Origin of the sequence: Methylosarcina fibrata AML-C10 (assembly GCF_000372865.1) — a bacterium.
Lineage (GTDB): Bacteria > Pseudomonadota > Gammaproteobacteria > Methylococcales > Methylomonadaceae > Methylosarcina > Methylosarcina fibrata.
In genome coordinates, this window is record NZ_KB889965.1 from 4,819,881 (window position 1) to 4,914,499 (window position 94,619).

The 94,619-nt window shown below is 53.3% G+C and carries 82 protein-coding genes, 1 tRNA gene and 3 pseudogenes (1 of these 86 only partly in view); 41 read left to right on the forward strand and 45 right to left on the reverse strand.

The window, feature by feature from the left end; all coding sequences use genetic code 11:
• The 3 genes from carA to greA form a co-directional block, all read left to right on the forward strand.
• Positions 1 to 404: the end of a glutamine-hydrolyzing carbamoyl-phosphate synthase small subunit gene (gene carA, locus A3OW_RS0122880; RefSeq protein ID WP_026223875.1), read on the forward strand. 724 nt of this gene lie to the left of the window's left edge; the window shows 404 of its 1,128 coding nt (coding positions 725-1,128); the start codon falls outside the window, past its left edge; it ends in the stop codon at positions 402 to 404.
• Positions 405 to 480: 76 nt separating this feature from the next.
• Positions 481 to 3,708, forward strand: a complete 3,228-nt coding sequence (gene carB, locus A3OW_RS0122885) for a carbamoyl-phosphate synthase large subunit (RefSeq protein WP_020565795.1) — start codon at positions 481 to 483, stop codon at positions 3,706 to 3,708.
• A 47-nt stretch (positions 3,709 to 3,755) separates the two neighbouring features.
• Positions 3,756 to 4,232 (forward strand): transcription elongation factor GreA, encoded by a 477-nt coding sequence (greA, locus tag A3OW_RS0122890; protein WP_020565796.1) that lies wholly within the window; start codon positions 3,756 to 3,758, stop codon positions 4,230 to 4,232.
• Between the two features lie 32 nt (positions 4,233 to 4,264).
• Here the strand turns inward: greA and yhbY are convergent, their stop codons facing one another.
• Positions 4,265 to 4,549 (reverse strand): ribosome assembly RNA-binding protein YhbY, encoded by a 285-nt coding sequence (yhbY, locus tag A3OW_RS0122895; protein ID WP_020565797.1) that lies wholly within the window; start codon positions 4,547 to 4,549, stop codon positions 4,265 to 4,267.
• Positions 4,550 to 4,600: 51 nt separating this feature from the next.
• On the opposite strand from yhbY, the gene rlmE reads away from it, so the two are divergent.
• From rlmE to A3OW_RS27450, 17 genes and pseudogenes are all read left to right on the forward strand, one after another.
• Positions 4,601 to 5,227, forward strand: a complete 627-nt coding sequence (gene rlmE / locus A3OW_RS0122900; RefSeq protein ID WP_020565798.1) for a 23S rRNA (uridine(2552)-2'-O)-methyltransferase RlmE — start codon at positions 4,601 to 4,603, stop codon at positions 5,225 to 5,227.
• 329 nt (positions 5,228 to 5,556) lie between these two features.
• Positions 5,557 to 7,497, forward strand: coding sequence for an ATP-dependent zinc metalloprotease FtsH (gene ftsH / locus A3OW_RS0122905; protein ID WP_020565799.1), 1,941 nt, complete (start codon positions 5,557 to 5,559; stop codon positions 7,495 to 7,497).
• Positions 7,498 to 7,699: 202 nt separating this feature from the next.
• Positions 7,700 to 9,040 (forward strand): phosphoglucosamine mutase, encoded by a 1,341-nt coding sequence (gene glmM / locus A3OW_RS0122910; RefSeq protein WP_020565800.1) that lies wholly within the window; start codon positions 7,700 to 7,702, stop codon positions 9,038 to 9,040.
• 54 nt (positions 9,041 to 9,094) lie between these two features.
• Positions 9,095 to 9,841 (forward strand): triose-phosphate isomerase, encoded by a 747-nt coding sequence (tpiA, locus tag A3OW_RS0122915; RefSeq protein WP_026223877.1) that lies wholly within the window; start codon positions 9,095 to 9,097, stop codon positions 9,839 to 9,841.
• 18 nt (positions 9,842 to 9,859) lie between these two features.
• Positions 9,860 to 10,384, forward strand: a complete 525-nt coding sequence (secG, locus tag A3OW_RS26695; protein WP_020565802.1) for a preprotein translocase subunit SecG — start codon at positions 9,860 to 9,862, stop codon at positions 10,382 to 10,384.
• A 113-nt stretch (positions 10,385 to 10,497) separates the two neighbouring features.
• Positions 10,498 to 10,582: transfer RNA gene (locus tag A3OW_RS0122925), tRNA-Leu, on the forward strand.
• A gap of 204 nt (positions 10,583 to 10,786) precedes the next feature.
• On the forward strand, positions 10,787 to 12,004 hold the full coding sequence (locus A3OW_RS0122930; protein ID WP_020565803.1) for a tyrosine-type recombinase/integrase: 1,218 nt from the start codon (positions 10,787 to 10,789) through the stop codon (positions 12,002 to 12,004).
• The gene (locus tag A3OW_RS0122935) at positions 12,001 to 12,507 is read left to right on the forward strand and encodes a hypothetical protein (RefSeq protein WP_020565804.1); all 507 of its coding nucleotides are present in this window, start codon (positions 12,001 to 12,003) and stop codon (positions 12,505 to 12,507) included. The genes A3OW_RS0122930 and A3OW_RS0122935 overlap by 4 nt, the downstream gene beginning before the upstream one ends.
• A 129-nt stretch (positions 12,508 to 12,636) precedes the next feature.
• Positions 12,637 to 12,963 carry a helix-turn-helix transcriptional regulator gene (locus A3OW_RS0122940; protein ID WP_232422425.1) on the forward strand — a complete coding sequence of 109 codons (327 nt, stop codon included), beginning with the start codon at positions 12,637 to 12,639 and terminating at the stop codon, positions 12,961 to 12,963.
• A 4-nt stretch (positions 12,964 to 12,967) separates the two neighbouring features.
• A complete protein-coding gene (locus A3OW_RS0122945; protein ID WP_020565806.1) occupies positions 12,968 to 13,378 on the forward strand; it encodes a hypothetical protein in 411 nt (136 codons plus the stop codon).
• Positions 13,375 to 14,844: a DUF3987 domain-containing protein gene (locus A3OW_RS0122950; protein ID WP_020565807.1), complete on the forward strand. Its 1,470-nt coding sequence runs from the start codon at positions 13,375 to 13,377 to the stop codon at positions 14,842 to 14,844. Before A3OW_RS0122945 ends, A3OW_RS0122950 begins: the two co-directional genes overlap by 4 nt.
• Positions 14,837 to 15,253 (forward strand): hypothetical protein, encoded by a 417-nt coding sequence (locus tag A3OW_RS25695; protein WP_020565808.1) that lies wholly within the window; start codon positions 14,837 to 14,839, stop codon positions 15,251 to 15,253. The genes A3OW_RS0122950 and A3OW_RS25695 overlap by 8 nt, the downstream gene beginning before the upstream one ends.
• Before the next feature lie 664 nt (positions 15,254 to 15,917).
• The gene (locus A3OW_RS29190) at positions 15,918 to 16,232 is read left to right on the forward strand and encodes an HGGxSTG domain-containing protein (protein WP_408605660.1); all 315 of its coding nucleotides are present in this window, start codon (positions 15,918 to 15,920) and stop codon (positions 16,230 to 16,232) included.
• An 868-nt stretch (positions 16,233 to 17,100) separates the two neighbouring features.
• Positions 17,101 to 17,688 (forward strand): annotated as a pseudogene (locus A3OW_RS28765) (tyrosine-type recombinase/integrase); the annotation flags it as partial.
• A gap of 16 nt (positions 17,689 to 17,704) precedes the next feature.
• Positions 17,705 to 18,385, forward strand: a complete 681-nt coding sequence (locus A3OW_RS28770) for a tyrosine-type recombinase/integrase (RefSeq protein ID WP_232422426.1) — start codon at positions 17,705 to 17,707, stop codon at positions 18,383 to 18,385.
• 312 nt (positions 18,386 to 18,697) lie between these two features.
• Positions 18,698 to 18,949: a hypothetical protein gene (locus A3OW_RS28080; RefSeq protein WP_157385957.1), complete on the forward strand. Its 252-nt coding sequence runs from the start codon at positions 18,698 to 18,700 to the stop codon at positions 18,947 to 18,949.
• Positions 18,921 to 19,352 (forward strand): DUF2335 domain-containing protein, encoded by a 432-nt coding sequence (locus tag A3OW_RS27450; RefSeq protein ID WP_083918270.1) that lies wholly within the window; start codon positions 18,921 to 18,923, stop codon positions 19,350 to 19,352. Before A3OW_RS28080 ends, A3OW_RS27450 begins: the two co-directional genes overlap by 29 nt.
• Positions 19,353 to 19,372: 20 nt before the next feature.
• Here A3OW_RS27450 and A3OW_RS29195 read toward each other — a convergent pair whose 3' ends face one another.
• Positions 19,373 to 19,672 (reverse strand): ogr/Delta-like zinc finger family protein, encoded by a 300-nt coding sequence (locus A3OW_RS29195; protein WP_020565811.1) that lies wholly within the window; start codon positions 19,670 to 19,672, stop codon positions 19,373 to 19,375.
• A 359-nt stretch (positions 19,673 to 20,031) separates the two neighbouring features.
• On the opposite strand from A3OW_RS29195, the gene A3OW_RS0122990 reads away from it, so the two are divergent.
• A complete protein-coding gene (locus tag A3OW_RS0122990) occupies positions 20,032 to 21,060 on the forward strand; it encodes a hypothetical protein (protein WP_020565812.1) in 1,029 nt (342 codons plus the stop codon).
• Here A3OW_RS0122990 and istB read toward each other — a convergent pair.
• Together istB and istA are read right to left on the reverse strand one after the other, a co-directional pair.
• Positions 21,057 to 21,850: pseudogene (istB, locus tag A3OW_RS29255) on the reverse strand (IS21-like element helper ATPase IstB). The gene A3OW_RS0122990 and the pseudogene istB sit on opposite strands and share 4 nt — an antisense overlap.
• Positions 21,837 to 23,012, reverse strand: a complete 1,176-nt coding sequence (gene istA, locus A3OW_RS25710) for an IS21 family transposase (RefSeq protein WP_020565813.1) — start codon at positions 23,010 to 23,012, stop codon at positions 21,837 to 21,839. Before istA ends, istB begins: the two are co-directional and overlap by 14 nt.
• A gap of 52 nt (positions 23,013 to 23,064) precedes the next feature.
• Here istA and A3OW_RS0123015 point away from each other — a divergent pair.
• Positions 23,065 to 24,095 (forward strand): annotated as a pseudogene (locus tag A3OW_RS0123015) (IS3 family transposase); the annotation flags it as partial.
• A 97-nt stretch (positions 24,096 to 24,192) separates the two neighbouring features.
• On the opposite strand, the gene A3OW_RS27455 reads toward A3OW_RS0123015, so the two are convergent.
• From A3OW_RS27455 to A3OW_RS0123030, 3 genes are read right to left on the reverse strand one after another with little or no spacing between them, the layout of a single operon-like run.
• Positions 24,193 to 25,296, reverse strand: a complete 1,104-nt coding sequence (locus tag A3OW_RS27455) for a DNA methyltransferase (protein ID WP_232422427.1) — start codon at positions 25,294 to 25,296, stop codon at positions 24,193 to 24,195.
• 2 nt (positions 25,297 to 25,298) lie between these two features.
• The gene (locus A3OW_RS0123025; protein WP_020565817.1) at positions 25,299 to 27,404 is read right to left on the reverse strand and encodes an ATP-binding protein; all 2,106 of its coding nucleotides are present in this window, start codon (positions 27,402 to 27,404) and stop codon (positions 25,299 to 25,301) included.
• 10 nt (positions 27,405 to 27,414) lie between these two features.
• Positions 27,415 to 28,557: a hypothetical protein gene (locus tag A3OW_RS0123030; protein WP_020565818.1), complete on the reverse strand. Its 1,143-nt coding sequence runs from the start codon at positions 28,555 to 28,557 to the stop codon at positions 27,415 to 27,417.
• A gap of 115 nt (positions 28,558 to 28,672) precedes the next feature.
• On the opposite strand from A3OW_RS0123030, the gene A3OW_RS0123035 reads away from it, so the two are divergent.
• Together A3OW_RS0123035 and A3OW_RS26700 are read left to right on the forward strand one after the other, a co-directional pair.
• A complete protein-coding gene (locus A3OW_RS0123035) occupies positions 28,673 to 28,954 on the forward strand; it encodes a hypothetical protein (protein ID WP_020565819.1) in 282 nt (93 codons plus the stop codon).
• A 247-nt stretch (positions 28,955 to 29,201) separates the two neighbouring features.
• A complete protein-coding gene (locus A3OW_RS26700; protein ID WP_083918272.1) occupies positions 29,202 to 30,725 on the forward strand; it encodes a beta-propeller fold lactonase family protein in 1,524 nt (507 codons plus the stop codon).
• A gap of 498 nt (positions 30,726 to 31,223) precedes the next feature.
• Here A3OW_RS26700 and A3OW_RS0123045 read toward each other — a convergent pair whose 3' ends face one another.
• Positions 31,224 to 31,484, reverse strand: coding sequence for a hypothetical protein (locus tag A3OW_RS0123045; RefSeq protein WP_157385958.1), 261 nt, complete (start codon positions 31,482 to 31,484; stop codon positions 31,224 to 31,226).
• Positions 31,485 to 31,928: 444 nt separating this feature from the next.
• On the opposite strand from A3OW_RS0123045, the gene A3OW_RS0123050 reads away from it, so the two are divergent.
• Positions 31,929 to 32,429 carry a macro domain-containing protein gene (locus tag A3OW_RS0123050; RefSeq protein WP_020565822.1) on the forward strand — a complete coding sequence of 167 codons (501 nt, stop codon included), beginning with the start codon at positions 31,929 to 31,931 and terminating at the stop codon, positions 32,427 to 32,429.
• Between the two features lie 271 nt (positions 32,430 to 32,700).
• Positions 32,701 to 34,062: a YihY/virulence factor BrkB family protein gene (locus A3OW_RS0123055; RefSeq protein WP_020565823.1), complete on the forward strand. Its 1,362-nt coding sequence runs from the start codon at positions 32,701 to 32,703 to the stop codon at positions 34,060 to 34,062.
• A 100-nt stretch (positions 34,063 to 34,162) separates the two neighbouring features.
• On the opposite strand, the gene A3OW_RS0123060 is transcribed toward A3OW_RS0123055, so the two are convergent.
• The 16 genes from A3OW_RS0123060 to serA all read right to left on the reverse strand — a co-directional run bounded on the left by A3OW_RS0123060 (position 34,163) and on the right by serA (position 47,796).
• Positions 34,163 to 34,585, reverse strand: coding sequence for a response regulator transcription factor (locus tag A3OW_RS0123060; protein WP_020565824.1), 423 nt, complete (start codon positions 34,583 to 34,585; stop codon positions 34,163 to 34,165).
• A gap of 374 nt (positions 34,586 to 34,959) precedes the next feature.
• On the reverse strand, positions 34,960 to 35,634 hold the full coding sequence (queC, locus tag A3OW_RS0123065; protein WP_020565825.1) for a 7-cyano-7-deazaguanine synthase QueC: 675 nt from the start codon (positions 35,632 to 35,634) through the stop codon (positions 34,960 to 34,962).
• Positions 35,635 to 35,644: 10 nt separating this feature from the next.
• Entirely contained in the window at positions 35,645 to 36,286 is a 642-nt protein-coding gene (queE, locus tag A3OW_RS0123070) for a 7-carboxy-7-deazaguanine synthase QueE (RefSeq protein WP_026223879.1), read from the reverse strand.
• Between the two features lie 2 nt (positions 36,287 to 36,288).
• The gene (ybgF, locus tag A3OW_RS0123075) at positions 36,289 to 37,137 is read right to left on the reverse strand and encodes a tol-pal system protein YbgF (RefSeq protein ID WP_232422428.1); all 849 of its coding nucleotides are present in this window, start codon (positions 37,135 to 37,137) and stop codon (positions 36,289 to 36,291) included.
• Between the two features lie 48 nt (positions 37,138 to 37,185).
• A complete protein-coding gene (gene pal, locus A3OW_RS0123080; protein WP_026223880.1) occupies positions 37,186 to 37,776 on the reverse strand; it encodes a peptidoglycan-associated lipoprotein Pal in 591 nt (196 codons plus the stop codon).
• 199 nt (positions 37,777 to 37,975) lie between these two features.
• Positions 37,976 to 39,217 carry a Tol-Pal system beta propeller repeat protein TolB gene (gene tolB / locus A3OW_RS0123085; protein WP_051091877.1) on the reverse strand — a complete coding sequence of 414 codons (1,242 nt, stop codon included), beginning with the start codon at positions 39,215 to 39,217 and terminating at the stop codon, positions 37,976 to 37,978.
• Positions 39,218 to 39,346: 129 nt separating this feature from the next.
• Positions 39,347 to 40,807 carry a cell envelope integrity protein TolA gene (gene tolA, locus A3OW_RS0123090; protein WP_020565830.1) on the reverse strand — a complete coding sequence of 487 codons (1,461 nt, stop codon included), beginning with the start codon at positions 40,805 to 40,807 and terminating at the stop codon, positions 39,347 to 39,349.
• 5 nt (positions 40,808 to 40,812) lie between these two features.
• Positions 40,813 to 41,250 (reverse strand): protein TolR, encoded by a 438-nt coding sequence (gene tolR / locus A3OW_RS0123095; RefSeq protein ID WP_020565831.1) that lies wholly within the window; start codon positions 41,248 to 41,250, stop codon positions 40,813 to 40,815.
• Positions 41,247 to 41,924: a protein TolQ gene (tolQ, locus tag A3OW_RS0123100; RefSeq protein WP_020565832.1), complete on the reverse strand. Its 678-nt coding sequence runs from the start codon at positions 41,922 to 41,924 to the stop codon at positions 41,247 to 41,249. Before tolQ ends, tolR begins: the two co-directional genes overlap by 4 nt.
• Positions 41,914 to 42,318, reverse strand: coding sequence for a tol-pal system-associated acyl-CoA thioesterase (ybgC, locus tag A3OW_RS0123105; RefSeq protein WP_020565833.1), 405 nt, complete (start codon positions 42,316 to 42,318; stop codon positions 41,914 to 41,916). Before ybgC ends, tolQ begins: the two co-directional genes overlap by 11 nt.
• Before the next feature lie 68 nt (positions 42,319 to 42,386).
• Positions 42,387 to 43,421, reverse strand: a complete 1,035-nt coding sequence (gene ruvB, locus A3OW_RS0123110) for a Holliday junction branch migration DNA helicase RuvB (protein ID WP_020565834.1) — start codon at positions 43,419 to 43,421, stop codon at positions 42,387 to 42,389.
• A complete protein-coding gene (ruvA, locus tag A3OW_RS0123115) occupies positions 43,418 to 44,023 on the reverse strand; it encodes a Holliday junction branch migration protein RuvA (RefSeq protein WP_020565835.1) in 606 nt (201 codons plus the stop codon). The genes ruvB and ruvA overlap by 4 nt, the downstream gene beginning before the upstream one ends.
• Before the next feature lie 69 nt (positions 44,024 to 44,092).
• Entirely contained in the window at positions 44,093 to 44,596 is a 504-nt protein-coding gene (gene ruvC / locus A3OW_RS0123120; RefSeq protein WP_020565836.1) for a crossover junction endodeoxyribonuclease RuvC, read from the reverse strand.
• Between the two features lie 21 nt (positions 44,597 to 44,617).
• Positions 44,618 to 45,367 (reverse strand): YebC/PmpR family DNA-binding transcriptional regulator, encoded by a 750-nt coding sequence (locus A3OW_RS0123125; protein ID WP_020565837.1) that lies wholly within the window; start codon positions 45,365 to 45,367, stop codon positions 44,618 to 44,620.
• A 207-nt stretch (positions 45,368 to 45,574) separates the two neighbouring features.
• Positions 45,575 to 46,216, reverse strand: coding sequence for an HAD-IB family phosphatase (locus A3OW_RS0123130; protein WP_020565838.1), 642 nt, complete (start codon positions 46,214 to 46,216; stop codon positions 45,575 to 45,577).
• Positions 46,213 to 47,796 (reverse strand): phosphoglycerate dehydrogenase, encoded by a 1,584-nt coding sequence (gene serA / locus A3OW_RS0123135; protein WP_020565839.1) that lies wholly within the window; start codon positions 47,794 to 47,796, stop codon positions 46,213 to 46,215. Before serA ends, A3OW_RS0123130 begins: the two co-directional genes overlap by 4 nt.
• A gap of 152 nt (positions 47,797 to 47,948) precedes the next feature.
• Here serA and A3OW_RS0123140 point away from each other — a divergent pair, with 152 nt between their 5' ends.
• The 3 genes from A3OW_RS0123140 (at position 47,949) to A3OW_RS0123150 (ending at position 49,485) form a co-directional block, all read left to right on the forward strand.
• Positions 47,949 to 48,440: a peroxiredoxin family protein gene (locus tag A3OW_RS0123140; protein ID WP_026223882.1), complete on the forward strand. Its 492-nt coding sequence runs from the start codon at positions 47,949 to 47,951 to the stop codon at positions 48,438 to 48,440.
• Positions 48,441 to 48,443: 3 nt separating this feature from the next.
• Positions 48,444 to 48,869, forward strand: coding sequence for a protoporphyrinogen oxidase HemJ (hemJ, locus tag A3OW_RS0123145; protein ID WP_020565841.1), 426 nt, complete (start codon positions 48,444 to 48,446; stop codon positions 48,867 to 48,869).
• A gap of 76 nt (positions 48,870 to 48,945) precedes the next feature.
• Entirely contained in the window at positions 48,946 to 49,485 is a 540-nt protein-coding gene (locus A3OW_RS0123150; RefSeq protein WP_020565842.1) for a cytidylate kinase family protein, read from the forward strand.
• 144 nt (positions 49,486 to 49,629) lie between these two features.
• On the opposite strand, the gene A3OW_RS0123160 is transcribed toward A3OW_RS0123150, so the two are convergent.
• Entirely contained in the window at positions 49,630 to 50,328 is a 699-nt protein-coding gene (locus A3OW_RS0123160; RefSeq protein ID WP_020565844.1) for a urate hydroxylase PuuD, read from the reverse strand.
• A 444-nt stretch (positions 50,329 to 50,772) separates the two neighbouring features.
• Between A3OW_RS0123160 and A3OW_RS0123165 the strand changes: the two genes are divergently transcribed.
• From A3OW_RS0123165 to A3OW_RS0123220, 11 genes are all read left to right on the forward strand, one after another.
• Entirely contained in the window at positions 50,773 to 51,333 is a 561-nt protein-coding gene (locus tag A3OW_RS0123165; protein ID WP_020565845.1) for a LemA family protein, read from the forward strand.
• A 38-nt stretch (positions 51,334 to 51,371) separates the two neighbouring features.
• The gene (locus tag A3OW_RS0123170) at positions 51,372 to 52,340 is read left to right on the forward strand and encodes a DUF3137 domain-containing protein (RefSeq protein ID WP_020565846.1); all 969 of its coding nucleotides are present in this window, start codon (positions 51,372 to 51,374) and stop codon (positions 52,338 to 52,340) included.
• A 310-nt stretch (positions 52,341 to 52,650) separates the two neighbouring features.
• Positions 52,651 to 53,949, forward strand: a complete 1,299-nt coding sequence (locus A3OW_RS26705) for a LuxR C-terminal-related transcriptional regulator (RefSeq protein ID WP_020565848.1) — start codon at positions 52,651 to 52,653, stop codon at positions 53,947 to 53,949.
• A 356-nt stretch (positions 53,950 to 54,305) separates the two neighbouring features.
• On the forward strand, positions 54,306 to 55,235 hold the full coding sequence (locus A3OW_RS0123185) for a hypothetical protein (RefSeq protein ID WP_157385959.1): 930 nt from the start codon (positions 54,306 to 54,308) through the stop codon (positions 55,233 to 55,235).
• Between the two features lie 609 nt (positions 55,236 to 55,844).
• Entirely contained in the window at positions 55,845 to 56,069 is a 225-nt protein-coding gene (locus A3OW_RS0123190) for an MbtH family protein (RefSeq protein ID WP_020565850.1), read from the forward strand.
• Position 56,070: 1 nt separating this feature from the next.
• On the forward strand, positions 56,071 to 56,964 hold the full coding sequence (locus A3OW_RS25730; protein ID WP_020565851.1) for a 4'-phosphopantetheinyl transferase family protein: 894 nt from the start codon (positions 56,071 to 56,073) through the stop codon (positions 56,962 to 56,964).
• A 5-nt stretch (positions 56,965 to 56,969) separates the two neighbouring features.
• Positions 56,970 to 57,935 carry a cupin-like domain-containing protein gene (locus tag A3OW_RS0123200; protein ID WP_020565852.1) on the forward strand — a complete coding sequence of 322 codons (966 nt, stop codon included), beginning with the start codon at positions 56,970 to 56,972 and terminating at the stop codon, positions 57,933 to 57,935.
• Entirely contained in the window at positions 57,925 to 68,088 is a 10,164-nt protein-coding gene (locus A3OW_RS0123205) for a non-ribosomal peptide synthetase (RefSeq protein ID WP_020565853.1), read from the forward strand. The genes A3OW_RS0123200 and A3OW_RS0123205 overlap by 11 nt, the downstream gene beginning before the upstream one ends.
• A 73-nt stretch (positions 68,089 to 68,161) precedes the next feature.
• Positions 68,162 to 70,675 carry a TonB-dependent siderophore receptor gene (locus A3OW_RS0123210; protein ID WP_020565854.1) on the forward strand — a complete coding sequence of 838 codons (2,514 nt, stop codon included), beginning with the start codon at positions 68,162 to 68,164 and terminating at the stop codon, positions 70,673 to 70,675.
• A gap of 157 nt (positions 70,676 to 70,832) precedes the next feature.
• Positions 70,833 to 72,095 carry a PepSY-associated TM helix domain-containing protein gene (locus A3OW_RS25735; protein ID WP_020565855.1) on the forward strand — a complete coding sequence of 421 codons (1,263 nt, stop codon included), beginning with the start codon at positions 70,833 to 70,835 and terminating at the stop codon, positions 72,093 to 72,095.
• Positions 72,092 to 73,579, forward strand: a complete 1,488-nt coding sequence (locus A3OW_RS0123220; RefSeq protein ID WP_157385960.1) for a class I SAM-dependent methyltransferase — start codon at positions 72,092 to 72,094, stop codon at positions 73,577 to 73,579. The genes A3OW_RS25735 and A3OW_RS0123220 overlap by 4 nt, the downstream gene beginning before the upstream one ends.
• Before the next feature lie 206 nt (positions 73,580 to 73,785).
• Here the strand turns inward: A3OW_RS0123220 and A3OW_RS0123225 are convergent, their stop codons facing one another.
• From A3OW_RS0123225 to A3OW_RS26710, 20 genes are all read right to left on the reverse strand, one after another.
• Complete coding sequence (locus tag A3OW_RS0123225) at positions 73,786 to 74,175, reverse strand: type II toxin-antitoxin system VapC family toxin (protein ID WP_020565857.1); 390 nt, start codon at positions 74,173 to 74,175, stop codon at positions 73,786 to 73,788.
• A complete protein-coding gene (locus A3OW_RS0123230) occupies positions 74,172 to 74,417 on the reverse strand; it encodes a type II toxin-antitoxin system Phd/YefM family antitoxin (RefSeq protein ID WP_020565858.1) in 246 nt (81 codons plus the stop codon). The genes A3OW_RS0123225 and A3OW_RS0123230 overlap by 4 nt, the downstream gene beginning before the upstream one ends.
• Before the next feature lie 124 nt (positions 74,418 to 74,541).
• The gene (locus A3OW_RS25740; RefSeq protein WP_020565859.1) at positions 74,542 to 75,531 is read right to left on the reverse strand and encodes a FecR family protein; all 990 of its coding nucleotides are present in this window, start codon (positions 75,529 to 75,531) and stop codon (positions 74,542 to 74,544) included.
• A gap of 133 nt (positions 75,532 to 75,664) precedes the next feature.
• Positions 75,665 to 76,168, reverse strand: a complete 504-nt coding sequence (locus A3OW_RS0123240; RefSeq protein ID WP_020565860.1) for an RNA polymerase sigma factor — start codon at positions 76,166 to 76,168, stop codon at positions 75,665 to 75,667.
• A gap of 531 nt (positions 76,169 to 76,699) precedes the next feature.
• Positions 76,700 to 77,272, reverse strand: coding sequence for a CAP domain-containing protein (locus A3OW_RS0123245; RefSeq protein WP_026223887.1), 573 nt, complete (start codon positions 77,270 to 77,272; stop codon positions 76,700 to 76,702).
• Between the two features lie 210 nt (positions 77,273 to 77,482).
• Entirely contained in the window at positions 77,483 to 78,325 is an 843-nt protein-coding gene (gene soxA, locus A3OW_RS0123250) for a sulfur oxidation c-type cytochrome SoxA (RefSeq protein WP_020565862.1), read from the reverse strand.
• A gap of 140 nt (positions 78,326 to 78,465) precedes the next feature.
• A complete protein-coding gene (gene soxZ, locus A3OW_RS0123255; protein WP_020565863.1) occupies positions 78,466 to 78,777 on the reverse strand; it encodes a thiosulfate oxidation carrier complex protein SoxZ in 312 nt (103 codons plus the stop codon).
• A 1-nt stretch (position 78,778) separates the two neighbouring features.
• Positions 78,779 to 79,249, reverse strand: coding sequence for a thiosulfate oxidation carrier protein SoxY (soxY, locus tag A3OW_RS0123260; RefSeq protein ID WP_020565864.1), 471 nt, complete (start codon positions 79,247 to 79,249; stop codon positions 78,779 to 78,781).
• Between the two features lie 25 nt (positions 79,250 to 79,274).
• Positions 79,275 to 79,604, reverse strand: a complete 330-nt coding sequence (gene soxX, locus A3OW_RS0123265; RefSeq protein ID WP_020565865.1) for a sulfur oxidation c-type cytochrome SoxX — start codon at positions 79,602 to 79,604, stop codon at positions 79,275 to 79,277.
• Positions 79,605 to 79,618: 14 nt separating this feature from the next.
• Positions 79,619 to 80,245: a thiamine phosphate synthase gene (gene thiE, locus A3OW_RS0123270; protein WP_020565866.1), complete on the reverse strand. Its 627-nt coding sequence runs from the start codon at positions 80,243 to 80,245 to the stop codon at positions 79,619 to 79,621.
• Positions 80,242 to 81,033 (reverse strand): bifunctional hydroxymethylpyrimidine kinase/phosphomethylpyrimidine kinase, encoded by a 792-nt coding sequence (thiD, locus tag A3OW_RS0123275; protein WP_020565867.1) that lies wholly within the window; start codon positions 81,031 to 81,033, stop codon positions 80,242 to 80,244. Before thiD ends, thiE begins: the two co-directional genes overlap by 4 nt.
• A 38-nt stretch (positions 81,034 to 81,071) precedes the next feature.
• Complete coding sequence (locus A3OW_RS0123280; protein ID WP_020565868.1) at positions 81,072 to 83,552, reverse strand: acyl-CoA dehydrogenase; 2,481 nt, start codon at positions 83,550 to 83,552, stop codon at positions 81,072 to 81,074.
• Between the two features lie 294 nt (positions 83,553 to 83,846).
• Positions 83,847 to 86,165: a 3-hydroxyacyl-CoA dehydrogenase/enoyl-CoA hydratase family protein gene (locus A3OW_RS0123285; protein WP_020565869.1), complete on the reverse strand. Its 2,319-nt coding sequence runs from the start codon at positions 86,163 to 86,165 to the stop codon at positions 83,847 to 83,849.
• Positions 86,165 to 87,304 carry a thiolase family protein gene (locus A3OW_RS0123290; RefSeq protein WP_020565870.1) on the reverse strand — a complete coding sequence of 380 codons (1,140 nt, stop codon included), beginning with the start codon at positions 87,302 to 87,304 and terminating at the stop codon, positions 86,165 to 86,167. Before A3OW_RS0123290 ends, A3OW_RS0123285 begins: the two co-directional genes overlap by 1 nt.
• Positions 87,305 to 87,414: 110 nt before the next feature.
• On the reverse strand, positions 87,415 to 89,730 hold the full coding sequence (locus tag A3OW_RS0123295) for an alpha/beta fold hydrolase (RefSeq protein ID WP_020565871.1): 2,316 nt from the start codon (positions 89,728 to 89,730) through the stop codon (positions 87,415 to 87,417).
• Positions 89,731 to 89,742: 12 nt separating this feature from the next.
• On the reverse strand, positions 89,743 to 90,672 hold the full coding sequence (locus A3OW_RS0123300) for an MlaA family lipoprotein (RefSeq protein ID WP_020565872.1): 930 nt from the start codon (positions 90,670 to 90,672) through the stop codon (positions 89,743 to 89,745).
• Positions 90,673 to 91,306: 634 nt separating this feature from the next.
• Positions 91,307 to 91,702, reverse strand: coding sequence for a bacteriohemerythrin (locus A3OW_RS0123310; RefSeq protein WP_020565874.1), 396 nt, complete (start codon positions 91,700 to 91,702; stop codon positions 91,307 to 91,309).
• Between the two features lie 125 nt (positions 91,703 to 91,827).
• Positions 91,828 to 92,424 (reverse strand): DedA family protein, encoded by a 597-nt coding sequence (locus A3OW_RS0123315; RefSeq protein ID WP_020565875.1) that lies wholly within the window; start codon positions 92,422 to 92,424, stop codon positions 91,828 to 91,830.
• A 230-nt stretch (positions 92,425 to 92,654) separates the two neighbouring features.
• Positions 92,655 to 93,215: an REP-associated tyrosine transposase gene (locus A3OW_RS0123320; RefSeq protein ID WP_020565876.1), complete on the reverse strand. Its 561-nt coding sequence runs from the start codon at positions 93,213 to 93,215 to the stop codon at positions 92,655 to 92,657.
• 21 nt (positions 93,216 to 93,236) lie between these two features.
• Positions 93,237 to 93,902, reverse strand: coding sequence for a GNAT family N-acetyltransferase (locus A3OW_RS26710; RefSeq protein WP_020565877.1), 666 nt, complete (start codon positions 93,900 to 93,902; stop codon positions 93,237 to 93,239).
• A gap of 302 nt (positions 93,903 to 94,204) precedes the next feature.
• On the opposite strand from A3OW_RS26710, the gene A3OW_RS0123330 reads away from it, so the two are divergent.
• On the forward strand, positions 94,205 to 94,619 hold a 415-nt coding region (locus A3OW_RS0123330; RefSeq protein WP_020565878.1), incomplete at its 3' end, for a site-specific integrase.

Here is a 94,619-nt window from a genome sequence, read left to right on the forward strand (position 1 = left end):
CGGAGCCTTGCACGTATGCGATCGAAGCGATTAAAGCCATTCTGGCCAAAAAAATTCCGGTCTTCGGCATTTGCCTCGGTCATCAGTTATTAGCCCTGGCCAGCGGCGCCAGAACCGAGAAAATGAAGTTCGGGCATCACGGCGCCAATCATCCGGTGCAGGAAACGGCCACGGGCCGGGTTCTGATCAGCAGCCAGAATCATGGGTTTGCCGTCAACAAGGACAGTCTTCCCGGCAACTTGACCGCAACCTATTACTCTTTGTTCGACGGCAGTCTGCAGGGCGTCAGGCGCACCGATTGTCCGGCGATGAGTTTTCAAGGGCATCCTGAAGCCAGCCCCGGTCCTCACGACGTCGAGTCGCTGTTTGACGATTTCATCGAAATGATGGAAAAAAGACGCTAGGCATGGCGGCCGAGGGAATAGGGAGACTGTTCCTGTCGTCGTCTGCTTTGTACTTTTATCTAGTATTTTTACCAATATGCCAAAAAGAACCGACATAAAATCGATTTTATTACTGGGCGCGGGCCCCATCGTCATCGGCCAAGCCTGTGAATTCGATTATTCAGGAACCCAGGCCTGCAAGGCGCTGCGCGAGGAAGGCTTTCGCGTGGTTCTGGTGAATTCCAATCCGGCCACGATCATGACCGATCCGGACATGGCCGATGCCGTCTACATCGAACCCATCGACTGGCAGACGGTCGAAAAGATTATCGAAAAAGAACGCCCGGACGCGATTTTGCCGACCATGGGCGGGCAGACCGCGCTGAACTGCGCGCTGGCCCTGGATGCCAACGGCGTGCTCGAAAAATACGGCGTCGAGATGATCGGTGCAACCAAGGAAGCGATCAACAAGGCCGAAGACCGCGAACTGTTCAATCAGGCGATGCGCAGGATTGGCTTCGAAGTGGCTAGGTCGAAGACCGCCCATTCGATCGAGGAAGCGCTGGCCGCGCAGGAAGAAGTCGGTTATCCTACGATCATCCGTCCGTCCTTCACGATGGGCGGCAGCGGCGGCGGCATCGCTTACAACCGCGAGGAGTTCATCGAAATCTGCGAGCGGGGCCTCGATTTGTCGCCGACCAACGAGCTGTTGATCGAAGAATCAGTGCTCGGCTGGAAAGAGTTCGAGATGGAAGTCGTGCGCGACTCCAAGGACAACTGCATCATTGTCTGCTCGATCGAAAACTTCGATCCGATGGGCGTCCATACCGGCGACTCGATTACCGTAGCGCCCGCGCAAACCTTGACCGACAAGGAATATCAGATTCTCCGCAACGTCGCGGTGGCGGTGCTGCGCGAAATCGGCGTCGATACCGGCGGTTCGAACGTGCAGGTGGCGATCAATCCGAAGGACGGCCGCCTGATCGTGATCGAAATGAATCCCAGGGTATCGCGCTCCTCCGCGCTGGCGTCCAAAGCGACCGGTTTTCCGATTGCCAAGGTCGCGGCGAAACTGGCGGTCGGCTATACCTTGGACGAACTCCAGAACGAGATCACCGGCGGCGCGACGCCGGCTTCGTTCGAACCGACGATCGATTACGTCGTCACCAAGGTTCCGCGTTTCACCTTTGAAAAGTTTCCTCAGGCCGATGACCGGCTGACGACACAGATGAAGTCGGTGGGCGAGGTCATGGCGATCGGACGCACTTTTCAGGAGTCGCTGCAAAAAGCGTTGCGCGGTCTCGAAATCGGCATCAGCGGGCTCGACGAAGTCATCGATATGGAAGAAGTCGACGCCCACGAGAAAATGCAGCGGGAGCTGCGTCATCCGGGGCCCGACCGCTTGCGTTATGTGGCCGACGCCTTCCGCAGCGGCATGAGCCTTGAAGAAGTGCACGAAGCCTGCAAAATCGATCCGTGGTTTTTGGCGCAGATCGAGGATCTGATCGTTTCCGAAAAATCGCTGGCGACCAAAACGCTGGCGACCCTGAAAGAAGGCGAACTGTACCGGTTGAAGCGAAAAGGCTTTTCCGATCAGCGTCTGGCAAAACTGTTGGGCACGACCGAGTCCGAGGTGCGCAACGTTCGGCACAGGCACGGCATCCGCCCGGTCTATAAACGAATCGATTCGTGCGCGGCCGAGTTTTCTTCCGATACCGCCTATTTGTATTCGACTTATGAAGAAGAATGCGAAGCGCGGGTTTCCGACCGAGAAAAGATCATCATTCTCGGAGGCGGCCCGAACCGTATCGGGCAGGGCATCGAGTTCGATTATTGCTGCGTTCATGCCGCGCTGGCGCTGCGCGAAGACGGTTATGAGACGATCATGATCAATTGCAATCCGGAAACCGTCTCGACCGATTTCGATACGTCCGACCGCTTGTATTTCGAGTCGCTCACACTGGAAGACGTGCTGGAAATCGTCCATATCGAAAAACCCAAGGGCGTGATCGTTCAGTACGGCGGACAAACGCCGCTGAAGCTCGCCCGGGCGCTGGAAGCGGCCGGCGTACCGATCATCGGTACGTCGCCCGATTCGATCGACCTGGCGGAAGATCGCGAACGCTTTCAGAAATTACTGGAGCGGCTGGATTTGAAACAGCCTCCCAACGCGACGGCGCGCTCGGTGGAACAGGCTTTGACCGCGGCCAAGGAACTGGGCTATCCGCTGGTGGTGCGACCGTCTTATGTCCTGGGCGGACGGGCAATGGAAATCGTTTTTAACGAGGAAGGGCTGCAACGCTACATGAAAGAGGCCGTCACCGTTTCCAACGATTCGCCGGTATTGCTGGACCGCTTTCTGGACGATGCGGTTGAAATGGACGTCGACGCTATTTATGACGGCGAGCGCGTTCTGATCGGAGGCTTGATGGAGCATATCGAGCAGGCCGGGGTTCACTCCGGCGATTCCGCGTGCTCGCTGCCTCCTTACGAACTGCCGTTAAAGATTCAGGACCGGCTGCGCGAGCAGGTTAAGGCTCTGGCCGAGGCGCTGGGCGTGCAGGGCCTGATGAATACCCAGTTTGCGATTCAGGGAGAGGACATTTATGTGCTCGAGGTCAACCCCAGAGCTTCACGCACGGCGCCGTTCGTGTCCAAGGCGACGGGCTATCCGCTGGCGAAAATCGCCGCCCGCTGCATGGTGGGGAAGACCCTGGCTCAGCAAGGCATGACCGAAGAGCGGATTCCCGGATACTATTCGGTCAAGGAAGCCGTGTTCCCGTTCGTCAAATTTCCGGGAGTCGACCCGCTGCTGGGCCCGGAAATGAAATCGACGGGCGAGGTCATGGGTGTCGGCAAAACCTTCGGCGAAGCGTTTGCCAAATCCCAGCGAGCTGCCGGCGTCAAATTGAATCACAGCGGCAAGGTCCTGATCAGCATCCGCGATGCGGATAAGGTCAAAGCGCCCGACATTGCCCGAATGCTGGTCGACAAAAAATACGAGATCGTAGCCACCCCTGGCACTGCCAGGTTTTTACAGGAAGCCGGCATTCCTTGCGAAGTCGTTTACAAGGTGAATCAGGGGCGGCCCAATACCGTCGATATGATCAAGAACGGCCAGATCCAACTGGTGATCAACACGACCGAAGGAAAGAAGGCCATTGCGGACTCTTTCACAATGCGCCGGGAGGCCTTGCAGCACCGCGTCACTTATTACACGACGATGGCGGGAGCGAAGGCGGCCTGCTATGCCTTGGGTGAACTGGAAGCCCGCGAAGTGGTTTGTTTGCAGGATCTTCACAAGAGCCTGAATTTGAAAAATTGATAAAATTCCCATGGGGAAATGAAAAATAATATTGGAGTTTCTGAGAGATGAACAAAGTGCCTTTAACCGTGAAAGGAGCGGAGAAATTGCGGGCGGAGCTCGAAGAGTTGAAAACGGTGGTGCGTCCCCGCATTATCGCGGCGATCGCCACGGCTCGTGAACACGGTGATTTGAAGGAAAATGCCGAATACCATGCCGCGCGCGAGCAGCAAAGTTTTGCCGAAGGCCGTATCAAGGAAATTGAAGCCAAGTTGTCCAACGCCCAAATCATTGACGTGACCAAACTGGATCCCGGCGGCAAAGTCGTTTTCGGCGCGACGGTGGAAATTGAAGATCTGGATGCCGAAAAGACGGTGATTTATCAGATCGTGGGAGAAGACGAGGCCAATATCAAGGAAGGGCGCATTTCGATCGGCTCGCCCATTGCCCGGGCCTTGATCGGCAAGGAAGTGGGCGACATCGTGACCGTCAAAGCCCCCGGCGGCAATGTCGAGTATGAAATACTCTCCATTCAATACGTTTAATTCAATTGCAAAATACGCTGAAGGATAGTTCTTTATTTTGGATTTCTTGCCGGTTTGTCGGGATTGAGCCGATAAAGGACGGCGCAAGCTCCGATCGACTGAATGAGTTCGGCCCCGGTGTCCCGGCAAATTTTTTCACTAATTTGTTTGCGATTTTCCCGCTCTGCGCGTATTCTGACCTTAATCAGTTCGTGACTGGCAAGCGCCAATTCCAGTTCGGCCAAAACGGCGGGCGTATAGCCGGCCTGGCCGATCAGGATGACCGGTTTTAAACTGTGCGCTTCGGCTCTGAGTTTTTTCTTGTCTGAAGAGTTCACTGATAAATCCTGAATCAAAAGACGTATTCTACACGAAAAGACCCTTACCTTATGAGCCGAAGTAAAAGCAGCAGCCGCTGGATGCGGGAACATTTTGACGATCCTTATGTCAAATTGGCTCAAACGCAGGGCTATCGTTCGCGAGCGGTTTTTAAGCTGAAAGAAATTCAGGAGAAGGACAGGATTATCAAACCAGGAATGAACGTTATTGATCTGGGGGCGGCTCCCGGGGGATGGTCTCAATTTGCAAAACAGTCGATCGGCAATAAAAACAAGGTGATTGCTCTCGATCTATTGCCGATGGAACCCATTGACGGGGTCGATTTCATACTCGGAGATTTTCGGGAGCAAACCATTCTCGATCAGCTCCGGGCCAGACTGGAGGGCGCTTCCGTCGATCTGGTGATGTCGGATATGGCCCCCAACATGAGCGGAAACAAAAGCACGGATCAAATACGATCCTTATACTTGGCCGAACTGGCTCTGGAGACCGCCCGATCCGTTTTAACCCCGGGGGGCACTTTTCTAGTCAAGTTGTTTCAAGGGGAAGGTTTTGAATCATTCCATCGGGAAGTGCAGCATTATTTTAACAAGGTAGTCATCAGAAAACCGAAAGCATCCAGACCTCGAAGCAACGAAGTATATATTTTGGCTATGGGGTTTAAAAAAACTCCTTGATCCTTATATTGAAGCTATGAGTTATCAGGGTAATCCCGAGGCAGACTGGAATTAACCTGAATCCGTGCTCTGATTTCATTTTGTTGGTATATTCCAATAGCTTAAGCGCCAAATGAGAATTATTTTGGGTGAAAGCAATTCACTCATATCCATTTGTTTTATAAAGTTATTTGTCAAAATGAGCACGGATTCAGGATTAAGTAAAGCATAATCCCTTTTCGGATTGTCTTTGGACGATCGGGCAATAACGACAGTTCCTAAGGAAAACTGCTGATATAATTACTCTGATTTTAAAAAACCAGGAGCTGTTTCGGCTCGGGGCGTGTAATTTGAACGAAATATTAAAAAATATACTATTGTGGGTCGTCATCGCCGTTGTCTTGATGTCGATCTTCAACAATTTCGGCCCGCAAATGGACGGAGCCGACTCTGCGTTGTCTTATTCTCAGTTTATCGATGCAGTCAAATCGGGACAGGTTCAGCAAGTGGTCATCGATGAGAACGTCGTCAAGGGCAAAATGCAAAGCGGCCAGCATTTCAAGACCTATGCACCCAATGACGTCCATATGGTGGATGATTTACTGGCCAACGGCGTGGACATCAAGGCGGTTCCTCCCGAACAGCCTTCCTTGCTGATGCAGTTGCTGATTTCATTCGGTCCCATGCTGCTGTTGATTGCCGTATGGGTATTCTTCATGCGGCAGATGCAGGGTGGCGCGGGCGGCGCGCGCGGCGCCATGAGTTTCGGTAAAAGCAAGGCCCGGATGCTTGAAGAAGACCAGATCAAGGTCACTTTTGCCGACGTCGCAGGCTGCGATGAAGCCAAGGAAGAAGTCGTGGAAATGGTGGATTTTTTAAAAGATCCGGCCAAATACCAGCGACTGGGCGGCAAGATTCCCCGCGGCGCGTTGATGATCGGTCCTCCGGGCACCGGAAAAACTTTGTTGGCAAGGGCAATCGCCGGCGAGGCCAAGGTACCGTTCTTTACCATTTCGGGCTCCGATTTCGTCGAAATGTTCGTCGGCGTCGGCGCGTCGAGAGTACGGGACATGTTTGAAACCGCCAAAAAACACGCGCCCTGCATCATCTTCATCGACGAGATCGATGCCGTGGGCCGTCAGCGCGGCGCCGGACTCGGCGGCGGCAATGACGAGCGGGAACAGACCTTGAACCAGTTACTGGTGGAAATGGATGGTTTCGAAGGAAACGAAGGCATCATCGTGATCGCCGCGACCAACCGTCCCGACGTTCTGGACAAGGCGTTGCTGCGCCCGGGCCGTTTCGATCGCCAGATTACCGTCGGTTTGCCCGATGTAAGGGGGCGCGAGCAGATACTGAAGGTACATTTGAAAAAAGTGCCGACCGAGTCCGACGTCGAAGTGAAATACATCGCTCAGGGCACGCCCGGTTTCTCGGGCGCCGATCTGGCGAACCTGATCAACGAAGCGGCCTTGTTCGCTGCCCGCCTGAACAAGCGTCTGGTCAACATGGCCGACCTTGAAAAAGCCAAGGACAAGTTGATCATGGGTGCGGAAAGACGCTCGATGGTCATGGGCGACAAGGAAAAGAAAATGACCGCTTACCATGAAGCCGGGCATGCCATCGTCGGGCGTCTGGTGCCGGAGCACGATCCGGTTTACAAGGTCAGCATCATGCCCAGAGGGCGCGCGCTCGGCGTCACGATGTTTCTGCCCGAGAAAGACCAGTACAGCGCCAGCAAGCAAAAGCTGGACAGCATGATTTCCAGTTTGTACGGCGGACGTATTGCCGAGGAAATGATATTCGGCTGGGAGCAAGTCAGTACCGGAGCCTCGAATGACATTGAGCGGGCTACCGAGCTGGCTCGGAATATGGTGACCAAGTGGGGCTTGTCGCAGCGTTTGGGGCCTTTGGCCTATAGCGAGGAAGAAGGCGAGATTTTCCTGGGTCGTTCGGTCACGCAGCATAAAACGGTTGCCGAAGAGACTTCTCATACCATCGACGAAGAAATCCGCTCCATTATCGATCGCAACTACGAACGGGCCGAAAGGATTTTAAAAGAAAATATCGACATCCTGCACGCCATGGCGGAGGCTCTGATCAAATATGAAACGATCGACAAATATCAGATCGATGATTTAATGGAGCGCAAGCCGTTAAGAGAGCCCGAAGGCTGGGACGATCGAACCCCGCCGTACGCGTCGACAGGCGAACGTAACTCTTCCGATGCCGGTAACAAGGATGAGAAAAAACCTGAGAAGCCGATAGTCGGCACTGCCGAGCAGAATTAAAACAGCGGCATTCTAATGAAAAGGAGAGGCATTGCATGTCTCTCCTTTTTTATTGAGTTTTTTTAAGGCGCCATTATTGCGAATCGGATTCGCACTGTTTTAAACTGACGCGCTCATCCATTCTGTTAGATCGTTTTTTAACAGCGGGAATATTACCCACTCAAAGGCTCCGCTCTCTTCGGTAGCCGAAAGATTAAAATTTATGACAAAAAAATATTTTGGTACTGACGGCATCCGAGGCAAAGTTGGGGAGCCTCCCATTACTGCGGATTTTTTATTGAAGCTGGGATGGGCTGCCGGCAGGGTTTTTGCCAGCGAAGGGGATGGTTTTGTGCTGGTAGGCAAAGATACGCGTATTTCCGGTTATATGTTCGAATCCGCAATCGAGTCCGGACTGACCGCAGCCGGGGTCGATACCCGCTTGTTGGGTCCCATGCCCACTCCGGGCATTGCCTATTTGACGCGAACGTTAAGAGCCCGGGCCGGCATCGTCATCAGCGCTTCGCACAATCCTTACTACGACAATGGGATCAAGTTTTTCTCGGTTCACGGCACGAAATTGCCTGACGACACGGAATCCAGGATTGAGCAGTACATCGATTCACCGATGACGACCGTGGAATCGTCGAAACTGGGCAAGGCGAAGCGCCTGGTCGATGCGGCCGGGCGTTATATCGAGTTTTGTAAGGCCAGCATACCGCCCGGACTCGATTTCAAGGGTATGCGCATGGTCGTCGATTGCGCCCATGGCGCGACCTATCATATTGCTCCTCATGTGTTCGCGGAAGTCGGAGCGGAAGTCATAGCCATAGGAGCGGAACCCGATGGCCTTAATATTAACGACCAATGCGGCGCGACGAATCCCGATAAGCTGGCGAAAGCGGTGCTGGACAACCAGGCCGATTTGGGCATCGCTCTGGACGGCGATGGCGACCGGTTGATCATGGTCGATCATCAGGGAGAAATCGTCGATGGTGACGAGCTTATCTACATCATCGCTAAATCGAGATTGCAGGCCGGCCGGCTCCACGGTCCGGTGGTCGGCACCTTGATGACGAATCTGGGCGTCGAACATGCCCTGGATAAACTGGACGTGAAACTGCTTAGAGCCAGGGTGGGCGACCGCTACGTCATGGAAATGCTGGTGGAAAACCAGGGCATATTGGGAGGCGAAGGCTCCGGGCATATTATCTGTCTGGACCGAACGACCACCGGAGACGGCATTATCGCCGCATTGCAGATCATGGCGGAAATACACGGCAGCGGCAGAAATTTGCACGAACTGAAAGCGGACGTGCAAAAATATCCGCAAGTGCTGGTGAATGTCAGAACCGATAAAAAAATCAATCCCGATCGCGACGAATCCATTCAGCAAGCCGTCAAAGCGGCTGAAAAAAAACTCGGCAGACAAGGTCGCGTGTTGCTTAGGGCTTCCGGAACAGAGCCGCTTATTCGCGTCATGGTGGAAGGACAGCATGAGGACGCCGTGAATGAGTTGGCCCGGCAATTGGCCGACGAAGTCAGGAATGCAATCAAGGCTTGAAATTGGGATAGTTAATATATATCATAGCCGATTTGATTCTATGTGGGAGTAATGATGCGTCGGTCTCTAGTAGTCGGAAATTGGAAAATGAACGGAACACTAGCCAGTGCGGAAGCGTTGGCGAAAGGCATCATGGCCGGATTAGGCTCAGACCATGCCGACATTGCGGTATGCTCGCCGTATGTGCACATCCCTGCATTAAGCCAATTATTAAAAAACAGCAAACTGGCATTAGGCGCGCAAAACGTCGCCGATAAAAGTTCGGGCGCGTTTACCGGTGAAGTTTCGGCCGCCATGTTGAACGAGTTCGGTTGCAAATACGCCATTGTCGGGCATTCCGAACGGCGCACTTATTACGGCGACACCAATGAATCGGTCGCGGCGCGTTTTTGCCAGGCGCAGGCCCAAAACATCATTCCCATCCTGTGCGTAGGCGAAACGCTGGATCAGCGCGAAAAGGACGAAACGTTCGCGGTCATCGACGAACAGATGGATGCGGTCGTTGCCGCGGCAGGAATCGCCGCTTTCAATACTGCGGTGATCGCTTACGAGCCGGTCTGGGCGATCGGCACCGGAAAAACTGCGACCGATGAACAGGCCCAGGAAGTGCACAAATATATTCGCGGCTATATTGCGGCCAAAGACCGGAGTGTGGCGGAAAAAATCCGGATCCTGTACGGGGGAAGCGCCAAGCCGGAAAATGCAAAAGGTCTGTTTGCCATGCCGGATATTGACGGCGGTTTGATCGGCGGAGCTTCCCTGGATGCGGACTCCTTTTTGAAGATTTATCATTCGATTTAAAGCAGTTTCGACTTTAATATGTATCAAGTTATCATTGTATTTCACGTCCTGCTGGGTTTGGGCATTATCGGATTGGTGCTGATGCAGCAAGGTAAGGGCGCGGATGCCGGCGCGGCTTTCGGAAGCGGTGCGTCGGGTTCCGTTTTTGGGGCGCAAGGCGCCGCATCCTTTTTATCACGTTCCACTGCCATTCTGGCGACCCTGTTTTTTTTGACCAGTTTGGGCCTGGCTGTATTAAACAGTCATAAAGGAGTAGCTTACGATTTGATGAGCGAACCGGCCACTTCAGAAGAGGCTTCGACACTGCCTGTTGTAGAAGAGCCGAAAAAAGAAGAAAATAAACCGGCGGTAAAGTCTGAGGAAGTTCCCGCAGCGGCTACGGAGGCAAAACCGGTCAGCGCCGAAAAAGTGGCAGCCGGTGAGCCGAAGGCGGAAGCAGCCGCAGTTCCCGAAGTAGAAGAAAAGAAGGCGGAAGAAACCAAAAAGACTGAAGCGGCCGATACCGCTCCGGCTAAAGAAAAGAAAGAGACGCCAAAAAAATAAGATTAAAATCTTCCGGAATGATCCAGAGCAGATTTCCGGAGTCACAAAAAATCAAGGATCGAATTCAAAATATAAAGCCAGCTTATGAATAGTGAGCTGGCGGCCGAACAAACGCCGATGTGGTGAAATTGGTAGACACGCCATCTTGAGGGGGTGGTGACGCAAGTCGTGTCGGTTCAAATCCGACCATCGGCACCAATTGACAGACTCAGACGGTCTCAAACAGTCTCAAAACCCGCAAGTCGCAAGGCTTAGCGGGTTTTTTATTGTCTCAACGAATCTCAAGCTGTATTATCCAATACCGTAAAACATGACGGTATTCCTTACGGTATCAGCCATTTACTGTATATCGCATACCGTCAAAAGGCATTTTTAATACCGTCAAAGAATCCCGGAGGCTGCATGTTAAGCGACATTCAAGTAAGAAAAGCAAAAGCCCAAGACAAGCCCTATAAGCTGGCCGACGAAAAAGGATTGTACCTCTTCATTACGCCACAAGGCGGTAGATTATGGCGTTTTGATTACCGCCATGAAGGGAAGAGAAAGACGCTTTCCTTTGGCGTTTATCCCGATGTGAGCTTATCGGATGCACGTGGAAAACGCGACGAAGCCCGAAAGCTCATAGCAACCGGCAGCGATCCCTCTGCACAGCGTAAAGCGGCAAAGGCGGCGAAGGCTGAACGCGCCGCCAATAGTTTTGAAGTGATAGGCCGGGAATGGCATCACATCCACATGAGCGACAAGACCGAAGACCATGCCAAGCGAACTTTAACCCGTCTGGAGCAGGACGTTTTTCCCTGGCTTGGCGGGCGGCCGTTAGCCGAGATCGAGGCGCCGGAAATCTTAACCGTTTTGAGGCGTATCGAGGCGAGAGGCGCGAACGAGCTGGCGCATACGGCAAAGCGCACAATCGGACAAATATTCAGGTTTGCCATTGCAACGGGCAGAGCGGTAAGAAACCCGGTCCCCGACTTGCAGGGCGCCTTAAAGCCCGTATCGGTGACGCATTACGCGGCCATTACCGACCCCGGAAAAATTGGGGAATTATTGCGGGCTGTCTACGGATATACAGGCAACCTTGAAACCCGGTGCGCTTTTAAACTCTCATTCTTCGTTATGTTGCGACCTGGCGAAGTGCGCCGGGCCGAATGGTGCGATATCAACCTTGAGCGCAAAGAGTGGCGCATACCCGGCCATAAAATGAAGATGCGGGACGAGCACATTATTCCGCTTTCACGTCAGGCCATTGAGATTCTGGAAGAGATACGGCCGTTGACCGGAGGAGGGCGCTACGTTTTTCCGAGTGTCCGAAGCGCAGACCGGCCGATGAGCGAAAACACCATTACCGGCGCACTGCGGCGCTTAGGTTATAGCGGCGATGAAATGACAGCTCACGGCTTCCGATCGATGGCGAGCACTCGGCTTAACGAATCGCATTTATTCCACCCCGATGCGATAGAAAGACAGCTTGCCCATGGCGAGCGGGATAGCGTACGGGCGGCTTACAACAGGGCTCAATATTTGCCCGAGCGGGCCAAAATGCTGCAATGGTGGGCCGATTATCTGGATGGATTACGAGAGGGTGCCAAGGTTATTCCGATACGGGAGGCTAAGCGGTGAGTGTTCGTCTGGATTGCGGCGATTATAAGGGGCTGTTCCCGATGGAGTTTCATATTGTTGGAGTCTATTTCATCAAGTACGACGTGAAACCGCTTATAGACCTGTTGCGCTCTGATCGGGAAATATCAGGGGGCATGCGCAGTTTTATAGCCGATGCTCTATCTGGAAAGTTCAAGCGTCCTCCCGGTAAGAAACCTTCTAAATTATCGCGTGATATGCGCATCCACGATAGGCTGGTAGATTTGGCCGAGGAAGCCAAGGCTAAAGGGAAAAAAGGCCTGTACACCGCCCATGTAACAAAAGTCATGCACGAGTTTAACCTCAGCGAGCACGACGTGAAAAACGCTTATAAGAGAGTGGAAAGAATAAGGAAGGATAGGTTGAAACTTCAGGAAGAATTAATAGCGTCCGGAATGTGGAGGCTGGAAACCGACAGCGACGGGGAGACCCTTCTAATCTCTTGCATTGAACCGCCCTGGCTAAAAAAGCCGACCGAAGAGTAAAACAGCCATCGGACTTAGTGGAAAAAAGGTTTTTTTACTATTTTCCACTAAACTCCTTAAAACCGTGTTTAATATACAGAGCCATACCGCACCAATCCCGGAGCGGCACAACCTTTCTAAGGATGTTCAATGGCTACAATCACACCTATTCAACCCACCCGTAACACTGTAGCGGCAGCCGTCATGCCCGACATCAAGCCGCTGCTACGTCGTCCCGCTGTTGAAGCGGCGACCGGCGAAAGCCGGTCAACAATCTACCGCAAAATCGAACGCGGCCTTTTCCCCAAGCCTGTTTGTATTGGCCGAGACAAAAACGGAAATGCAAGTCAAGCCGGATGGCCGGCGCATGAAGTGGCGGCCATCAATCAGGCCCGTATTGCCGGAAAATCAGACGAAGAAATAAAGAAACTCGTGGCCGAGCTGGAGGCCGCGCGGACTATTGGCACGGGGGCCTGATCGAATGACCGCACACAAAAAAGCCGCCGGAGTCGGGCAACTCCCAGCGGCTTACAAAAATTCAGAGCAACGCCATTTTACCCGAAAAAAACCACCATACGCCAATCAATTGAATCTGTTCGCCGGCGCCTGTCTGATCGTCTGCACCGGCAGCGGCGCATGGGAGCGTGCCAAGTTTCCGACTTGGTTTCCCGGCTGCAAGGTCGTGTTGCCGCCCGGCGATGATCCAGCGGCCTATGCCTGGAGCATGGCCGCCGGGTATGACGTGATGATTACCGGCTTCGGTGAGCTCGAGCCAATTGCAGAAATAGCAAAACTTGCCGGGCTATTGCTGGCGGCCGGGGCGGAGCTGGTGCTCTATGCTCCGGAACGCGGACCGGTTACGCGGATCGATGCACGGAGGGCAGCGGCATGAGCGATTACGAGGTTATTGGTCCGGGGCATATCGTCGTTGATGTGCCCCCGGCAGGCGAAAGGGGCGAAAGAGGCGAAAGCTCAGTACTGACGGTAGGTTCAGGCGGGCGAATTGGGGGCGAATCGAGGCGAAAATTAGGCGAATTCGCCTACCAATCGCCTGAATACCCGGTTGACGCGCTGGGCCCTCTGGCCGATTTGTGCAAAGTGATTGCCCTGAACGCCCAGCTCAACCCGGCAACCATAGGACAGTCCATCCTGTCGGCGGCATCATTGGCCGCTCAAGGGAGCTGTGAAGTCGAGACCCTGTCAGGCCATAAGCCGCTTTCGATTTACGCCCTGTCGATTGCCGAATCCGGCGACGGCAAGTCAACCGTCGAAAGCATCGTTTTGTGCGGTATTAAGCAGTACGAGAAAGAGCGTCACGGCGCGATAGAGGCCCGAAAAGCCGAGCAAGCCTCTCTGCCAGTGAAGGAACGAGCAATCGAGCGGGAACCCTATCTACTCGCTTCCGATGCAACGGTTCAAGGCATCATCAAGGGCTTCCTGACCGGCTGGCCGAGCCAGGGCATCTTCACCGCCGAGGGCGCAACGATGTTATGCGGCTGGGGCATGGCCGCCGAGCAGAGAGCCAACACATCGGCGAATCTGAACAAGCTATGGGATGGGGAAGCGGTGTCGGTTCAGCGCGGCATGAGCGGGCGAATTCAGCTTTATAACCGCCGTTTTTGCGCTCACTGGATGATCCAACCGGATGTCGCACAAGAAGCGTTAACTGACCCGGCTTTATCCAGTATCGGACTCTGGCCGAGGTTCATGGTGAGCTGGCCGGAGCCCTTGCCGCCGAGGAAATATCGCCGTTACGAATTCTGGAATGACCCCTACGTTAAAGCCTTCTGGGACCGGTGCAAGGCCATGCTTCGAGCACAAGTCATTACCGACGACGGCGAATGTGGCGAGTTCCGCACGATCCGTCTGAGCGATGAGGCGCGTCAGATTCTGGTCGAAACCTTCGAGCGGATGGAACAGGCCCGCGACCCGGCAAACCCACTGCACTGCGTTAAGCCGTTTGCCGTCCGATTGTGTGAGCTGGCCTGCCGAAATGCCGGCGTCCTGGCCGCCTATGCAGATGAAAACACCATCAGCGCCGAGCGGATGAAAAACGGAATTGCGCTGGCCGGGTATTCGCTCGACACCTGGCGCGGCATCTTCGGGCAGCGGGAGGATCTGACTCATGATCGATGGGCGCGGGAGCTGTACGCATGGATGTTGAAGCGGCCAAATCAACGCGCCAGTGAAACCGATATTTTGAAAACGGCGACACCCAAGCACTTACGCAATAAGCATAAGCGCGATGTGGCATTATCGATCCTGCGCGAGTGCGGCCTGATTCAGAAAGCCGTGGACGTGGTGAACGGAGATGTCCGAATTGCTTCCGCCGAATGGGAGGCAGTGCCCAATGCTTGACGGCCTCCTTGACGACATCTTAGGCGATTCGCCCAAACGGGGCGAAATTCGCCCCGATTCGCCCGCAATTCGCCCGGCGCAAACCCGCGTCATTACTGAACTTTCGCCCGATTCGCCCGATTCGCCTACCCGCCATGAGAAAACCGCCATCCTTCGCTGGCTGCACTTCATCGGCGAAACCGATCAAGCCATGATTGACGACGTGCTCGACTATTGCGCCGGCAACCCGGACGCCCTGGCCTATTACCTGAAGCGGGCTGAAGAAGTGCCGCCGCCGGATGACCGCCACCATTGCCGGGAGTGCCGGAACCTGAACAGCCGAGGCTACTGCATCCGGCACCGGTTCCGGCCGGTGGACGACCTACCGAGGCGCTGTGAAGACTTCAATGATTCAAGGATTCAACCATGACACATTTTGAAAAGCATACACTCCCCGGATATGACCTTCACCTTTCCCGCGGGCCGAACCATCTGCAAGTCCTGAAAATCTGCTATGTATGCCGGAAAGGATTCTGCAAACGCAAAGGCCGGGCGAAAGCCTTGGAAGTCGCCAACGCGCCGGGGCGATGGGTTTGCATCCAATGTGCGAAGAAACACCCCGGGCAAATTATAAACCCTGAGTTTATAATACCCACCGTAAAGCCGCTTAGGAGGGCGTAAAAATGGCGAATCAATATCCCGTAGAGATTGACGGTGTAACCGGCGAAGTCGAGCCTATACCCCATCAGAAAGGCCAGCGTTACCGATGCAAGTTGGGAGATATTGATCGTGGCATTGTGAACGCTGGAACTCAGTACAAGCAAGGGCTGGCGGCTCATCGTGAGCAACAGGACAGACTTTAGGAGATATAAAAGCGTTACAAACCGTGCTCTGACGGTTATTTGTTGAGACAGGAATTGTCACAACTGATCTTAGATAAGACAAGGATTGAGTCAGAAATTGTCACACTGGGAGATATTGAGTGTGACATCGTGAGCGCTGGAGTTCAATACAAGCAAGAGCTGGCGGCTCAGCGCCAAACGTAGCAAAGCCCATGTATACGGCAACATTACAGCAACATTCGAGAAAATAGAGTGAGTACGCAGGAACAACGCAAACGCCTTAAAGCCTATTACAAAAGAAGCTCTGCCGCATTCGAGGAATGGCGGGAACGAGGTTATCAATATCCCCCGCCGAAGAGTGAGCCGTTGCCGCCCGATTTAATCGGCCTGCAATGTGGCGCAAAAACCAGAGCCGGGACACCTTGCAAGCTCAAAGCCATTTACGCCAATGGCCGGTGCAAATGGCATGGCGGCGAAAGTACGGGCCCCAAGACCCCAGAAGGTAAACGGCGCTCAGCAATGAACGGATTTTGTCCCAAGAAAAAGCGAAGCCATACAGACCGATAATACCCGAAGAGGCGGAACGGAGGTATTGGAAGCTAATGGGATAACGGGGCATGGTAGGAATTTTTCGGAGATATAAAAAAGAGTATCGAGACAATACGAGCAGCCGGGGCAACCCGGCTTTTTTGTGCCTGGCGTTTTAACCTGCCCGGACACCATGCCCATGCTGGCGCTGATCGGATCGGGGCAATGCAGTGATATGCTCCTTTTAGGAAACAACACCCAAAGCAAATATCATGCCTGCCTGTAATGCACGAATGGCGCGGATTTCAGAGAGTTGGCATGGAATCATGCTAGGGAATTGATTGTGTTCCGAATAGGAAACAATCGGCCGGGCCACTGCATGAGGGAATGGTGGAAACGATAGGTTTTTCGGGAGCGTGATCGATGGCGGCAAGGGATAAGGGCAAGCCGACGCGTGATCGAGGATCGGTGGAGCGGGAAGTTAAGCGACACCAATTAAGCCGGGCGTCCCGTTTTTTATGACCCGACTTTTTCCGTTTTATACGGGGGGAGGATTACATGGACTGGTTCAAGTACCGCTTGGGGGCAATCATTGCGGAAAACTGAGAGTTTATAAAATGACCTGCAAACGATGAGAGCTTGACGGTATTTTTGTCGGTATTTTGATTATTCTATTTTAAAATAATAAATAAATCAAAAGTTTATATTTATATTCAAATCCGACCATCGCACCAATACAAGGTTCAGAGAGAACCGACAAAGTACAAAAACCCGCGAGTTTCCTGGCTTGGCGGGTTTTTTATTGTTCGGTAGTGTGCAACGAAATGCAATAACAATCACCATAAAATGCAATAACTTTTGCAATAACCTATAATCGCCTAAAAAAGTTATTGCATTTTATTGCTCTATGGTGATTCAAGTGTCTGAATATAAAAGAAAAGATAACCTGATTCCGTCGGATGTAGCGATTAAAAACGCCAAGCCGAAAGAGAAACCTTACCGAATAAAGGACGCCAGAGGGTTTTATTTGCGGGTGAATCCGGACGGCTCGAAATGGTGGCGGATGGAATACGCAATCGACGGCAAAAGGAACATGCTTTCGATCGGCGTTTACCCCACGGTCAGCCTGGCCAAAGCCCGGGAAAAATACCGGGCATTGCAAGCGATGATTGCCGGCGGCATCGACCCCAGCGAGACCCGCAAACAAGCCCGGATCGAAAAAGCCGAAGCCTTAGACCGGGAGCAACGGAAAGCAAAGGGCATCCCGATTAAAGGCTCTTTCGAAGAAATCACTCGCACCTGGATGACATCCACCGCCCATACCGTCCGGGACATGACTCGCCAAAAGAAAATCAGGCGTTTCGAAAGGCACGTCTTTCCGGCGATCGGAGACAAAGACATGAAAGAAATCAAATCTCCGGAAATCTACGGTCTACTCAAGCCGCTTATAGCCCGGAACGAACTCGAAACGGCGCACCGCGCACACAGCGAAATCAGCGCCGTTTTCGCCTATGCCATTGCTCACGGTTTCGCCGACTACGATCCGGCGCAACCTGTCGGCACCCAATTGCCGCCTCAAAGTAAAGCACCGGGCGGCCCTGACCGAACCCAAAGACGTGGCCGGCCTGCTGCGGGATATCTACAGCTACCAAGGAACCTTCGTTGTTCAATGCGCCTTCCGGTTTTCGCCCTTGGTTTTTCAACGTCCCGGAGAGATCCGGCAAATGGAATGGAAGGATGTCGACCTGGCCGCCAGAGAATGGCGCTATTTCGTCACCAAGACCGAAGTCCAGCACATTGTCCCATTATCGAGGCAGGCCATCGAGATACTTCAAGCCATCAGGCCGTTGACCGGATCCGGCCGCTATGTCTTTCCATCCAGCCGCGGCGACGGCCGTCCGATGTCGGACAACACCATCCGAACCGCGCTTAAAACGCTGGGGTATGAAAGCGATGTGATGACCGCGCACGGCTTCCGAACCACGGCATCCACACTTCTGAACGAACAAGGCTGGAGCCCGGGCGCGATCGAGCGCCAGCTCTGCCACATGCCCAGGGATGCCGTCAGAGCGGCTTATAACCGGGCACAATACCTGGACGAAAGGCGGAAAATGATGCAGGCATGGGCCGATTATTTGGATCATCTGAAGGCTGGCGCCGTAGTAATCCTGATTTATAAAAACGATAAATAAGATGTAATAGTCTAGGTCGCGGCAGGACAAGGACGCGAGATTGAAAAATTCCTGCATGACTCGCAGAAAGGGCATGCGATAACCATTCTCATCGAAGAAAGCCTTTTGAAATTCATTGATATCTATTAGCTTAATTAATTAACCTAATTTCTTAGGTTGTTTGTCATTGACAAAGTTAACCTATAAGGTAGTATTTATATAAAAAATAATAATGAATTTACCCGGAAACAGGCTCTGTCTTCGGGTTTTTTGTTGCACCAATGTGAACAAACAAGGGTCTACTTACCCAAAGTAAGTAAAATGGAGGCGCATATGAATCAGATAAAACTGATCGATTTTTCAGATACATCCAAACAGGCGTTCATTCGTGGATTTTGGAAAGGCTTGTCTGCGCCTGTCGTATTATTTGGCCGTGTTGAACACCCCAAAAGACGCGAAATAAAGCTAATCTCTTTACCATCCAAAACTGTTGCCGATGCGTTGGCTGAAGACTGGCAAGCCATAGGCACTGATTTTCACAATGTGATCGAAAAGCATGGCAAAGAAGTCCACAGTTCCGAATAAAAATAGCCATCGTCAACAAGTAGTATCTGCTCAACTCACCAATTATCAAGGGCCTATTCCCCATCCTGACATTTTACGGGGATTTGATCAGCTTGTTCCCGGGACAGCCCAACGGCTAATTAAATTAGCCGAAGACGAATCACTGCATCGCCGTCGATTGGAAGCCTTAGCATTAAACTCAAATATTGAAACTCAACAGAAACAAATCGCTCTGGACGAACGTCAGATCCGATCGGTCTCTAGAAGCGATGCGATAGGACAAATATTTGGCTTTATTATTTGCCTTATTTGCATAGCATCCGCAACGTATCTTGGGTTAAAGGATCACGAATGGCTAGCTGGAGCTATAGCGGCAATACCCACTGGAGCTTTAATTAAAGCTTTTATTCTGAATAAAAAATAATTCCCTTAATTTTCCAATAACTAAACCCGCTTCGGCGGTTTTTTTATTGCTTCTCGACTATAAGCGCTTGAGGCTATTTTCTTCTGCAATTCCCCCAGTTCTTCCTGGCTCATCCGATTGATTAAATTTTGAATGAGCTCTTGAGTTATAGGCGCCGGCGGATTGATGTGGTGTTTTAAGCTCAACGAGAAAACGAATCGGGCCTGGCAATCCCGATCGGTGCATTCGCAATACAGTTCGGAAACGGTTTTTTCTTCATTTAAATAATTGCGGGAAGTGATCCGGGCTTTTTTAAGGCAGTACGGGCAGTCGATTCGCATAGGTGGGTTTTTCCAGAAAACGGCGCCTTATTATGCTCGATTTCCGAAAAGGTTGCGTATGTGTATGAATCTGATATGATTAAGTCAGCCGGATAGCTTATTCGTCCTGAGTAATAAACGAGTCAGGCTTTCGATTTCCGTACTCGTTTCCGGCCTCCTCTTATCCCTGCTCATCGGGTTCGTAGATGAGACTAAAGCCTGCTCAAATATCCAGTTTCCGTCGTTTACTGCATTCTCGCGGCAAAAAATAACTGATACAATCCTAGCCAACCGGGTAGCCCGACGGGGCGATAAGCGGGTATCGTCAGCCTGTTTCCGGTTAATCCTTTCTTGACGGCTTTCACTTGGACGGAGTGGAAATGATCCTAGTTAATTTTAAAGCCCATGGTGAATGGTTAGTTCGTAATGGCGACTCCAGAAAACTCGCAATTGCCAGGAAAACAAAAAACCCATTTGAAGATCCTTTGGAATGGAAGCCGCCAAAGCGGTATGGACTCTATTCGGATGACTATCCAGATCCGGAAGACGATGAAAGTTCTTATGAAAATCAACAAACTTTTCCAGACAAAAATTATGAATATGACAGGGATTTACAAGGCATTTTTGTCAGAGATCCAAATGTCAGAGGCAAAGTGTACGATACCAATGGCTTGCGCTGTTTGAGGGCAGAATACATGTCATGCCCGCTCGAAAGAGGCGTATTTAGATTAAGCGATGACGATGAAGAGGATTTTAGGCTAGCTGGATTTAACCAGAAAACTGACTGGAATGAATTTAAAGAACGAATAAAAATATTGCTCCCATGTTCACATCCTCAAAGCGCCTTCATAAAGAAAGTTAATGATGGGAAATTATTAACTGCTGATATTGACCGGATTTACTTCGAAATACAGCGAAAACACTATTTCGATTATTTCCGCAAATCAGCGCCAATAGAACACGAATGCCATTTGGATTTTGTAAGCATTGACAGCGCGTATTCTTCTAATAATGGTTCGGTATCAGAAAATGACAAGCGGCTTGCAAGTCTCACTGAATTTATTCAATGGCTCGAAAATCAGGTTAAAAATGATGGTTTTGATTTCGATCACTTTAATTTAGATTGTACGAAAGATCAGTTATTTGATCATTTAAGGCGTTGGGAAGAATCTCGAATTTCAAAAAAAGATCGTGTTTGGGATGTAAAGAGATGGAATTCATGTCGTGGGCGAAGAACGGGAATACTATTTGGGCTGGAACTTGCGGGCGCTCAACGAGCGGCTAAAAAACGCCGCCGCCGAATCTTCCGAACGTTTGGCAGAGGAATTCATCTGGCTGGAAAGGTGTCAATGGCCAACAGAATTGAGCCAGTTTTGGCCATTAAAATTGAGCCACTTTTCCAGGATTAAGATGGCTGATTCAGTTTTGTTTTGAGTCGGTAACTTTCTCCTCCGAGCATAAAAATGTGTGAATGATGGATAATGCGGTCGATGATCGGTACGGCGACGTTATCATCGTGGAAGAACTCGCTCCATTGGGTGAAGTCCTTGTTGGTGGTCAGGATGATCGACCGGTATTCATACAGCGCGTTGATGAGCTGAAACAGGTTATGCCGTCCTTGTTTGTTCATCGGCAGATACCCCAGTTCATCGATGATCAACACATCGAACTTGAGCAACTGGTTGATCTTCTTTTTCAACTCGCCTTTGAGTTCGGCCACTTCCAGGGTTTCCATCAGGCTGAGGGCGGTGTGGAAGCTGACTTTGTAACCGGCGTCGATGGCTTTCAGACCGATGCCGATGGCCAGATGGGTCTTGCCGACGCCGGGCGGGCCGATGAAGACGACGTTGTCGCGGTTGTCGATAAAGCCGAAGTCGAGCAGGCTGTTGACCTCGGCAACTGCTCCTGCGTTGCTCTACCTCCTGCATCCATGCAGTCGTCGCGTTTGCTGATCGTGGTCTGGAACCGGTAATCGAACTCTTCCAGACTTTTGTGCAGCGGAAAGCCCGCGCGTTTACGGTTTTGCTCGATGCGCTTGCCGTTGCGTTGTTGCTGTTCGTGCAGGACCAGGCTTTCGGCAAACTGCAGATAGGAGCTTTCATGGGCTTCGGCCTGGCTCAACAGTTGTTCCAGCGCGTCGGCAATACCGGCCAGGCAGAGACTGCCGTACCTCTGGGCGACGCTGTTAATGGACGCCATGGCTCACTCCCTGGCCAGTGGGGTGGCCATGCAGGGCGCCATAACGCGCCAGGACGGTTGACGCCGGGCTGGCCGTTGGTTTCGCCTCGGCCGGCGTGATCCGCTCAGGGTGCCGCTGGTAGGCGGCCAGCCGTTCCTTAAGCCCGGTGGCGGTTAAGCGTGGCGTATCGAGGAGTCGTTGCCACAGCGCTTCAGGCAAGGCGCCGTGGCTCCGAATGTGCTCGGCCAGCACTTGTTTGGCGCCCGCCAACTGGTCTTTGTAGATTTTCGGCGAGGTGGCTTTCAGCACCGCGCAGAGCGCCAACGCCAGGTCTGGCTTAGCCAGCAACTGTTGCAGTTCCTGTTCCAGCGTTTCGACGCGCAGCTCCCTGTCGCGGTAATGATGGGTGTTCTTGATGATCTGTCCTTTGTCCAGACACACGCCATGTTCGGCGATCACTTCGCCGCTGCTCAAGTCGCTGATCCGTAGCCGGCCGTCTTGTTCGCAAACGCCAACCCGCGCATTTTGATATGCCATCGGTACCGAGTATTTATTCGACTGCCAGGCGATCAGGCCGGTCTTATCGGCTTTGCGCGTCACCACGACGGCCGCTGTGGCATCGAGACAGGACGGGGTCAGATACGGCAACATCTTGGCTTTTTCCTCACGATCATACAAGGCGCGCGGGGACTGACCGGTACTGCCGTGGAGGCGTTGATTGGCAATCCGCTCCTGCCAGTCGGCCACATGCTGCTCCAGGTCACGCCAATCGGCAAAGGTCTCGCCGTACAGCCCGTTGTGCTTGACATATTTGACACCGGCTTCGACCTTGCCTTTGCTTTCCGGATCATAGCCTTCACAGGAGCGGATGTGAAAGCCGGCGGCCGTCGCATACTGATGGAAACGCTGATTCAAGGTTAACTCCCGAAACGTTTCGTTGATCACTACCAGCTTGGTCTGATCGTACACGCATTCCTGCGGCATGCCGCCGAAATAGCGGAACGCGGCATCGTGCTGGCGAATCAACAGGTCAGTATCGATCGGACGGTCAGAGACCGACACAGACATCAGCCGTGAATAAGACAGTACGAACACCGTAAAATACACCGTGGTTTCCGTACCTCCGATCATGACGCCGCGCAACTCGCCGCCGTCGACTTGACATTGTTCGCCCGGCACCATGTCCAGCACCGGTTCGTAGTAGCGGGCCTGTTTGAAGCTGATCTCTTGCTTCAACGCCTGGATCAGCAAATACAGCCGCCCTAAGGAGAACGATAAAACGGCACGAACCGACGAGCCTCTTTACGACGAACTCAAACGCCTCAAGAAAGAGATGGCTCGCCTGACCGAGGAGCGCGATTTATTAAAAAAGGCGGCCGCGTACTTCGCCAAGGAGCAACGGTGAAGTACGCCTGGATCCAACAGCATGCAACGGAATTTGCGGTAGGCTCGATGTGCCGGTTCTTGCAGGTATCGCGAAGCGCCTATTATGATTGGCTGCATCGCGTTCCCACCACGGCTGAAAAAGACGATGCCGATCTTACGAAGATCCTGCAAAGTGAGTTCAATAAAAGTCGGACCACCTACGGCACTCGCCGTCTCAAGGTCGCCTTATCAGGCCGAGATCGGACGGTCAGTCGCCGGCGAATAGGCCGTCTCATGCGAGAAGCGGGATTAGCCTGTAAAACCCAGCGCAAATTCAAGGTCACGACGAATTCCCAACATGATCTGCCGATTGCACCTAACCATCTGGATCGACAGTTTAACGTGGGTCGACCCAATCAGGTCTATGTCGGCGATACCACCTATCTTCCTACTCGGGAAGGCTGGCTCTATTTAGCCGTAGTGATTGATCTGTATTCCCGGCAAGTGGTGGACTGGTCCATGGCCGAGCCTATGCGGGCTAAACTGGTGAATGACGCCTTATTAATGGCCGTTTGGAAGCGAAAACCGGAGAAGGGTCTGATGTGGCATACCGATCGCGGCAGTCAATATGCCTCGGAAAGCCATCGGGCGCTGTTAGCCCGGCACGGCATAAGGCAAAGCATGAGCCGTAAGGGCAACTGCTGGGATAATAGTGTTTCAGAAAGCTTCTTCCATACCTTGAAAACCGAACTGGTGCATCCGCAGACCTATCAAACCCGAGCTGGGGCTAGACAGACGATATTTGAGTATATTGAGGTTTTTTACAACCGCGAGCGACTCCATTCAGCCAATGGCTATAGGTCGCCTGTGGACTACGAATTGCTGCATAAAGCGGCTTAACCGTGTGTCCGGAAAAGTGTTGACGTATCATGATTGCTGCTTGATTGTCAAAAAGTGGCTGGCCCCATTACGATTTTGAACTGGCCTAGCATGGGGTTTATTGCTTGGTTGCCCAGACATCATACTCAATTATCGGTTTTGTCTTTTTACGCAAAAAAGAATCTGCTTGACGCTTTCCTTCCAACGCTGTTCCTGCATTTCGGATTGCATGGATTCGCCAACCGCTTTCATTGAGCGAGGATTTAATTAAAACTGGCGGATCTACAAGTCTATCCGTAATTCCACCAAAACGAATGACCATCTTGGCATCGTCAGCGCACACTCGTGCGGCATTGCGCCACACTTGCTGCAAGTCATCGGAAAACTCCTTAGGGCTTGCATGTACTACCTGACCTTGGTTCGTATAGTTAACGGTATCACTTCCTCCCACAAACCAGTTACGGAGCCATTGGTCCGGTATGTAAGTACGCATACCATAATATGGAGGCGAGGTAATTACCCAATTGAATCGATTTTCCGGATGATCTGGCTGAAGCGATATTTCATTACGGCTGTCACCCAATCGTACACTTCCATTAATGACGGGCGTCATACCATAGTAACGTTTGGCTCGCCGTTCAATGACGGCCAAAACATCCATCGGTTCAGGCAAAAGCTCTCTATCTAGCCAGTAGCGTAGAGCATAAGCAGGTTTGGGGGCATAAGTACGTGGACATTGGTTTGAAAAATAGCTTGGAAAGGTTTTTTGTTTTGGACCATGCAACGCACCCATGACTATACCGCGAAGTGCGATACGGGGCGCCGTGGAGCAATCTTCCAAAAGTGCCTCTCGGATTCGACATAGCGAATCCAAAACAGTTGGATGGTAAGCCCATTGCCAAAACTCACTCGTTGGAATTTGGTTTGCTCTGTATTCGGTTAGAATCAGTTGAGCTTCCCTAAGAATATCATCAACAGTTGCTGTTACTAGCTTTGACGCAGTAATTGCCGCTGCAACTGGACTTGAATCTACTCCCAATGAATTCAGACCGACAAGACGTGCGGCAAAGTTGGTTGTGCCTCGACCGCAAAAAGGATCGAGTACTAGATCTGTCTTCCTCGCTCGTCGCTTGAGAATATTAAGCGGGAAATCTAGGGGAAACATCGTAAAGTAAGGACAAATACCATTCAGGAGTGTCAGTTTTTCATTTAGCTTGCCCAAGACTACCTCTTTCGACGCAAATATGTTTTGCCACTTGAATTCCTGAATGTCTCCCACTGTTGATTTTGAGGCCCGTAAATTTGATCCATTGCTTTTTTAACAAGCTCGTAAGCAAATTGATCTCGATCATCAAGATGTGCTGGTAAGTGTTTAACAAAAAAAGCCTTTACGGCCCCCCAGGCAACGCCATCCGGTGATCCAATTTTCTCCATTATATTGCTATCCGCTCGCAGGGAGTCGATCGCTTGTTGCATGAGAGTTGCCATTACATCAATATTTTCACCTTGATCTACCTCAATGGGGAATACATTATCAGGGCTGACAAGGTTAGGTATATGTACCGATGTAACAGTTTGCCCCTGAATTTTAAAAATGGTGCGCAATGTTTGCGCATAAGTATTACCTGCAGGTTGATTGTAATCATGGTCTTGCATTGAAAACATTTTCTCAAATGACAGAGCGCGTAGACTTATCGGGTAAGGTTTCCCGCCCACCGAGCTCCAAAACACGCCTTGCCCTGGAATGGGCTCGTTGAGGAGCGAACTTAACAAGTCATCACTAAAATGCGCATTGGCTCGCTTTAATGAAGTTAGATCGGCTGCCGACAAAAGGTGAAAGATAAACCAATTATCACCTTGACTGAGAATCTCAACGGGAATGCTGCCGGGTTGCTGGGTAATAAGCAGTGCGCCAAGATCATACTTACGCCCCTCTTTCACCCAAGCGATATAAGGCTCTGCTGCCGGTGCGTTCTCATTGAGTACTGATTGAGCTTCTTCAACTACTGCAATGGTTGGTATCGTTTTAGGATCAGCGGCAGTGAATTCCTGCTGATTTCGATCAAAAATACGGCGTAGGATCAGGCCCGAAAGGACAAGAGACTGACCGCCTCTCATCTGGGAGACATCGATAACACAGAGCTTCCCTTCAGAAAGCGAATGTATGAGCATGTCCATAAGTTGGCTACCCCGGTCATGCAACATTTTTACAATTGATGTCATATTACTTCTTGCAGCTAAAGCTTCTGCTTCTTGGCGTGAGGGATCGAGATCAAGAAGCTCGCATATATCCTCAAGCGGTGCTGCGTTTCCGTTAATGTCTATCAGGTTGACCAGAGATGCCCAACGTTCCTGCGACAATCCGCGCAGCTTTCTAACATTCTGTTGTTCTTGGCGATCCGGACTCAAGGCAATGGCAATTACATCACCGGGCCTTAAACGTCTAATATCCAGTCTGATACCACCGGCGACGAAAGATTGATAAAAAGCGCTTGGGTTTTTTCGCTCCGTAAATACGACTAGTTTGTCTTCGAGGCTCGGGACATCGCACAGCCCTGGACGCCCTTTATCATCCGGCCAAAAATATTCACCATCAGGATCGAAAATAACTGTACCCACCGGTACCAATTTGTTACCACGCTTAATAACATGAGGCGTGGTTTCGTAAAGTTTGCTGAATAGCAATTTATTGAGATTTGATTTGCCAAATCCGGCTCGGGCAAATACAAAGCTTCGACGTGATACTAGGGATTCGATTGGAAACCTTACCAAAATTTCTGGTTGAATGAGTTGCATCCACTCCAGCGCATCAAATTTTTTGTTACCCGCAGCATAAATATATTCACCGAATGCCAAATGTCCAATTTCTGCTCCATTAATATTATGTCCAGCAATTTCACGAAGTACATTGCTTGCTGGAAACGCAACTTTGCTGCCAACATGCGGCAAACGGCGGTGCGAAGGGACAAAGGTCAAGTCCTTGGCATTCTTTCGTAGCACTCCAAGTACTCGAATGTTAACCCGATATTTAAGATACTGCTCTCTTAGGTCTTCTGGAATTGGTCGTTCCTCACGGACTGCTCGTATGTTAAATTCCTCACCAGAACCAAATGACAGCTTGCCTTCTGAAGAAAACGACGCGATCCGTCCCAGGACTGCTTCATCTGGTGTTTCCAGTTGAACAAGCAAAAATTGACCATGCATCGGGATATTTTGAAACTCGTTCCGATAGGGCAATACAAGGTCGGCATGAAATTCCATTCCGCCCTGCTGGAATCCTCGAAAAATGCCAACGACTTGGTCCTTGGGAAAAAGTTGGATTTCTGTCATTTTTTATCCATTATCGATAACGTTGTTGTGCAGGATCAGCATCCTGAAGCTGAAAAACATCTAAGGTGCTAGCGTTTATACCTAAACTCGATCTTACCCCTTCATAAATGAAATCTTGCAGTATATCGAAATCAAAATCGACCAAGGCTGCATTTTCATGTGCCTTTTGTAAGCATCGTGGGTAATGAGGTACGGGAAAACCATTAATTGCATCGGCAAGCATAGAGCCTAGAATAATTTGCGAATCTCCGATTTGTGGCACAAAAATGTCAATCGGCCAAACCGGATCACGACGATGAGAACCAAACTTAACCAAAAACATTTTTCCACCCACGAACTTGTTGATCTCACCTCCTTCCCCAGTTCGATCATCCCCTCGCGCGAATTCTGACCAAACGTATGCGCGTTCCTCAACATCGCGTGGCACTTCAACATACGATGGGTAGTCGGTCTGAAGTACATCTTCTAATGCCATTGCCAGACGGTAACGGGAGAGTACCTTGCTATGCTTTGCCACTCCCGCAAGATATATTCTGCGGCGGCTTCGGTTCCACTGTGTTTCGATACGATCATTCATCCCTTGAAGCAGGCGTTGGAACAGGTCCTTAGCAAATACTTTACTTCGCAATAATCCATCACACACAATCAATGTATCAGTGCCGAAATCCTTTTTCAGAATAGAAAACAAAATAGCCCATTCAACTAATTCTCTATAAACCTGAACCCAAGTGGGGGAGACAGGTTTGCCCTTGTCGCCTGGTCGAATCATATGAGAGAGAGCGGGCAAACTGTCAACGTCCAGAAATGCCATCATCTCTCCGAGTGCAGTACTTGGAGAGCCCGGAGGACAGAATTGACGGTCATAAAGTTTTTGAACTGGAGTAGTAGGAGAGACAGCTTCTAAGCAATATTCGTTATTGCTGCTGTCCACTACCCGTATCATCTGAATCAGAAATGGATCAAACTGAAGTTGGTTATTGCCGCCATCAGTGCCAACTAATGAAATAGAAGTCGTTGCGCGAGGTTGGATACGTCGAGTAGCATGCTTAAGAGGACGTATTTCCTTGCGCAGAGCGTCCAGAATACTTTGATCAGCACCAATACACTCAGCTATGGCATCTTTAAGTTGTGATTGAGTCAACGGATCGATCAAAATAATTCCTCTCTTTATTTCTTACCCGTGCATTATCAAATAGCATTAATAATCAGGCAAGCTTAACTTTTTCTCTAGACAAGCTTATTAGCCACTATGTAACTGTCTCTTATTGATGAACGAATTGGAAGGCAATCAGCGTGATGCCACGCCGCATGCTTATGCCGATGCCGAAGCCTTGGCGGAAACCGCCGACGAAATTCTTCAAGGAGCCCAGCCGGCATCGCGTTGGTTGTTTCTTGCTGAGCGTGCGCTGCCGTCGGAAGCCGATATGCAGTCGGTTCGTATCTGGGAAAAACGCTCCATCCAATTCACTTACAATAACGGCACCGTACCGTGCCGTTTTGAAATCAGGACAAATATCCCGCCTCATTCGTTTTTGGCCGGGATGATATAACCATAAAAATCGTGATATTGATAAGATGTAGAAAGACGGCTGTTCAAATAAACTACGCGCCAATGTACTTGCGTCGTTTGAGTTCGGTTCGGAAACCGATTGACAAGATACATTTTCGGGAATCTTCACCGAAAACTAATGAAGTAATGAATGGCCGCGGAAGGAAGCATGCTGACCTGCATAGGATCAAATTCATAACCCTTCTAGGATGATTACCAATTTATATTGATGAATAAGGGAACGTAACATGAAAATATCACGTATAACAACGGCTATGCTGATGGCTTTGATTGTAGACGGCATTTCCATCGCCGAGGCTGCCAGTAAGACTTATGCATATGTAGTGAATAATACCGTACCGGGTAGTGTCACTGTTGTTGATGGCGTTAACAATTCGGTAGTGAAAACCATATCTTTAGGAGGGGCGCATCCGACTCGCCTTTCAGCACGCCCGGACGGCAAAAGAGTCTATATCAACAATAGGGATGGAAACTTTGTTTCCGTCATCGATACTCAATCAAACTCGCTGATTGCTACGGTACCTGTCGGGTTGTCTCCTGAATTTTCCGCGGTGACACCCGACGGATCGGAAGTGTATGTAACAAATAATGATGAAAGCACGGTCTCGGTGATTGAAACCACAAATAATACGGTTGTGGCCACCATTCCGGTATCCAATTATCCGAGATTCGTCAATGTCACCAAGGACGGCAAATATGTCTTGACTTCTCCCAAGAATTCGACGGCAGTCGATGTCATCGAAGTCGCCAGCCATTCGCTGATAAAGTCCATCGAGGTCGGCGACCAGCCTTCCGGTCTGGTCAATTCGCCTGACGGCAGCCGTGTTTATGTCTGTGTTCGGGGAAATAACACGCTGGCTACGATCGACGTTGCCAAGCTGGAGACAATCGCTACGACGCCCACGGGTAATTTCCCGGTTAACCTGAACGTCTCGCCTGACGGCAATACAGTATACGTGGTCAATCGCGACGACGGCACCGTGACGATGGTGGATACAACCAGCATCGATGCGAACACATCCGCCCATCCGGTACTGGCAACTGTTCCGGTCGGTCCGACGCCTTGGGAAATTGTGGTGTCTCCCGATAGCAAAAAAGCCTATATCGCTCCATCAAACAGTAACTCATTGGTCATTGTCGACGCCGCCACTAAATCGGTATCCAAGACTCTACCGATAGGCACTGGACCTTATTGGACCGTATTGAATACTCCGGGTACTCGTGCTTTCGTTGCCATTCCTATCGATGGAACTGTGTCGATCACTGATACCGTTTCGGAGAGTGTGTTAGCCACGCTGCCTACGGCTAAAAACGCCTGGACCGTGCTGGCCGTCGATGTGCCGGTGCCCGAAGCCGACAGCGATGGGGACGGCATTTTCGATTCGGCGGATAACTGCCCGTCGATAGCCAATCCCGATCAGGCCGACAGTGACGGCAATGGTGTCGGTGATGTCTGTGAAGCCCCCGTGGCTCCTGCCATAACCAGCGTTTCTCCATCTTCCGGCAAAAAAGGCGCCACCGTGACCGTGACTCTGACCGGCAGCGGATTCGAGCAAAACTTTACCGCAGCCGTGCTGCCTACTCCCGCCGGCGTCACGATTAAATCGACTCAGTATGTGAATGCGAGCACCGTTACCCTGACGCTCAATATCGCAAGTAACGCGCCTGCCGGTTTGAGAGGGTTCTCCATTACCAATACCTCGAGCGGTCTCAAAGCATCGGCCGACCGCTCATTTAGTGTAACCAATTAGTCATTCCTCTCGTGACGGCTGGCGGTATCTTAGCAGGCACTGTCGAGTAACTCCTCGACAGTGTATTGCGAGCATACCGCCAGCCTTTTTTTTACATTACTTCGGCCTGAAGCGTAGCGGGGAAGATGTTAAAAGACTTCCGTAACCGTAAACCAACGGGCTTTCAAGGTAAGATAAAAACAGTGTTCAAAAAGGCCTTCAATGGCCTTGTCTCATTGTTGATTCTTTCGATTCAGACAATAGCGGCCGATCTCCCGAGTTTCCTTGTTTTTTAGCCGACGTTCGGACTAATTCATCCCGCCGTATCAATTAACTCGACTTCATTGAACCGAGCGACAGCCGACGGAAGCCGATCCTTTGTTTTTGAATGAGAATTTTTTAAATGCTTGCCCTGGATGCTTGAACAAATTACGGTCGAGTTTCTTTCCTATAATCGATCATTTCGAGCGTGGAACAATTAGCGAAGAGAATACCGGAGCTGATTATAATGAGGCTTTATTAACGCTGTTGCCTCCAGCGAAAATAGGTTTTTCCGTTGTCGCAAACCCAGCTTGCTCGCTGCGTGCCGGTTTTAGTCGTGCGCAACTGGCAATGATGCTCGGCCTTGAACTCTTCCCAATGCTCGTCATCGAAGTCCACTCTGAGATATAAACTGGATAAAATGACCACCAGCAGTGCAAAAAAAAGAATGAAAAAGGTATCAATCGGATTTTCTTGAGTAAATTGACTGATTTTCGATATCAACTTTTTAAAAATCATGACGTTAACCATAAATAATGGAATTTTAAATATACACCGGTTTCAGATGCGGGCCAATCGATGTTTCTTTACTTTAGGAGAGACAAGAATTATTGCCGAATTTGACCGAGTCCTCCTGTAGAGTTCCTTGCTTTGATCTTTAAAAATAAAACGCCTGGAGATTTTCCGGCGTTTGATGGTAGTTCTGATAATATTTTAAAGATGTGAGAAAAGCCAAGATAGGGTTGAATAGAGGATGATAATGAATAAAGAAGAAATTGGGTAGGCGCATCTTATCATCTTTGTATCGATGGATTATTTTCCATAATTTCGTTAGGGCTATTGAGGAAAAACCGATAAACGTTTTATATTAGTATTGAAGAGCCGTCTCCGGCAGCAACGGTGGAGCAACTTGCCGGGCTATGAAGACGGCATGATCTGAATCCGGAGTACTACGAGGACATTATGATTTACAAAGTCGAAGGCGATATTCTGTTGAGCAAAGCCCATGCGATAGCGCACGGAGTAGGAATTAACGATCCGATGGATAAAGGCTTGTCGCTGGAACTCCAAAAAAAATATCCCTCCTTGCCGAAGGATTTTCACCGATGGTGTCACCAGCATAACACCAAGCCCGGAGAGGCCTGGCTATGGAACGGCCCTGACCACGTGCATATCATGAATCTGATTACCCAGGAAGGGATGGGCAGCGTCGAGAATCCTCACGGGAAGGCGACGCTCAGCAATGTGAAGCATGCCTTGAACGCCTGCCTGAAAATCATCGCAACGGAGAAAATCACCTCGATTGCCTTGCCGAGACTGGCTACCGGGGTAGGCGATCTGGACTGGGACGACGTGCTGCCCATCATGGAAAATCATTTAAGCGGGCTCGATATCCCTGTCTATATCTACGCCGTGTATCGTCCCGGCCAACAGGCGCATGAACCGGGGCTGCCTTCCCTTTAATATTGAGCACTTTTATTTTAGAGGCCATCAGCGGGCAACGGAAACGGCTGAAACGCAAACACCGTTTCGGAGAAAGGCATGGGTCGATGGCGTGCAATAATAGTGACTCCTGAACTTTAACACTGAAAAAACAATCTTTTAAATTAATCTCTTGTTTTCAAGAATGGGCAGCAGTCTACGCTGCCGTCAGCGTGGATTTTCACAGACGATGCCGTGAAAAAGACATTTTAGAAGCCATCCGGGCCTCCATTTTTATGGGAAGGGGATTGCGATGTTAAGAGAAACAGATTCTGGAAGCACTTCGGCTACGGACTCCGGCTCCCCGTATTTCGGCTTTCTTTCGAACGGGAATCCTTATCTGACGCGTTTTCTCGGTTGGATGCGCACTCTGGTCCGTGAAATGACCGAAGGAGAACTGAATACTCGAGCAATGGCTCTGGTTTATACCACGCTGCTTTCCCTGGTGCCGCTTCTCGCCGTCAGTTTTTCGGTCTCCAAGGCTTTCGGATTTCACAACGCGCTCAGACCTTTCCTGGTGGAAGTTCTGGCTCCATTGGGAGAAAAAGGGCTGGATTTAACCGACAAAATTGTCGGGTTTGTCGAAAACGTACAGGTCGGGGTGCTGGGCTCGGTAGGCATCGTGTTTTTGATCTACTCGGCGGTGTCTTTGCTGGAAATCATCAAGGACAGTTTCAATCGGATTTGGAGAACAAGAGAGACCAGAACGTGGCTGCACCGCGTCAGCAATTATTTGAGCGTTCTCTTGATCGGGCCGGTTCTGGTATTTTCGGCGTTGGGCATTATGGCTTCCATGGAGACCAACGAATGGATTCAGCAAATCATCACAGTAAAGCCGCTAGGCACGCTGTACTACCTGCTCGGCGTGTTCATTCCCTACGCCTTGATCGTGTTCGCATTTACCTTTGTCTACATGTTCATGCCCAGCACGGACGTCCGGTTCACCTCGGCCTTGATCGGAGGCGTACTCGGGGGGCTGGGCTGGAAAATCGCAGGTTGGGTATTCGCCACCTTTGTGACCGAATCCGAAAATTACAACGCGATTTATTCGGGCTTCGCCATCGTCATACTTTTTATGTTCTGGCTCTACGTCAGTTGGCTTACTCTGCTGATAGGAGGCGTTATCTCGTTTTATCACCAGCACTCGGGTTATCTTCGATTTGGCGGACAAGCTCCGGAATTGAGCCATCAACAACAGGAATACATGGGATTCTATCTGATGTACCTGATCGGGAAGGCTTACTACGAAGGCAAAACGGCCTGGAGCGTGAATGCTCTGGCAGAGGCCCTGGCTTTGCCTGTGGAGATTGTGCTGAAGTCCCTGACAAGACTGGAACAAAACGGGCTATTGGTGGCTCTGCATTCCGAGCCGGAGTCTTTTCTCCCGGCGCGGGCTCTTGAGACCCTTCGCCTTCAGGAAATTTATCAGGCGATGCGGGAGCCGAAGGGAAGTCATGAGAAGATGACGGGAAATATCCAATTTCCCGGCAAGGTCAGGGAGTTATTGGTCAAGATGGAACAGTCGGCCTGTGCTATTCTGGACGATCTCACCTTGCGCGATTGGGTGCTTGATCACCGGGCATCATCTTCTCAAAAGAATGAACAAGCCGGTTGAAAACAGGTTTGGGAAATTTTTTAAGATGTCCGGAGGTTAACTCTTTTCGTACTTCCGGATGAACGATTGAACTGATCGGCTACGACCACCCTGGCGGGTCTCAAACCGTAATCAACATTTTTTGACGATGCAGCCGGGCTATCAATTTCGAGACCAGGCGCCTCGAAATCCAGGCTTCTCCGTCGGTTATGACTTTAATCAGTTTATTGATGAATTTTTCCACCTCTTCGGTTTGAAGATAACCTTTGGTGCCGACCGCCAAATAATTCAGAATTTCATCATCGCTGAGTTTGGGCGCGATGAGAACAATTTTGCTTTGTAAACTGGCTCTGAACAGTAAGGCAACCAGCTCCATGGTGGCCGATTTGTGAATATTGTAATTAACGATGATAATGGAGGGCTTTAAACTTTCGACGGCATTCAAGGCGCGAATTTCATTTTCATAAACGGTTACCGCGGCTTTGTCCGGATTTATAAAGCGAGCTATGGTATTTTCATTATCGATTACAAAAACGTCTATCATGTCGGTATCTTAAGTCAGGTGACCAAACCTCGTGTGAGCTAGTTTACACATTTTTTTGCGTTTGTGAATTGTACTAAAGTATTAGCAGGCTTTCGTTTCTCGGAAAAATCTTCCATATACTCATTTTTCTCGAACAACTGTTGTGATAATCTTTGCCTGTGAACCATGGATTCGACTTGCGGATCTGGCGCTCAAAATCATGTGCTCAAGCCGGAATGGATGGGCCGGACTCTTCTCAGACAAACTTAAGTTGTTGAATTCCGCTGGCTTGGAAAGCGAAGTCTCTCGTTTCATTAAATTATACAGGACCCCTCTAAACAGAGTAAAAGTATAGTTGTCCGTTGCCGTAGGGATTTTGAGAAACATCGAACAAATCAATTTTGATAGCGTGTCGGGTCTTCAATCCCGGCTGCGGCAAAACCGGCTTTCCTCAAACGGCAGGCATCGCACAAGCCGCAGGCACGGCCTTCTTCATCGGCCGAATAACAGGATACCGTCTCTTTGTAATCGACGCCAAGTGAGGCGCCTTTCCGGATTATTTCGGCCTTGCTCAACGTAATCAGCGGCGTATGGATCGTGACGTGTTCACCTTCGGCGCCGGCTTTGGTCGCCAGATCGGCAAGCCGCTGAAAGGCCTGAATGAATTCGGGCCGGCAATCGGGATAGCCGGAATAATCGACCGCATTCACCCCGATAAAAATGTCGCGAGCCTGTAAAACCTCCGCCCATCCCAGAGCAAAAGACAGAAAAATCGTATTTCTGGCCGGAACATAGGTGGCAGGAATGCCGTCCTGGGGGGAGGTGGGGACCGCGATCGTCTCGTCGGTCAGCGCCGATCCTCCGATCGAATCGAGGCCGAGATGGATGATTTTATGTTCCGCCACTTGATAAGCGGCCGCTATTTTCCGGGCGGCAATCAGTTCGGCGTTGTGCCGTTGTCCGTAATTGAAACTGAGCGCATGGCACAGATAGCCCTGACTTTTGGCCAGCGCGAGCGTGGTGATGGAGTCCAGTCCTCCCGATAGAAGGATGACGGCTTTTTTGGGCATCGGTAGTGGGTTATCTGCCTCGGGCATCGTTCCAGAGAATTTTGTGCAGTTGTATTTGAAAGCGGACGGGCAAGCGGTCCTTAAGAATTTTTTCCGCAAGCCGGGTTGGATTTTGTTGCCCCATGACCGGAGAGAACAATATCTGGCAACGCTCTGGCAGTTGGTATGCGGTTAATGTGGCTTTCGACCAGTCGTAATCTTCATCGTTGCCGATAACGAATTTCACCTGATCTCTGGGCGTGAGATGGTCGATGTTCCGGTATAAATTCCTGCTCAATTCGCCCGAACTCGGCGTTTTAAGATCCATGACCTTGATCACGCGCGGATCGACCTTGGCGACGTCCATGGCACCGCTGGTTTCCAGAGAAACGCGATAGCCTTCCTTCAGCAGTTCGTTCATCAAGTCGATGCAGGACGGCTGCGCCAGGGGCTCGCCGCCGGTCACGGTGACGTACGGAGTGCCGTAATGTTTTACTTCATCCAGAATCGCCGCGATCGGCATTTTCTTGCCGCCGGTAAATGCGTACTCGGTATCGCAATAAACGCATCGCAAAGGGCAGCCGGTCAGGCGGATAAATACGGTAGGAAGTCCTACCGTATCCGATTCACCCTGGAGCGAATGGAAAATTTCGGTAATACGAAGAGAGCTCACGATCAGGGCTTGGCGTCCTTGACCAGCAGCAGCTTTTTGGAAGCCAGGCGAGCCGCAGCCGTATTAGGATAATTCGCCGTCACCTGGGTCAGATACTCGCGTGCCTTAGCCATGTTGTTCAAGTCGAATTCGACGTAGCCGAGCTTGAGCAAGGCGTCCGGGACTTTGGCGCTGTCGGGATAGTTCTCGATCACCTTGTGGAACGCCTTGCGCGCGGAATCGGCATCCTGATTGACCCGATGGGCTTCTCCGAGCCAGTATTGGGCATTGCCCGCCAGTTGGCTCGACGGATGGTTGTTTAAAAAGGCGTTGAAGACCTCGATCGATTGCTTGGTTCGGCCGTTGCGCAGCGCATCGTAGGCCTCACGATATTCCTGATTTTCATTCTCGGGGACGGCCGGCGCCTGGGCCGGTGCAGGAGCGGCCGGAGCCTGAGCTTTATCGGCCGCTTGCCCTCCGGATTCGGCCGGCTGCGCTTCGGCGGCCGGCGCTTCTTCCGGAGAGTCCTTATTTTCCGACGCCGGCGGATTGTCCTCTGCGCTTTCCGATGTCGCCGGATTTTCTGCGTCGGCAGAAGGGGCGCCTTCCAGTTTGTTTTCGACGTTCTGCATGCGTTCGTCAAAATCGGAATACATCGTGCTCAGGCGTTTTTTCAGCTCGGCGTTTTGATAAGCCTGCTCTTCAACCTTGCCGGTCAGGGTTTGCACTTCACTTTGCAACTGCTCCAGTCGGTTCAGGATTTCATACATCGTATTGCTTGGAGCGGTTTTTGGGGCATTGGCTGCCGCAGGTGCCTGCTGGGGATAGCCTCCCGCCGTATTGACGACCGGAGGCAATGCATGCGACGGCATCGAAAAGCCGCCAGCCGCGAATACTAGCAGAAGAGAGTAGGGCTTCATTTACTTGTATACCAATTCGGCGCGGCGATTGAGTTCCCACGAGGCTTCATCGCTGCCGAAAGCGGCGGGTTTTTCTTCGCCGTAGCTGACGATGTCGATCTGGCTGTCGGACACACCCTGGGATTTCATCATGTTGGCGACGGCCTTGGCGCGTTGTTCGCCGAGAGCAATGTTGTATTCGCGCGAACCTCGCTCGTCACAATGACCTTCCACGCTGATGCGCTGGTTGGGATTGGCGGCCAGGTATTGGGAATGAGCATTGATCACCGGTATGAAATCGGGTTGAACCTGACTGCTGTCGAGCATGAAATAAATGGTCTGCTTCGACAGAGGGTTGTTCGGATCGCTGAATTCAGGCCCCAATCCCCCTTTGCCGCCGTATTGGCCCGATCCGTAGGCGCCGCCGGCGCCGCCGAATTGGGAACCCGACATGCCGCCGGCGCCGTTCAGGCCGCTGGTCGAAGCGTCGTTGATGCCGCTTGCGCTCGTTTGAGTGCCGTCCGTCAAACTGGTATCGGCTGCGTCATCGCTGCAAGCCGACAAAAATACGGCACTGATCGCCAATACTAACAACGTTTTGTTTAATTGCATTTTCATATTCCTAAAAAATAAGTTACTAATTTTACAAAATAATTCAAATTCTGCCAATAATCCGGCAGGAAGATAAAACCGCCGGAAATGCACTGAGTTGTTTCCGTTCGCTTCGATTAAATGAAAGACCGCGATTCAATCTCGCTTTGTTTAAATCAGTCGAAACGAAACGGTAAGAAACTCTCGGCCCATTCCTGTACTAGGGCGACCAGGCGGGTTCGCGCACGGCATTGCTGTCGAAAATCAGTTTCTGCTGCATTTTGCCGTCAACGGACACTGCCGCCAGATAGCCGCCGCTGCCGCGCTGCGAAGCATAAAGAATCATGCTGCCGTTGGGCGCAAAGCTCGGCGATTCGTCGGTGGGGCCGCTGGTCAATACGTTGATGGAGCGGGTGGCCATGTCCATAACGGCAATGCGGTAATCATTGCCGTTGCCGTGCACCATCGCGATGTATTTGCCGTCCGGCGAGAAACTGGCTCTGGCGTTATAATCGCCCGAAAAAGTCAGTCTTTTCTCCGATCCGCCCTGGCTGCCGGTGATGTACAACTGGGGCTTGCCGCCCCGGTCCGAAGTGAAAACGATGCTGCCGCCGTCCGGAGACCAAGTGGGTTCGGTATCGATCGCATAGCTTCGAGTCAGTTTGGTTAACGAGCGCGTGATCAGATTCAGAACGTAAATGTCGGGGCTGCCGTCTTTCGACAAGGTCAACGCCAGTCGCGTGCCGTCGGGCGACCAGGCCGGGGCGCCGTTGATGCCCGGAAATTCCGCAACCCTTTCTCTCTGGCCCGTTGCCAGGGTTTGTATGTAAATGGCCGCCGATTTTCGCTCGAACGATACGTACGCCATCTTTCGTCCGTCCGGCGACCATGAAGGCGACATCAGCGGTTCGGTGGAGGTGGCGATCGTCTGAGGATTGAAACCATCGGCATCGGCCACCTGCAGCATATGAGTCCGATGTGCTCCCTGGCCGCTGCTGGTAATGTAGGCGATGCGGCCGCTGAAGACGCCTTTTTTGCCGATCAGTTTTTCGAAAATGAGATCGCTGATGTGATGTGCCGTCCGGCGCAGATCGGCCGCCGATGAACTCATGCGATAGCCCAGCAACTGAGAACCGTTATTGACATCCAGCAACTGGAACTGGATATTGTATTGTCCTCCCGTCGGCGTCACCTGGCCTACGACCAGATAATTCTGGCCGATGGCTTTCCATTGGTCAAACTGGACCGCTTCCGCGCTACTGGGACGGCTGGGCATGGATTGTTCGTTCAGAGTCCTGAAGTAGCCGCTGCGCCCTAAATCGGAGTTGACCACCTGGCTGATGGAGATCGGAGCCACGGCCGCTCCCTGCAGGGCGAAAGGAACCACGGCAATCGGCAAAGCGCTTTCGATGCCCTCGGTAATTTCTATGTCCATTTCGGCTTGCGCGCAGGGCAGGGCCATGCCCAGCCAGACCAGCCACACTATTCTTTTAAAAACACTCACGTGCTCACCTCTTTCACTTAACAATACACCCTGATCTTCCTGTTCCTTTCGATTCAATTCATGGGCGCTATCGATTAAAACAGAAAATTAACGGTCCGGTTCAAATGTAAACGTAAACGATCTGAATTTTTTCGCAAACAGATCCTTGTCTTTGGGCACAGGCAACGGCGACGCTTTGTTTACCGCGTTTTCGGCCGAGCGATCGAAAATTTCGTCGCCGCTCGACGAGATGACCGTGGCTTCAATTACCGTGCCGTCGGACATTAACCGGACCCTGATTTTACACTTTAACCCCGAGCTGGAAGTGGGTGGACGAATCCAGCTTCGATTGGTTTTCAGTTGAATGGCCGCTCTCGCTTTTTCGAACTCGTCATTCATCGCTTTCGCTTTGGCCTCGGCCTCCGCCTTGGCTTTTGCAGCCGCTTCGGCTTTCGCTTTGGCCTCGGTTTCCGCCTGGGCTTTTGCGGCGGCTTCGGCTTTCGCTTTGGCCTCGGCTTCCGCTTTGGCTTTTGCGGCCGCTTCGGCTTTCGCTTTGGCCTCGGCTTCCGCTTTGGCTTTTGCGGCCGCTTCGGCTTTCGCTTTGGCTGCGGCCTCTGCTTTAGCTTTTTCTGCGGCCAGCTTTTTGGCTTTTGCCTCGGCTTCGGCCTTGGCTGCTTTTTCAGCGGCCAATTTTTTGGCTTTTGCCTCGGCTGCCTTTTGGGCCTCTTCCGCTTTTTCTCGAGCAGCTTTTTCTTCAGCCAGTTTTTTGGCTTTTTCTTCGGCGGCTTTTTTAGCCGCCAATTTTTTTTCTTTCTCGGCAGCGGCTTTGGCAGCCTCGGCTTTTGCGGCCGCCGCCTTTTCTTGTTCGGCTTTTTCGGCGGCCAGCCTTTTGGCTTTCAGGTCGGCCAGTTTCTCGGCTTCCCTTCTGGCTTTGGCTTCGGCTTCCGTTTTGGCTTTTTCCGCAGCCAACTTTTGCGCTTTCTCGGCCTCGGCTTTCGCTTTGGCCGCCGCCTCGGCCTTTTCCGCTGCGGCTTTTTTGGCTTTCGCAGCCGCTTCGGCTTTTTCGGCAGCGAGCTTTTGCGCTTTTATTTCAGCGGCTTTTTCGGCCTCGGCTTGCGCCTTGAGCTGCTCGGCTTCGGCTTTTTCGGCGGCCAGTTTTTTAGCCCTGGCTTCGGCTTCCGCCTGGGCTTTTTCAGTAGCCAGCTTTTTGGCTTCTGCCGCGGCTTGTTCGGCTTTTTCTCGAGCGGCTTTTTCGGCGGCCGCCTTTTCCGCAGCGGCTTTGGCTTTTGCCGCCTGAGCTTCCGCTATGGCCGCGGCCTTTTTCTGCATTTCGGCGGCTTCGTCGACTTTCGGTGCCGGCTCCACCGGCTCCGTTACAGGTTCGGTCTTGGCTGTCGGCGTCGGCTGTTCGGGCGCTTGTTCGACAATCGTCGCCTGAATGATTTCGGGCGTCGGCGGCCCCGAGTCGTCCGGCATTTTGAACAGCGTACTGAGGATGATCAGCAGCACGATCGAAACATGCAGAGTCAGGGCCAATACGAACGGCCATGAATATTTTTTTGTGTTCATCCCGTTTACTTTTCTTCAGGCCGGGTCAGCAAGCCCACGTTCGGCACGCCGCTGTTCTTCAGACCGGCCATCATCGTGACGACGGTGCCGTAATCGACGTCTCTGTCGGCTTCGATCAGCACCTGCGTCTCGGGTTTTTCGGCCAGAATCGCCGATACCTTGGCATCGACTGCCTCGGGATCGATCGGTTCCTGCTCTTTATCGCAGCACATGATGAGATATTGGTAATTTCCTTCCGCTCCTTTATGAATCGTCAGAACCAGCGGCGGCTCGTTCTTCGGCTCGACCACGGCCGATTCGGCTTCGGGCAGGTCGACTTTCACGCCGGTTTGCAGCAGCGGCGTCGTGATCATGAAAATAATCAGCAATACCAACGTGACGTCGATATAAGGGACGACGTTGATTTCCCCCATCGGCTTTCTGCGGCGGTTTTTTCTACTCATTTTTGGTGCGCCTGTCTTTGCAGTAATACGACGAATTCTTCGACGAACAGTTCATAGCGGCCGGTGAGCCGGTCGAGCCGGGTGGAAAAGCGGTTATAGGCGATAACCGCGGGAATCGCCGCGAACAGGCCGATCGCGGTCGCGATCAGCGCTTCGGCGATGCCCGGAGCAACCTGCGCCAGAGTGGCCTGCTTGACGTTGCTGAGCGAGCGGAATGAATTCATGATGCCCCAGACCGTGCCGAACAGACCGACGTAAGGACTGGTCGAGCCGACCGTGGCCAGAAACGGCAAATGCTCGTCGAGCCGTTCGAGTTCGCGGGACAATTCGATGCGCATCGCCCGCTGCGCGCTTTCCACCTGCACCATCGGCTCGACGGTGCCGGTCTGGCGCATTCTGGAAAATTCCTTATAGCCGGCCAGAAATATTTTTTCGATGCCTTCCGGTTCAAAATCTTTCGCGGTCAGTTTCCGGTACAGTTCGGCCAGCGCTACCCCGGACCAGAACTCCGCTTCGAACTCATCGGTGATTTCGACCGCCCGGTTCAGTTCCTTCCGTTTGGAAAAGATGAACGTCCAGGACGCCACCGAGGCGCTTAACAACAGCAGCATGACGAACTGGACGACAAAGCTGGCTTCTTTAATTAAGTGGAAAATCGACAAATCAGTATTCATTCGCTAACTGCTCTAATAAAGGTTCGGGAATTGCTTTGGGACGCATGGTTTCAGAATCCAGGCAGGCGATGCGCACGGTGCCTTTGCACAACACGTCGCCGTCCCGGGTAACGGTTTGTGCAAAAATCAGACTGGCTTTTTTGGCTTCGGTGATTTTGGCACTGACCTGGATCAGGTCGTTAAAACGGGCCGGACTTAAATAATCGATCTGCACCGAGCGCACGACGAAGAGGATTTTCTCGACTATTTTCAGCTCGTCTTGTTCGTAGCCCATGGATCTGAGCATTTCGGTCCTTGCCCGCTCGAAAAATTTAAGATAATTGGCGTAGAAGACGACCCCGCCGGCATCGGTGTCTTCGTAATAAACGCGTATGGGCCAGATAAACGGGGTCATTCGGTCAAAAGAGCGGAGTCGGAGCGAATTTCAAGAATAGCATTCAATAGGTGAAGCACAGCCGTCGGTCATTCGAATAAATCGGCGGACAGGCCGGACGCTTTGGGCGGCTGCAGGCCGAAATGCAGATAGGCGTTGTGCGTGACGACGCGTCCTCTGGGCGTACGCATGATGAAACCCTGTTGAAGCAAATACGGCTCCAGCACGTCTTCGATGGTGCCGCGCTCTTCGCTGATGGCGGCGGACAACGTATCGAGTCCGACCGGGCCGCCGGCGAAATTTTCGATCATCGTCAGCAGCAGTTTGCGGTCCAGGGCATCGAAGCCGTTATGATCCACTTTCAACATGTCCAGCGCTTCCACGGCAATGCTCTCCGTGACCCGGCCGTTGCCTTTGACCTCGGCGAAATCCCGGACGCGGCGCAGCAGCCGATTGGCTATTCTGGGGGTTCCGCGGGAGCGCCGGGCTATTTCGTGGGCGCCGCCTGGCTCGATGTCGATGCCCAGCATGGACGCCGAACGGGTGACGATGGTGGCCAGTTCGCCCGTGCTGTAAAACTCCAGTCGCTGGACGATGCCGAAACGGTCGCGCAATGGCGAGGTCAACAGGCCGGCGCGCGTCGTGGCGCCGACCAGGGTGAACGGTGGCAGATCGAGTTTGATGGATCGTGCGGCCGGTCCTTCCCCGATCATGATGTCGATCTGGTAGTCTTCCATGGCCGGATAGAGAATTTCTTCGACTGCCGGGCTCAACCGATGAATTTCATCGATGAATAATACATCGTGGGCTTCCAGGTTGGTCAGCAGAGCCGCGAGATCGCCCGCTTTCTCCAGAACCGGCCCCGACGTCTGCCGGATGTTGACCGACATTTCCGCGGCAATGATGTTGGCCAGAGTGGTTTTGCCCAAACCCGGCGGCCCGAAAATCAGCACGTGGTCCAGAGCTTCCTGCCGCAGCGTCGCCGCCTTGATGAAAATCTCCATCTGGCTGCGCAATTCTTCCTGTCCGATATAATCGGCCAGGCGCTTGGGCCGAATGGCGCGGTCGTGCCTTTCTTCGTCCAGGCGGCTGTGGGGGGTGATCAATCGATCTCGTTCTATCATCTGCCGGTGCTTTGCAATGCCAGTCTTATAATGTCTTCACAACTTTTTCCGTCGGTGCCGATGTGCTGCACCATTTTAGCGGCGTCTTGAGGTTTGTAGCCCAGTGCGCATAAGGCGCTGATCGCTTCCTGCTTCGGGCTGTCCGGAGCGGATTGCCGCGCCGCGGAAAGCCCGTCGCCTGAGGCCAGACCTTCAGCCCAGTTCGGCAGGCGGTCGCGCATTTCGATCAGCAAGCGCTCGGCGGTTTTCTTGCCGACGCCGGGCAGGCGCACGAGCGATTGTGTATCGTTGTCGCCGATGCAGCGATGGAACTCTTCCGCGCTGAGCCCGGATAAAATGGTCAAGGCCAGCTTGGGGCCGACGCCGTTGACTTTGATCAGCATCCGGAACAGAGCGCGGTCCTGCTCCGTCGAAAAACCGAACAGAATATGAGCATCCTCCCGGATCACCAGATGCGTATGCAATTTGATGCTCGAGCCTATCGGCGGCAGATTGTAAAAGGTCGTCATCGGCGCTTCGAGTTCGTAACCGACGCCCCGAACGTCCAGCAACAGCAGGGGCGGAGCTTTATGAACGAGAATGCCTTGTAAAAATCCGATCATTGCGGCTGCCTGTGGGCGGATTCTCTGCAAAAAAATAATGAGACAGCGAGCGCACGGTTCATCGCCGGTTCACCGCTTCGCCATGGCCAGGCGCAAACGCAGGGCGGTCTGCCGGTAGTGCGAATGGCACAGGCATAAAGCCAGCGCGTCGCTGGCGTCGATTTGCAGTTCGCCCTGTAGGTCAAGCAGGATTTTAACCATATGCTGCACCTGAAGTTTCTCGGCGCTGCCTTTGCCGACCAAAGCCTGTTTGACCTGGCGGGCGGCGTACTCGTACACCGGCAGGCCGGCCGTCTGCACCGCGCAGATGGCTGCTCCGCGCGCCTGGCCGAGCTTCAGCGCGGAATCGGCGTTCTTGTGCATGAAAACCTGTTCGATCGCCATTTCTTGAGGTTGGTAATGTTCAATAAGTTCCTGCAGGGAATTAAATATTTCCTTGAGCCGATCGGGAAAATAATCGGCTTTGATGCGGATGCTGCCGCTGGTGACGTAGCGATAGCCTTTGGGTAATTGTTCTATGATTCCGAATCCGGTCAATCGCGAGCCGGGATCGATCCCTAAAATTCGAGTCATGGGCATCCCGGCAGTCAGTCGTTACGTTTCCAGTTGAGCCATGATGTCGGCGCTGATGTCGGCGTTCGAATAGACGTTCTGAACATCGTCCAGATCTTCCAGCCGGTCGATCAGACGCATCATTTTTTCGGCGTCCTCCGCATCGAGCACGGTATTGGTCGACGCCTGCATCGTGATTTCGGCGTTTTCCGGCTCGAAGCCGGCGGCGACCAGCGCTTCCTTGACCGTCAGATAATTTTCCGGCGTAGTCATGACGTCGATCGATCCGTCGTCGTTGCTGACGACGTCTTCGGCGCCGGCTTCCAGCGCGGCTTCCATCAGGGCATCTTCTTCTACCGAATCGGAGTAGGTGATGATTCCCACCTTGCTGAACAGGTAGGCCACCGAGCCGTCCGTACCCAGATTGCCCCCGGCTTTGGTAAAGGCATGGCGCACTTCGCCGACGGTACGGTTCCGGTTGTCGGTGAGGCAGTCGACCATGACCGCCGTGCCGCCCGGTCCGTAGCCTTCGTAACGTACTTCTTCGTAATGGACGCCTTCCTGGGCGCCGGAGGCTTTCTTGATGGCATTATCGATGGTATCGCGCCGCATGTTGGCGCCCAGCGCTTTATCGATTGCCGTCCGCAAGGCCGGATTGCTGGAGGGATCGGTGCCGCTTCCCTTGACCGCTACGGTGATTTCCCTCAACAGTTTGGTGAAAATTTTTCCGCGTTTGGCGTCCTGGCCCGCCTTGCGATGCTTGATGTTAGCCCATTTACTATGTCCAGCCATTGTTTCTCTCTAAGAACCGTTAAAGATTGTCATGCTTAACAGCACTTAATCACGCATAAAAACTTTTTCCCGGCACCGATAATACGGTGCGCGTCCACGTCGCTTAAAACGTCTGCGTTTGCCGGGAAATCAGGAATTGGGGATGATAGGATACGATCGGTTATTGATCCGATATTTTAACATTCTATTCTAAGTAATTCGATAATCTTACAAAATATAAGATAAAATCGGCAAAAGGGTAGGGTGGTCGAAATAAAAATCCGCCAGTTCCCGTACGATCGGCCTGGCCACGACGCCGCCGAAGCCGATGACGCTCACGCCTTCCTGTTTGGCTTCCATGTCGGTTTTGCCGTCGCCGATCATCAGCAGAGGAACTTCGGGTTTGACGAGGCGCCGGCAAATTTCGGCCTTGCCGCCGGTTCTGGCCAGAGGCGAAGACTGATCGTATCCCCGATAAGAGCCGTCTTCGTTGAAATAGACGTCGACGGCATGGACGCGGCTTTCCGGCAAGCCCAGAAAACCGGCCAGCGGCAGGATGGCCTGGCGGATGCCGCCGCTGATGATGTGCAGTTCCTTGTTCCTGGCCGACAAGGACGAGAAAACCTCGGCCGCGCCCTCCACGATTTCACTGATGTACAATCGGGCCAGCCAGTCGATGCCGGCCCGATCGGGCCTGATCAGGGACAAGCGTTTTTCATAGACGGCTTCGAGCGGCACCAGGCCGTTCATGGCGGCATCGGTCAATCGGGACATTTCCTCGCCGAGCCCGACACGGCCGGCCAGTTCGTCGATCCCCTCGATCTTGCTGAGGGTGCTGTCGCAGTCGAAGCAGATGACGTCGAAACTCATAAAACGATTTGAGTTGCCTTTTGCACCGCCGGAACTCCGCAAAGCTGCTGTAATAATGCGTCGCTCAAAGGCTCGGAGACGCTGATCACCGCCATGGCCTGTTGCTGGTCGTCGGCGGTGCCCACCTGCATCCGGGTGATGTTGATGTTGGCGTTGCCGAGAACGGCGCTGATCGCCGAAATGACGCCCGGCTTGTCGTTGTGCTGGGTGACCACGAGCGTGCCTTCGGGCACGACCTCGATGTCGAAATGGTTGATGCAAACCAGGCGCGGATGGCGTCCGCCCAACAACACGCCGGACAGGCTGATGCTGTGCTGACCGCCATGGCCGGTCAATTTGATCAGGGAAATGTAATCCTGCGGTTCTTCGGTCTTCGACTCGATCAGGGAAATGCCCTGGCGTTTGGCGATGTTTTCCGCATTGACCCGGTTGACGGGCGTCGAGAACTGGCCGCTCAGGATGCCGACCAGGGCGCCGACCGAGACGGGGCGCACGTCCACTTCGGCGGCACGCCCGAATAAAGCGACTTCCAGTTTTTCGATCGGCTGGGTAGCCAGTCCTGCCAGAACCTTGCCCAGGATGGTCGCCAGATTGACGTATTCGAAAGATTTCTTGATTTCCTCCGCCGACTGGCGAGGCAGATTCAGCGCGTTGATGGCTTCGCCGGTCTTGAGGAACGTCACGGCCTGCCGGGCGATTTCCACGCTGACGGCGACCTGGGCTTCGGCGGTGGAAGCACCCAGATGCGGCGTAAACACGATGTTGTCGAGCTCCAGCAAAGGCGACCCGGCGGGAGGCTCGTTGTCATAGACGTCCAGCGCGGCGCCGGCGATTTTTCCCGACTTCAGGGCGTCGTACAAAGCCTCTTCGTTGATGAGTCCGCCCCGCGCGCAGTTGATCAGCATGGCGCCTTTCTTCATTATGTCGAACTGCGGCTTGCCGATGATGTTGCGGGTCTTTTCGATCAACGGGCAGTGCAGGGTCAGATAGTCGGCCCTGGACACCAGTTCGTCCAGACCGACGGATTCCACTCCCAGATCCTGGAAGATTTCCGGCGCTACGAAAGGATCGTAGGCGATCACTTTCATTTTTAAGCCCAGTCCTCTTTGAGCGACAATTCGGCCGATAGTGCCGAATCCCAGGATGGCCAGCGTCTTGTGAGCGATTTCCGAACCCATCAGTTTGGAGCGTTCCCATTTGCCGGCGCGGACCGAACGGTCGGCGGTCGGCAAGTGGCGGCTGAGCGACATCATGTGAGCGATGGCCAGCTCGGCGGTGGTTGTAGCGTTGGCGTCGGGCGTGTTCATGACGATGATGCCCAGTTCCGTCGCCATCGGAATATCGACGTTGTCGACGCCGATGCCGGCCCGGCCGATCAGCTTCAGTTTTTTGGCGGCTTGCAGGACTTTCGGGGTAACCTGGGTATCGCTGCGGATCAACAGTGCATCGTAATCGCCGATGATGTTGCACAGGCCTTCTTCTTTAAGGCCTGTCTCGATATGGACCTGGATGCCGGACTGTTCGTTAAGGTAATTGATGCCCGCTTCGGATAATTTGTCGGAAATAAGAATTTTTTTCATGTTCAGGATCGACCGGTGGCTACACGCTAAAAACGCTTATTTTAACAGCTTTGATATAATCGCGGTATCGCGATATGGAAGGTATTGATGAAAATGGCGGAGTGTTCGATTTTATCGGGGAAAGGGCCGGCCCGGCCGAAACTTTTCCGAAAATGAAATATGTCGTCTTATTGGTCATAATGGGCCTGATTTGGGCGGGAGCCGGCCGATTTCATGATTTTAATGCTCAACCGGCACCCAGGGCGGTCTTTATCACGATTACCGGGAAAAAAATCGCTCTTGAGGGTCTGCGCGGCAAACCGGTCATCGTGACCTTCTGGGCCACCGACTGTCCTGCCTGTATCGAGGAGATACCCTATTGGGTGGCTTTGTACCGTCAGTTTCACGACCGAGGACTTGAGCTCATCGCCGTTTCGATGTACTACGATCCGCCCAGCCATGTCGTCGGCATGGCCCAGGCCAGGCGCCTGCCTTACGACGTCGCGCTCGATTTGGCCGGCGAACAGGCGCGGGCTTTCGGCAACGTCGAGCTGATTCCCACGACCTTTGTCATCGATCCGGCCGGCAGGATCGTCGAACGCATAATCGGCGCCGTCGACCCGGATCACCTCACTTCACTCATCGAAAAATTATTGGAAAAATAAGTCATGCTCTGGTTGAAAGCGTTTCATTTGATCTTCATGGTGACCTGGTTTGCCGGTCTGTTCTATTTGCCGCGCTTGTTCGTATATCATGCGATGAGCACCGACTCCATCAGTAACGAGCGGTTCAAAATCATGGAGCGGAAATTGTATTACGGCATCATGACGCCGGGCATGGTGCTGACTTTGTTTTTCGGTGTCTGGATGCTGGTTTCTTATGCCTGGACTCTGTATTCCGGCAGCGGTTGGCTGCATGCCAAGCTGACCTTGCTGGCGTTGCTGGTCGGTTACCACGGCCTTTGCGGCAAGTGGCTGAGCGACTTCAAGCACGATCGCAACAGCCACAGTCATGTTTATTTCCGCTGGATGAACGAGGTGCCGGTGTTGTTCCTGCTGGGTATCGTGATTCTTGCCGTCGTGAAACCTTTCTGATCGGAAACCCGTTTGGTGTTACCATAACCGGTTTTATTGAATTGGTCGAACAAGTATCTGCAAAGGTAAAACAACGATGAAAAACATCATCACACTGTCGGGCGACATCGGCAGCGGCAAATCGTCGGTAGCGGCCGAACTGCAAAAGCTGACCGGTTATGAAATCATCGGAACCGGCAAGATTCAGCGTGCGATTGCGGAAAGACGGGGCCTTACGACGCTGGAGCTCAACAAATTTTCGGAGACCGACCGAAGCATCGACGATGAAATAGACAATTACGTGATCAACATAGGCAAAACGTCAAACGATCTGATCATCGACTCCCGGCTGGCCTGGCATTTTATTCCCGACGCCTTCAAGGTGTATTTGTCGGTGGATGCCGTCGTCGGCGCCGAACGGGTATTCTATGCCTCCCGAAGCGATGAAAACAATCCGTCGCTGGAGGCGACCTTGCAGAACAATCTGAAACGCCAGGAATCGGAAGATCAGAGGTTTTTTAAGCTCTACCGGGTCCATTTCCGGCAGCACGACAATTACGATCTGGTCATCGATACCTCGCACACGCCACCGGACGCCATTGCCGGAACCATCAAGGAGCGTTTCGATCGGCGCTGAAGACTAATCCTCATTCTTCGGCCGGGCAGAGGAGAACGCCGGGTTCGTTTTGAACCGGACTCTGCCGGTTCGGCCGGCGTCGTATTGGAAAAAAGCGAGAAAATAGCCGCCGTGAAGACGGCTATTTAAAAACATCGGTTCGGGTTAGAGATAATCCACAATCAGAAACAGGATAACGGTCAAGCCCAGGCCGGAATGGATCAGTCCTCCGATGCTGGTATAAGGACCCATCTTTCCCGCGGCGGGTAATTTCTTTATGAATTTGTTTTCTTTAATGGCCAGATAAGCGCCGTTGTATTCCAGTAATAGAATGATAACGACCGCGACGACGAGCGCCAGCAGTTTAAATCCGTGCGGGTAATGAGACGAGGCGCCCATGAAAAACAACATCGGAATCGAGAACAAGGCATTGGTTCTTGACGCCAATCCCGCCGCGGCCAGCGCTCCGGCCGCTTCGGGCAGCGCGCTGCCGCCTTTGGCCACCTGTTTCGCCGAGGCAATGACGATTTTCTGGTTCGGCCAGATGATCAACCAGACATTCAAAAACATGAAGGTCGCAAGCAGCGCCCCGACATAAATATCGACAGACCACCCGGCGCCTCTGATTCCGAAAATCCCGAGGCCGGTCAGCAGAGTCACCACCGCGCCCCAGCGAAACCACCACAAGGCACGAGGCACCAGTTTTTGCAGCGCATCCGATTTGGCGCCCGCCTCGGCTTCTTTGAAATACTCGGTTTGGACAAAATTGAAATAATAAAGTATACCGATCCAGGTTATGCCGCCCAAAAAATGCCCCCATCTGAGCAGCATTTCCAGACCCAGTTTGGTTGTCACTATATCCATCGCAATACCTCTCTTATTGTTATTAATGTATGAATGAAAGCACAAGTTAATGCTGTGCCGGGCAGATATTCGTCATAAGTCCGAATAAATGTCAAGCGAAATCCTGAAAATTATCAGGGGGCTTCATGATTATCGAAAATCGCACCGTATGGCTGGGTTAAACTCGTTGATTTTTAATTGCTTGGTACTGCCGATCAAAACTCGAGAAAAGTTGAATCGTTTGCCTCAAGCCCATTTCTGATCTTCAGTGAAAGCAACCGCTAACCCACTGTGCAGCGATTGCATTGGGACGGACTCTTAACTAAGCTTCGAAAGGGCGTTTGACAACCGTCCCTTTCCCCCAGGAAACTCTTCGTGTTTTTAGCCGAACCGACAAGAAGACGGTGCCGGTTGATTAAGCGAAGTCCGTTCACACTTTAACACTTATTGGCAGGAACTCACATTATGATGATTGCATTGACCGGAATTGTGGTTTTTCTATGTCTCGTTATTGTTTTACTTTACAACTCGCTGATCGCTAAAAAGAATGCGCTCGGCAATGCGTACGGAACCATCGACGTCATGCTTAAAAAACGCTACGACCTGTTGCCTAACCTGTTGGAAACGGTCAAGCGGTACATGAATTACGAGCGCGATACCCTGACCCGGCTGGTCGAGTTGCGCAGCAAGGCGGTCAGTCCCGAACTTTCCGCCGATCAGAAAATTCAACTCGATAACCAAATCCATTCGGCGGTGAAAAGTCTTATGGTGCAGGTGGAAAATTATCCCGAGCTGAAAGCCAATCAGAATTTTTTGCAATTGCAGGGGGCCTGGAACGAGATTGAAGAACAGATCTCCGCTGCAAGGAGGTCCTACAACGCCGCGGTTAACAGCTACAACAATGCCTGCGAACAATTTCCGACCAATCTCATGGCCAATCTGATGCGTTTTCAACTGAAGACCTATATCGAAATTCCCGAAGAAGAGCGGGGGAACATCAGCGCCAGGAACCTGTTCGGCAATTGAGACGATCTATAACCTTCCAGTGAAACTTCGGCTGTTCCATGAAATCCTACGCTGAATTTTTCAATCTGTATCGATCGCGGCTGCTGCCGGCTTTGTATAATCTGGAGCCGGCAAGAAAAGATGCTCTTTTTGCGCTGTTGACGAGCGTTTTTTTTATCTTGATCGCTGCGGGCGGTTTTCTGCTGTTTTCTCGAAGCGGCAAAGCAGCCGGTCTGGCGATTGCGCTGCCGCCTCTGGTCTTCGGCATCTACTCCCTTTACCGCTACAGCCGAAAGAAGAGCGCCTATGCCGAGGCATTCAAGGAACAGGTCATCCGGGAGATGGTGGCGTTGATCGATCCGGGCCTTCACTATTTTCCGCAGCGGCACATTGCTCAATCCGACTATCGGCAAGCGGATATTTTCCGGGCTTCGATCGACCGTTTTCACGGCGACGATCTGGTCGAAGGCACGTTGGGCGCCACTTACTGCCGCTTTTCCGAACTCCATCACCAGGAGAAAAGAGAAAGCACCGATTCAAAAGGCAGGAGACGAACCCATTGGGTGACTGTTTTTAAAGGCCTGTTTTTCGTGGCCGATTTCAACAAGCATTTGCACGGACGGACCTATATTGTCCCCGATGCCGGTACGAGTCTGCTGGGAATTGGCAAGCTGTTTGAAAAATGGCGGTTCGATAAAGGCGAATTGGTCGAGCTGGAAAATCCCGAATTCGAAAAATTGTTTACCGTGTACGGCACCGACCAGGTGGAAGCCCGCTACATCCTGTCTCCTTCGATGATGGAAAGGCTGGTCGGTTTCAGGCGCAGGGCCAATACCCGTTTGCATCTTTCCTTTATCGGTTCCAATCTTTACCTGGCCATTGCGTTGAACAAAAATCTGTTCGAACCCAATTTATTTTCTTCAGGCGTCAAATCCGGTTATTTGAAGGATTATTTTCGCTATCTCGACCTGGTCACCGGTCTGGTCGAGGACCTGAATCTGAATCTCAGGATCTGGGGTAAGACTTAGCGGCACTTTCTTGCCGTTTCTTCCTTGTTTCTTGTTACAGGATTTCTCCATACCTCCGAAAGCCTTTCTTGCCGAGCGGCCGGTTCACCCGGCCAGGCATGAGCATTTCCATGAACGCTTCTTGCCCGCTTTAGCCGAAACCCGGATTATAACCGCCTCCCATCCGTGCGGTCTGCCGATGATTCCGTTATTTTCCAGATTCGAGACCGCGATCACAAAAAAATTAATCGCCTACGACTAGGATTACTGAGCGGCAGTTGACTCACCGCGATGTTTTTTTGTATCCAACCGATCTTGATTGGGATAGCGTATGGCAACCGGTGTTATTGACGACAAAAATCGCCACCTGCGGAAAAAGTTCTTTTCGGCGGCCCGTTCGCTCGGTCCGGGCATGGTGATGATCATATCGGACAAAATCTCGATCACGAACGCATTGGCAAAGCATCTGGCCGGCATAGGGTTCGGAATCATGATCGTCTCTCCTGATTCGGAGCTCAAATGTCTCGACGCCGGCTGTCCCAGTCTCATACTGATCGATTGCTACGGCAACGGCCATGATCCGGCGAATCATCTGCGCGTAAGCGGTTCGATTCCGGTGATTTGTCTGACCGCTACTCGCTGTGGGGATCTGCCCGGTTTGTTCGAACAGGCCTGTCTGGACGAATTGACGGCGACTTCCGGTCAGATCGAAGCTTTGGTCGCCGAAATTCTGCATAAAATTAAGCGTCGCAAGACGGAAACTTCAGGAAATCCGGAGCCGTGTTTTGTTGAATACGACCCACGCAAACGCCTGAATTTTTCTGCGTCGCTTCCTGCCGTTCTGACAAATCCCGGGCAGCAGGTTACAGCTCTTCGCAATTCGGAGCTGGATCCCGGACCCGCTTCTGCCGGAGATAACGCCATCTCTGTATTGATCGTCTCGGAATGCGAGAAAAAGGCCATGGCATTAAGCCGGCATATCGCTTGTTTCGAGCATATTCTTCCGGTAAAAGCCGGCGCTGTTGTGCCGGAACATGCCCCGTCCTGGCTGGAGCAACTTGCACCGGACGTCCTACTTCTGGATATCGGCGTGCCTGAAACGGTTCTCTCCGAACGGTTGAGAACGATCAGGGAAAAATCGGCAGCGACGAAAATCGTCATGCTGCACGACGGTTCTTTACCCGATTGTCTGGAGCTTATCGTCGAATTCGGCGTTTCCGGCTGCGTATCGATGGATTCCCCACCGCAATTGATTCTGAAAGCGGTTCGCGCCGTCTGCGCCGGCGAGTTTTGGCTGCCTCGTTCGGTTCTGGCGCAGGTTTTCAAAGAAGTGCTGAGCAGGCCGGGAAACGGGCGTGTCAAGACCGATTGTCGGGTCATAGGCAGCGCCGAGCAGGTGGCCTTGCTGACGCCCCAGGAAAGGCGCGTGGCCGAATTGGTGGCACAAGGGCTGACCAACAAGGAAATCGCCAGGCGATGCACCATCAGTCCCGAGACGATCAAAAAACACCTGCAAAAGATCTTTGAAAAGCTGGGAATCAATCGCCGCAGTCAATTGGCCATCTTGCAGGCGAATGAGCGTCTCTTACAACGGACGGACGCCGTGTCCGGTAAAATCAAAGCGGCCTGAACCATACATCTTTTTATCCTTCCATTTTAACTCCAAGCCATTCCTCGCATACGGCTGATTTTCCAAAGTCAAATCTGCGTTTTTCCCTATTCTGTGCCAACTCGGGTTACCCATTCGGGTAATGGTGCCTTAAGCAAAGTTTAAGATAAATTATCACCGTGGTTCTAAAGGAGGTTTGCCCCATCGCCTTTAGCTATCACAAAGGAAATTAAGGAAAGGAAGATGCCTTCGTAAACACTGCTCTTGAGGGCAGTGTTTATGGTGGATATCCGACACTGATTTTAAACTGGATCTATGTTGCGGACGTGCTTTAGCCGCCTATGATCGCATCACACGGAATATAAGAGGATAAGGTCATGATATTACTCAAGTTTATACGCGCTATGGCGCTGGCTTCATTGTTTATGACGGCCGGGTCCGCTTGGGCTACGATACCGGACGGCGCTTGTGGGACGACGGTTTTCGATCTTAACAACGAGAAAAACTCCGCCGACAAACTGGGTACGGTTACCGTGGCCAACGATGCCACGAATCTTTACGTTAAATTCGATTTGACGGTCACGGGTTCTAATTTCAATTATGTGAATCTGTGGGTAGGTACGGATTTGCAAAACAAGCTGCCTGTCCCATACATGTTCCCTAATCCGGTACGTTTGACAGGGACCACCTACACTTACGTACTGCCATTGTCTAGTCTCGGCATCATTGATGTGACGACTTCGTGCCCGGTAATCGCCATCGATGCGTTCGCGGTCGTGTCAGACGGCGGCGAGGTGACTACTAATGGCAGAGCTCAGGGAAAATATACGCTCTGCTGCGATCAGCCTCCTCAAATCGGCGAGTGCGAAACCGCTTTTGCCAAGGGCGGCTACGTGTTCACAACCGATTCGAAGAGCAATCCCGAAAATCTGCCTTCACTGAAGCTGACCAAGAATCGCTGGGGCTGGGCCATCAATGTGAAGGATAATGGCACAACCGTTTACAATATCTGGAAAGGAGCCGGATTGAACGATACCACTAAAGGCGAACTGGTCGGAACGCTGACGGTTGAAAAGAACGGCACATTGGTTAAAGTGACTTATAACCTGACCGGCGATGTAATGAATGAGTTGCACATCTATGTGGGCGATAAGATGCCGAATACGATTGCTCCCGGTCAGTTTGGATTTACAAAAGACTTCGATCCCGCCGTATCCAGCTTCAGTAAGACATTCTCTGTAACCGACACCAACAGTGACGGTATCTGGATAATCGCTCACGCGGTATCCTGCACGGTTCTGGATTAAAACGGACCGGCTACTTGAGGAGCAGGGTAAGCCGGTCTGAAATCATCCCAGGGAAGGGTTAAAGCAAAGGGGCCCGACAGAATCGTCGTGAGCCCCGACGGAACAGCCGGGATTCGGCAGGACGCCGAATCCCGGCTTTTTTTATGGATTGAAGACCGGCAGCCTTTGCTCCGACCCACCGCACTGCCGTCGGATGCGCTACGCTTGTCCATCCGGGCATTCCAGATTGGTTACCACATAAATCCGCGTCAAACGGCTCAAAAATCGGCGCCAGGATCATTCAGAACACTCGCCGTATCCTTATCCGCTTAGCCTTCCATCCTCACGTGTTTTGGCGCTTCCACTGACATCTTTCGATTTTCACAGTAGCGAGTTAAAGATGGGGAGAGACTTATTGTCGACCGCTACGACTCCTGACGTAAGGTTAAAGAATCACGTGCCGGTTTCAACCGGTACTCGAATAAATTCGGCGAAGAAAAAGAGAAATCGAATTTTTTTACATGGCTGTACGGGTTCGGCTTCGGATTTATGTCTTGACTATTGAAAGGTTAAAAAAGCTCGCGTAATGACCGATCTTGACTCAACTTCATAAAATCGAGGCGAAGCACCATGGCATGGGATGAAGAAGATACCACTGTTTATTATGTAGTCGTTAACCACGAAGAACAATACTCAATCTGGCCGGAATACAAAGACATTCCTAACGGTTGGCGGGCCGCCGGAAAAAAAGGACTCAAACCGGAGTGTCTGGAATATATCAAAGAAGTCTGGACCGACATGCGTCCGATGAGCCTGCGTCGGCAAATGGAAGAAGCCGCCCGTGGAGCATCCTGAAATGCCTGGCCTGGACGATACCGGCTTTCGTTTGTCGCCCGGAGTCGTGCAGGTGCGATATGCGCGGCTAATTTCCGATGTTACCGGCGTTCTTTCAAAGGGGCTGAGCGACTGTCCGGTGCCGTATCTTTCCTTATTATCCGACGACGAACGCAGCCGGGCCGGGGGCTACGTGTTCGAACGGGACAGAATCCGTTACATCGCCGCGCGGGGTCTGCTGCGCTTACTGCTGGGCAGATATCTAAATACGGATGGGGCCACAATCCAATTTGGCTATAACGCTTTCGGCAAACCGGCTTTAGCAGGATCCTTTGCCGGAAAACTGCACTTCAACCTGTCTCATGCCGGGGATTGGGCTGTCTACGCTTTTGCCCTGGACCGCGAAGTCGGCATCGACATCGAACCCTTTCACTACGACGGCCCCTGGCGCGACATGGCTGCTTCGGTCTTTTCCCGGAACGAACTGGCCGAATTCGAAGCGATCCCGCAGCCTGAAAAACCCTGGGCTTTCCAGCGGGGCTGGGTTCGTAAAGAAGCTTACGTCAAAGGGCGCGGCGAAGGCTTGTCGTATCCTCTTGACGCCTTCGCTGTGCCGTTGGCGCAGCTCAAGGAACGCATGCCTGCCATGGTCATGAACCATGACGATTCAGCCATCCGTTGGAGCGTCTGTCCGCTCGATTTGATATCCGGATATGCTTCCGCGTTGGCTGTAGAAGGAACTCCGGCCGGGATTACGGTTTTTCAATGGTTCGACAGCACGGAAGCATGCGAACCGGCGAACAATGCGCCGCACCGCCTCCGAGCGCCGGATCAGGCCGGAATCATGCCTCATGCAATCGGGCCCTCGCCGGGTAAAAAAAACATCGGCTCAATCTTTCGTCGTAAACAGGGGTAAACCGTATGGCGGCATCGATAAATTGGCATCCGGGTGTGGACAAAGGATTGGGTGCAGAAGCCGGAAAATTGCATCTGCCGATAGACAGACGAGCAAACCTGTCGCCGGAAGATTTTTTTCATGACTATGTGACCCAAGGCCGTCCCGTCGTCGTACCGGGCGCTTTGAAGCGCTGCCCGGCGCTGACCTCCTGGACCTTCGATAAACTGCAGCAGGTTTCCGGGCAACGCACCGTTAAACTCAAGCAAGGTTTGAACGAAGAAGGCGTCGCCGGTCTGAAGACGATAGCCGTACGATTGGGCGATTATCTGGATCAATTGACGGATTTTGAAACCCGGCTGCAACGAAACGAAGGTTGGGCCACTGACAGGCCGCCCTATTTACACGACGTGCCATTGTTGAGCATTCTGCCCGATGCGGCAAACGATCTCGACGGCTTTCCGGCTGACTATTTTCCTGAATGGTATCGGGCCGATTGGCTTGAATTCGCCCAATTCTTTCTTGGGCCGAGCCATAGCTTAACACCGTTACATTTCGATTGCCTGCTTACGCACAATCTGTTCTTTCAGGTCAGAGGGCGTAAACGCTTCATCCTGCTGCACCACGACCAACTGCCGTTCTGTTACCGCTATCGGTGGCGCTGGTGCGAGGTGGATGCCGAGAATCCCGATTTGCGGCGCCATCCGCTTTACCGGGAAGCGCAAGTTCGCGAATGTACGGTAGAACCCGGCGATATGCTGTACATGCCGCCGGGAATGCTGCATCACGTCCGCAGTCTCGACTGTTCGATGTCGTTCAACGTGGATTGGCATACGTGCGGCAGCGCAATTCAGGGCATGTTGGCGCTGAGGCGGGGTATGCCTCTTAAGAACGTTTATTACAATGCGGTCATCGCTTTCGGGCAATGCGCCGGCCAGCCGGCCGGACGGGTGCTGCCCTGGTACCGCTCCTACTTGAACTATGTTTCATAGCGAGGTCGTTGTGCGCTGCATCGAAGAATCCGGACTGACTGCGAATAGCCAAGCAACCTCTGCCAACCTAGTGGAATTGGCTTGCAGCAGGGCGAATGAAAAGCCCGACCGCACGGCCTACGTTTTTTTGCAGGACGGCGAAAACGAAAGCGGACGCTTAACCTTTGCCGAGCTGAACCGGCGCGCCCGCGTTATCGCCGCTCGCTTGCAGCGCATGGGCATGGCCGGGAAACGGGCTTTGCTGCTATATCCGCCCGGTCTCGACTATATCGAAGGCTTTTTCGGTTGCTTGTACGCAGGCGTGGTCGCGGTGCCTGCGAGTCTTCCAACACGTCGGCAGAAACCCCGGCTTTTGGCGGTGATTAACGACGCGGCACCGGCCGTTATGATGACCACAACGGATATTGCAGCAAAAATCCGCGATGAACTTGCTAGTGGGAGCGACGCCTACGTCGCGACTAAAGTCTCAAGTCGCGACGTAGGCGTCGCCCCCACGATACCGAACCCGGTGTGGCTTGCCACCGATCGACCGGAAGCCGAATCGACCGAACGCTGGATCAAACCGGAGCTCAGCCTCGAAAGCCTTGCTTTTCTCCAGTATACCTCCGGGTCTACGGGCGATCCGAAAGGCGTGATGGTCAGCCACGGCAACCTGATGGCCAACCAGGCGGCCATCAAGCAAGGTTTCGGGCATACCGAAAACACGACGGTGGTCGGCTGGTTGCCGCTGTACCACGACATGGGGTTGATCGGAAATTTACTGCAACCGCTTTATCTGGGTGCCACCGCCGTGTTGATGCCGCCGATGGCGTTTCTGGAAAAGCCCGTCCGCTGGCTTAAAGCGATTTCAAACTACCGGGCGAACACCTCCGGCGGACCCAATTTCGCTTACGATCTTTGCTGTCGCAAGGTGGCCGCGGAACAGATGCAGGCGTTGGATTTAAGCGCCTGGACGTTGGCCTTTAACGGTTCGGAGCCGGTACGCGCCGTCACTCTGGAGCGCTTTGCGGAAAAGTTTGCCGGTTGCGGCTTTCGCCGGGAAAGTTTTTTCCCCTGTTACGGTTTGGCCGAAGCCACGTTGTATGTATCGGGCGAAAAATTGCCCTCTGCCGGGTACGCTAAGTGCCCCGAAGAAAAGCCGCAAGTCCGTCGGGTATCCTGCGGCGCAACGTCCGATCATCACGAAATCCGTATTGTCGACCCCGAAACGGGCAGCCCTTGTCAGGACGTCTGCATCGGCGAAGTCTGGGTGGCAGGCCCCAGTATCGCTCAAGGTTACTGGAATCGCCAGGAAGCATCGGAGCAAACGTTCCGTGCTCGATTGGCCGAGAAGCCGGGCATGGATCGATCAATGATTGACTCCAACGCGCAATCTTTTCTCCGCACCGGCGATTTGGGGTATCTCGATAACGGCCGACTTTACATAACCGGCCGCATCAAAGATTTGATCATCATCCGCGGCCGAAATTTTTACCCGCAAGACATAGAGCAAGCGCTGACCGGGGAAATCCCGGCGCTCGTTCCCGATAGTTGCGTGGCGTTTTCGATAAACCGTGAAAGCGAAGAGCAATTGATTGTAGCGGCCGAGATCACGCGCGCGGCGATGCGCTCTGGCGACTACGAGGTGATTACCGCCGCGATGCGAAAACTCCTAGCCGAAGTCTGCGAACTGGCTGCCGCCGAATTGGTTCTGGTGCAAGCCGGTGCGGTTCCCAAAACGTCCAGCGGTAAAATTCGCCGCCAACCCTGTAAACAGATGTATTTGGAAAATTCACTGCCTGTTTTGTTTCGTTCGGGGGATGCCCCTGTCGAATGCGCTCCGGTTGGCGAACAGGGCGGGCTAAAAGCATTGGAAGAAAACAGTCCGGAATATCAACTCCTGCAACAGGCGCTATGGGCCGTGCCCCAAGCGCAGCGCGCGCCGCTAATCACCCGTTTTCTTAAGCATAGGATGGCCCGATTGTTGAAGGTTGAAGAGTCGCTCGTCGCTACCGATTCGCCTTTGCGCTCGTTGGGACTTGACTCTTTGAAAGCGGTCGAGCTCAAACATGCGGCAGACGATCTACTGGGTACGAATGCGCCTTTGTCGTTGTTTCTATCCGATGACTCGCTGGAAAAAATAGCCGAAAAACTGTCCGGAATCAGCGAAGCGGCCGTTGAACATGTCATACATGCCCATGTTTCAGACAGCATTGAGCAGAGTGAGCGCTGCGCTTTTTACAACTCAAACCTGTCCGCGACGCAATTCTCCATGTGGACGATGCAGCACTTAGAGCCGAACAGCATCGTCTACAACCTGCATCTGGCATTATGCATCGCCGGAGCACTCGAGCGGGAACGACTGCGGCAAGCGTTCCGTTGTTTGGCGGAGCGTCATCCCATGTTGCGTACGGTATACCGCACCGACGGCAATGGCGGGGTCATTCAGCAGGTGATGCCGGTTGCGGAATTACCGGATTTTTTTACAGCCGTCGATGCATCTGCGTGGCCGGAACCCCAACTTCAGAGCGATATGGCCCGGCGGGCCGCCGAACCTTTCGATTTGACGACCGGATCGTTACTTCGTATCGCATGTTATGTCCACGGAAAGCCGGGGTTGCAAAATGATCCTTTTTGCTCTCCAGAATGTAGCGATGGTCAATCATTACCCATTGAAACTTGCTATACCCTCTTAATCTGCGCCCACCATATCGCCGTCGATTTGTGGTCTGTTCTCATTCTCGTCAGCGAACTGAAAACAATCTATGCCGAATTGTCCGCCGGTGCGGAAGTGCAATTAAACGCGCTCCCTTCAGACTATACCGATTTTGTTGCCTGGCAGAGCGATTATCTGAAAAGCCCGGCCAGCGAAAAAGCCTGGGCTTACTGGCAACGGCAATTGACCGGCGAGCTGCCGTTACTTGCGCTGCCGACGGATCGCCCCAGGCCGGCAGCTCCAGACTATCGCGGTGCTTCGCTGGCATTTGGGCTGCGCCGGGACGAAACGGAACAACTCAAAAAACTGGCCGGACAGCGAGGCGTAACGCTGTTCGCCTTGTTGCTAACGGCTTACAAGGTCTTGCTGCATCGTTACACCCATCAAAAAGACGTCATTGTCGGTGTACCCTCTAGCGGACGCAGCCAATCGCGTTTCGCCCCAATTGTCGGAAATTTCGTTAATCCGCTGCCTTTACGCAGTTACCCTTCCGGCAACAAAACCTTTACGGATTACTTGGCGGAAGTCAACGCCGCCTTGTTAAGCGCGCTGGAACACCAGGACTTTCCTTTTTCCCTGACGGTGGAACGCCTGCAACCCGAGCGTATTGCCGAGCATTGGCCGATTTACCAGACTTTGTTTGTGCTGCAGCAGGCTCAGGCCGGTGTCGATGCCGATTTGGCGCAACTTGCTTTGGGGGAGGACGGCGAATTTTCAGTGTGGGGGAATATGCAGGCCAAGCCTTTGGCGATACAACAACGGGTCGAGAATTTCGATCTCAAACTGATGGCCGCCGAATCGAAAGATGGTTTGCTGTTTTCCTTCCAGTACCGTTGCGATTTGTTCACGGCGGAGATGGTCGCCGACTGGGCAGCTCAATTTCGGCGCTTGCTAATGGGAGTAGCTTTTACCCCGGATGGGTGCTTGAGCGAACTGCCGATGCTTTCGCCGGAACGTCTGCATCAGCTGACGAAGGCATGGAATAAGACCGAGAAGGGCTATATTGGAGCGGATACTCTGCATGGCTTGCTCGAGGAGCAAGTGCTGCGGACGCCGGATGCTGTTGCGCTGGTGAGTGAAGAGTTGACGCTCAGCTATCTCGAATTGAACCAGCGCGCCAATCGATTGGCGCATGTTCTGATCGGCCAAGGCGTTCGTCCGGGTACGGCGGTCGGAATTTGCTCCGAGCGTTCGGCCGACATGGTGATCGGACTGCTGGCTGTGTTGAAAGCGGGCGGCGCTTATCTGCCGCTCGATCCGGATTATCCGAAGGAGCGCCTGACAGCCATGCTCGAAGATGCGCAAGCATCCTTGATTCTGGCTCAATCCCGATTCATAACGCATTTGCCGGCGCATTTTAGAGCCGGCATCATCACCCTCCAGCCGGATTGTTTGCCGGTAACCGGCGTTGCCGGTGATAACCCCGGCATTTCCGTCGGCGGCGCTGCGCTCGCGTATGTGCTGTTTACTTCCGGCTCCACCGGACGCCCGAAAGGAGTAGGCATCCCCCATGCCGGCGTGCGCAACCGTCTGCTGTGGATGCAGGAGCGTTTCGGCCTCGATGGCGGCGATGCCGTATTGCAAAAAACGCCCTATACCTTCGATGTGTCGGTATGGGAATTTTTCTGGCCCCTGCTGGCCGGTGCGCGCCTGGTTATGCTCGAACCCGGCGCACATAAGGAGCCGGAGCGCCTGACCGCCGCGATTCGGCAACATGGGATTACCACGATCCACTTCGTGCCTTCCATGTTGAGTGCCTTTCTGGAAGCGGATAGCCTTCATCTATGCCGGTCCTTACGCCGGGTGATTTGCAGCGGCGAAGCCTTAACGGCGGAACTGCAACAGCGATTTTTCGCGCAGAGCGGAGCCGAATTGCATAATCTTTACGGGCCGACCGAGGCCTCGATCGATGTCACCGCCTGGTCTTGCCGGCGCGATCGGAATCCGCAGACGGTGCCGATCGGGCGCCCGATCGCCAATACCCGGATTTATTTGCTCGACGACCATCTCAATCCGGTGCCGGCCAATGTCGCGGGCGAGCTTTACATCGCCGGCGTCCAGTTGGCGCGCGGCTATCTCAACCGGCCCGATCTGACCGCCGAACGGTTTCTGCCGGATCCGTTCGACAAGGCGGGCGGACGGTTGTACAAAACCGGCGACCTGGCTCGCTACCGGGAAGACGGCAATATTGACTATTTAGGGCGCAGCGACCATCAAGTCAAACTGCGAGGCTTTCGCATTGAGTTGGGAGAAATCGAGGCCAAATTATCGGAACACGCCGCCGTGCGTCAGGCGGCGGTCATCGTCCGGGAGGACCATCCAGGCAGCAAACGCCTGGTGGCCTATCTAGTGACAACGCCCGACGCTACCGCCGACGAAGTGTATTGGAACGAATTTCTGGAAGGAAGTCTGCCCGACTATATGATTCCGGCAGCCTACGTGAAAATGGAACAATTGCCGTTGAGCGCAAACGGCAAACTGGATAAAAAAGCGCTGCCGGTGCCGTTTATCGGCGAACGGTTTTTCGACCGCTATGTCGCTCCGAGAACGCCTGCCGAAAAGATTCTGGCCGGGATTTGGGCACAATTGCTGCAGGTCGAGCGCGTCGGCATTCACGACAATTTCTTTGGCCTTGCCGGCGATTCCATTTTGGCGATTCAAGTCGTCAGCCGGGCGCGTAAGGCGGGGCTGCGTTTGACGCCTCGGCAATTGTTTCAATATCAAACGGTGGCGGAACTGGCGGAGGCCGCCGTGCCGATGTCGGATCTCCGGAACGAGTCTGAAGCGATACCCGGACGAGGAGTGCTGTCGCCTATCCAGCATTGGTTCTTCGAATTAGATCTGACGAATCCTCATTATTGGAATCAAGCGCTGATATTGCGTCCCCGCATCGGCCTCGATCCCGACCTAATGGCTGAGGCCGTGCGGCAAGTATGGAACCACCATGACGCGCTCGGCTACCGCTTCCGCCGCGAAGCAGACGGATGGATTCAAAACGGCACGTCCGATATGATCGTGGAGGTATTCCAACGCATGGATTTGAGCAACGTGCCGGAGGCGGGGATGGCCGAACGTTTCGAGCAGGAACGCCGTCACTGGCAAGCCAGTTTGCATATCGGCTCGGGCCCGTTGTCGAGAGTCGTCTGGTTCGATCTGGGTGAAGGCGGCATCCGGATTTTGATCGTCATTCATCACCTGGTGGTGGACGGTGTATCCTGGCGCATTCTGCTGGACGACCTGCAAACGGTCTATCGGCAGTTGGTTCGGGGCGAAGCCGCCGTCTTGCCGCCGCGAACGAGTTCCTTCGATCAGTGGAGCGGCCGCTTGCAGGCGCTGGCTGGAAGCGAGGCCGAGGACACGGAGATAACTTATTGGCAAGATATCGTCGTTGCCCGGGTGCCGCCTGTGCCGGTCGAGTTTCCCGAAGGCTCCGTACTGGAAGGGAAGGCGGCTTCGGTTCGGGTTGAGCTGAACGCGGAAGACACCGATTTTCTGCTGCACGAAGCGGCCGTACCCTATCGAACGGACGTCAACGATTTATTGCTGACTGCGCTGGCATTGGCCTTGAACGCCTGGAACCACGCACAGGCGGTGCGCATCGATGTGGAAGGGCACGGCCGGGTAGATCTGTTCGAAAATATGGACTTGTCGCGCAGCATCGGCTGGTTCACCGCCGTATATCCTTTGCTGCTCGATCTGCCACCGGATGCCGGGCCGCGGGAAGCCATTCTGGCGGTGAAAACACAACGGCAACAGGTTCCGAGACAGGGAATCGGTTTCGGCATGCACCGTTACCTGGCCGATGCCGGTCTTGGCTGTGAAGGCGCGATCTCGGCGGTGTTGTTCAATTATTTAGGCCGATTCGACCGGCTGTTCGGCAGTGATGCTTTGTTCGACACCGAGATCGAGCCGATCGAGGCTTGCCGCGATTCGGGAAGCCCGCGCGCTTACGAGTTGGAAATCAACGCCGGGGTGCAGCAAGGCTGTCTGGTGTTCGAATGGCGCTACGGCTTGGAGCGTTACCGCGAATCGACCGTGCAAGCAGTCGCAGAGCGCTGCATGGCGATATTACAGGATTTGCTCAAGCATTGCCGTGTACCGGAAGCCGGCGGTCTGACGCCCGGTGATTTTCCGCTGGCGAACCTCAGTGAAGCCGAGCTGAACGCCTTGCCTTACCCAGCCAGTCTTATTGAAGACGTTTACCCCTTGTCGCCGATGCAGGAAGGCATGCTATTCGACACTTTGTTGGCGCCGGGTTCCGGCATTTATCTGATGCAGGATCGCTTCGAGCTTCAGGGATTCGTCGATGCCGCGGTCTTCAAGCAAGCCTGGCAGCAGGTTTTGGATCGGCAACCGGTGCTGCGCACAGCCTTTCATTGGGAAACGGCTTCGAGCCCTCGGCAGATCGTGTTGCGCCGAGTCGAACTGCCGTTCGATTATCTGGACTGGCGGGAAATTCCGCCGGCTCGGCAGGAGGCGCTTCTGGAACAATTGTTGCGCGAGGAGCGCGAACTCGGCTTCGATTTCGCCAAGCCTCCGTTGATGGCCATCCGCTTGCTCCGGCTGACGGAGGACCGCTACTGCTTCATTCGCAGTTACCACCATATTTTGGTCGATGCCTGGTGCATGTCACTGATTCTGGTGGAGCTCAAACAAAACTACGAACGGCTGATGAGGGGACAGCCCGGCTGTCAAGCGGCCGCGCCTTCATTCCGGGACTACCTTGCCTGGTTGCAGCAGCAAGACGAAGCGGCCACCGAAAGGTTCTGGCGGAATTACTTGAGGGGATTCGACGAGCCGACGCCGATCGCCATCGGCAAAGCCGCTCAGGCCGAAGCCGATAAAAATTCGACCGTAGGCGATGCGATGATGTTGATGACGGCATCGGAAACGCGGGATTTGAATGCCCTGGCGCAGCGTTATCGGCTGACTCCGAACACCTTGATCCAGGCGGCCTGGGCGTTGTTGCTCAGTCGTTACAGCGGCAACAGTGAAGTGTTGTTCGGTGTGACTGTCGCCGGACGGCCGGTCGATTTGCCCGGCAGCGACACCATGCTGGGGGTATTCATCAACAGCCTGCCGTTGCGGGTGCGGTTGCGTCCCGAACAAGCGTTGCGGGATTTTCTCGATGGTTTACTGGAACAGAATCTCGAAATCCGCCAGTTCGAGCACGCTTCCTTGCTCCAAATCCAGGCCTGGAGCGATCTGCCGCGCGGCACGGCCTTGTTCGAAAGCTTGCTGGTATTCGAAAACTACCCGATCGATCCGAGCTTGCGCTCCGGCGAGGGTTTGTTGAATATCGTCGATGTCAAGACCCGCACCCATACCAATTATCCGCTGAACGGCATGGTGATTCCCGGCGAGCGGCTGCATTTACAGATCACCTACCATACCGACCGTTACGGGCGGGCCGCGGTCGAACGCATGCTGGGGCATTTTTACAATCTGTTGACCGCCATCGTCAGGAAACCGGAGCAGCGCCTCGGCGAGTTGACCCTGCTGAGCGAGCGCGAACGGCAGCGCATGCTGGTGCACTGGAATCGAAGCGATTACGCCTTTCCGCAGCCTTGCGATGTGGTCGCCCGTTTCGAACGGCAAGTCGAACGGACGCCGGAGGCCGTGGCCGTGGCATGTCAAGGCGAGTGGCTGAGTTATCGAGAGTTGAACGTGAAGGTCAATACGCTCGCCCATGCTTTGCGCACCCGCGGCATAGAGTCCGATAGCCTGGTTGCGCTGCTCAGCGACCGCGGCATTGGTTTTGCAACCATGATGCTGGCGGTCTTCAAAGCCGGTGCGGCGTACCTGCCGCTGGATCCGGGCCATCCCGACGCCCGTTTGCAGCAGGTGCTGAGCGAAGGCCGGGTGGCATGGCTGCTGGCTGATAGTCCTTATCTGGAGCGTGCTCGCGCTTTGTTTACCGGCGCGGTTGACGGCACGGCGCATGGAGACACCGTCGCCGCGCCGTCCATGACTCTGGTCGTGCTGTCGTTGCAGGAATTATCCGATCTTTATAAGCACACCCAACACAATCCGCCGCGTCGGCATATGCCCGGCCAGCTCGCGTTTACGATCTTTACTTCCGGTTCGACCGGCACGCCCAAGGGCGCCATGGTCGAACACCGGGGCATGTTCAACAACCTCATCACCAAAGTCTCGGTGTTAGGCTTGTCCGAAGCCGACATCATCGCGCAGACGGCGGGACCCTGCTTCGACATTTCCGTATGGCAGCATTTGACCGCGCTGGTCTGCGGCGCGCGGGTAGAGATTGTTCCGGATGACATTGTGCGCGATCCGAACCGACTTCTGCAGCAACTGGCCGAAAGCCGAGTCACCGTTCTGGAAGCGGTCCCTTCGATGATTCAGGCTCTGCTTGAGCTGGCCGGAACGACCGAACTGCCGGATTTGCGCTGGCTGATCGCCTGCGGCGAAGCGTTTCCGCCGGAACTGTGCCGGCGCTGGATGCAGCATTTCCCGAAAGTCCGAGTACTCAATGCTTACGGGCCGGCCGAATGTTCCGACGACGTTACTTACCACGAAATCACCGAAATTCTCGGCGACTCGGATACCTTGGTGCCGATCGGCCGGCCGGTGGCCAATACCCGCTTGTATTTGCTCGATCCTTGGCTGGAGCCGGTGCCGGTGGGTGTGCCCGGCGAACTCTGCGTGGCCGGCATTCAGGTCGGGCGCGGCTATTTGCACCGTCCGGGGCTGACCGCGGACAAGTTCATTCCCGATCCTTTCGGCGCTGACGGCGGGCGTTTGTACCGAACCGGTGATCTCGGCCGTTACCGGGAGGGCGGTACCCTCGAATTTCTGGGACGCACCGATCACCAAGTCAAAATTCGCGGCGTCCGTGTCGAGCCCGGCGAAATCGAAGCGCAACTGCTGGCCTCCCCGTTGGTGGCGCAGGCCCTGGTGACGGTTCAAGGCGACGGTATCCACGGTAAGCGTTTGGCGGCTTATGTCGTTTGTAAGGAAAGATGCGCGCTAAGCGATGCCGAATTGACCGGCCAACTGCGCGAGTATTTAGGCGGCAGCCTGCCGAGCGCGATGGTGCCGTCCGTTTTTATCCAGCTCAAGGCGATGCCGCTCGGCGCCAACGGCAAAATCGACCGCAAAGCCTTGCCGGCGCCCAATCTCGACGAACAGAGCGGAAGGACCTATTTACCGCCGAGAAATGAGGCGGAAGTCATTCTCGCTGGCATTTGGCGGGAAGTCCTGGCGGTTGAGCGGGCCGGTGTCGAGGACAACTTTTTCGATCTGGGCGGGCATTCATTAACGGCGGTCCAGGTGATGTCCCGAATACGCTCCGCATTCGGCGTCGACATTCCGCTGCGGCGCGTCTTCGAAGCACCGACCATCGCGCAGCTCGCTCTGGCAGTTGAAGAATGTCTGATCGAACAAATCGATGCGCTTTCGGAAGAGGAAGCCCAGGCGCTGCTGGAGGAAGAGCCATGAATTAGAAAAAGCTAAAACGTAACCCATTGAATGATAGGCGCTGGCTGCTTTTTACGACACTACCGAAAAAACAATGATCGATAATAATCAACAACAAAAAAAACTTTCGTTACAGCTAAACAACGGCACCTCGTTTTTTTTCGAAAATACTGGTCCCTTAATACGTCCGGCTTTAAACAATAAATGCCTTACTTTGATGGCTGCTATTGCTGCTTGTGTTGCGCCGCCGTCGGTGAAAATAGCCGTGGCCGCGGAGACCCAGGCTGCGGCAACGATCCAGTTCGACATACCGGCGCAAGATCTGGCGCAAGCTCTGGGCGCATTTACCTTGCAGAGTCGTCTGCACATCCTGTATGAAGGCGCGATCGCACAAGGGTTGCGCAGTGCGCCGCTGAAAGGTAGCTACCGGCCGCAGGAAGCGCTGCGAAGATTATTGATCGGCACGCAGCTTAGGGCCGACTTTGTCGACGAACGGACGGTGACTTTGGCACGTAAAGCCGCATCCGCTACCGATGCCGACGGTGCCAATGCCGAGACCTTGCCGGCAATGCGTGTCACGGCCGGCGTCGTGTTCGACCCGAACGATCCCTACAATACCGAATACACCATTCAAAATTCCAGCACGGCGACCAAGACCGACACGCCGATAATGGAAACGCCAGTCAATATTCAGGTGGTTCCTAGAGCCGTAATGGACGACCAGCAGACAATACGGCTCCAAGACGCAACCAAAAATGTAAGTGGCGTCCAACGGAATTTTACCTTCGGAAATGGTTATGAATCTTTCACAATCCGCGGGTTTTCATCGGGCTCCAACTTTTATCGAAACGGTGTCCGGATGTTCGCGCAATCCAGCGAAACCGCTCATTTGAACCAGCTTGAAATATTGAAGGGCCCTGCAGCTATGTTGTTCGGGCGTGTTGAACCCGGTGGTCTGGTCAATTTGGTCACTAAAAAACCGCTGGATCAAGCTTATTATTCCTTGCAGCAACAATTCGGTTCCTATGATTTCTATAGGACTACAGTGGATGCCACCGGACCCATAACCAACGATAAATCCTTGCTCTATCGGTTCAATCTAGCTTATCTCGGCACGAATTCTTTTCGGGACATCGTGTTTGACGACCGCATTTTTCTTGCCCCAAGTTTGACTTGGCGTCTTAGCGATGCGACAGAAGTCAATCTGAATTTCGAATACAAAAATGAAGATACCGTCGATGACTCTGGCATACCCGCCATCGGTAACCGGCCTGCCTCCATTCCCTTAAGCCGATTTTTAGGAGAACCTTGGGAAAATTATCACGTCGAAACCAAACTAATCGACTTCAATTGGACACATAAATTCAACGATCATTGGAAATTTCAAAATGGTTTTGTTTGGAATGACCTGACTTATAACTGGCGGGAACATTATTCCACTTCTTTACAGACAAATAATCAAACGCTTGACCGATCTCCTTGGTTAGTCGATTCCGATAGGGAATCTCATACCGTTTATGCAAACCTTACCGGAGACTTTGACACTTTCGGATTGCATCATAAGGTGTTGCTGGGCGGCGATTATTTTTCTCTGCAAGCTGATAAAGCACAAGGTGTCGATAGCGATCCTTCATCAACTATCGATATTTTTAACCCCGTTTACGGTACGGCCAACCTTAACAGTCTCGACACCATGCGAAAAAATGCACCGAATTTCTTTTATACCAATAATGAGGAATGGTATGGCGTTTACTTTCAGGATCAAATTAAATTTTTGGGAGATAAAATCCATATCCTGGGCGGCGGGCGTTACGATTGGGCCAGTGCCTCTTCAAGCTATTCAACGGTTTCCTTCGCTAACCCCGCAAACACTAATAATGAGCACTTTAGCCCTCGTGTCGGTTTGTTATATCGCCCTTGGCAATGGTTATCTCTATACGGTAACTTCACCGAGTCTTTGGGTAGTAATAATAGCGGACGTTCACGAACAGGACAGCCTTTTAACCCGCAAATCGCTACCCAGTACGAAGCCGGTGTGAAAACCGAATTGTTCGATGGTCGCCTTACGTCGAGCATTGCCTATTATTACCTGACAAAACAAAACGTCCTGACTCCCGACCCCGTAAATTCCCAATTCAGCGTAGCGCTTGGCGAAGCGAGAAGCCAGGGCATCGAATTTGACATGAAAGGACAGGTATCTGATTCAATCAGCCTGATTGGAACGTATGCCTACACAGACGCAAGAATCACTAAAAGCAACGACAACAATCTGGGAAACCGCTTGCTGAATGTACCCGAACATTCCGGCAGCGTTTGGGGCAAATATGATTTTGTGAACACGCCATTGCAGGGGTTGAGTTTTGGAGCTGGCGTTTACCTGGCGTCAGAACGAGAAGGGGATACTGCAAACTCCTTCCAGTTGCCGGGCTATGTGCGAGTTGATGCGATGGCTGCTTATTCGATGAATGTGATGGGTACCAAGCTAACAACCCAGCTAAACGTCAATAACCTGCTTGATAAAAGATATTTCGCATCCAGCTCAAACAGTGCATCGATATTACCAGCCGACCCGTTAACGGTAATCGGATCGGTGAGATTGGAATATTGAGCCTAATGCCCAATGAAACAAGCCGGTATGTCGTTTGATTTACGCAAGAGGCGTTGGTAGTAGGCTACATCAGTATGTATTACATCATAAGTCTTCGTTAATGCAACGAATCTTTTGATGGATTAGGTCGGCCCTAACCTTTGTAATAGGTGAGTCCATGAATTATTTAGCAAACAATTTGGCGACCAAATCGAACCGTCTGGAGCGATTGAAAAGCCGCCGCAAGCTGTGGTTGCAGGTCCATCTATGGTTGGGTCTGTTTGTCGGTGGGATGCTGGTGATAATTAGTCTCACCGGTAGCGTCCTCGTATTCTGGCAGGAAATCGACGAATGGCTGAACCGGGATTTGATGCGGGTCGAAATACCCAAAGACGATCGGGTCTCCTACCGCCCTCTCTCGGAAATCGAAGCGTCCGTCAAATCCTCGTTGCCGGAGGACGCCAAACCGGGCTATGGCTACCATTATCCCCGTCACGAACGCGGGGTATTCGTCTACTGGTACGCGCTACCCGGCCAGAACCAAAACGCGACCCACACCCTATTCATCAATCCGTATACCGCGGAAGTCACGGGCGACCGGGTTTTCTACTCATCGGAAAGCCCGTTCCGACACCGTTTCATCGGTTTTATTTTCAAGCTGCATTACGGGCTGCTGCTGAAGGATACAGGAATTACCTTGGTCGGCATCCTAGCGGCGCTGTCGCTGGTTTCCCTGCTGAGCGGGCTGATCGTGTGGTGGCCCTTGACCGGGAAATGGGCACAGGCTTTCACTGTCAAGCGCCGGGCGAGCGTCGAACGGCTCAATTTCGACCTGCATAAAACCTTCGGCATTTATTCGATGCCGGTATTGGGTACGGTCTTGCTGTCCGGCGTTTATTTCAACCTGCCCCAGCAGTTCGACTGGCTGGTGAAGCAGGCTTCGCCGGAAACTCGGGTCCGGGATACGCCGCCGCCGCAATCCTCTATGATTCCGGGAATCGCTCCCATAGGCCTGGAGCGGGCCGTGACAATCGCCGAAGCCGCGTTTCCGGGCGGGCGCTGGCATTTGCTGAAACCCCCGGACGGCAAGCACGGTGTATACGCCCTGACGCGCATTGATGTGCCGGACCTGAGTTGGTTCTGGTCGGAGCGCACCGTTACTGTGGATCAGTACTCGGGGAAAATTCTGCAAGTGAGGGCACCCGATGTGCGCCGCAGCCCCGGCGAATCCTTCCTCGACTGGCAATGGCCGCTGCATTCCGGCCAGGCCTTCGGCTGGTGCGGCCGTATTCTGGTTTTTCTGTCCGGTTTGGCTTGTCCGGTGTTGTTCATCACCGGATTCGTTCGCTGGCGGCAGAAGAAGCGGGCGGAACGCCGCCACAGCAACAAGTTCGTCCCGGTTTTATACCGCGAAACCCAACTGGAGAAGAAAACCCTATGAAATCGAAGCACATGCAGTGTATTGGTTGCGGTTCCGAAATAGCAAGCCACGGCACTTCCGATTACCGGTGCGTATCGTGCGGAATGACCTTTCCATCTATCGATGGCATTGGAATATTTCTGCCCAAGCCCATGGCATCGCTGTTCGGTTTTCTGGACGAAATAGAAAGTGCCCAGTTTGCTTTTGAAAAGACCCAGGCCGAGCTTGGCGAATACCTAGATCAAAACCCGGCCAGTGAGTTATCGGCAAGGATTAGAAAAACCCTGAGCGGCATGGAATGTAATCTGCGTTTGCTGAAGCAGCAGTGCGCTCCTATTCAAAATTACTTGAACGGTTTTTCCAGGCAGGAGGATTTCTTGTCCTGGGCATCCGTGCAAACCGCTTATTCTTATAACCACATGCTGGGGTACTTTTATCAAGACTGGCATCCGACTGCGGATTTTGTCTCGGCGACATCGTTATTCGAACGGGTGATCCTGGAACATTGCCGGGACAAAGCCAGTGCGGTCGTGCTGGGTGCGGGCGCATGCGGCTTGCTACACGCTATTTCCGGGCACTTCGGCCAGGCCATAGGCATAGACCTGTCCCTGCCGACACTATTGACGGCCAAGGATTTGATGGCAGGAAATCCTCTAACCGTCCATATCGAGAAAGCCGCGTGGAATGAAGCCGTCATATCGCCCCCGCCGAAGCCCCCGTATAACCTAACGCTGTTGGTCGCCAACGCGATGAATGTTCCGCTCAAGAACTCAACCGCATCGGTCGTTCTGACCCAACACGCGCCGGAATTCAACACAGTAGGGCTGATGGGCGAGATTCATCGAATATTGGCTCCGGACGGTCTGTGGATCAACTTATCGCCGGGCTTCATTTTTCCGGGTGATCCGGGCGTGTTGGGCGGACGCAACCTTGGGGAATCCCTGAGCTATATCCATAAGCGCGGGTTTTCCCTGGTCGATTCCAGAATTCATCGCTTCAGGATGCACGACTTCGAGTCAATAAACCGGGAAAGCGGTACCGTCGAAAAAAACATCCATTTTTTCGCGGCACGGAAATCTACTGTACTGGATATCACCGCCAATAGCTATAAATCGAATGATCCGGGTATTTTTTGGCAAGCCATTCCGAAAATGGCCGACGAACAGATGCTGAGCCTGATACAGCGCAAGACATTCACCGGCGTAAGAATCGAAAATCGCATGGAGCTTGGAATAAGGGATTACCTGCTTCCCATCGGCGGTACTTACTATCACATCGCCGACGCCCTGTTTTCGTCCATCGACGGTAAGCGCCGCCTGTCCGAGGTTTACGACAACCTATTGGCGCAACAGATAACGCTGAGTGAATCCGAATTCATTGAAATAGTCGGATTTTTAGCTATGGAGTGCGGAATCATCAACTATCATGCTACCGATAATCGGCTCGATAAACCTTCTCGATACCTTTCCACGGAATCGCCGCCTGTGGCAAGTCGGCACGAATGAATGCGGAAAAACCAGTTCAACCCGGTAAACAGAGGGGTATCGATAATGTTGGTCAATAATCTAGTCTGGTAGGTCGGGCACGTTTTTTGTGCCCGACATTTTCGATGCGGCGATAGGAGGTAACGGTTACGGATCACCGAACGGCCTCTTCGCCGTCCAACGGTGGCGCTGTTGCCCGATCTACTGGACTTATTTTTTGCTGTCATTCATTGGACGTGTTGCACAGGACCTGGGTATTCGGCCAAATAGGCGTCGGACGTCAATAGTGTGATGCCTTCGGCAATGGCTTGGGCGATCAGTAAGCGGTCAAAGGGATCTTTATGGATTGGCGGCAACGCGCCGATGGCTACCGCATGCTCGCTCAGGATCGGTAGTTCACCGTAGCCATTGTCCAGCAGGCCGCGCCGCAGTAGGCGCGGATCGACCTGGAAGTCTTTACGGCCTAAGCCGCATTTGATAACGATTTCCCAAAGACTGGCGACGCTGAATAACAGTTCGTTTTCAAGGGAGCTCATTAGCGTCTGGGCAGCCGGTGGCAAATATTCAAAACCTTCTGCCGCCCACAGCAGCAGATGGGTGTCCAGCAGCAGCTTCATGCGCCATCCTCAAATAACTGCACGATTTCTTGTTCGCCTATCCGGTCAAAATCATCCGGCACCTGGATTTGTCCCGCCATAAAACCGAAGCGCTTGATTTGAGAAGGCTCCGGCGCATTCAGCGCAATCACCTTGACCATCGGCTTACCGGCCTTGGCAATGACAAACGGCTCACCGTTGGCCGCTTGCTCCACCAGTCGGGAAAGCTGAGTTTTGGCATCGTGAATGTTGTACGTCCGCATGATGACCCTCTGATTAAACTTAGTTTATTTAGTTTAGTTTATCACGGCTCGGTACGCTATTCTAGTGGTTAATTGTATTAATTAGAGATAAGCCTGGTCGGTCGGGCACGTTTTTATGCCCGACCTATTGGGCGGCGAATTGAAGCGCAGGGTAATAAAGCAGTATTAAGTTATCGGCAAGCGTCAGCGAGGTTAGGTCCAGCGTTTTTTCTATGGCTTCCAAGACTTCTTGCGGTCGAGTCAAATCGAATGCGCCGCTGACGATGCGCTGCCCGATTCTGGGATCGGCGATGATAATTCGGCCGGGAAAATAACGATTCAATTCATCGACCACCTCGGCGAGAGGCCGCATCGTAAACACCAACAGGCCCTCGCGCCAGGCTGACGATTGCCGGGCATCGGTTTCGATAATGCGGCCGATGCCGTTGCCGTCGCCGGCCACTTGCTGTCCTGCCGTCAGTTCGACCGTATGGCCTTGCGCGCCGCCGGTCGGAGACACACGCACCCGGCCTTCGGATACGGTAACCGTCATCCGTTTTTCCTGCGCATAAACATTGAACATAGTGCCGGTTACCTGGACGACGCCGTAAGCCGTTTCGACGATAAAAGGACGGCTTAGGTCGCGGGCGACTTCGAAATACGCTTCTCCTTCCGTCAAGGATACTTTACGCCGTTCCGATGAGAAATCGATCGAAACGGCCGTATGAGTATTGAGCATCATCAGTGAATGATCCGCCAGCACGATTTCCCGCTTTTCCCCCCATTGTGTGCTGTAATCGGAAGACCAGAAACGAAGCATACCCGGCAAATAAAATACCGCGAGCCATGCCGCCGCCAACGCCAGTCCGCCGAATAGCCAACGCTCCCGCGTTACGCGGCGAACGGCTACGGAGCCGGTAGTTTTCGAGCTAACCGCAGGATTTTTTTGCTGATAAACTCTGAGAGCAGGCCCGTCCAACGATGCCCAAAACTTTTCGACGTCCGCGTAAGCTTTCGCATGGATGGGGCTTTGTCGGCGCCAGGCTTCAAACCTTTGGTGGTCCTCGGACGAAGCCCGCCCTGAACCGAGTCTGGAAAACCAGTCGATGGCTTCGTCGGAGATCTTTGTATCCACTGGATTCGGGTGCATATCACTCTTATTGATTTTACAGCGAAAGAGTGCGGCAGCACCCCCCGATCGTTAATTTACCGGGCTTATTCTGATTGTCAACACGAATTTTAGAGGACTCTCACAAAAGCGATTGATATTACTGAGAAAACATGCGGTCCCGTAAAATTTTAAGCGCTTTGCCGATTTGTTTTTCCACCGTACGGGGAGAAATGTTCAGTTGTTCGGCGATCTCGGCATGGCTAAGGTGCTGGATTTTACACAACAAAAAGATACGTTGACATTGTGGCGGGAGTTCGGAAATCAGTTGCTGCAACATGACCAGTTCTTGTTGCGCCTGCATGACGGTATCCGGCGTCGGCTGAGTACACGCCAATTGATCGTCCAGCAAGCCGGAACTGTCTGATTCGATAAACGAGTTTCTACGCACGTGATCCTTGGCCAGATTCATGGCCACCCTGAACAAATAACCGGGAAGATTCGTGATTTCGTTCACGGTGTCCAACTGCATAACTCGCAAATAAGCTTCCTGAACCAATTCTTCGGCGGTATCGCTACAGCCTATGTATCGTTTCAGTAACTGCAACAAAGTGCCATGGTTTTCAATAAAGGTCGTTTCGAGAAGAGCTATGGCGGTTTTCATGATAACTACCTGGAGTAGGATTCGCGTCAGTAATACCGCAATTGTTATGCCATGTTCAATTCCTTGGTATTTCAGCAAGATAGAGTTTTATGGATTTGCCCTGTATGGGAAATGACGCAAATATGCGGCATATCACACAATTGACCGGAGTTGAAAGAATGACTAACGTTTTTTATTGGACAACACCGGTCGAGACGGTGGCATTTTTCGAGCCAGCCGCCAAGGATTGGCTACCATGACTTCCCGAATTCGGGTCTTCGTGGGAGCGGCTTTAGCCGCGGCAGGGGCCTCGATCGCGGCGGATACCCATGGGGCCAAGCCCTCCCACGGACGGGGCTTTTAACTTCCTCAACGGCATTCAGGCTTGGATAGGACGAATGAATTCGCCTCTGGAGGCGATATGAGAATGCTCCAGGAGGTTTTTTATCGACTGTGCAATCGACATCGGTACAGTCTCATCTAGAATTGCCTATCATACTGATTTTCGAGCGGATTCCGAAACCGGTTGCGTTTCTCGACGAAATACCGGAGCTAAAACAGATCCTGCGTTATCAATACTTCGCTCTCCCGGATCGCCACGCCGATGCCTTGCCGGTCGTACAGCGGCGACAGAATGTTTTTTCGATGGGAAGGGCTGTCCATCCATCCCTGCACCGTCGAAAGGGCGATTTGATCGGGGGGATTCCAGGTGTATTCCATGTTGACGACAACGCCGTCCCGTATCGTTTTAACCATCTTGTCGTAAAGGTGATTCAGAAAGATGTTTTCCGCGAGACCGGTGAGCCAGGTCGTGGGTCCGATCTGTTTTTTCTTGTTCCATCCCAGATTTTTGCTGCGAACCGCCGCATCTTCCCCTTGCCGATTCGTATGGCTGAAATACCGATGGCTCGCCATGTCCTGGCTGTGGCTGCGGGCGATCCGGGTAAGCTGTTCGTCCCAGGCCAACGGAGTCAATCCGTGGTTTTGCCGTTCCCGGTTGATGAGCCGATGGATTTGCCGCTCCATTTCGGAAATGTCGATTGTCGGCGGCGCACCGGAAGCAGCGGACAGCGGATAATGAACGATGCCGAGGCAAACGACGAGCAGCGAAGAGATTCGTTTCATGACGGAGTTCATGGGTAAATAAACAACAGCGGGTTGAGCCGTGACATTCATGCCGCCGGGTTAAGCCGGAGCCGGGGGATATTGGTATGGCCAAGTCCCCCTTGCAGCGCCTCATAGCCCGATCGTTCGATTTAACGGCAATGGCCATTATATATCATCTTCATTATGAGCTCGGCCGGGATGAGTCTAAGCAGGGAGTTTTCCCTGCGGTCATTTGCGCGTGCTGGGTCCGGTGACAGGAATGCCGTTGCCCATATAGCTTAAGAAATATTCGAGATTGCGCAGGACGGCGCTTTGAGCAGGCGGCGGTTCGGCCCTGATTTGAGTCAGGCATTCCCGGAATCGCCGATGCAGAGTGCCCGTTTCACCCCATTTCAAACGGTAGGTGGGCCAGCCGGCGGTATGTCCCAGGGAAGGGCCGAGTAGTTCGGAGCGAAGCCGTTTTCCCGCATTTTGCACGTGGCAGGTGGCGCAGGCGAAATTCAGCCGACCATGCCGCCGGTAATAAAAGTCTTTGCCCTGACGATAGGCCGCCAGCGCGCGCGGGTCGTCCTCGGGCACGATAATGTTGATCGCCTGGCCGCGCGAGGTATAACTCATATAAGCCAGCAGGGAGGCCAAGTCGCCCCGCTCGTCGTTTAAAGGAGCTTCCCGGTTCTTCAGGCGGCAGTCGTTGAGGGCTCTGGCCAACGTGACGACTTCGCCCTGCCGGCGGTCCCATAGGGGGTAGTTCTGGGCGATCGCGATTCCCCGGTTGGGAAAGCAGTCGGCGTAGCGATTGCCGGTTTGTTTGAAAGGCGTATTGAACAGCGCCTCGCCCTGTTCGACGGCCGCTTCGTAAGGCGGGAACTCTTCAATGGCCAGCCACGACTCCCGCGCCACCGGATCGATGGCATAGACGCCCTGGGCATAGTCTTGCAGCGTTAAATCGGGAAATAATTGCCGGTAGTATTGCCTGAACCGGACCTGGTCCTGCACAGGATCGGCAAAAGAGGGCAGGGCAAGCGATAAAATCAATACCCGGAAAAAAGACGAGCATCGAACTTCCTTCATGGTTCCCACGCTCTGCGTTCCGAACCGGAGAGCGGTTCGAACTGCGTTCCCATTCATGCCCTTTAGGGTGCGCAGAGCGTGGGAACGATCAGGTTGCATTTCAGGAAGTTATTTTTAGTCATATCTTAAATAACACCGGCTTATTTGACGACGTGCTCTTCATGATCGGTGTTGCCGAGATTGTCGCGCCAGCCGATCGAAATTTTATCGCCGGCTTGGCCGCCTTTCAGCATGAAGGCGAAATAGGGATCTTTGGATACGCTGGCGCCCAGGGCGCCGCTGACGACCGTCCGGCCGTTGACGCTGACCGTGAGTTCCTGAATGTAATGGGCCGGGATCGGACGGTTCGTCTCCGGATCGCGATTGCGGCCGGTTTCCATCGGATGAGTGATCAGGGTTCGGATCTGGGTCTTGCCGTCCATGCGTTTGCTTCGGATTTTGATGCTGGACATGCTAGCCTCCGCAGCCGCCGATAGTGACTTTGACGAGCTGTCGGGCACCGTAAAGACCCCGGCCGGTTTCGGCGACGACCCAGACGTCGGAAGTTTCCGCCATTTTGAACCGAGCGGAAACGAAGGCTTCCAGTTCGGGAGACAATTCAAAGCGGGCCGCCAGCGGCACCGGATTTTTTTCCACCAGGATCGACAGGGCAGTGACCTGATCCAGTGTCGTACTGACGGTAATCGGCACGACCGCGCCGTTTTCCGCGATCTGGGGAAGCTTGAGGCCGATCCGGTCGGTTTCGGTAATTTTTCCTGGGCCGAACAACCGGGTCAGCGACGCCTGGATGGGACCGGGACGGAAATCATCGGCCGTCCATCGGGCGCGGGCCTCGCTAGGGACAAGCCAGCCTGTACCTGAAGCCAGGGCGCCGGCACCGAAGGCCAGGGTTCGTTTGATGAATGTTCTGCGAGTGTTGGGCATGGTTATCCGGGGGAGAAACGGTCTGTCAGGGTAAATTCCACAAATAATCGACGATCTTGTCGATGTCCTCGGAGCTGAGGATTTGGTTTCGACCGAAAGGCGGCATGCTGGTTTCGGGATTGAAGCGGGTCGCGTCGAAAATTTGTTCGCGCAATTGCCGTTTGTTTTCGAAGCGGGACGCAAGCCCCGTCAGCGGCGGGCCGATATTGCCCGGATCTTTCCCGTCTTCTATCCGGTGACAGGCCAGACAGTTACCCTGGTTGCGATCGAACGCGATCCGTTTGCCTTCGTTAAGCCTTTGCCTGGACAATTCCGACGAGGAGGCGCAAGAGAACAAGAGCGCTGCGGCCAACATCGGGAGTATTCTCATCACCGGCAAGGGCGGCTGAACAAGGCCTGATAATTTCGGGCGGACTGCTCCGGTTCGCAATCGAAGAGGCCGCCGATGACCGCCAGCAGATCCGCGCCGGCCTCCAGCAGTTGCGCGCCGTTTTCCGGAAGGATGCCGCCGATCGCGACCCTGGGCACGGTCAAGGCCTGTTTCGCCCGGCGCAGCGTTGCCGGGTCGGCCGGCCGGGCCAAGGGCTTGGACGAGGACGGAAAAAAGCGGCCGAAGGCGACGTAATCGGCGCCCCGCCGCTCCGCTGCCAGCGCCAGCTCGACCGAGTTGTAACAGGAGCAGCCGATGATGGCTTCGGGGCCCAGCCGGTCTCTCGCTTCCTCGATGGCCGAGTCTTCCCGGCCGAGATGGACGCCATCCGCTCCGGCCTGGAGCGCCAGCTCGACATCGTCGTTGATCAGCAGCGGCACCTGGTGACGATGGCAGAGCTGGACCAGTTGCCGGGCAAGATCGAGCGCGTTGTCGGGATGCTTGTCGCGGTACTGGACCACCACGGCGCCGCCCCGGAGGGCCGCGGCGACTTCCTCGACGACGGTATCGGCGGATTTGTTGGCGGTTTGGGTAATGGCGTAAAGCCCCCGGGTCGGGAATTTCATTCTTCAGTTTCCGTCCAGAAAAAGCGGTCGGGATTGTGTTGACCTTTGCCCGGCCGATAGGCGTTGCTCAAGGCGTTCCAGGTGTACTCCTGGGCTTCGAAAACGGCTTGCTCCGCGGCCAGGCCATGCGCCATCAGCCCGGCAATGGCGGCGGCAAGGGTGCAGCCGGAGCCGTGATAATTGGCGGGCAGCCGGTCCCAGGTATAGGTTTCCCACAGGCGCCGGTCGTGAAACAACGTATTGCTGACGGCGGGGGTGTTTTCATGGGTGCCGGTGATCAGCACGTAGCGGCAGCCGTAATTCAGCAAGGCCAGCCCGCAGCGATCGAGGCCGCTTTCGCCGGTCAGCCGGCGGGCCTCGTTGCTGTTGGGCGTCAACACGGTAGTCAGAGGCAGCAGCGCTTCGAGGATGGCGGCGATCAATGGTTCGCCGGCCAGTTCGGCGCCTCCGCCGGCGGCCAGTACGGGATCGAGAATCACCGGAATGCCGGCATGCCGGCTAAGGATCGAACCGATCGCATGGGCGGTTTCGGGGTGACCGATCAAGCCGATCTTGAAAGCCTTCACCGGCAGGTCATCCAGGAGGGTATTCGCCTGGCTGATAATGTCTTCCGGGTGTTGCGGCAGCAGTTTCCTGACGTTGCGGCTGTCCTGTTCCGTTAACGCGGTGACGACGCTGGCGGCATGGCAACGGTGACTGACCAGGGTTTCGATATCGGCCTGCACGCCGGCGCCGCCGCTGGGGTCGTGACCGGAAAAAGAAAGAACAACGGGGCGTTCGAACGGCATTGAAAAGTCTGTAAAACGGCATGATTTCAAAGACTTTATTATACCGTATAAACCTCCGGAATACTTTTTCGAGATTCGCCGCTCCTTGAAGCCGCCTGTTTGCCCAGCATTTCTTCGGGGCTGAAATCGTCCACATCGATGGCGGCCCGCCGCGCTTGTCCGGCCAGGGCCATCAGGCCCGCTTCCTGATCGCTGATGAGGCCTTGAGCCACGGCTTCTTCGGCCATCGCCGACGGATCGCCTTTGGCCAGCCGCTTATCTTTTTGCGCCTGGCGAATTTTGGCTTCGACCGGAGCCGCCGCCAGCACGGCTTTAAAGGCGGCTTCAATCCGGCCGGTAGCGTCCTCCTTATCGAAACTGACATAGATTCCCTGCGTCAGGCGGTCCCGAACCTCCGAATCGTGTTGCAGCAGCGAGGCGGTTTGATGAATCAGGCGGTCGTTTGGAGGCGAGACCGGTTTTCCGAAAGGAAAAACCGCCAGCCGCAAAAGCCATGCGGCCGGCTGCAGCGGCAGTTTCCGGAGAATCTCCGAGAGCGCTTGCTGAGCCTGATGGAGCGTTTGCAGGCAGGCCCAATGCAGCAGCGGAATGTCTTCCTTGCGACCGCCCTGATTCTGGTAATGTTTGAGCACGCAGGAGCAGAGATAGAGGTTGCTCAAGGCGTCGGCAAATTGCCCGGAGATTCTTTCCTTTCGTTTTAACGAACCGCCCAGAGTCATCAAGGCAAAGTCGGCAAGAAGGGCGAAACTCGTGCTGAAGCGGGCAATCTGTTGGTAATACCGTTTGGTCAGCCGGTTGCCCGGCGTCCGGATAAAACGGGCGCCGGTCAGACCGAACAGAAAACCGGCCACCAGGTTGTGCATGAAAAAGCCGACGTGTTCGAGCAGGAGGCTGTCGAAAATGATCAAGGCCTGTTTCCGATTGGGCAGGTTCAGCGCCGCCATTTCTTTCTGCAGATAAGGATGGCAGCGAATCGCGCCCTGACCGAAGATCATCATCGAGCGGGTCAGAATATTGGCGCCTTCCACGGTAATGCTGACCGGGACGACCTGATACAGGCGGCCGAGATAATTCCGGGGGCCCATGCAGATGCCCGAGCCGCCCTGGATGTCCATGCCGTCGTTGATGATCTTGCGCATTCTTTCGGTCAATTCGTATTTGAGAATGGCGGAAATGACCGAAGGCTTTTCACCGTTGTCCAGGGCGGCGGTGGTGACCAGTCGCGCCGCGTCGAGAATGTAGGTTTCGCCGGCCATGCGCGCCAGCGGTTCTTCGATGCCCTCGAATTCACCGATCGGCACGTTGAACTGCTTGCGTATCCGCGCATAGGCGCCGGTATTGCGGCAGGTCAGTTTGGCGCCGCCGACGCTGAGCGCCGGCAGCGAAATGGCCCGTCCGGTGGCCAAACATTGCATCAGCATTTTCCAGCCGTTGCCGATCTGCTCGATGCCGCCGATGATCCAGTCCATCGGAATGAACACGTCCTTGCCCCAGTTTGGGCCGTTCTGGAAGGCCGAATTCAACGGAAAATGGCGCCGTCCGATCGATACGCCCGGCGTTCCGGTCGGTATCAGGGCCAGGGTAATGCCGAGGTTGTCTCTATCGCCGAGTAAATGCTCCGGATCGTAGAGCTTGAAGGCGAGTCCCAGCACCGTGGCGATGGGGCCTAACGTAATATAGCGCTTTTCCCAGTTGAGGCGGATGCCGAGCACCTGCTCGTTGCCGTCGAAGGTGCCGTAGCAGACGACGCCGGTGTCCGGCATCGCGCCCGCATCGCTGCCCGCCAGTGGGCCGGTCAGCGCGAATGCCGGAATTTCCTCGCCCGAAGCCAGGCGCGGAAGATAATGGTTTTTTTGCTGTTCGGTGCCGTAGACCAGCAGCAGTTTGGCCGGTCCCAGCGAATTGGGCACCATCACCGTCACGGCGGCGGTGGAACTGCGGCTGGAAATTTTCATGACGATTTCCGAATGCGCCGTTTCCGAAAACTCCAGGCCGCCGTATTGTTTGGGGATGATGATGCCGCAGAATTTCTGCTTTTTAATGTAATCCCAGACTTCTTCCGGTAGGTCCATGCGGTTGTGGGTGATGTCCCAGTCGTTCAGCATCGCGCACAAGGTTTCCACCGGACCGTCGATAAACGCCTGTTCTTCCCTGGACAGCGTGGCGGTAGGCAAGTCCATCAGCCTCTTCCAGTCCGGGTTACCGGAGAAAAGCTCGGCATCCCACCAGGTCGTGCCGGCTTCCAGTGCTTCCCGCTCGGTTTGCGACATCGACGGCAGGGCTTTTTTCATGATCTGAAACAGCGGTCCGGTGATCAGACGCTGCCGGACGAAAGAAAGATTGAGAGGCAAAAAAATCAGCAAAAAAACCGTTGCCAGACCGATGCCGAGCGGAGTCGGACCGGTGAAGAGAAAATAAACCGTCAATAACGAGGCCAAAACGGCAGTGGACCAGAGCAGCGGAATTCGATAGTAGTACAGACCCGTCAACAGGACCAGTAGGGCGGCTATCCACAGCATGATTGTTCTCCAGGTTGGGTAAAGCTTTAAATTGCACTCAAGACCGGCATTGCAAGCGATCGGTTCTCGAATCCGTGCGGTGGATGCGCTTTGCTTATCCACCCTACCGTACATTTTTTCTTAACTTAACGGCATTAGGCGCGAACGGGATTAATTCCTCAACGGCTTGCCGGTTTTGAGTTTCGTAGGCCGGATAAGCGAAGCGCATCCGGCGGTCGTGCGGTGGATGCGCTTTGCTTATCCACCCTACCGTGTATTTTTTCTAAACTTAACGGCTATTGGGCGCGGACGAGGTTAATTCCTCAACGGCTTGCCGGTTTTCAGCATGTGTTCGAGTCTGGCCAGGGTTCCCGGTTGTTTTACCAGGGCGACAAATGCCTCGCATTCCAGCGCCAGCAGGTCGTCTTCCGATAACGGTGTCGTGATGTCGGTGTTGCCGCCGCTCAGCACCGTGGCCAGTTTATCGCCGATTTCGACGTCGTATTCGGTCGCCTTGCCCAGCAGGCGATACGCTTTGACGCCCATCGACAGCAGAATTTTGACGGTTTTGCCGGGTAACGGGAAGACCGGAGGCGAGGGCGGCGTATAATTTTCCGCCAATGAGATTGCCCTGGCCTTGGCATCGAACAGGAGGCGGTCCTTGTTCATCGTGATGCCGTCGTTCCTGCTTAAAAAGAGCAGTTCTTTCGCATCCGCCGCCGATTTCGATACCGTCGCCATGCTGATGGTCTGAAACGCTTTGACCACGGGCGGAATGGGACCTCCCGGCCGTTTCGGAAAAGCCAGCCAGCGGCGAAGATATTCCTTGCAGCCGCCCCAGCCCGGGATCAGACCGACGCCGACTTCGACCAGGCCTGTATACAGCTCGGCGTGCGCCTGGATTGCATCGCAATGCAGCAGAATTTCGCAGCCGCCTCCCAGGGCCAGTCCGGAAGGTGCGGCCACGACCGGGAAGGACGCGTATTTCAAGGCTTTGTAGGTTTGCTGACCTTCCTGGATCAACTGCTCGACGGCATGCCAGTCGCTGCGGTGGATGGCTTCCATCAACAAACCCAGGTTGGCGCCGGCCGAGAAATGTTCGGCGTCGTTATGGATGACCAGCGCTTTGTAACTCTCGGAAACTTTATCGACGCTTTGCCGGATCAGCTTCATCGACTCCATGTCGAGCGTATTCAATTTGCTGTGGAATTCCAGGCAGGCCACGCCGTCGCCGATGTCCCACAGGCTCGCAGACCGGTTTTCCAGAAGCGAGGGACCCTGCCGTTTGATGTCAGCCAAAAGGAGCCTGCCTTCGACGCTGGGTACGGAGCGGTACGCGCCGGTCAGGTCAAGATAATGCAGTTGGCCGGATTCGGCTTTATATAAGGGCTGCTTCATCGCCAACAGCGGCGGCACCGGGAGATGGTCTTCGTGAAGTGCCCCGGCAAACCAGCCGACACCGATTTGATCGATCAACTGGAACGGCCCCAGTTTCCAGTTGAAACCGTCGCGCATCGCCGCGTCGATGGCCGTGATGTCGTCGGAGATTTCCGGCACCAGGCCGGCGGCATACGCCAGCGTTTTCGCCATGACCCGCCGGGCATAAAGGGCGGCCGGATCGGGAGAGGACAACAGGGACTGAGCACCTTTTTTTTGGGCTTCCTGAAGCAGACTCAGATCGGGTTTTTCGCTGACCCGGTAATCGCCGGTCGCCAAATTAACGGCTTCCTTGACCCGTTTGCCGCCGGCTTCATTCAGACGGTAAAAGCCGCCTTTGCCTTTTCTGCCGGTGTGACCGCTTTCGATCATGTTCCGGACCACTTCGGGAAGCCGGCCGACTTGATGAAACGCGTCGGTTTTCGGAAGCGCTTGCTCCATGCTTTTCAGAATGTGCGGCACAAGATCGAGCCCGACCAGATCCAGCAGGCCGAAGATCCCGGTTTTGGGGATGCCGAAAGGCGCCGAGATGGCCGCATCCGCGACCTCAACGCTGACGTTCAGCTCGATCGCTTCGTGCAGGCCGCACAGCAGCCAGTAAATGCCGATGCGGTTGCCGATGAATCCCGGCGTGTCCTTGCAGGCGATGCAATTCTTGCCGAGACGGACGTCGGCAAACCGGGTAACGGCTGCCGTCAGCTCGGGCCGGGTTTCCGGTCCCGATACCAGTTCCAGGAGCCGCATGTAGCGGGGCGGATTGAAAAAATGGGTAATCATGAAACGCTGCCGGAAGCTGTCGGGCATGTCCTGCGTCAACAGGCTCAAGGGCAGGGTGGAAGTATTGGAGGAAATCAGACAGTCTTTGGTGCAGACCGTCTCCAGTTTACGATACAGCGATTGTTTTACCTGAGGCTGTTCGACCACGGCTTCGATGACCCAATCGACGTCCGCCAGTAAGCCCGGATCGTCTTCGATGTTGCCCGGCGTGATCAGCCGGATGTTGCCCGGATGCATCAGGGGCGGAGGGTCGGCCTTGAGCAGTTTCTCGACGGCGGTTTTGGCGATGATGCTGCGATCGCTGGCATTTTCGGGGACGATATCCAGCAAAACGACCGGAATACCGGCATTGCTGATATGAGCGGCGATGCTCGCCCCCATGACACCGGCGCCGATTACGGCGACTTTCTCGATGTTCATCAGATGGCCTCCAGAATGGTCGCAATGCCTTGGCCTCCGCCGATGCACATGGTAGCCAGAGCATAGCGTTTATGTTCCCTGTGCAGGAGGCTCGCCGCCTTGCCGGTAATGCGGGCGCCGCTTGCGCCCAGGGGATGGCCCAAAGCGATGGCGCCGCCGTCCAGGTTGAGCTTGCCCAACGGAATCGGCATGGCTTTCAGCACCGCGAGCGACTGTGCGGCGAAGGCTTCGTTCAATTCGACGATGTCGATATCGTCCAGCGCCAGTCCGGCGCGCTGCAGCGCTTTCTGCGTCGCACCGACAGGGCCTATGCCCATGATTTCCGGAGCGCAGCCCGATACCGCCGTGGCTTTGATGCGTGCCAGCTTAGGGAGATGATGCGAATCGGCGTACTCTTCGCTGCAAACCAGAACGGCGGCGGCGCCGTCGGTTAACGGCGATGAGGTGCCAGCGGTAACCGTCCCGCTTATCTGAAAAGCCGGCGTCAGCTTGGCCAGGTCGGCGGCTGTGGAATCGGGGCGCAAGCAGCCGTCCGTATCAACGGTCTCGTTTGAGGCCGTGGTAATCGGAATGATTTCATCGGAAAAGCGTCCCTGCTGTTGAGCTTCATAGGCCTTTCGCTGACTTGCCAGCGCGAAGGTCTCCTGTTCGGGACGCTCTATATGGTATTGTCTGGCCAGATTTTCCGCGGTGTCGCCCATGCCGATATAGGCTTGAGGAAAACTTTCGTAAAGCGCCGGATTGGGCATATAATTGAAGCCGCCCATGGGAATCCGCGACATGGATTCAACGCCGGCGCAAATGAAGACATGGCCGGCATTCATTTGAATGGCGCCGGCCGCAATATGAATCGCTTGCATCGATGAGCCGCACAAGCGGTTAACCGTCACGCCGGCAACGGAAATGGGCAGCCCTGCCAAAGGAACGAGCAGCCGGGCCATATTCATTCCTTGTTCGCCTTCGGGAAAGCCGCAGCCCAGGATCAGATCTTCGATGTCGATGGGATTGACCCCTGTTTTGCCGATCAGACCTTTGACAACCTGAGCGGCCAGATCGTCCGGTCTGACTTTATTCAACCGGCCTTTCGCGGCGGGCGTGAAGGGGGATCGGCAATACCCTGCGATAACTACGTTTTTCATCTGCCTTACTCCTGTCAATAGTCATATTAACGGCTACTCGCTGAAATTATTTTTATTGTTGAATTGGATATTCCTGAGCTAAAGGAGTTCCCCTGCGGCAGACCAATAATTCAGGAGGAGTCGGAAGTTATAAGCTCCGGTTCGCGAACGCATTTTGCGATAAATTCGTCATTAATGCTCCAGGTTCCGCCGATGTTTTCCATTAAAATGCCGTGCCGGCTGGAATGGACTATCCTGAGTTCTTTTTCTTGAGTTCCCAGTTTGTTCATAACCTCGGAGGCGCTTTTGACGGAGACGATCGGGTCTTCATCTCCATGTATGATCAGGACCGGAATAGCGATTTTGGGTAAAACTTCGTCCATATGCTGAATCAACAGCCTTAATTCGTACAGGGCCCTGACCGGGACATGCCGGTAATTGATGGTCGGATGTTCCGAAACGTTGGCCATGAAAGGCTTGATGCCCTCGAAAGAGGAAACCCAATCCACCAGTTTGTTGGTGCCGTGCAGTAATGGGACCAGCATGAACGAGGAGTTGATGAATTTTAAAGGAACGGCCGCCGCGCTGACGCCGATAACTTCCGGAAAGTTTTCCGAAGCCAGCTTGAGCGCCAGCGCTCCTCCGGTAGAGAATCCGGTCAAAATGATGCGGCTGCAATGCGCCTTGAGTATTCTATAGCCTTTTTTTACCGACAAGTACCAGTCTTCCCACGATTGGTCTCGCAGGGCGTAGGGTGAGGAGCCGTGGCCTTTGAGCCGGACCCCAAGTACGGTGTACCCTTGTTGGACCAGACTTTCACCGTAGCCTCTTAACTCGGCCGGACTGGCCAGAAGCCCGTGTATCAGTAAAACGCCGATTCCCCTGTCCTCCTTGGGCTGCAGGAAAAAAGGCGAAGGATTGGCGGAAGCCGTTTCATGTTCATTGATATCGGCGAATTTCGATCGCGTAAAAGTCTGAATTTCCCAGTTTAAATCGAGATGCTCGTCTTCAAGATGCCAGGCGGCCAGTTTTTGCTTGTCGAGTTTTTCATACTCGTGAAGCGCTTGAACAACGGTTGCATGGACAGGCTTGATCGGTTCGGCTTCATTGTCGTAAACGGCAATCAGGTTCTCCAGCCGGATTTCGTCAAAATCATGCTCCTGCAGCAGCTTCGGCAGAAAATAGTAGTAATCGCCTTCCTCCTTGATCAAGCCGGAGGTTTTCGCCATCGTGATAAATTGTTCGAAGCGCTTGCTGGTTCCTTCGCTTAAATCCGAGTATTCGTTGGGATTGAGCAGGCTTCGGTGCAGATTGATTTTGGCATTGTTCTGCAAATGTTTTACCGCTATATACAGGACGGTATAAAAACGCTGGCGTACGATTTGCGGCTGGCCGTTTTCTATACTGTGCATGATCAGCGTGGAAGCCAGATGGCTTAAATTGATCGTCACGTTCGTATAGATGTGCTCCATGTACTGGTTGCGCGTTTCGTTGGCGCTTTGTTTCAGATTGGCCCTCAACAGTCTCTGCTTCCAGTTTTTCGGAGCGATCTGTAAAGAAAAAACATCGTCCAGCGTTTTCAGTTCGGGCAACACTTCGGGGATGAGGTAGCGGGTCTGCCAGTTCCAGGTCTTGCTGGGGTCGATGGGCATTCCCATCCGGATATCCATGTCGGTGTTTTTAAAGATGATATTGCCTTCGACCAGAAGTTCTTCGGTCTGACGCCTGCTTAGACCGTTGGAAAACAGTTCGACCCCGGTCAGCAGCAGATTTTCCGAGGACCGGATCGGGTAAAAGGTAATATTCGAAGGGATGATCAAAGTGGGTTTCAGCGCCGAAGTCAAAATGTAATCGAGACTGTCGAGTTGCAGTTCTTCTTTCCAGCGTAACAGCTGATCGTAGTTTTTCTGGTTATAGGCTCTACGAATCACCGCCTTGAAAATTTCGATCCCCTGAGCCAGGACCGCAGCTCCGGTATGATGCTTGCGCCTTTCGCCGGCGAGCCGCGAATAGATGCTGTAATGGCCTTTGCTGTCCATGACGCGGTGATCCTTGACCATGCCGCCTTCGGGAAAGATGATGATTTTGCGTCCGCGCAACACTTGCTGGGCAAGCAAGGAAAAAAGCCGGGGATGATTGTGCGGAAATACGCCGACATTGCTTAAAAAGCTGGAAAGAACGTTGTCTTCCTTGAAGAATTCGCCCGAGGCGATGGCGCAGCAGTAGGCGCCGCTCTGTTCAAAAATTAAAAACTGAGGAATAAAAGTTTCGAAGCGGGAAAAGTGATTGAATAAAAAAATATCTCCTTGCTGCACCTGGGTGTCGGCATGAAGCTTCATTTTGACGCCCAGCAGTTTGCGTACCGAACCGAACACTTTTACCGAGCGGTTATAGAGCCCCGTGTCTATATCGTTCCAGTTTTCAGGGTAGTCGGTTCTATACTGCATAATGACTTAGGTTTATTCGGGGGCCGACAGTTCCAGAAGGTGCCTCGAATTATTGATAACGGGGGCAGGGGCGTTATTGGGGTTTTGGTCGCCCAGCTCGTAGCCGCCCTGCGTGACGGGGATGCCGCCCTCGACTACCCTGGTTTGCGGCCCGGCGGCGGAAGATTCGCCGGTGCCGTCTTCTTCCAGGGACAGCTCGTCGACGTCCTCTTCCGGAGGATCGCCGTCATAAACTAGGTATTGGCGCTGTTGCATATAGGCGTTTTTGATGAATTCGTATCGGTCGACCGCAGCTTCGTCGAGTACTTTTTCCGAAGACAGAACGTCGGAGCGGGTATCGGTGACTTCCAGAACTTTGGATCCGGCGGTGGCGGCATTGACGGCGGCTCCGCCGAATACCGAAACATAGGTCAGAGGATTCAGCAGGGCATCGCCCACCAGTCCGACGGTATCCCGAGGCGAACTGGGCCCGAAGAACGGCAGGACCAGATAAGTGCCGGACGGTACCCCCCAGAAGCCCAGAGTCTGCCCGAAATCCTCGTTGTGTTTGGGCAAGTTGATTTTCTTGGCTACGTCGAAAAAGCCGCCTACGCCGACGGTGGTATTGACCAGAAAGCGGCTCAGATCCATGCCGCCCTGCAGCAGCTTTAACTGCAACAGGTCGTTTACGGTGACGCCGATGTCGTTAATATTGCTGAAAAAATTTGTTATGCTCTCATTCACCGGCTTGGGCGTTATTTTTTGATAGCCCTGGGCTAACGGTTTGACCACGTTCTTGTCCAGTTTGTCGTTGAAAGCGTACGTGCCGCGGTTCCAGTCTTCCAGGGAGTCCGTCTCCCCGATGGCTTCCGGCGGCGTGGTACTGGCGCAGCCCATCAAGGCGGAAAGGGCAAATACATTACTCAGGAGAAGCGTTCGGATAGTGGTAGTCTGCTGAATCATATCGGGATGTCTGGAATGAAAATGGATACTGAAGAAATTCAGTTATCTTAACACCCTCCGGCTTGCATGTAACCGGTCACTTGCGTTTATTCAACCCAATCGTTTGTTAAAAATCATCGACTTTATCGATTGGAATCACTTAATTGGTACTTTATAACCGGGAAAAAGGCCAGATTGTAAGCGGGGTACTTAAAGATCGGGTCGATTTATACGGGGTTCACTTTGATTATAGAACCATTAATTTTTTATGAAGTTATTTTTAATTTTCGGTTCGTGGCCGCATTCAAAGCCGATTTCACTCAGAGAGACCGGAAATCGACCGGATTTCGGTTCGATGATTCTGCCGGAATTATGCCGTTGGGTTGGATGTGATTCCGTCCGGCCGTTATGCCGGGGAGGGATGGTGGGGCTTGACAAGGATGGAAAAAATCGAAGATGCAATCGCCGGAGAATGTCGGCACATTGCTGCAGCGCCGGGAGTTACCTATCGGAATAGTTTCATATCCCGTAAGGGTGAATGGATTTGCCTCTACATACAGACAGTGCACTTGAACCGAGCGTGCATTAGCCGTTCGGGCGGGCATAAAAAAGCCTGTGAAACAGGTTTCACAGGCTTGAGTGGAGATAGACCGTTTTAACCTAAAGCGGATGCATATTTTTTGTCCACATTGGGAATATGATTGTTCAGCCAGTTTTTGACCATCTGACCGACTTCGTCGGTCACCTCGGCTTGGCCGGCATGAAATTTCTTTTGCAGATCCGCACAGACTGTAACTAAAGCGTCATGTTCTTTTTTATGCGCATCCAGCCCGGAATAGCCGGCCGCCGCCATTTCTTTTTCCTCATGCGCAAAATGCTCTACCACATAAGCAATCAGATCATCCAACTGAGCGCCCACGGTCGATCTTTCGGCCCCGCCGGTCGCCAAGTCATACAGTTTGTTCAATTTACCGAATAGGATTTTGTGCTCTTCATCGGCAAAACCGACGTTGGTGCCGAATTGTTCTGCTGTCCAGGTAATTAAAGCCATATTGACCTCCTCGTTGTTGTTATAAAAACCGCAGGCGCATTATGGTTTATTTGAGTCGATAAAACAATATTTTTTTTATGGTTATTGCAAATGAATCCGTATTTCTGCTTATTACCTTACAGGCTTTATTTTTTCCGGAACCGATTCCGTCGTTTTTGCAGAAGGCTCTCTTCCAGCTTATGGAAATAGGCATGGATTCCGTAAAGAACCGTGGCTGCCAGCGGCAGCGCAAAATACCAGTGAGCTTTGGCGATGGCCAGGAGGCTCAGAATTTCCGCGCCGAAAAAATACGCAGGCGTGATCGTGAGTGCCGCCCAGACCCAAGCGCTCAGAAGGTTGATCAGGGCAAACCGCTTGGCCGAATATTTGGTGAGTCCGATCGATATCGGAATGACCGTCCTCAGACCGTACAGATAACGCTGTATGAAAATGATCGGCCAGCCGTACTTTTTGAGCAGCAAATGGGCGATCGCAAATTTACGCCGCTGCCTGTGCAGCTTGCGCTGAATAAAGGCTTTATTGAAGCGGCCGATATAAAAATAAATCTGGTCTCCGGTAAAACCGCCGAGCCCTGCGACAAAAATCGACAGCAGGCAATTCATGTCGCCGGTATGGGACAGCACGCCGGCCATGATCAGGCCGCTTTCACCTTCCAATATCGACCATGCGAACAGGATGACGTAACCGTATTCCTTAAGCCACTGTAAAAATAACTCGTCCATCAAATTTGGTTTTCAATGAGATACTACTCTTATTAACCGCGGTTAAATCCGTCCGCGGTATCGGGTTACGGGAGCCGATCCTATGCTGCGAGGTATCGGAGCAAACTGGATTCGAGACTATAGGATAACAGGGAGCTTAAAGCAACCCAAAGGCACTGTCTTTTAATTGGCGGATTGCTTTTTTGTTAGGGCACTTTGGGGTGGGTACGCACCGCGTACCTTTACAGGCTTTATTCGCCGGTATTCCGAATATCGTCAAGATGAATGCGATCTTCAATTCCCGATCCCCAATGCATCGCATAAACGCCTTGCTTGACCCAATGATGAAATGAAGAATAGGGCCAATCCGACACGTTGTTCACCAGTCCGTGTTTGACCGGATTGAAATGCAGATAGTCGAAGTGGTTTTGATAGTCGCGCTCGTCCCGTAGCGCATGTTCCCAGAATCGTCTTTGCCAGATGCCGCGCCGCCGGTAACGCAGTTGCGATTCGGTGACCGGTTGTTCAGACCCGCCTGAAGCAAGCCAGTTTTGGGTGAAGCGTTTTTTAATGATGCCCCAGCGTTTGGAGTAATCGCCGTCATCCTGCGGCATCGTCCAGATGGCGTGAACATGATCGGGCAACATCACCAACGCATCGACACGAAAAGGAAGATATTGACGGCAATGCCGGATTGCCTCGCGCAAACAATCCCTCGCCTGGTCGTTCGCCAGAATACCCGCCCGCCGTTCCGTTACTACGGTAAAGAAAAACGATCCACCCGGAACGTAACAGCGGCGATAATCAGCCAAGACAGGCTCCGAGAATGCAATTCATTTCAAAATCCGCCGGTAGGGTACGCATTGCGTACCTTTTCCAAGACGTTCCGTTGAGTCAGACATCAAAAAGGTACGCGGTGCGTACCCTACCGGGCTTCGCTCGGAGTGGTTGGCGTCGGTGACCGGCAATTCCCTGAATCCCAGCTTTTGATACAGATTGCGCATGCTGATCATCGAACGGTCGGTGCGCCCCAGACGGTAAGAAAATCCCTGCCGGCGCAGCTCGTCGAGCAAGGCCAGCGAAAGCCGCTCGGCGATGCCTCGGCGCCTGAAGCCGGACCTGACCGCCAGCCCGCTTACGTAAAATACCCGCCGCCCGTTCTCGCAGAGATAATCCAGCGCCGCCGTGCCGGATATGTCTTTTAACGTCTGCTGATGCCCGTTGCCTTCGCCTGCGGCCAGTTCCTTGCCCAGCACATAGCCGACGATCCGGCCGGCGTCCTGCTCTTTGGCTGCGTACAGCAGCGCGCCCTGCCGCATCAGCTCGACGCCCAGACCGAAATGGATTCGCGACGCCGAAAAATGCTCGTGCCACGGCGGCTCCCGAAACGCTTCGACGATCAGTTCGGCCAGTTGTTCGATCGCCGTGCCGGATTCGTCGGCTCGAAGGTCGGCCAGAGTCAGGCGGGTAATTTCGATGGGGTTGTTGTTTAAGGACATATTGGGTTACCTTCAGAATACAACTATTTGCCGCTGATAGTAAGGCAATGATTCCGGTTCAGAATAATATCTGGATCGGCATATCTTCCAATTTAGAACGATATGCCGTTAGCAACTGACTAACGTTACAAATTTGTTGCAAATAAGATGTAGAGTCAGGAAGATATACAGAAACTGTATAATTATTTGTTGAACTAAACCGCTGCGCGGTGCCTTGGCACAGCTCTAAATTTCCCTTTCGTAACAATAAGTCGCACACTCCTGATTGACCGCTGTTGGTCAGTCTTTAGAGGAGAAATGTGATGACTCCGTTACGTCAAAAAATGATCGATGCCATGCTGGTACGCGGCATGGCTCTGAGAACCCAGCGCAGTTATCTGATGGCTGTCGCCGAGTTGGCGAAGTATTATCATCGTTCGCCGGCTCAACTGTCGGGGGAAGAACTGCAAGGGTTCTTCCTCGCACTGGTCAAAGAACGCCACCTCTCGCCGGCCACTTGCCGCTTGTATCTGAATGCGCTCCGTTTTTTCTATCTGCACGTCCTCGGCCAGGACAGCTTTGGCGTCAAGCTGCAGGTGCCTAAACAAGAACAACGCATTCCGGAACTGCTGATGCGCAGTGAAGTCAGCCGCATCCTGGCGGCCCACGGCAACCTCAAACACCGCATGTTACTGTCGACCTGTTACGGTTGCGGACTTCGTGTCAGTGAATTGGTGT

Coding starts and splice junctions, on each gene's coding strand:
- carB (WP_020565795.1), top strand. CDS start 481: ATGCCAAAAAGAACCGACATAAAATCGATTTTATTACTGGGCGCGGGC.
- greA (WP_020565796.1), top strand. CDS start 3,756: ATGAACAAAGTGCCTTTAACCGTGAAAGGAGCGGAGAAATTGCGGGCG.
- rlmE (WP_020565798.1), top strand. CDS start 4,601: ATGAGCCGAAGTAAAAGCAGCAGCCGCTGGATGCGGGAACATTTTGAC.
- glmM (WP_020565800.1), top strand. CDS start 7,700: ATGACAAAAAAATATTTTGGTACTGACGGCATCCGAGGCAAAGTTGGG.
- tpiA (WP_026223877.1), top strand. CDS start 9,095: ATGCGTCGGTCTCTAGTAGTCGGAAATTGGAAAATGAACGGAACACTA.
- secG (WP_020565802.1), top strand. CDS start 9,860: ATGTATCAAGTTATCATTGTATTTCACGTCCTGCTGGGTTTGGGCATT.
- A3OW_RS0122930 (WP_020565803.1), top strand. CDS start 10,787: ATGTTAAGCGACATTCAAGTAAGAAAAGCAAAAGCCCAAGACAAGCCC.
- A3OW_RS0122940 (WP_232422425.1), top strand. CDS start 12,637: ATGGCTACAATCACACCTATTCAACCCACCCGTAACACTGTAGCGGCA.
- A3OW_RS0122945 (WP_020565806.1), top strand. CDS start 12,968: ATGACCGCACACAAAAAAGCCGCCGGAGTCGGGCAACTCCCAGCGGCT.
- A3OW_RS0122950 (WP_020565807.1), top strand. CDS start 13,375: ATGAGCGATTACGAGGTTATTGGTCCGGGGCATATCGTCGTTGATGTG.
- A3OW_RS25695 (WP_020565808.1), top strand. CDS start 14,837: ATGCTTGACGGCCTCCTTGACGACATCTTAGGCGATTCGCCCAAACGG.
- A3OW_RS28770 (WP_232422426.1), top strand. CDS start 17,705: ATGCCATTGCTCACGGTTTCGCCGACTACGATCCGGCGCAACCTGTCG.
- A3OW_RS28080 (WP_157385957.1), top strand. CDS start 18,698: ATGAATCAGATAAAACTGATCGATTTTTCAGATACATCCAAACAGGCG.
- A3OW_RS27450 (WP_083918270.1), top strand. CDS start 18,921: ATGGCAAAGAAGTCCACAGTTCCGAATAAAAATAGCCATCGTCAACAA.
- A3OW_RS29195 (WP_020565811.1), bottom strand. CDS start 19,672: ATGCGAATCGACTGCCCGTACTGCCTTAAAAAAGCCCGGATCACTTCC.
- A3OW_RS0122990 (WP_020565812.1), top strand. CDS start 20,032: ATGATCCTAGTTAATTTTAAAGCCCATGGTGAATGGTTAGTTCGTAAT.
- istA (WP_020565813.1), bottom strand. CDS start 23,012: ATGGTGCCGGGCGAACAATGTCAAGTCGACGGCGGCGAGTTGCGCGGC.
- A3OW_RS0123025 (WP_020565817.1), bottom strand. CDS start 27,404: ATGACAGAAATCCAACTTTTTCCCAAGGACCAAGTCGTTGGCATTTTT.
- A3OW_RS0123035 (WP_020565819.1), top strand. CDS start 28,673: ATGAACGAATTGGAAGGCAATCAGCGTGATGCCACGCCGCATGCTTAT.
- A3OW_RS26700 (WP_083918272.1), top strand. CDS start 29,202: ATGAAAATATCACGTATAACAACGGCTATGCTGATGGCTTTGATTGTA.
- A3OW_RS0123045 (WP_157385958.1), bottom strand. CDS start 31,484: ATGATTTTTAAAAAGTTGATATCGAAAATCAGTCAATTTACTCAAGAA.
- A3OW_RS0123050 (WP_020565822.1), top strand. CDS start 31,929: ATGATTTACAAAGTCGAAGGCGATATTCTGTTGAGCAAAGCCCATGCG.
- A3OW_RS0123055 (WP_020565823.1), top strand. CDS start 32,701: ATGTTAAGAGAAACAGATTCTGGAAGCACTTCGGCTACGGACTCCGGC.
- A3OW_RS0123060 (WP_020565824.1), bottom strand. CDS start 34,585: ATGATAGACGTTTTTGTAATCGATAATGAAAATACCATAGCTCGCTTT.
- queC (WP_020565825.1), bottom strand. CDS start 35,634: ATGCCCAAAAAAGCCGTCATCCTTCTATCGGGAGGACTGGACTCCATC.
- ybgF (WP_232422428.1), bottom strand. CDS start 37,137: ATGCCGTCGCATGCATTGCCTCCGGTCGTCAATACGGCGGGAGGCTAT.
- pal (WP_026223880.1), bottom strand. CDS start 37,776: ATGCAATTAAACAAAACGTTGTTAGTATTGGCGATCAGTGCCGTATTT.
- tolB (WP_051091877.1), bottom strand. CDS start 39,217: ATGGCCCTGCCCTGCGCGCAAGCCGAAATGGACATAGAAATTACCGAG.
- tolA (WP_020565830.1), bottom strand. CDS start 40,807: ATGAACACAAAAAAATATTCATGGCCGTTCGTATTGGCCCTGACTCTG.
- tolR (WP_020565831.1), bottom strand. CDS start 41,250: ATGAGTAGAAAAAACCGCCGCAGAAAGCCGATGGGGGAAATCAACGTC.
- tolQ (WP_020565832.1), bottom strand. CDS start 41,924: ATGAATACTGATTTGTCGATTTTCCACTTAATTAAAGAAGCCAGCTTT.
- ybgC (WP_020565833.1), bottom strand. CDS start 42,318: ATGACCCCGTTTATCTGGCCCATACGCGTTTATTACGAAGACACCGAT.
- ruvB (WP_020565834.1), bottom strand. CDS start 43,421: ATGATAGAACGAGATCGATTGATCACCCCCCACAGCCGCCTGGACGAA.
- ruvA (WP_020565835.1), bottom strand. CDS start 44,023: ATGATCGGATTTTTACAAGGCATTCTCGTTCATAAAGCTCCGCCCCTG.
- ruvC (WP_020565836.1), bottom strand. CDS start 44,596: ATGACTCGAATTTTAGGGATCGATCCCGGCTCGCGATTGACCGGATTC.
- A3OW_RS0123125 (WP_020565837.1), bottom strand. CDS start 45,367: ATGGCTGGACATAGTAAATGGGCTAACATCAAGCATCGCAAGGCGGGC.
- A3OW_RS0123130 (WP_020565838.1), bottom strand. CDS start 46,216: ATGAGTTTCGACGTCATCTGCTTCGACTGCGACAGCACCCTCAGCAAG.
- serA (WP_020565839.1), bottom strand. CDS start 47,796: ATGAAAAAAATTCTTATTTCCGACAAATTATCCGAAGCGGGCATCAAT.
- A3OW_RS0123140 (WP_026223882.1), top strand. CDS start 47,949: ATGAAATATGTCGTCTTATTGGTCATAATGGGCCTGATTTGGGCGGGA.
- hemJ (WP_020565841.1), top strand. CDS start 48,444: ATGCTCTGGTTGAAAGCGTTTCATTTGATCTTCATGGTGACCTGGTTT.
- A3OW_RS0123150 (WP_020565842.1), top strand. CDS start 48,946: ATGAAAAACATCATCACACTGTCGGGCGACATCGGCAGCGGCAAATCG.
- A3OW_RS0123160 (WP_020565844.1), bottom strand. CDS start 50,328: ATGGATATAGTGACAACCAAACTGGGTCTGGAAATGCTGCTCAGATGG.
- A3OW_RS0123165 (WP_020565845.1), top strand. CDS start 50,773: ATGATGATTGCATTGACCGGAATTGTGGTTTTTCTATGTCTCGTTATT.
- A3OW_RS0123170 (WP_020565846.1), top strand. CDS start 51,372: ATGAAATCCTACGCTGAATTTTTCAATCTGTATCGATCGCGGCTGCTG.
- A3OW_RS26705 (WP_020565848.1), top strand. CDS start 52,651: ATGGCAACCGGTGTTATTGACGACAAAAATCGCCACCTGCGGAAAAAG.
- A3OW_RS0123185 (WP_157385959.1), top strand. CDS start 54,306: ATGATATTACTCAAGTTTATACGCGCTATGGCGCTGGCTTCATTGTTT.
- A3OW_RS0123190 (WP_020565850.1), top strand. CDS start 55,845: ATGGCATGGGATGAAGAAGATACCACTGTTTATTATGTAGTCGTTAAC.
- A3OW_RS25730 (WP_020565851.1), top strand. CDS start 56,071: ATGCCTGGCCTGGACGATACCGGCTTTCGTTTGTCGCCCGGAGTCGTG.
- A3OW_RS0123200 (WP_020565852.1), top strand. CDS start 56,970: ATGGCGGCATCGATAAATTGGCATCCGGGTGTGGACAAAGGATTGGGT.
- A3OW_RS0123205 (WP_020565853.1), top strand. CDS start 57,925: ATGTTTCATAGCGAGGTCGTTGTGCGCTGCATCGAAGAATCCGGACTG.
- A3OW_RS0123210 (WP_020565854.1), top strand. CDS start 68,162: ATGATCGATAATAATCAACAACAAAAAAAACTTTCGTTACAGCTAAAC.
- A3OW_RS25735 (WP_020565855.1), top strand. CDS start 70,833: ATGAATTATTTAGCAAACAATTTGGCGACCAAATCGAACCGTCTGGAG.
- A3OW_RS0123220 (WP_157385960.1), top strand. CDS start 72,092: ATGAAATCGAAGCACATGCAGTGTATTGGTTGCGGTTCCGAAATAGCA.
- A3OW_RS0123225 (WP_020565857.1), bottom strand. CDS start 74,175: ATGAAGCTGCTGCTGGACACCCATCTGCTGCTGTGGGCGGCAGAAGGT.
- A3OW_RS0123230 (WP_020565858.1), bottom strand. CDS start 74,417: ATGCGGACGTACAACATTCACGATGCCAAAACTCAGCTTTCCCGACTG.
- A3OW_RS0123240 (WP_020565860.1), bottom strand. CDS start 76,168: ATGAAAACCGCCATAGCTCTTCTCGAAACGACCTTTATTGAAAACCAT.
- A3OW_RS0123245 (WP_026223887.1), bottom strand. CDS start 77,272: ATGAAACGAATCTCTTCGCTGCTCGTCGTTTGCCTCGGCATCGTTCAT.
- soxA (WP_020565862.1), bottom strand. CDS start 78,325: ATGAAGGAAGTTCGATGCTCGTCTTTTTTCCGGGTATTGATTTTATCG.
- soxZ (WP_020565863.1), bottom strand. CDS start 78,777: ATGTCCAGCATCAAAATCCGAAGCAAACGCATGGACGGCAAGACCCAG.
- soxY (WP_020565864.1), bottom strand. CDS start 79,249: ATGCCCAACACTCGCAGAACATTCATCAAACGAACCCTGGCCTTCGGT.
- soxX (WP_020565865.1), bottom strand. CDS start 79,604: ATGTTGGCCGCAGCGCTCTTGTTCTCTTGCGCCTCCTCGTCGGAATTG.
- thiE (WP_020565866.1), bottom strand. CDS start 80,245: ATGAAATTCCCGACCCGGGGGCTTTACGCCATTACCCAAACCGCCAAC.
- thiD (WP_020565867.1), bottom strand. CDS start 81,033: ATGCCGTTCGAACGCCCCGTTGTTCTTTCTTTTTCCGGTCACGACCCC.
- A3OW_RS0123280 (WP_020565868.1), bottom strand. CDS start 83,552: ATGCTGTGGATAGCCGCCCTACTGGTCCTGTTGACGGGTCTGTACTAC.
- A3OW_RS0123285 (WP_020565869.1), bottom strand. CDS start 86,165: ATGAACATCGAGAAAGTCGCCGTAATCGGCGCCGGTGTCATGGGGGCG.
- A3OW_RS0123290 (WP_020565870.1), bottom strand. CDS start 87,304: ATGAAAAACGTAGTTATCGCAGGGTATTGCCGATCCCCCTTCACGCCC.
- A3OW_RS0123295 (WP_020565871.1), bottom strand. CDS start 89,730: ATGCAGTATAGAACCGACTACCCTGAAAACTGGAACGATATAGACACG.
- A3OW_RS0123300 (WP_020565872.1), bottom strand. CDS start 90,672: ATGATTCAGCAGACTACCACTATCCGAACGCTTCTCCTGAGTAATGTA.
- A3OW_RS0123310 (WP_020565874.1), bottom strand. CDS start 91,702: ATGGCTTTAATTACCTGGACAGCAGAACAATTCGGCACCAACGTCGGT.
- A3OW_RS0123315 (WP_020565875.1), bottom strand. CDS start 92,424: ATGGACGAGTTATTTTTACAGTGGCTTAAGGAATACGGTTACGTCATC.
- A3OW_RS26710 (WP_020565877.1), bottom strand. CDS start 93,902: ATGTCCTTAAACAACAACCCCATCGAAATTACCCGCCTGACTCTGGCC.